103 protein-coding genes and 2 tRNA genes (1 of these 105 running past the window's edge) are annotated in these 114233 nt (G+C 63.6%); 48 read left to right on the top strand and 57 right to left on the bottom strand.

The window, feature by feature from the left end:
• Window positions 1-53: 53 nt before the first annotated feature.
• Window positions 54-143 (bottom strand) — tRNA-Ser (locus DH08_RS02545).
• A gap of 365 nt (window positions 144-508) precedes the next feature.
• Here DH08_RS02545 and DH08_RS02550 point away from each other — a divergent pair.
• The 4 genes from DH08_RS02550 (at window position 509) to DH08_RS02565 (ending at window position 3452) form a co-directional block, all read left to right on the top strand.
• The gene (locus DH08_RS02550; protein WP_192177748.1) at window positions 509-1210 is read left to right on the top strand and encodes a DUF2569 family protein; all 702 of its coding nucleotides are present in this window, start codon (window positions 509-511) and stop codon (window positions 1208-1210) included.
• A gap of 120 nt (window positions 1211-1330) precedes the next feature.
• Window positions 1331-1651 (top strand): hypothetical protein, encoded by a 321-nt coding sequence (locus DH08_RS02555; protein ID WP_192177749.1) that lies wholly within the window; start codon window positions 1331-1333, stop codon window positions 1649-1651.
• 243 nt (window positions 1652-1894) lie between these two features.
• On the top strand, window positions 1895-2884 hold the full coding sequence (locus tag DH08_RS02560) for a BMP family lipoprotein (RefSeq protein WP_192177750.1): 990 nt from the start codon (window positions 1895-1897) through the stop codon (window positions 2882-2884).
• A 106-nt stretch (window positions 2885-2990) separates the two neighbouring features.
• Window positions 2991-3452, top strand: a complete 462-nt coding sequence (locus DH08_RS02565; RefSeq protein ID WP_192177751.1) for a GNAT family N-acetyltransferase — start codon at window positions 2991-2993, stop codon at window positions 3450-3452.
• Here DH08_RS02565 and DH08_RS02570 read toward each other — a convergent pair.
• Window positions 3447-3854 (bottom strand): hypothetical protein, encoded by a 408-nt coding sequence (locus DH08_RS02570; RefSeq protein WP_192177752.1) that lies wholly within the window; start codon window positions 3852-3854, stop codon window positions 3447-3449. The two genes, DH08_RS02565 and DH08_RS02570, sit on opposite strands and share 6 nt — an antisense overlap.
• A gap of 16 nt (window positions 3855-3870) precedes the next feature.
• The gene (locus DH08_RS02575) at window positions 3871-4077 is read right to left on the bottom strand and encodes a SlyX family protein (protein ID WP_123151274.1); all 207 of its coding nucleotides are present in this window, start codon (window positions 4075-4077) and stop codon (window positions 3871-3873) included.
• Window positions 4078-4268: 191 nt separating this feature from the next.
• On the opposite strand from DH08_RS02575, the gene DH08_RS02580 reads away from it, so the two are divergent.
• The 6 genes from DH08_RS02580 to deoA all read left to right on the top strand — a co-directional run bounded on the left by DH08_RS02580 (window position 4269) and on the right by deoA (window position 10566).
• On the top strand, window positions 4269-5801 hold the full coding sequence (locus DH08_RS02580) for an ABC transporter ATP-binding protein (protein WP_192177753.1): 1533 nt from the start codon (window positions 4269-4271) through the stop codon (window positions 5799-5801).
• Window positions 5798-6937 carry an ABC transporter permease gene (locus DH08_RS02585; protein ID WP_192177754.1) on the top strand — a complete coding sequence of 380 codons (1140 nt, stop codon included), beginning with the start codon at window positions 5798-5800 and terminating at the stop codon, window positions 6935-6937. Before DH08_RS02580 ends, DH08_RS02585 begins: the two co-directional genes overlap by 4 nt.
• Before the next feature lies 1 nt (window position 6938).
• Window positions 6939-7910, top strand: coding sequence for an ABC transporter permease (locus tag DH08_RS02590; RefSeq protein ID WP_192177755.1), 972 nt, complete (start codon window positions 6939-6941; stop codon window positions 7908-7910).
• Between the two features lie 75 nt (window positions 7911-7985).
• Entirely contained in the window at window positions 7986-8378 is a 393-nt protein-coding gene (gene cdd / locus DH08_RS02595) for a cytidine deaminase (RefSeq protein ID WP_006203166.1), read from the top strand.
• A gap of 47 nt (window positions 8379-8425) precedes the next feature.
• Entirely contained in the window at window positions 8426-9241 is an 816-nt protein-coding gene (locus tag DH08_RS02600) for a purine-nucleoside phosphorylase (RefSeq protein WP_192177756.1), read from the top strand.
• A 5-nt stretch (window positions 9242-9246) separates the two neighbouring features.
• Window positions 9247-10566: a thymidine phosphorylase gene (gene deoA / locus DH08_RS02605; RefSeq protein WP_192177757.1), complete on the top strand. Its 1320-nt coding sequence runs from the start codon at window positions 9247-9249 to the stop codon at window positions 10564-10566.
• A gap of 12 nt (window positions 10567-10578) precedes the next feature.
• Here the strand turns inward: deoA and DH08_RS02610 are convergent, their stop codons facing one another.
• The 3 genes from DH08_RS02610 to DH08_RS02620 all read right to left on the bottom strand — a co-directional run bounded on the left by DH08_RS02610 (window position 10579) and on the right by DH08_RS02620 (window position 12994).
• Window positions 10579-11142, bottom strand: a complete 564-nt coding sequence (locus DH08_RS02610; protein ID WP_192177758.1) for a TIGR02281 family clan AA aspartic protease — start codon at window positions 11140-11142, stop codon at window positions 10579-10581.
• Between the two features lie 133 nt (window positions 11143-11275).
• A complete protein-coding gene (upp, locus tag DH08_RS02615; protein ID WP_006203161.1) occupies window positions 11276-11905 on the bottom strand; it encodes a uracil phosphoribosyltransferase in 630 nt (209 codons plus the stop codon).
• 114 nt (window positions 11906-12019) lie between these two features.
• On the bottom strand, window positions 12020-12994 hold the full coding sequence (locus DH08_RS02620) for an adenosine deaminase (RefSeq protein WP_192177759.1): 975 nt from the start codon (window positions 12992-12994) through the stop codon (window positions 12020-12022).
• 135 nt (window positions 12995-13129) lie between these two features.
• Here DH08_RS02620 and ubiE point away from each other — a divergent pair, with 135 nt between their 5' ends.
• The 4 genes from ubiE to coaBC all read left to right on the top strand — a co-directional run bounded on the left by ubiE (window position 13130) and on the right by coaBC (window position 17487).
• A complete protein-coding gene (gene ubiE, locus DH08_RS02625; RefSeq protein ID WP_192177760.1) occupies window positions 13130-13906 on the top strand; it encodes a bifunctional demethylmenaquinone methyltransferase/2-methoxy-6-polyprenyl-1,4-benzoquinol methylase UbiE in 777 nt (258 codons plus the stop codon).
• 13 nt (window positions 13907-13919) lie between these two features.
• Window positions 13920-15494, top strand: coding sequence for a 2-polyprenylphenol 6-hydroxylase (ubiB, locus tag DH08_RS02630; RefSeq protein ID WP_192177761.1), 1575 nt, complete (start codon window positions 13920-13922; stop codon window positions 15492-15494).
• A 72-nt stretch (window positions 15495-15566) separates the two neighbouring features.
• Window positions 15567-15857, top strand: coding sequence for a hypothetical protein (locus DH08_RS02635; protein ID WP_192177762.1), 291 nt, complete (start codon window positions 15567-15569; stop codon window positions 15855-15857).
• A 157-nt stretch (window positions 15858-16014) separates the two neighbouring features.
• Window positions 16015-17487, top strand: coding sequence for a bifunctional phosphopantothenoylcysteine decarboxylase/phosphopantothenate--cysteine ligase CoaBC (gene coaBC, locus DH08_RS02640; RefSeq protein WP_210328509.1), 1473 nt, complete (start codon window positions 16015-16017; stop codon window positions 17485-17487).
• Window positions 17488-17495: 8 nt separating this feature from the next.
• Here coaBC and DH08_RS02645 read toward each other — a convergent pair whose 3' ends face one another.
• The 7 genes from DH08_RS02645 to DH08_RS02675 all read right to left on the bottom strand — a co-directional run bounded on the left by DH08_RS02645 (window position 17496) and on the right by DH08_RS02675 (window position 23106).
• Window positions 17496-18932, bottom strand: coding sequence for an MFS transporter (locus tag DH08_RS02645; protein ID WP_192177763.1), 1437 nt, complete (start codon window positions 18930-18932; stop codon window positions 17496-17498).
• Between the two features lie 140 nt (window positions 18933-19072).
• Window positions 19073-19555 (bottom strand): DUF992 domain-containing protein, encoded by a 483-nt coding sequence (locus tag DH08_RS02650; RefSeq protein ID WP_192177764.1) that lies wholly within the window; start codon window positions 19553-19555, stop codon window positions 19073-19075.
• 74 nt (window positions 19556-19629) lie between these two features.
• Window positions 19630-20103 (bottom strand): DUF992 domain-containing protein, encoded by a 474-nt coding sequence (locus DH08_RS02655; RefSeq protein WP_192177765.1) that lies wholly within the window; start codon window positions 20101-20103, stop codon window positions 19630-19632.
• A gap of 242 nt (window positions 20104-20345) precedes the next feature.
• Window positions 20346-21200 (bottom strand): tetratricopeptide repeat protein, encoded by an 855-nt coding sequence (locus DH08_RS02660; protein WP_192177766.1) that lies wholly within the window; start codon window positions 21198-21200, stop codon window positions 20346-20348.
• A gap of 193 nt (window positions 21201-21393) precedes the next feature.
• Window positions 21394-21657 carry a 30S ribosomal protein S21 gene (gene rpsU / locus DH08_RS02665; protein ID WP_008874389.1) on the bottom strand — a complete coding sequence of 88 codons (264 nt, stop codon included), beginning with the start codon at window positions 21655-21657 and terminating at the stop codon, window positions 21394-21396.
• Between the two features lie 179 nt (window positions 21658-21836).
• Entirely contained in the window at window positions 21837-22223 is a 387-nt protein-coding gene (locus tag DH08_RS02670; protein WP_192177767.1) for an SET domain-containing protein, read from the bottom strand.
• A gap of 112 nt (window positions 22224-22335) precedes the next feature.
• Window positions 22336-23106, bottom strand: a complete 771-nt coding sequence (locus DH08_RS02675; RefSeq protein WP_192177768.1) for an SDR family oxidoreductase — start codon at window positions 23104-23106, stop codon at window positions 22336-22338.
• A gap of 240 nt (window positions 23107-23346) precedes the next feature.
• On the opposite strand from DH08_RS02675, the gene DH08_RS02680 reads away from it, so the two are divergent.
• The 6 genes from DH08_RS02680 (at window position 23347) to DH08_RS02705 (ending at window position 29186) form a co-directional block, all read left to right on the top strand.
• Window positions 23347-24600 (top strand): sarcosine oxidase subunit beta family protein, encoded by a 1254-nt coding sequence (locus DH08_RS02680; protein WP_192177769.1) that lies wholly within the window; start codon window positions 23347-23349, stop codon window positions 24598-24600.
• Window positions 24600-25022 carry a hypothetical protein gene (locus DH08_RS02685; RefSeq protein WP_192177770.1) on the top strand — a complete coding sequence of 141 codons (423 nt, stop codon included), beginning with the start codon at window positions 24600-24602 and terminating at the stop codon, window positions 25020-25022. The genes DH08_RS02680 and DH08_RS02685 overlap by 1 nt, the downstream gene beginning before the upstream one ends.
• A gap of 12 nt (window positions 25023-25034) precedes the next feature.
• Window positions 25035-25331 (top strand): sarcosine oxidase subunit delta, encoded by a 297-nt coding sequence (locus DH08_RS02690; RefSeq protein WP_192177771.1) that lies wholly within the window; start codon window positions 25035-25037, stop codon window positions 25329-25331.
• Window positions 25328-28321, top strand: a complete 2994-nt coding sequence (locus DH08_RS02695; RefSeq protein ID WP_192177772.1) for a sarcosine oxidase subunit alpha — start codon at window positions 25328-25330, stop codon at window positions 28319-28321. Before DH08_RS02690 ends, DH08_RS02695 begins: the two co-directional genes overlap by 4 nt.
• Window positions 28314-28895, top strand: a complete 582-nt coding sequence (locus DH08_RS02700; RefSeq protein WP_192177773.1) for a sarcosine oxidase subunit gamma — start codon at window positions 28314-28316, stop codon at window positions 28893-28895. Before DH08_RS02695 ends, DH08_RS02700 begins: the two co-directional genes overlap by 8 nt.
• Window positions 28896-28958: 63 nt before the next feature.
• Entirely contained in the window at window positions 28959-29186 is a 228-nt protein-coding gene (locus tag DH08_RS02705; RefSeq protein WP_192177774.1) for a hypothetical protein, read from the top strand.
• 188 nt (window positions 29187-29374) lie between these two features.
• Here DH08_RS02705 and DH08_RS02710 read toward each other — a convergent pair whose 3' ends face one another.
• The 6 genes from DH08_RS02710 to DH08_RS02735 all read right to left on the bottom strand — a co-directional run bounded on the left by DH08_RS02710 (window position 29375) and on the right by DH08_RS02735 (window position 33835).
• A complete protein-coding gene (locus DH08_RS02710; protein WP_192177775.1) occupies window positions 29375-29617 on the bottom strand; it encodes a DUF680 domain-containing protein in 243 nt (80 codons plus the stop codon).
• A gap of 292 nt (window positions 29618-29909) precedes the next feature.
• The gene (locus tag DH08_RS02715) at window positions 29910-30554 is read right to left on the bottom strand and encodes a TetR/AcrR family transcriptional regulator (RefSeq protein WP_006206251.1); all 645 of its coding nucleotides are present in this window, start codon (window positions 30552-30554) and stop codon (window positions 29910-29912) included.
• A gap of 90 nt (window positions 30555-30644) precedes the next feature.
• On the bottom strand, window positions 30645-31421 hold the full coding sequence (locus tag DH08_RS02720; RefSeq protein ID WP_192177776.1) for an SDR family NAD(P)-dependent oxidoreductase: 777 nt from the start codon (window positions 31419-31421) through the stop codon (window positions 30645-30647).
• Window positions 31422-31440: 19 nt separating this feature from the next.
• Window positions 31441-32499, bottom strand: a complete 1059-nt coding sequence (locus tag DH08_RS02725; RefSeq protein ID WP_192177777.1) for a phosphotransferase — start codon at window positions 32497-32499, stop codon at window positions 31441-31443.
• Window positions 32496-33023 (bottom strand): MaoC family dehydratase, encoded by a 528-nt coding sequence (locus DH08_RS02730; protein ID WP_210328511.1) that lies wholly within the window; start codon window positions 33021-33023, stop codon window positions 32496-32498. The genes DH08_RS02725 and DH08_RS02730 overlap by 4 nt, the downstream gene beginning before the upstream one ends.
• Complete coding sequence (locus DH08_RS02735) at window positions 33020-33835, bottom strand: SDR family oxidoreductase (protein WP_192177779.1); 816 nt, start codon at window positions 33833-33835, stop codon at window positions 33020-33022. Before DH08_RS02735 ends, DH08_RS02730 begins: the two co-directional genes overlap by 4 nt.
• A 127-nt stretch (window positions 33836-33962) precedes the next feature.
• On the opposite strand from DH08_RS02735, the gene DH08_RS02740 reads away from it, so the two are divergent.
• Entirely contained in the window at window positions 33963-35204 is a 1242-nt protein-coding gene (locus tag DH08_RS02740) for an acyl-CoA dehydrogenase family protein (RefSeq protein ID WP_192177780.1), read from the top strand.
• 54 nt (window positions 35205-35258) lie between these two features.
• On the top strand, window positions 35259-36296 hold the full coding sequence (locus DH08_RS02745; protein ID WP_192177781.1) for a zinc-binding dehydrogenase: 1038 nt from the start codon (window positions 35259-35261) through the stop codon (window positions 36294-36296).
• A gap of 135 nt (window positions 36297-36431) precedes the next feature.
• Here the strand turns inward: DH08_RS02745 and DH08_RS02750 are convergent, their stop codons facing one another.
• From DH08_RS02750 to DH08_RS02760, 3 genes are all read right to left on the bottom strand, one after another.
• Window positions 36432-39563: an efflux RND transporter permease subunit gene (locus DH08_RS02750; protein WP_192177782.1), complete on the bottom strand. Its 3132-nt coding sequence runs from the start codon at window positions 39561-39563 to the stop codon at window positions 36432-36434.
• Window positions 39560-40723, bottom strand: coding sequence for an efflux RND transporter periplasmic adaptor subunit (locus DH08_RS02755; RefSeq protein WP_192177783.1), 1164 nt, complete (start codon window positions 40721-40723; stop codon window positions 39560-39562). The genes DH08_RS02750 and DH08_RS02755 overlap by 4 nt, the downstream gene beginning before the upstream one ends.
• 168 nt (window positions 40724-40891) lie before the next feature.
• Complete coding sequence (locus DH08_RS02760) at window positions 40892-41716, bottom strand: MurR/RpiR family transcriptional regulator (RefSeq protein WP_192177784.1); 825 nt, start codon at window positions 41714-41716, stop codon at window positions 40892-40894.
• A gap of 147 nt (window positions 41717-41863) precedes the next feature.
• Here DH08_RS02760 and DH08_RS02765 point away from each other — a divergent pair, with 147 nt between their 5' ends.
• From DH08_RS02765 to DH08_RS02805, 9 genes are all read left to right on the top strand, one after another.
• Window positions 41864-42682, top strand: a complete 819-nt coding sequence (locus DH08_RS02765) for an N-formylglutamate amidohydrolase (protein WP_192177785.1) — start codon at window positions 41864-41866, stop codon at window positions 42680-42682.
• Between the two features lie 21 nt (window positions 42683-42703).
• Entirely contained in the window at window positions 42704-44266 is a 1563-nt protein-coding gene (locus DH08_RS02770) for an amino acid permease (RefSeq protein WP_192177786.1), read from the top strand.
• An 86-nt stretch (window positions 44267-44352) separates the two neighbouring features.
• Window positions 44353-45723: a glutamine synthetase family protein gene (locus DH08_RS02775; RefSeq protein WP_006206238.1), complete on the top strand. Its 1371-nt coding sequence runs from the start codon at window positions 44353-44355 to the stop codon at window positions 45721-45723.
• A gap of 181 nt (window positions 45724-45904) precedes the next feature.
• Window positions 45905-47293, top strand: a complete 1389-nt coding sequence (locus DH08_RS02780; RefSeq protein ID WP_192177787.1) for an aldehyde dehydrogenase family protein — start codon at window positions 45905-45907, stop codon at window positions 47291-47293.
• Window positions 47294-47309: 16 nt separating this feature from the next.
• Window positions 47310-48482, top strand: a complete 1173-nt coding sequence (locus tag DH08_RS02785) for an iron-containing alcohol dehydrogenase (RefSeq protein ID WP_192177788.1) — start codon at window positions 47310-47312, stop codon at window positions 48480-48482.
• A gap of 242 nt (window positions 48483-48724) precedes the next feature.
• Window positions 48725-49831 (top strand): ABC transporter substrate-binding protein, encoded by a 1107-nt coding sequence (locus DH08_RS02790; protein ID WP_192177789.1) that lies wholly within the window; start codon window positions 48725-48727, stop codon window positions 49829-49831.
• A 73-nt stretch (window positions 49832-49904) separates the two neighbouring features.
• Complete coding sequence (locus tag DH08_RS02795) at window positions 49905-50798, top strand: ABC transporter permease (RefSeq protein ID WP_246800665.1); 894 nt, start codon at window positions 49905-49907, stop codon at window positions 50796-50798.
• Entirely contained in the window at window positions 50795-51589 is a 795-nt protein-coding gene (locus DH08_RS02800) for an ABC transporter permease (protein WP_192178015.1), read from the top strand. Before DH08_RS02795 ends, DH08_RS02800 begins: the two co-directional genes overlap by 4 nt.
• 16 nt (window positions 51590-51605) lie before the next feature.
• Complete coding sequence (locus DH08_RS02805) at window positions 51606-52670, top strand: ABC transporter ATP-binding protein (protein WP_192177791.1); 1065 nt, start codon at window positions 51606-51608, stop codon at window positions 52668-52670.
• A gap of 30 nt (window positions 52671-52700) precedes the next feature.
• Here DH08_RS02805 and DH08_RS02810 read toward each other — a convergent pair whose 3' ends face one another.
• The gene (locus DH08_RS02810) at window positions 52701-53327 is read right to left on the bottom strand and encodes a glutathione S-transferase family protein (protein ID WP_192178016.1); all 627 of its coding nucleotides are present in this window, start codon (window positions 53325-53327) and stop codon (window positions 52701-52703) included.
• 119 nt (window positions 53328-53446) lie between these two features.
• On the opposite strand from DH08_RS02810, the gene DH08_RS02815 reads away from it, so the two are divergent.
• From DH08_RS02815 to DH08_RS02825, 3 genes are all read left to right on the top strand, one after another.
• Window positions 53447-54997 carry a cation:proton antiporter gene (locus tag DH08_RS02815; RefSeq protein WP_192177792.1) on the top strand — a complete coding sequence of 517 codons (1551 nt, stop codon included), beginning with the start codon at window positions 53447-53449 and terminating at the stop codon, window positions 54995-54997.
• An 88-nt stretch (window positions 54998-55085) separates the two neighbouring features.
• A complete protein-coding gene (locus DH08_RS02820; protein ID WP_192177793.1) occupies window positions 55086-56003 on the top strand; it encodes an endonuclease/exonuclease/phosphatase family protein in 918 nt (305 codons plus the stop codon).
• A 7-nt stretch (window positions 56004-56010) separates the two neighbouring features.
• Complete coding sequence (locus DH08_RS02825; RefSeq protein ID WP_192177794.1) at window positions 56011-56856, top strand: EamA family transporter; 846 nt, start codon at window positions 56011-56013, stop codon at window positions 56854-56856.
• Here DH08_RS02825 and DH08_RS02830 read toward each other — a convergent pair.
• From DH08_RS02830 to DH08_RS02895, 14 genes are all read right to left on the bottom strand, one after another.
• The gene (locus tag DH08_RS02830) at window positions 56853-58070 is read right to left on the bottom strand and encodes an MFS transporter (protein ID WP_192177795.1); all 1218 of its coding nucleotides are present in this window, start codon (window positions 58068-58070) and stop codon (window positions 56853-56855) included. The genes DH08_RS02825 and DH08_RS02830 overlap by 4 nt on opposite strands.
• A gap of 139 nt (window positions 58071-58209) precedes the next feature.
• Window positions 58210-58518 (bottom strand): Dabb family protein, encoded by a 309-nt coding sequence (locus DH08_RS02835; RefSeq protein WP_192177796.1) that lies wholly within the window; start codon window positions 58516-58518, stop codon window positions 58210-58212.
• A gap of 15 nt (window positions 58519-58533) precedes the next feature.
• Entirely contained in the window at window positions 58534-60162 is a 1629-nt protein-coding gene (locus DH08_RS02840; protein ID WP_192177797.1) for a GMC family oxidoreductase, read from the bottom strand.
• Between the two features lie 12 nt (window positions 60163-60174).
• The gene (locus DH08_RS02845) at window positions 60175-60936 is read right to left on the bottom strand and encodes a 3-ketoacyl-ACP reductase (RefSeq protein WP_192177798.1); all 762 of its coding nucleotides are present in this window, start codon (window positions 60934-60936) and stop codon (window positions 60175-60177) included.
• Window positions 60933-62447 (bottom strand): GMC oxidoreductase, encoded by a 1515-nt coding sequence (locus tag DH08_RS02850; protein ID WP_192177799.1) that lies wholly within the window; start codon window positions 62445-62447, stop codon window positions 60933-60935. The genes DH08_RS02845 and DH08_RS02850 overlap by 4 nt, the downstream gene beginning before the upstream one ends.
• 5 nt (window positions 62448-62452) lie before the next feature.
• Window positions 62453-63568, bottom strand: a complete 1116-nt coding sequence (locus DH08_RS02855) for an ABC transporter ATP-binding protein (protein WP_192177800.1) — start codon at window positions 63566-63568, stop codon at window positions 62453-62455.
• Window positions 63569-63572: 4 nt separating this feature from the next.
• Window positions 63573-64520 (bottom strand): carbohydrate ABC transporter permease, encoded by a 948-nt coding sequence (locus DH08_RS02860; RefSeq protein ID WP_192177801.1) that lies wholly within the window; start codon window positions 64518-64520, stop codon window positions 63573-63575.
• Complete coding sequence (locus DH08_RS02865; RefSeq protein WP_192177802.1) at window positions 64517-65476, bottom strand: carbohydrate ABC transporter permease; 960 nt, start codon at window positions 65474-65476, stop codon at window positions 64517-64519. The genes DH08_RS02860 and DH08_RS02865 overlap by 4 nt, the downstream gene beginning before the upstream one ends.
• A 149-nt stretch (window positions 65477-65625) precedes the next feature.
• Window positions 65626-66879 (bottom strand): ABC transporter substrate-binding protein, encoded by a 1254-nt coding sequence (locus DH08_RS02870; RefSeq protein ID WP_192177803.1) that lies wholly within the window; start codon window positions 66877-66879, stop codon window positions 65626-65628.
• Between the two features lie 58 nt (window positions 66880-66937).
• Window positions 66938-68449 (bottom strand): aldehyde dehydrogenase family protein, encoded by a 1512-nt coding sequence (locus DH08_RS02875; protein ID WP_192177804.1) that lies wholly within the window; start codon window positions 68447-68449, stop codon window positions 66938-66940.
• A gap of 17 nt (window positions 68450-68466) precedes the next feature.
• On the bottom strand, window positions 68467-69243 hold the full coding sequence (locus DH08_RS02880) for an enoyl-CoA hydratase/isomerase family protein (RefSeq protein ID WP_192177805.1): 777 nt from the start codon (window positions 69241-69243) through the stop codon (window positions 68467-68469).
• Entirely contained in the window at window positions 69236-70837 is a 1602-nt protein-coding gene (locus DH08_RS02885; protein ID WP_192177806.1) for an acyl CoA:acetate/3-ketoacid CoA transferase, read from the bottom strand. Before DH08_RS02885 ends, DH08_RS02880 begins: the two co-directional genes overlap by 8 nt.
• On the bottom strand, window positions 70834-71850 hold the full coding sequence (locus tag DH08_RS02890; protein WP_192177807.1) for a Gfo/Idh/MocA family protein: 1017 nt from the start codon (window positions 71848-71850) through the stop codon (window positions 70834-70836). Before DH08_RS02890 ends, DH08_RS02885 begins: the two co-directional genes overlap by 4 nt.
• Entirely contained in the window at window positions 71847-72890 is a 1044-nt protein-coding gene (locus DH08_RS02895) for a LacI family DNA-binding transcriptional regulator (protein ID WP_192177808.1), read from the bottom strand. Before DH08_RS02895 ends, DH08_RS02890 begins: the two co-directional genes overlap by 4 nt.
• Before the next feature lie 242 nt (window positions 72891-73132).
• Between DH08_RS02895 and DH08_RS02900 the strand changes: the two genes are divergently transcribed.
• The 3 genes from DH08_RS02900 (at window position 73133) to fcl (ending at window position 76427) form a co-directional block, all read left to right on the top strand.
• Entirely contained in the window at window positions 73133-74287 is a 1155-nt protein-coding gene (locus DH08_RS02900; RefSeq protein ID WP_192177809.1) for a dihydrodipicolinate synthase family protein, read from the top strand.
• 97 nt (window positions 74288-74384) lie between these two features.
• Complete coding sequence (gene gmd, locus DH08_RS02905) at window positions 74385-75455, top strand: GDP-mannose 4,6-dehydratase (protein WP_192177810.1); 1071 nt, start codon at window positions 74385-74387, stop codon at window positions 75453-75455.
• Between the two features lie 9 nt (window positions 75456-75464).
• Complete coding sequence (gene fcl / locus DH08_RS02910) at window positions 75465-76427, top strand: GDP-L-fucose synthase (RefSeq protein WP_192177811.1); 963 nt, start codon at window positions 75465-75467, stop codon at window positions 76425-76427.
• Between the two features lie 161 nt (window positions 76428-76588).
• Here fcl and DH08_RS02915 read toward each other — a convergent pair whose 3' ends face one another.
• Window positions 76589-78862, bottom strand: coding sequence for an alginate lyase family protein (locus tag DH08_RS02915; RefSeq protein ID WP_192177812.1), 2274 nt, complete (start codon window positions 78860-78862; stop codon window positions 76589-76591).
• A 283-nt stretch (window positions 78863-79145) separates the two neighbouring features.
• Between DH08_RS02915 and DH08_RS02920 the strand changes: the two genes are divergently transcribed.
• Window positions 79146-79349 (top strand): hypothetical protein, encoded by a 204-nt coding sequence (locus DH08_RS02920; protein WP_192177813.1) that lies wholly within the window; start codon window positions 79146-79148, stop codon window positions 79347-79349.
• Window positions 79350-79848: 499 nt separating this feature from the next.
• Here the strand turns inward: DH08_RS02920 and DH08_RS02925 are convergent.
• Both DH08_RS02925 and cpdR read right to left on the bottom strand, forming a co-directional pair.
• Window positions 79849-79923, bottom strand: a tRNA-Val gene (locus DH08_RS02925).
• A 115-nt stretch (window positions 79924-80038) separates the two neighbouring features.
• Complete coding sequence (gene cpdR / locus DH08_RS02930) at window positions 80039-80401, bottom strand: cell cycle two-component system response regulator CpdR (RefSeq protein WP_006199474.1); 363 nt, start codon at window positions 80399-80401, stop codon at window positions 80039-80041.
• A gap of 163 nt (window positions 80402-80564) precedes the next feature.
• On the opposite strand from cpdR, the gene DH08_RS02935 reads away from it, so the two are divergent.
• From DH08_RS02935 to DH08_RS02945, 3 genes are all read left to right on the top strand, one after another.
• Entirely contained in the window at window positions 80565-81506 is a 942-nt protein-coding gene (locus tag DH08_RS02935) for an N-formylglutamate amidohydrolase (RefSeq protein WP_192177814.1), read from the top strand.
• 331 nt (window positions 81507-81837) lie between these two features.
• Entirely contained in the window at window positions 81838-82611 is a 774-nt protein-coding gene (gene hisN / locus DH08_RS02940) for a histidinol-phosphatase (RefSeq protein WP_192177815.1), read from the top strand.
• Window positions 82612-82715: 104 nt separating this feature from the next.
• Entirely contained in the window at window positions 82716-83228 is a 513-nt protein-coding gene (locus DH08_RS02945) for a DUF1579 family protein (protein ID WP_192177816.1), read from the top strand.
• 34 nt (window positions 83229-83262) lie between these two features.
• On the opposite strand, the gene DH08_RS02950 is transcribed toward DH08_RS02945, so the two are convergent.
• A complete protein-coding gene (locus tag DH08_RS02950) occupies window positions 83263-84219 on the bottom strand; it encodes an alpha/beta fold hydrolase (protein ID WP_192177817.1) in 957 nt (318 codons plus the stop codon).
• A 469-nt stretch (window positions 84220-84688) separates the two neighbouring features.
• Between DH08_RS02950 and DH08_RS02955 the strand changes: the two genes are divergently transcribed.
• Together DH08_RS02955 and DH08_RS02960 are read left to right on the top strand one after the other, a co-directional pair.
• Window positions 84689-85156 carry an Hsp20 family protein gene (locus tag DH08_RS02955; RefSeq protein ID WP_192177818.1) on the top strand — a complete coding sequence of 156 codons (468 nt, stop codon included), beginning with the start codon at window positions 84689-84691 and terminating at the stop codon, window positions 85154-85156.
• Between the two features lie 162 nt (window positions 85157-85318).
• On the top strand, window positions 85319-86071 hold the full coding sequence (locus tag DH08_RS02960) for a sulfite exporter TauE/SafE family protein (RefSeq protein ID WP_192177819.1): 753 nt from the start codon (window positions 85319-85321) through the stop codon (window positions 86069-86071).
• Here the strand turns inward: DH08_RS02960 and DH08_RS02965 are convergent.
• Window positions 86068-87132: a threonine aldolase family protein gene (locus DH08_RS02965; RefSeq protein WP_192177820.1), complete on the bottom strand. Its 1065-nt coding sequence runs from the start codon at window positions 87130-87132 to the stop codon at window positions 86068-86070. The genes DH08_RS02960 and DH08_RS02965 overlap by 4 nt on opposite strands.
• A gap of 481 nt (window positions 87133-87613) precedes the next feature.
• Between DH08_RS02965 and gltB the strand changes: the two genes are divergently transcribed.
• Both gltB and DH08_RS02975 read left to right on the top strand, forming a co-directional pair.
• A complete protein-coding gene (gltB, locus tag DH08_RS02970) occupies window positions 87614-92350 on the top strand; it encodes a glutamate synthase large subunit (protein WP_192177821.1) in 4737 nt (1578 codons plus the stop codon).
• 142 nt (window positions 92351-92492) lie between these two features.
• Complete coding sequence (locus tag DH08_RS02975) at window positions 92493-93947, top strand: glutamate synthase subunit beta (protein WP_192177822.1); 1455 nt, start codon at window positions 92493-92495, stop codon at window positions 93945-93947.
• On the opposite strand, the gene DH08_RS02980 is transcribed toward DH08_RS02975, so the two are convergent.
• The gene (locus DH08_RS02980) at window positions 93944-95170 is read right to left on the bottom strand and encodes an SGNH/GDSL hydrolase family protein (protein WP_192177823.1); all 1227 of its coding nucleotides are present in this window, start codon (window positions 95168-95170) and stop codon (window positions 93944-93946) included. The two genes, DH08_RS02975 and DH08_RS02980, sit on opposite strands and share 4 nt — an antisense overlap.
• Window positions 95171-95197: 27 nt before the next feature.
• Window positions 95198-96421 (bottom strand): lytic murein transglycosylase, encoded by a 1224-nt coding sequence (locus DH08_RS02985; RefSeq protein WP_192177824.1) that lies wholly within the window; start codon window positions 96419-96421, stop codon window positions 95198-95200.
• A 207-nt stretch (window positions 96422-96628) separates the two neighbouring features.
• On the opposite strand from DH08_RS02985, the gene galU reads away from it, so the two are divergent.
• Window positions 96629-97534, top strand: coding sequence for a UTP--glucose-1-phosphate uridylyltransferase GalU (galU, locus tag DH08_RS02990; RefSeq protein ID WP_210328512.1), 906 nt, complete (start codon window positions 96629-96631; stop codon window positions 97532-97534).
• Between the two features lies 1 nt (window position 97535).
• Here galU and DH08_RS02995 read toward each other — a convergent pair whose 3' ends face one another.
• A complete protein-coding gene (locus tag DH08_RS02995; RefSeq protein WP_192177825.1) occupies window positions 97536-99317 on the bottom strand; it encodes an outer membrane beta-barrel protein in 1782 nt (593 codons plus the stop codon).
• Window positions 99318-99512: 195 nt separating this feature from the next.
• On the opposite strand from DH08_RS02995, the gene DH08_RS03000 reads away from it, so the two are divergent.
• The gene (locus DH08_RS03000; protein ID WP_192177826.1) at window positions 99513-100514 is read left to right on the top strand and encodes a KpsF/GutQ family sugar-phosphate isomerase; all 1002 of its coding nucleotides are present in this window, start codon (window positions 99513-99515) and stop codon (window positions 100512-100514) included.
• 62 nt (window positions 100515-100576) lie between these two features.
• Here the strand turns inward: DH08_RS03000 and DH08_RS03005 are convergent, their stop codons facing one another.
• From DH08_RS03005 to DH08_RS03060, 12 genes are all read right to left on the bottom strand, one after another.
• A complete protein-coding gene (locus DH08_RS03005) occupies window positions 100577-101041 on the bottom strand; it encodes an NfeD family protein (protein WP_192177827.1) in 465 nt (154 codons plus the stop codon).
• 37 nt (window positions 101042-101078) lie between these two features.
• The gene (locus DH08_RS03010) at window positions 101079-102029 is read right to left on the bottom strand and encodes an SPFH domain-containing protein (RefSeq protein ID WP_192177828.1); all 951 of its coding nucleotides are present in this window, start codon (window positions 102027-102029) and stop codon (window positions 101079-101081) included.
• Between the two features lie 147 nt (window positions 102030-102176).
• Window positions 102177-103235, bottom strand: a complete 1059-nt coding sequence (gene hemH, locus DH08_RS03015; RefSeq protein WP_192177829.1) for a ferrochelatase — start codon at window positions 103233-103235, stop codon at window positions 102177-102179.
• Window positions 103236-103399: 164 nt separating this feature from the next.
• A complete protein-coding gene (locus DH08_RS03020) occupies window positions 103400-105460 on the bottom strand; it encodes a bifunctional metallophosphatase/5'-nucleotidase (RefSeq protein ID WP_192177830.1) in 2061 nt (686 codons plus the stop codon).
• 248 nt (window positions 105461-105708) lie between these two features.
• Window positions 105709-106086 (bottom strand): outer membrane lipoprotein Omp10, encoded by a 378-nt coding sequence (gene omp10 / locus DH08_RS03025; protein WP_192177831.1) that lies wholly within the window; start codon window positions 106084-106086, stop codon window positions 105709-105711.
• 181 nt (window positions 106087-106267) lie between these two features.
• On the bottom strand, window positions 106268-107713 hold the full coding sequence (locus tag DH08_RS03030; RefSeq protein WP_192177832.1) for a homospermidine synthase: 1446 nt from the start codon (window positions 107711-107713) through the stop codon (window positions 106268-106270).
• Between the two features lie 155 nt (window positions 107714-107868).
• Entirely contained in the window at window positions 107869-108801 is a 933-nt protein-coding gene (locus tag DH08_RS03035) for a heme-dependent oxidative N-demethylase family protein (RefSeq protein WP_192177833.1), read from the bottom strand.
• A complete protein-coding gene (locus DH08_RS03040; RefSeq protein WP_192177834.1) occupies window positions 108798-109085 on the bottom strand; it encodes a YciI family protein in 288 nt (95 codons plus the stop codon). The genes DH08_RS03035 and DH08_RS03040 overlap by 4 nt, the downstream gene beginning before the upstream one ends.
• Window positions 109086-109103: 18 nt before the next feature.
• Window positions 109104-109766, bottom strand: a complete 663-nt coding sequence (locus tag DH08_RS03045) for an aminotransferase class IV family protein (protein ID WP_192177835.1) — start codon at window positions 109764-109766, stop codon at window positions 109104-109106.
• Window positions 109715-110860: an aminodeoxychorismate synthase component I gene (locus tag DH08_RS03050; protein WP_192177836.1), complete on the bottom strand. Its 1146-nt coding sequence runs from the start codon at window positions 110858-110860 to the stop codon at window positions 109715-109717. Before DH08_RS03050 ends, DH08_RS03045 begins: the two co-directional genes overlap by 52 nt.
• A gap of 161 nt (window positions 110861-111021) precedes the next feature.
• Window positions 111022-111762: a proton-conducting membrane transporter gene (locus DH08_RS03055; protein ID WP_192177837.1), complete on the bottom strand. Its 741-nt coding sequence runs from the start codon at window positions 111760-111762 to the stop codon at window positions 111022-111024.
• A gap of 373 nt (window positions 111763-112135) precedes the next feature.
• Complete coding sequence (locus tag DH08_RS03060) at window positions 112136-113974, bottom strand: M3 family oligoendopeptidase (protein ID WP_192177838.1); 1839 nt, start codon at window positions 113972-113974, stop codon at window positions 112136-112138.
• Between the two features lie 144 nt (window positions 113975-114118).
• Here DH08_RS03060 and DH08_RS03065 point away from each other — a divergent pair, with 144 nt between their 5' ends.
• Window positions 114119-114233, top strand: the 5' end (the start) of a protein-coding gene (locus DH08_RS03065; RefSeq protein ID WP_192177839.1) for a sigma-54-dependent transcriptional regulator. 1430 nt of this gene lie beyond the right edge of the window; 115 of the gene's 1545 nt are visible here — the first part of the coding sequence; the start codon lies at window positions 114119-114121; its stop codon lies off the right edge, out of view.

Raw genomic sequence — 114233 nt, forward strand, 5'->3', positions numbered from 1 at the left:
GTCAAGAGTCACAACGAACTTTTTGAAAACAAACGGTTTTTAGCTGAGTGAGCTGGCGGAGAGAGCGGGATTCGAACCCGCGTTACGGTCTCCCGTAAACACACTTTCCAGGCGTGCGCCTTCAACCACTCGGCCACCTCTCCGTCCTTGCATGGCGCGCCGGCCGGTTTTGCCGCGCGGGTTGGGGACATGCATTCCCTTGGGGGCGGAACCTCCGCGTCGTGGGGTGCCGTCAACCGGCGAGCGACCCTTCCCCGCACCTGAAGCCGTCAAAGCAACAGGCGCGGGGCTCATCTAGTCGATCCCGCGGCGAATGCCAAGCCATAATGGCGCTTCGCCGGCTTTGCCGCGCACGGATCGTTAGCGATGCCGCCGGCGCGGTGCTTTTCGGCCATGCCGGCGGGCGAATGATGTGCACAGGCGGTGCGGCAGAGCCTGTTCGTTGCTTGACTTCGCCGGCCGTCCCCTGTCGAGTGGATGTAGGGCTTTGCGGGGGCATTGTCGGCATATGACATCGATCAACCAGGAGCCGGCCAGACGGCCGGACAGCGGCCTGTCCTATGTGCCGGTCGCGTGGCTTTGCATCACGATGGCGCTTTCGGCCTATGGCCTGGTCTCGTCATGGCGGGTGATCGGCGGCTACGACCTGCCGGACAGTGTCGCATACTTCGTTTACAGCGGTCTTGCCGGCGGTATCGTCACCATTCTGTGGGGTCTCTATCTGCTCGGCCTTGCCTTCAACCGCTCGGCGCGCTTTCCGCGTCATTTCATCATCTGGCAAGTCGTCACCATCGTCTGGCTGGCGGCGAGGCTGGCCTATGTGCTGCTCGCGCCGGATTTCGGCTTTTCAGCGCGAGGGCTTGTCTTCAGCCTGGGCGAAATCGCCATCGGCGTGCTCTGCATCTATCTCCTGCGCCGCGGCTCGGGCTCCGAGACGGTCTATGCCAGTCCGGAAAGCGAGAGCCCGTCGGTTCTGGTGTCGGTCGTTGCCGCCTTGCTCGGTATCCTCCTCGGCGCTGTGCTCGGCGCCGGCGTCGGATTTGCCGCCGGCTCGCTGATCGCCGAAATTACGGACATGAGCTGCTTCGAAGGCGCCTGCGGCTATTTCGCCGTGTTCATCGGCCTGGCCGGGCTGGTTGTCGGCGCTATCGCCGGCGGGCTGTTCGCCGTCTGGCGTGTCAACCGGCGAAGACGCAAGCCGGCGACTTAGAGCGCTTTCAAATTCGCGTGTCACGATTGCCGTCCGGTCAGGCGCGTTCTATCTCTCGGTTGGGAAGGGGAGATACCCGGGTCCGAGGGAGGGCCAGGGAAATCCTGGGGAGGAAGTCTGATGTTCCGTTTCATCTTTCGTCTCGCGGCGATGGTCGCGCTTTCGATTTCCGTCATCATGGCGGTGATCGACGCGACGCGCTCGGTGGCGGCCTCGGCGCTTGTCATGACGCCGCTCAACGCAAGCTGGCTGGCGGTTTCCCCCGACACCCGCGCGGCCTTCGAAAGCTATGTGCGCGAAAAGGCCAGCCCCCTGCTGTGGGACGGCGCCATCGCCTTTGTGCTCGGCCAGCCCGGCTTTGCCGTGTTCGCGGTGCTGGCCTTCCTGCTCTATGCCGTCGGCTACCGGCGGCAGCGGCGCAATGAATTCGCCGCGACCTGACGTTTGCGGACCACCAGCACGAACAACCTTACGGCGGCCTGGCGAATGGAATGGTGCGCGCCGCAACCCGCCCGCGGCATGCTTTTCCAAAAGGTCAAAATTCCGCGTGAATTTTGTTTCGGGCCGTGCCAGATTGGCCCGGAGCGGGAGGGGAGTACACTCCTGCCTGACGTCGCGTGCCTGCCGGAGAACCGGGCAGGACGCGGTGTACAACGGAAAAATAACCGACAGGGTGTGGATCACATGAAACGTATCGTTCTCGGCCTCCTGGCCGCAACCGTAATGGTTCTTCCGGCCTTCGCCGCCGATATCCAGCCAGCCATTCTCTATGATCTTGGCGGCAAGTTCGACAAATCCTTCAACGAGGCGTCCTACAACGGCGCTGAAAAATTCAAGACCGAGACCGGCATTGCCTATGTCGAATTCGAGGTCTCCAACGCCACCCAGCGCGAGCAGGCGTTGCGCCGCTTCGCCGAGGACGGCCGCAATCCGATCGTCATGGCTGGCTTCTCCTGGGCTGACGCGCTGGACAAGATCGCCACCGAATTCCCCGACACCAAGTTCGCCATCATCGACATGGTCGTCGACAAGCCCAATGTCCGCTCCGTCGTCTACAAGGAGCAGGAAGGCTCCTACCTGGTCGGCGTGATGGCGGCGATGGCCTCGAAGTCCAAGAAGGTGGGCTTCATCGGCGGCATGGACATTCCGCTGATCCGCAAGTTCGGCTGCGGCTATGTCGGCGGCGCCAAGTCGGCAGGGGCGACCGACGTCATCCAGAACATGACGGGTGACACGCCGGCCGCCTGGAACGATCCGGCCAAGGGCGGCGAGATCGCCAAGACGCAGATCGACCAGGGCGCGGACGTGATCTACGCTGCGGCCGGCGGCACCGGCGTCGGCGTGCTGCAGGCGGCTGCCGATTCCGGCAAGCTCGGCATCGGCGTCGATTCCAACCAGAACGGTCTGCAGCCCGGCAAGGTGCTGACCTCGATGGTCAAGCGCGTCGACGTCGCTGTCTACAACACCTTCATGGACGCCAAGAACGACAAGTTCACCGGCGGCATCAACGACCTCGGCCTCAAGGAAGGCGGCGTCGACTACGCCATGGACGACAACAACAAGGCGCTTGTCGATGACGCGATGAAGACGGCCGTCGAGAAGGCAAAGGCCGACATCATCGCCGGCACCGTCAAGGTGCACGACTACATGTCGGACAACGCCTGCCCGTATTGATCGGCCAATATCAGTTTGCAAACCGCCGGGCATCGTCCGGCGGTTTTGTTTTGACTGGAACTGGTCGACTGGGCAGCGTCCGCTAAGGTCGGAACCTGGAGAAACGATGCAGCCGACAATCGGCCTCATGGAAGCTCGCGATGTCGAGGCCGTTGCACGGATGCGCCTCGATGCCTTCTTCGAGGGAACGGGAAGGACTCTCGAGCAGGACATCGCCGACCTCAACAGGCTTTCGGCAGGAGACAGCTTCGAAGCCGCTTTCGTGGCTCGTGACGGTGATGTCGCGATCGGGACCTGTCTGCTGGTCCGCAACGAACTGGAATCGGCGCATGATTTGACGCCCTGGCTCGCCGGGCTTGTCGTCGATGCCGGATATCGCGGCCGCGGGATCGGCACGGCGCTGGTCGGTGCGGTCGAGGCGCGTGCCGCGTCGCTCGGCGTCGATGTGCTCTATCTCTACACCTGGGAAGCGCGCGATTTCTACGCCAGGCTTGGCTGGGCTGCGGTCGAGACGTTCGAACAGGACAGCGGGCCGATGCAGTTGATGTCGCGCAAGCTCCGCCTATAGCTGTCCGGCCAGATAGCCGAGCGCGAAGGCGGTGACCAGGGCAATGGCGATGACGGTTCCGCGGCGCCCGCCGGAGGAATGCAGCCCGACGCCGTAGGGTTGGCGCTCCAGCCTGTGGATCATGACGGGCGGCTTGGCTTCTTCCGCCTCGCCAAGGGCGGCCAGCCGCATCTGCGGCAGTTCGGCTATGCGCTGCGAGACCTGTTTCCAGCGATTATCGGACGCTCCGTTCACAGGTGCAGCGTCGTCGAAGACACGCATGCGCTCGGCGAGCCGCAGCACCGTGTCGCGGAAAGCAGGGTCGATCTCCAGATCGCGCTCGGCGCGCTGGCGGTCCCTGTCGTTCATCAGGCCAAGCACATAGTCGCCGGCACGAGCGATGCGGTCGCTTTCACTGGCCATGGCGCTTCTCCCTCCCTCACCAGTGCGGCGGCTTGGTCACCGGCACGTCGGGCGCCGCCTGCTCCTCCAGCGCCAGGAACCGGTCGGTCAGCGCGTCGAGCTTGCGCTGCATGCGCTCGATCACCTTCCACTGCTCGGCGATCTGGCCGGACAGTTCCTCGATCGTCTTTTCCTGCTCGGCGGCGCGGATTTCCAGCGTCGTCAGCCGGTCGGCAGGCATAATCATTCAAAACCCCGGTCCGTTGCGCGGCTCCCATACCGCATGTCCATATTAGCGAATGTGAAGGTCCCGGGCACGTTCGAAATTGACAAGCGCGCGGGGATTTGTCGAGAGTGGACGGCACTCCGGCCAATTGGCACGGGCGGGGTGTCATGCTAGGCGTTTTGACCAAGCGATAAAAATAAGAGTGGGACATGGCGCAAGCCGCAATCGAGCTGATCGGCATCAACAAGAGTTTTGGCGCCGTGCGCGCCAATCGCGACATCAATCTGGAAATCGTTCGCGGCACCATCCACGGCATCGTCGGCGAGAACGGCGCCGGCAAGTCGACGCTGATGTCGATCCTCTATGGTTTCTACCAGGCCGACAGCGGCGAGATCCGCGTCGGCGGCCAGCCGGCATCGATCAAGACGCCCAATGATGCGATCGCGCTGGGCATCGGCATGGTGCACCAGCACTTCATGCTGGTCGATAATTTCTCGGTGCTGGAAAATGTCATTCTCGGTGCTGAAAGCGACGCGCTGTTGAAGAAGAGCATCGCCAAGGCGCGTTCCGAGCTGGAGCGGCTCGAGCGCGAATACGGGCTCGAGGTCGATCCCGACGCGATCATCGAGGAATTGCCGGTCGGCCTGCAGCAGCGCGTCGAGATACTCAAGGCGCTCTATCGCGGCGCCGAGATCCTGATCCTAGACGAGCCGACGGGCGTGTTGACGCCGGCCGAGGCCGACCACCTGTTCCGCATCCTCAAGCAATTGAAGGAACAGGGAAAAACGGTGGTGCTGATCACCCACAAATTGCGCGAGATCATGGCCATCACCGACACGGTCTCAGTGATGCGCCAGGGTACAATGGTGGCAACCAGGGAAACCAAGAAGACGACGGTCGAGGAACTGGCCGAGCTGATGGTCGGGCGGCGTGTGCTGCTGAGGGTCGAGAAGGGCGAGGCGGAAGCCGGCGGCGTCAAGCTCGCGGTCAAGAATTTGACGGTGAAGGATACTCGCGGCGTCACCATGGTCGACGACGTTTCCTTCGACCTGCGCGCCGGCGAGATCGTCGGCATCGCCGGTGTCGCCGGCAACGGCCAGTCCGAACTGCTCGAGGCGATATCCGGCATTAGGCACGCCGTCTCCGGCTCGGTCATGCTCGACGGCAAGCCGATCGACCTTACCGGCAAGGCAGACCCGGGCGAATTGCGCGACCGCGGCCTCGCCCATGTGCCGGAGGACCGCCATCATGTCGGCCTGGTGCTGGCCTTCGAGGAGAACGAGAATTCGATTCTCGGCTATCACGACGACCCTCGCTACCTGAAGGGGCCGCTGCTCGACATCGACGCCATCCGCAACGATGCCAAGGACAAGATCACCAAATACGACATCCGCCCGGCGGACTGCCGGCTCAAGACCGCCAATTTCTCCGGCGGCAACCAGCAGAAGATCGTGCTGGCGCGGGAGATGGAACAGGATCCGGGCGTGCTGATCGTCGGCCAGCCGACGCGCGGCGTCGATGTCGGCGCCATCGAGTTCATCCACAAGCGACTGATCGCCATGCGCGACCAGGGCAAGGCAGTGCTGGTGGTGTCGGTCGAGCTCGACGAGATCCGATCGCTCTCCGACCGCATCCTGGTGATGTTTGCCGGCCGCATCGTCGGCGAGCGAGGCCCGGAGGCGAGCGAGGGCGAACTCGGCCTGCTGATGGCCGGTGTCGAGCAGCGGGAGGCCGCGGAATGAGCACGCCTTACGCCAAGCTGCCAGCCTGGGCCGATTATGGCCTGATCCCGGTGATCAATCTGTTCGTCGCCTTCGTCGTCGCCGGCTTCGTGGTGCTTTTGGTCGGAGAAAATCCGTTCCGCGCCGCGGTCATCCTGGTCGAAGGCGCCTTCGGCAGGGGCACGGGCATTGCGTTTACGCTTTTCTACGCCACCACCTTCATCTTCAGCGGGCTTTCGGTGGCGGTCGCGGCGCATTGCGGCCTGTTCAACATCGGTGGCGAGGGCCAAGGCTACATTGCGGGGCTCGGCATTGGTGTCGTCTGCCTGGCCTTCGACAGCGTGCTGCCGTGGTGGCTGACCTTTCCGCTGGCGATCATTGCATCCGCGGCGATGGGGGCGCTGTGGGCGCTGATCCCGGCCTATCTGCAGGCCAGGCGCGGCTCGCACATCGTCATCACCACCATCATGTTCAACTTCATCGCCGCCAGCGTCATGGTCTATGCACTCGTCGGCTTCCTGAAGCCGGCCATTTCGATGGCGCCGCAGACGCGCACCTTCCTCGACGGCGCGCAACTGCCGAAGCTCAACTGGGTCATCGAACTGTTCGGCGCCAAGATCCGCTCGGCCCCGCTCAACATCAGTTTCCTGCTGGCGCTGGTCATGGCCTATCTGGTCTGGCTGCTGATCTGGCGCACCAAGCTCGGCTACGAGATGCGCACCTACGGCCACAGCCCGAAGGCGGCACGCTATGCCGGCATTTCGGAAACCCGCATCGTCATCGTCGCCATGATGATCTCGGGCGCATTGGCCGGCATGATGGCGCTCAACCCGACGATGGGTGACCAGCACAATGTCGCGCTCGATTTCGTCTCCGGCGCCGGTTTCGTCGGCATCGCGGTGGCGCTGATGGGGCGCCTGCACCCGGTCGGCATCGTGCTGGCGGCGATCCTGTTCGGCATGCTCTACCAGGGCGGCGCCGAACTCGCCTTCGAGATGCCGGCGATTTCCCGCGACATGATCGTCATCATCCAGGGCCTGGTCATCCTGTTCGCCGGCGCGCTCGAGCACATGTTCCGGCCCTACATCCAGGCGCTGTTCGCTTCGATCAGCCCGAAAACGGTGGGCATCGAAGCGGTCAAGGGGAAGGGCGCCTGAGATGGATATCTTCATCGCCATCGTGCAGATACTCGACTCGACCATCCGCCTGTCGGTGCCGCTGCTGCTGGCCTGCCTTGCCGGCCTCTATTCGGAGCGGGCGGGTGTTTTCGACATCGGGCTGGAAGGCAAGATGCTGGTCGGCGCCTTCGCCGGTGCTGCGGCCGCCTCGGTCTTCCACTCTGCCTTTCTCGGCCTCGGCATGGCGATCCTGATCTCGGTTGCTTTCGCCCTCATCCACGGCTTTGCCTCGATCACCCATCGCGGCAACCAGATCGTCTCCGGCGTGGCGATCAACTTCATCGCCGCCGGTTCGACCATCATGCTCGGCCAGCACTGGTTCCAGCAGGGCGGGCGTACGCCGGCGCTGGCGCCGGGCGAACGCTTCGAGGCGATCACCTGGCCCGGCGTCGACGCGGTGCGGGGCGTGCCGATCATCGGGCCGATCTATTCGGAGCTGATCTCCGGCCACTCGATCCTGGTCTACATCGCCTTCCTGATGGTGCCGTTCACCTGGTGGGTGCTGTTCCGCACCCGCTTCGGGCTCAGGCTGCGCGCTGTCGGCGAAAACCCGGCGGCCGTCGACACGGCCGGCATCTCGGTCGCCTGGCTGCGCTACCGGGCGCTGATCTGCACCGGCATTCTGACCGGCGTCGCCGGCGCCTATCTGTCGATGGTGCAGAATGGCGGCTTCGTAAAGGACATGACCGCCGGCAAAGGCTATATCGCGCTGGCGGCGCTGATCTTCGCCAAATGGAAGCCGGTCAACGCCATGTTCGCCTGCCTCTTGTTCGGCTTCCTCGACGCACTGTCGATCCGCCTGCAAGGCACGCCGCTGCCTTTGATCGGCAAGGTGCCGGTGCAGTTCATGCAGGCGCTGCCCTATGTGCTGACCGTGATCCTGCTTGCCGGTTTCATCGGCAAGGCGATCCCGCCGCGCGCCGGCGGCGTGCCCTATGTCAAGGAACGCTGAGCGATCGCGACGCGGAAATCGGCATCTGCCAACGAATACCGGCTTTTGAACAAGATCGTGGGAGAGAACACCTGAATGTCGCATGATCTGTTCGAAGCGGCCAAAGCGGCGATGGCCAAGGCCTATGCACCCTATTCGAAATTCCCGGTGGGCGCGGCGCTGCGTACAGAGGATGGCCGGGTTTTTGCCGGCGCCAACATCGAGGTGGCGTCCTATCCCGAGGGCTGGTGCGCCGAGACCACGGCGCTCGGCCACTATATCATGGGCGGCGGCGGCAAGATCACCGAAATCGCGGTCATTGCCGAGCGGATGGCTAAATGCTCGCCCTGCGGCGGCTGCCGGCAGAGGCTGGCGGAATTCTGCCGGCCGGAGACGAAACTCTACCTTTGCGACAATGGCGGCGTGGTCGAGACCGTGACGATGGGCGAGATGCTGCCCTACGGCTTCAAGGGCGATATTTTGAAATGAAGAGTTGGCTGAAATGAAGAGTTGGTTGAAATGAAGAGCTGGCTGAAATGATTGAAAAAGCTCTGGATCATCTCGTCGAAAGGCTGGACGGGCTGGCACCGACAGTCGCGCTGGTGCTGGGTTCAGGTCTTGGCGGCCTCGTCGATCAGGTCGAGGACGCCCGGCGCATCTCCTATGCCGAGCTACCGGGCTTCCCGAGAAGCGGCGTCAGCGGCCATGCCGGCGAGGTGGTGGCAGGGCATTTTGCCGGTACGCCGGTGCTGATGCTGTCCGGCCGCGCCCATTATTACGAGCACGGCAACGCGGCTGCGATGCGTCCGGCGCTGGAGGTGCTGGCCGGCATCGGCATTTCGCAATTGATGCTCACCAACGCCGCCGGCTCGGTCGATCCGGAGATGGGGCCGGGCTCGGTGATGCTTATCACCGACCACATCAATTTCTCGGGCTCCAACCCACTGATCGGCGAACCCAGCGACCGCCGCTTCGTCGGCCTCACCGAAGCCTATGATGCGGGTCTGCGCAAGGCGATCGAGAAGGCGGCCAAGGCGACCGGCACCAGCCTGCACAAGGGCGTCTACATGTGGTTTTCCGGCCCTTGCTTCGAGACGCCGGCCGAAATCCGCATGGCGCGCATCATGGGCGCCAATGCCGTCGGCATGTCGACGGTGCCGGAAGTCATTCTCGCCCGCTTCCTCGGTTTGCGCGTCGCCGCCTGCTCGGTCATCACCAACCTCGCCGCCGGGATGACCGGGGCTGAGCTTTCGCATCAGGAAACCAAGGACATGGCGCCGCACGGCGGCGCGCGGCTGGCGACAATCCTCAAGCGCGTGTTCCAGGACGGGCTGCCGGAGAGTAAGGTCTAGGCCGGATGCTTCCCCAGGAAATCATTCGCCGCAAGCGCGACGGCCACAGATTGTCCGTGCCTGAGATCGCCAGCTTCGTCGACGGACTCACCGCCGGCAGCGTCACCGAAGGACAGGTCGGCGCTTTCGCCATGGCGGTGTTCTTCAACGGCATGAGCCGCGAGGAGGCGGTGGCGCTGACGATTGCCATGCGCGATTCCGGCGACGTGCTCGACTGGTCGGATCTGCCCGGTCCGGTCACCGACAAGCATTCGACGGGCGGCGTCGGCGACAATGTCTCGCTGATGCTGGCGCCGATCGTCGCGGCCTGCGGCGCCTATGTGCCGATGATCTCCGGTCGCGGCCTTGGTCATACCGGCGGCACGCTGGACAAGATGGATGCCATCCCCGGCTACATCAGCCAGCCGGATCTGGCGCTCTTCCGCAAGACCGTGCTCGAAACCGGCTGCGCCATTATCGGCCAGACCGGCGATCTGGCGCCCGCCGACCGCCGTTTCTATGCGATCCGCGACGTGACGGGGACGGTGGAATCGGTGCCGCTGATCACCTCCTCGATCCTGTCGAAGAAGCTTGCCGCGGGGCTCGGCTCGCTGGTGCTCGACGTCAAGGTCGGCAACGGCGCCTTCATGGAGAAGTCGCGCGATGCCACCGCACTGGCCAACAGCCTGGTCGAGGTCGCCAATGGTGCGGGCTTGAAGGCTTCGGCTTTGGTCACCGGCATGAACGAGCCGCTGGCGTCCGCCGCCGGCAACGCGGTCGAGGTGCGCAATGCCGTCGATTTTCTCACCGGCCGTTTTCGCGACAAGCGGCTGGAGGATGTGACGCTGGCGCTGGCCGCCGAAATGCTGCAATCGGCCGGGCTGGCTGCGTCCAATCAGGACGGCATCAGGCGCGCCGCCGAGACGCTTGCCGGCGGTCGCGCGGCCGCTGCCTTCCAGCGCATGGTGGCGGCACTCGGCGGTCCCGCCGATTTCGTCGACAGACCGGAAAAATATCTGGCCAAGGCACCGGTGGAACTGGCCGTGAAGGCGCCAGAAAACGGTTTTGTCACCGGCATTGCGACGCGCGACATCGGGCTTGCCGTCGTCGGCCTCGGTGGCGGGCGCACCCGGCCCGACGACAGGATCGACCATGCGGTCGGCATCACAAGGCTGTTGCCGGTCGGGGCTGAGGTGCCGGCCGGCGAGGCGCTGGCGGTGGTTCATGCCCGTTCAGAGTCGGATGCGGAAGCGGCTGCGGCCGCCGTGCTTGCGGCCTATACGATCGGCGCTTCGAAGCCGGCGGCTGAAAAGACCGTGATGCGGCGGATCCTGCCGCGCGGATAGGGTGTCGTTGTCCTACTGGACAAGCAGCAGCGCGCCGTTTTCGACCTCATATTTCTGCAGCTTCTGCAGAAAGCTCATGCCGATCAGGTTGGTGCGCAGCGCCTTGTCGTCGAGCACGACCGCCTGGATGTTATCGACCGAGATCTTGCCGATCTGCAGACGGTCAAGAGTGACCACCGCCGCCTTGATGGCGCCGTTGGCGGTGTTGACCTGATGGATGAAATCCGACGGATTGAGCGAGATGCCGATCCGGCGCGCCGTGGAGGTGTTGATGGCGACCAATGTGGCGCCGGTGTCGATCATGCCGTCGACCTGACGGCCGTTGAACTTGAAGGCCGAAGTGAAATGGCCGCGCGCGTCGGCGTTGACCACCACCTTGCGGCCAAGCGGCAGGGGGGCGACCTGCTTGTCCGGCACCGAGGCGAGATTGAGGTCCGGCTGCGTTTCGACTGCCGGCTTGGAGGCGACGGCCGATCTCAGCAGTCCGTCCAGCATCTCAGGGTTCGACTGATAGACGATCGGGATCGATGCCGAGGTTCCGGCAAAGACGCCAAGGAAGAGAAGCTTGCGCAGCATGAATGGACCTTCGTGAAGGCCGCATTTCTACGCCGACATGGTGCTTTCAGCTTTAACGCGCGCGGGAACCGCGCCTTTGCGTAAACGATTGGTAAACAACCCGGCAGCTGTCGGCGGAAGGCTCAAGTCGCCGTCACTTCGTTCCGTACATGCGGTCGCCGGCATCGCCGAGGCCGGGCATGATATAGCCCTTGTCGTTGAGCTGGCGATCGATGGAGGCGGTGAAGACCGGGACATCCGGATGCGCCTTGATGAAGCGCTCGATGCCTTCGGGGGCCGCCAGAAGGCACAGGAAGCGGATGTTGGTGGCGCCGCGGCCCTTCAGCTTGTCGATCGCCGCAATCGCCGAATTGGCGGTCGCCAGCATCGGGTCGACGACGATCACCAGCCGGTCGGCGAGATCGCTTGGCGCCTTGAAGAAATATTCCACCGCCTCAAGCGTTTCATGGTCGCGGTAAAGCCCGATATGGGCGACGCGCGCCGCCGGCACCAGGTCGAGCAGGCCTTCGAGCAGGCCGTTGCCGGCGCGCAGCACCGAGGCGAAGACCAGCTTCTTGCCCTCGAGCGTCGGCGCTTCCATGGTCTCGATCGGCGTCTCGATCTCGGTCGTCGTCAATTCGAGATTGCGGGTCACCTCGTAGCCCAGAAGCAGCGAGATCTCGCGCAGCAGCCGCCGGAAGCCGGCTGTCGAGGTCTCCTTCTTGCGCATGATGGTCAGCTTGTGTTGGACAAGCGGGTGGTCGACGACGGTGACGCCCTGCATGGTGCTCTCCTGGAATTCCGGCAATTCGAAAGACCCTAGCGGCAATGCGGCGGGCAAGGAACCGCTTGGCCGCCACCGATCACAGTTTTTGGCGGAAATTTGCCGGTGAAAAGATCAGCGCGAAGCGCCGTTGAGCCGGGCGAGAAGCGCCGTCTTCGTCTTCCTATCGACGAATGCCGCCTCGATTGCCGTCTTGGTGACAGCCGTGAGCGCCTTGTCGTTCATGGCGAAATGCTCGGCGGCGATGTCGTATTCGCGCTTCAGCGAGGTCCAGAAATAGGGCGGGTCGTCGGAGTTGAGCGTCACCTTGCAGCCTGCCGCCTTGAGCGCCGGAAAGGGATGGTCAGCGAAACTGTCGAAGACTTTCAGCGCGATATTCGAGCCCGGGCAGCATTCGAGCACCACGCCCTCGTCGGCGATGCGGCGGACAAGGTCGGGATTCTCGATGGCGCGCACGCCGTGGCCGATGCGGGAGGGGCGGATGTGGTCGAGCGCTGCCTTGACGCTCTCCCAGCCCATCAGTTCGCCGGCATGGATGGTGATGCCGAGCCCTGCCTCGCGGGCGATCTCGAAGGCGCGGACATAGTCCTCGAAATCTCCCATGCGCTCGTCGCCGGCGACGCCGAAGCCGGTCACCAGCGGATGCCCGCAGCGGGCGGCAAAGCGTGCCGCCTGCTCGATCGATTCGACGCCGACATGGCGCACGCCGGTGACGATCATGCGGCCCTCGATGCCGGTCTTGGCCTTGGCGCGGGCCATGCCTTCGCCGAGCGCGTCCGTATATGCCTTGGCCGACAGGCCGGCCTTTTTGGCGTGATCCGGTGAAGTGAAGACCTCGGAATAGATGGCGCCGTCGCGGGCAAGGCTGGTCAGGTAGTGGTCGGCGAGGCGCGCATAGTCCTCTTCGGTGCGGAACAGGTCGGACGAGAAATCGTAGGCGGCCAGAAAGGAAGTGAAATCGTGCCAGACGAAGGAGCCGTTCTGGATATAGGGCGACGTGTCCTTGCCGTATTTGCGCGCCTGGCTGACGACGAGTTCGGGCGCCGCTGCCCCTTCTATGTGGCAGTGCAGTTCCGCTTTCAAAGGCATTCAATCATCCCGTCACGTCGGTCCAGGTCGCATAGGCCCACCACCTGGAAGCGCGGCCGAACACCGCGCCTTAAACAATAGCGCCCGCACAATCGATCGGCTATGGTCCCGCCGGTTTTATGACGGATCAAAATAATGTCAGTTGAGAGAACCACGGCCGCGGGCGGCATGGAAACCTCCTATGGTTTCAAGCGGGTAGGGGCAGACGACAAGCAGTCGCTGGTCAACGACGTTTTCCACAAGGTGGCGAACCGCTACGACCTGATGAACGACCTGATGTCGGCCGGGCTGCACCGGCTGTGGAAGGAAGCCATGGTGACATGGCTCAATCCGCCGAAACGGCCTGGCTGGCAGGTGCTCGATGTTGCCGGCGGCACCGGCGACATCGCCTTCCGCATCGTCGAGGCGAGCCACGGCAACGCGCACGCGACGGTGCTCGACATCAACGGCTCTATGCTCGCCGTCGGCCGCGACCGGGCCGAGAAGAAAGGCCTGTCCGACAACACCGATTTCGTCGAAGCCAATGCCGAGGAACTGCCTTTCGCTGATAGTACATTCGACGCCTATACGATCGCCTTCGGCATCCGCAACGTGCCGCGCATCGACGTGGCGCTGACGGAGGCCTATCGCGTGCTGAAGCCCGGCGGGCGCTTGCTGTGCCTGGAATTTTCCGAAGTCGAAATGCCGCTGCTCGACAAGGTCTACGAGGCCTGGTCGTTCAACGCCATCCCGAAGATCGGCCAGGCGGTCACCGGCGACGGCGAGCCCTATTCCTATCTGGTGGAGTCGATCCGCAAATTCCCCAATCAGGTGAATTTTGCTGCCATGATCACCCGCGCGGGCTTCGACCGCGTCACGTTCCGCAACTATTCCGGCGGCATTGCCGCGCTGCATTCGGGCTGGAAGCTTTGAGGCGAGTGCAGCGATGAGCACAGTCGGCGCCGCTTTCAGGCTCGCACGGGCCGGCTGGGTGCTGGTCCGCGAGGGCGTCATCGCCGCCTTGCCGGGCGAGGAGCTTTCCGGCCTGCCGAAATTCGGCTGGCGCATGGCCAGGCTGTTCACCCGCCGCCGCGCGCTTGCCTACAAGCGCGGCGACCGGCTGGCCAAGGCGGTGGTGCGGCTGGGGCCGTCCTACGTCAAGCTTGGCCAGTTCCTGGCGACGCGGCCGGATGTCGTCGGCAACGACATGGCGCTCGATCTCGCCCTGCTGCAGGACAAGATGCATACGTTCCCGCAGGCCGAGGCGATCGCCGCCATCGAAGCCTCGCTGGGGCGCAAGATCGGCGAGCTCTACGCCAGCTTCGACGGTGCCGTTGCTGCCGCGTCGATCGCCCAGGTGCACAGCGCCGAGACCATCCATGACGGCGTTGCCTCCATTGTGGCGGTGAAGGTGATCCGGCCGGGTGTGCGCCGCCGCTTCTTCCACGACCTCGAAAGCTATTTCCTCGCCGCGCGCCTGCAGGAAAAGTACATCCCGTCGTCGCGCCGGCTGCGGCCGGTCGAGGTGACCGAGACGCTGGCGCAGACCACCAAGATCGAGATGGATCTGAGGTTAGAGGCGGCAGCACTTTCGGAGCTTGGTGAGAACACCAAGGACGATCCGGGCTTCCGCGTGCCGTCGGTCGACTGGGAGCGGACCGGCCGCGATGTGCTGACCATGGAATGGGTCGACGGCGTCAAGATGAACGACATTGCCGGTCTCGCCGAGGCGGGTCACGATCTCAAGGCGATCGCCGCCAACCTGATCCAGTCGTTCCTGCGCCATACGCTGCGCGACGGCTTCTTCCATGCCGACATGCATCCGGGAAACCTGTTCGTCGAGGCCGACAGCACCATCGTTGCCGTCGATCTCGGCATTGCCGGCCGGCTCGGCAAGAAGGAGCGCCGCTTCCTTGCCGAAATCCTCTACGGCTTCATCACCCGCGACTATCTGCGCGTCGCCGAGGTGCATTTCGAGGCCGGCTATGTGCCGCGCCAGCACAATGTCTCGGCCTTCGCGCAGGCGATCCGCGCCATCGGCGAGCCGATCCATGGCCAGCCGGCCGAGACCATCTCGATGGCCAAGCTGCTGACGCTGCTGTTCGAAGTGACCGAACTGTTCGACATGGCGACGCGGCCGGAACTGATTCTGTTGCAGAAGACCATGGTGGTGGTCGAAGGCGTCGCCCGCACGCTCGACCCGGCCTTCAATATGTGGAAGACGGCCGAGCCGGTGGTCGGCGACTGGATCGCCGGCAATCTCGGCCCGCGCGGCCTGCTGGTCGATGCGCGCGACGGTGCCAGGGCGATGCTGGCGCTGGCCCGCCAGGCGCCGGACCTTGCCGTTCGCACCGAGCGGCTGTCGCGCGAGATCGACCTGATGGCCGAGCACGGCCTGCGCTTCGACGAAACGACGGCGCGCGCCATCGGCAAGGCAGAGGCGCGCTACACCCGCTCGGGCCGGCTGGCACTGTGGGTCATCGCGCTGACGTTGCTCTATATTTCGTGGCGGATTTTCTAGAGCCTATCCATACCTATGGTCGAGGTAGGGCTCAAGGCACTGTGGCCACAGGTTAAACGATAGGCTCTATTGATGGGTAAGCATTTTTTGGAACAGGAAATTGATTCTTTACTGGATATATATCTCGAAAAATATCAAGATGCTTTACAGAGGATGCGATTTGTTATGAAGCATCCATTTGGAGACAACAAAGAGTTGATTTCTGGAAATTTACGGGAGATTGGTGAAGTTTCCAAATTGCTTGAATTCTTCAACAATTATGCAGAAACAGAACCCAACGCATTTCACCACTTGGCGCGGGATGTTTTCCGGTATGTGGCCGATGGCCTAGGCCTTATTGGGTCACGAAGAATCGATGGCTAAGGGAGATACGATTAAAAATCGCTCACCCTTCTCGACGCGCGTTTCTGGCGCAAGGATCATTCTGCTCGCACCGAATTGGAGTGATTATCGGCGTCTTGTCAGAGATTGATTGCATTGCTATCATTGCTTCCAGAGAAGTCGAGCAAAGTGCAATCATATGGCCAGCATCACCATTCGCAACCTCGATGACGAGGTCAAGGATCTGCTGCGGAAACTGGCGGCGGAGAACGACCGCTCGATGGAGGAGCAGGCACGGGTTATGATCCGCGCCGCGGTCGAAGGCCAGCTTGGTCCTTCCGGCCGCATCGACCAGATCGAACAGACGCTGCGCGAACTGGCGAGCGCACGCAGCGTGGCGGCGCCGGTCGCTGCCGCGGCGAGCAAGGTCCTGCCGCGCGGCGGCCTCTCCGGCAAGCGCATCCTGCTCATCGTCGGCGGTGGTATCGCCGCCTACAAGGCGCTCGACCTGATCCGCCGGCTGCGTGAGCGAGGGGCCGCGGTGCGCGTGGTGATGACATCAGCGGCGCAGGAGTTCGTCACCACGCTGTCGGTCGGCGCGCTCTCGGCCGACCATGTCTTCACCGATTTGTTCGACCGCAAAGACGAGCACGATGTCGGTCATATCCGCCTGTCGCGCGAGGCCGACCTGCTGGTCGTGGCTCCGGCCACCGCCGACTTGATGGCGAAGCTCGCCAATGGCCATGCGAATGATCTCGCCTCGACCGTTCTTCTCGCCACCGACAAGCCTGTGTTGATGGCGCCCGCGATGAACCCAAAAATGTGGTCGCATCCGGCGACGCGCCGCAATCGCGCGACGCTGGGCAAGGACGGCATTGCCTTCGTCGGGCCGGCGAAAGGCGAGATGGCCGAGAGCAACGAAGCCGGCCAGGGCCGCATGGCCGAGCCGCTGGAGATCGTTGCCGCCATCGAGGCGCTGCTCGACACCAGGCCGAAGCCGCTTGCCGGCCGCAGGATCATCGTCACCTCCGGGCCGACGCATGAGCCGATCGATCCGGTGCGCTACATCGCCAACCGCTCGTCCGGCAAGCAAGGCCACGCCATCGCGGCCGCGTTGGCAAGGCTCGGCGCTGACGTGCGCCTGGTCTCCGGGCCGGTCAATATCGCCGATCCGGCCGGGGTCACGACGGTGCATGTCGAGACCGCGGCAGAGATGAAGGAGGCGGTCGAGCAACTTTTGCCGGCCGACGCTGGAGTGTTCGTTGCCGCGGTCGCCGATTGGCGCACCGCCAGTGCCGCCGGCGAGAAGATCAAGAAGGTGGCGGGTGAGGGACCGCCGGCCCTGCAGATGATCGAAAATCCTGACATCCTTGCCGGCGTCGGCCATCACAAACAGCGGCCGGGGCTTGTCGTCGGCTTCGCGGCCGAGACGCAGGATCTCGTCAGCAACGCCGAGGCCAAGCTCCGGAAGAAGGGCGCCGATTTCATCGTCGCCAACGACGTCTCGCATGAAAGCGGCGTTGGCCCTTCGGGAGTGATGGGTGGCGACCGCAACAAGGTACGGATCGTCTCCAAAACCGGCGTCGAGGAATGGCCTGAGATGGATAAGGACGAGGTGGCGGCACGGCTCGCCGCCTTGATCGCCGAACGCCTCAAAACCATTGTGGTCTGAGGTCTCGATCAGCCGGCAGTCTTCTCCAGAGGCGTCTCCGGTACCGCAATCCTCAAGGCCGCCACGCATCCGACAATGCCGAGCGGTACGAAGGCGAGGAACAGCCAGCTGGCGACACTGGCCGCTGCCTCACGGTTCAACCCTTCCGAAAAGCCGCTGGCATTGGCGATGATGCCGGCCACGGCAGCGCCCACCGCATAGCCGATGCGCTGCATGGTTGGCACCGCGGCCGACGCGATGGTCTGCTCGTCGTCCCGGGCCGAGGCGACGATGACGCGGGTCAGGAACGGCCAGGCGACACCGAAGCCGCCGCCTTGCAGCAGGGCGCACAGCAGGATCAACGGAATGGAACCCGCCGGGATCGTATAGGCGAAGCCGGCAATGCCGCAGGCGATCATCAGCGCGCCGACGACGATGATCGGCCGTTCGCGTTCCTGCGGTGCGTTGGCGACGAGGATCGACAGGATAGACCAGGAGATCGACTCGGCGGCGATGATATAGCCTGTGGTCAGGATCGGTATGTCGTGCAGGCTGGTCAGGAGCAGCGGTCCGTAGACGCCAAAGGAGATGGTGGCCACCGAAAAGGCGGCGACCATGGTCATGCCGCTGCCGACCGGCGAGCGCCATGAGAACAGCCTGGCCGGGAACAGCCGCGATTGCGGCTTCAGCCCGTCGACGCGGAAGAACAGCGCGAGGCCGATCAGGCCGAAGCCAAGCAGCAGGGACGAGCGCAGCAGGGCAATGTCGACGCCCGCCATGGCGATCAGCACGACGCTGACGGCGAGGCAACCGAGCGCGACATAGGGGAAGGGCGGCGCCGTGCCGCCGGTTGCCTGCAGCCGGGTAGCCTCCGGCGTGTTGAGTACGATGAGGCTCGCGAGCGCGAGCGCGATCCCGCCCAGGGTGAAGATGCCGACGGCCCAGCGCCAGGACAAAAGCTCGGTCATGATCGCGCCGATCATCGGCCCGCTGAAGGCGGCGATACCCCAGATCGCCGACAGGATGCCAAAAAGCTGCGGCCAGATGTTGCGTGGGAACAACCGCTCGACCGACACGAAGGCCAGCGACACGAGCGCGCCGCCGCCCAATCCTTCGATCAGCCGCCCGGCGAGAAACTGGGGCATGGATGGGGCGATGGCGCTGACCAGGGCGCCCGTCGCGTAGAGCAAGGCGGCGATCACCATGTTGGTGCGCAGCGGGACATAGCTGACGAGCCGGCCGGCGGCGGCTCCGGCGACGATGGCGCCAAGCTCGTAGATCGCCAGCGACCAGCCGACCAGTTGCACGCCGTCCAGTTCGCCGACCATGGCCGGCATCACCGTCGCCACCATCGTCTCGTTGGTGGCGTAGAGCAGGATGCCGAGGTTGATGAAGCAGAAACGCGCCAGATCGCCGCTCGCCCACAGCGCCTGCCAATCGACCCTGTTGCTGGTTTCACTGCTCACATCATTCTCCCGACTTGCCGGCCATTGAAAGGGTCGCAGCATGCGTCGAAAACGATGCGCCGCCCGTCGGGAAGCGCTTGTAGAACCTCAACCGTGGTTGAGCTCAAGCAGTTTTTGAGACGCTGCCAAGCTGCGGACGGTCAGTTCGCGGAACTGCGCAGCTGGAACTGGCTGACGCCGATGGCGATGTTGATGCCGGTCTGTGTCTGCAGACTGAGTGGCTGCAGCGTGAAGGCCTGCGAGGAGCCGCCGACGAGGAGATTGGCGCCTGCGCCGACCGTCGCTGTCACTTCGGCGCTGGCGCCGATGTAATCGCCGGCCAGCGCGCCGGGCGCATAGATGTTCTTCAGCGGCGTCAGCACCAGCCACTGCATCACGCTCTGCTTGGTGGTGCCGATGTCCAGCCCGTATTTGTTGACGGCGCCGAAATAGGCTTCCGGCGCGAAGGTCTTGTCGGCGGGGGTGAAGGTGCAGCTCAGATCCTTGCTCGAGCCGAAAATGAAGCCGGTGCCGCCGCCAATGGCGCATTCCAGTGTGCCGAGTTCGATGCCTTGATCCCGGGCGTGAGCCTGTCCTGTAAGCGCGGCCGCGATCACGGCGACGGCGATGATGGTTTTGTGCAAGGCGATCCCCCAAAAAGCATGCGGCGCGGAAACAGTATCCTGTTGCGCGCCGCGCGTAGAGGGATCAAATGCGCTTATTTGAACGAGTGGATCAGCTGGAGCGAGGCCACGGCTACCGCCAGATTGACGCCGGTCTGCGCCTGGACGCTGAGCGGCTCCAGCATGAAGGCGCCGTCCAGCCCGCCGACCAGGAGATTGGCACCGCCGCCTGTCACGACGCTGGCCTCGGCATTGACGCCGTAATAGCTGCCGGCGAGGTCGCCCTCGTCATGGCTGCGGGTGGCTGCCAGAACCGCCCATGCCAACTGGCCCTGATGCGTCTGGCCGATATCGACGCCGAGCTTCGAGATCATCCCGGTGTACTGCTCGGACGGCCCGCGATTATAGGGACGGAAGGTGCAGGACACGCCCTTGTTTGACGTGATGACATAGCCGACGCCGCCGTCGATGGTGCAATCGAGCGTGCCGAGCCGGAGCGCGCCGGCGCTGACGGGAGAGGCGAGGACCGTGGTGGCCAGCGCTGAGGCACAAACAAGTATCTTGATCATCGGGATGGTCCTTTCGCAAACTTCGCAAGCCTCGATTAACGATCGAGGTACGCGGAGCGTTCCGCCGAAAACTTGGCGCGAACATGGCAAGAGTTAATGTGCCGTTATCGGGGCGACGCCGACGCGTGGCGAAACGCTGCCTTGAGCCCGTACGAGCTCAAGGTCGGACTGAACGGCTACCATCTTTTTGTTTTGACGCAATTCCGTGCGGAAAACCGCTGCACACTTTTCCTGGAATTGCTCTAGCTGGCGGTGGCGCTTGAGGTGCGGGACAGCCCGTCCTTGGCCGGCTGGTAGGTCGGATCGAGATGGACCGCCTCGCGGTAGGACTTGGCGGCTCTCACCTTGTCGCCGCGCCGCTCGTAGATCAGCGCCTGGTTGGCCCAGGCCTCGGCGTTCTTGCCGTCGAGCTTGATGGCCATGTTGAAGTCGGAGAACGCGTTGTCCTCGTCGTTCATGGCGAGATAGGAAAGGCCGCGGCCGTTATAGGGCTCGGCGGCGTCCGGGGCCAGCGAGATGGCGGTCGAGAAGTCCTCGATGGCGAATTTGTGCTGGCCCTGGCTCTGATAGATCAGGCCGCGATTGTGATAGGCGCGCGCATCGGTCGTGTCGAGCTGGATTGCCTTCTGGAAATCGTTGAAGGCCTCGGTGGTGCGACCCGCCTTGCGATAGAGGTTGCCGCGGCCGATATAGGCGGCGTCATAGTTCGAATTGATCTGGATCGAACGGTTGTAGTCGGCGAGCGCGGCTTCCTGGTTGCCGAGGAAGCGCTGGATCAAGGCGCGGTTCGAATAGGCCTGGTAGAAATTCGGATTGAGCTGGATGGCGGTGTCGAAATCCTTCAGCGCCGCCTGATACTGGCCGCCACGGCCATAGGCCGAGCCGCGCACATTGTAGGCTTCCGGATCCTGGGGATTGCGCTGGATCACGGCCGAGAGCGAGGAGATGTTCTCGGTCGAGCCTTGCGCCTTGTCGATGTTGTTGAATTCGCCGGTCGGGGCCGTCTGGCAGCCGGCAAGCGCCAAGCCGGAAAGCAGGGCTGCCGTCAGGGCGAAGCCGCGCAAGGCGGTTCTGCGCTCCACGGAAATTGCGTTCATGTCTGCTCTGTCCTCACTGCCCGCCGCGCCGTCAGGTCCGTTCCCTCTCCGAACCGGGTCGAAAATTGTCGCAAGTGCTAGAGCGAACCTTGTGCGTCCAGGTGGACGCACGTCGCTCTAAATAAAAAGGTGGCGGCGATTCCGCATCGCGCCACCTTGGATATCCTTCGAAAAGGACGAAAAATTGGCGGTATCAGCGCGGCGGACGCGCTGCACCGGCAGCACCGGCTGCAACCGGGCGCGGCGTCATCGGCAGCAGGCCTTCGCGCTGGGCGCGCTTGCGGGCCAGCTTGCGGGCGCGGCGCACGGCCTCGGCCTTTTCACGGGCGCGCTTCTCGGAAGGCTTCTCGTAATGTCCGCGCATCTTCATTTCGCGGAAAATGCCTTCGCGCTGCATCTTTTTCTTCAGCGCGCGAAGCGCCTGATCAACATTGTTGTCGCGGACGAGTACCTGCACGGGCAATCCTGTCTTTCGGGTTTGATATCAACAGGCAAGCGGCCATAGCCACGAGCCTCCGCGGCGAGTTACACCACGAATTGTGGCGGCTGATAGCAGAATCAGGCCGCGCTGTCCACAGCCGAAATGAGGCTGAGCGGCCAAACCGCGGCCGGTCGCCGTCGGATTGGGTTTTCAACCTAGGCAGTGGCCAGATGGAGCTGCTCGAAACCTTCGAAAAACTCGCCGTAGTCGCAGGTTATCTCCTCGCCGGCGGCGATGTCGCGGGTCGCGGTCGCGCCGCCATAGCGCGAGAAATCCGTGTTGGGCCTTTCGGCGTGGTTCATGAAACGGCCGTTGTCGACTTCATAGACCATGAAGCCCGGACGGTCGGGGCTTGGATAGGCATAGCGGTCGAGCAATTCCTTGAGGTGCGCGGGTGCCGCCTCGTATTTCTCCACCGGGATCAGCCGGTCGAAATCCGGATCGAGGCGCCAGATCGAGGCGCCCTTGCGGATCGGCTCGGCGGCGAACACGCCGACGCCTTCGATTGCGCTCTGGGCGACATAGGTTCTGATCAGCAGCATGGGTCCCTGCCTGTTTTCGACAGGGAAACGGAATCGCCAAATCGCGCTGAAAAAGCAAGACCGGGGACCTGCGTTGCGGCGACGAACATGCCTGTTCGCCGCGAAAACCCCTTCACGTCCGGTTGATCGAGACGCCGCCATCGGCAAGCAGCGCGGTTCCGGTGGTGAAGCTCGACGCGTCCGAGGCCAGATAGAGCGCCGAGCTGGCGATCTCCTCGGGCTGCGCCATTCGCTTCAGGGCATGCAGGCCCTCGACGAAAGCCAGCACCTCGGGGCCGGCATCCGGCGCGTTGGTGATGCTTGCAGGCGTGTCCGTGCCGCCCGGTATCAGCGCGTTGACCCGCACGTCCTTCGGGCCGTATTCGGCGGCGAGGACCTGCGTCAATCCGATCAGCCCGGCTTTGCTGGCGGCATAGCTCGTCATGCCGGGCATGCCGACTGTGTGGCCAACGAAGGTGCTGGTGAAAATCAGCGATCCGCCGCCACGTTCGACCATTGCCGGCACCTGATATTTCGCCCCAAGGAAAGCGCTGGTCAGATTGGTGTCGAGCGTCTCTCTCCATCCCTTGAGCGACAATTCCGAGATCGGACCCATCTTGCCGACCGAACCGACATTGTTGAAGGCGATATCGAGCCCGCCGAACCTGCCGACCGCCAGCTCGACAAGGGCCTTTGCATAGGCTTCTTCGGTGACGTCGCCGGCAAGGGCGATCGCCGTACCATCGGCGTCCTCGATTTCGGCGACGAGGTCGTCAAGTTCCGCCTGGCGGCGGGCAGCGACGATGATCTTGGCGCCTTCCTCGGCAAAGAGTTTGGCGGTGGCGCGGCCGATGCCGGAACTGGCGCCGGTGACGATGGCGACCTTGTTGGCGAGTGCGAACATTTTCTTGCATCCTTCTGCATGGCGCCGGTCTTGCCGGCAATTGGGATGCTTGATCGCAGGTCGAGGCGATGCGAGCCACCCGATACCCGCGAAGGCATCCATATGGGTCTTTTTCGTCACGGCGCAAAACGGCAAGTGCCGTCGCAAACAGCGCAAGGGTGGCAACGCCTTTTCGCTAGTGATACACCTCGCTCGTCCGGCCGATTGCTGGCCCGGCCGTCCCATCCGCGAGGCTAGAACGTGAAGAAATATTCGGTATTCGCCATCGCCCGCGAGGCCATGCGCGGCCATAAGGGCTGGGAAGAGCAATGGTCTTCGCCCGAGCCGAAGAAGGAATACGACGTCATCATCGTCGGCGCCGGCGGCCATGGCCTGGCCACCGCCTATTATCTCGCCACGGTGCACGGCATCACCAATGTTGCGGTGCTGGAAAAGGGCTGGCTCGGCGGCGGCAACACCGGCCGCAACACTACCATCATCCGCTCCAACTACCTCTATGACGAAAGCGCCGGCATCTACGACCATGCGCTGAAGCTGTGGGACGGGCTGAGCCAGGAGCTCAACTACAACGTCATGTATTCGGCGCGCGGCGTCATGATGCTGGCGCACAATGTGCACGACATCCAGGTGCTGAAGCGCCATGTCCACGCCAACCGGCTGAACGGCATCGACAATGAATGGCTGACGCCCGAGCAGGCGAAGGAATTCTGCCCGCCGCTCAATATCTCCAAGCAGGCCCGCTATCCGGTGGTGGGCGCCGCTTTGCAGCGGCGCGGCGGCACGGCGCGCCATGATGCGGTCGCCTGGGGTTATGCGCGCGGCGCTTCGGCGCGCGGCGTCCACATCATCCAGAATTGCGAAGTCACCGGCGTCAAGCGCGCGGCGAACGGTGCCGTCACCGGCGTTGACACGACGCGCGGCTTCATCGGCGCCAAGAAGGTCGGCGTGGTGGCGGCCGGTCATTCGTCGGTGATCATGAACATGGCCGGCGTGCGTATGCCGCTGGAAAGCTATCCGCTGCAGGCGCTGGTCTCGGAGCCGGTCAAGCCGGTGGTGCCGTGCGTAATCATGTCGAACACGGTGCACGCCTATATCTCGCAATCCGACAAGGGCGAACTGGTGATCGGCGCCGGCACCGATCAGTATGTCTCCTATTCGCAGACCGGCGGCCTGCACATATTGCAGCACACACTCGACGCCATCTGCGAGATGTTCCCGATCTTCACGCGCATGAAGATGCTGCGCTCGTGGGGCGGCATCGTCGACGTGACGCCGGACCGCTCACCAATCCTGGCCAAGACGCCGGTGCCCGGCCTCTATGTCAATTGCGGCTGGGGCACGGGTGGCTTCAAGGCGACGCCGGGGTCGGGCCACGTCTTTGCCCACACCATCGCCAAGGACGACCCGCACCCGATCAACGCGCCCTTCACCATCGAGCGCTTCCGCACCGGCCGCCTGATCGACGAGGCGGCGGCGGCGGCGGTGGCGCACTGATGATGACCGAGATGGCTGTCGCGGTGCCGCTGGTGCTCGCTAGCGAGCAGGGGATGTTTCATTTTCCGTTGGCTGAAGAGGTGCGCCTGCAGCCCATCAGCCGCGCCGAAAACGAGACCGGATGGCCGTTTTCCGTCGATGCGGGCGTGCTGGCCTGCGTCTGGAGCGGCGGCCAGAAAGTGGTCAGCTTCCTGGAAAACAGGCCGGCCGATCTCGAGGACGGTGAGACATTCCAGCCGCGCCACGTCATCGTAACGACCGATCCGGTGCTGCTCACTTTCGGCAATATGGCCGATCGCGAGCTGTTCCGTCCGGCGGCGAACATCGAGGAACGCATCCGGATGGTCGCGCCCTTCGCGGCGCTGGGCCAGAAGCTTTGCGATCAACCGGCCGGCGCTCATGTCGGCCACGGCGAATTGTAGGAACCAAGCACAATGCTTCTCATCCGCTGCCCCTATTGCGAGGAAGAGCGCCCGGAACTCGAGTTCCGCAACGCCGGCGAGGCGCATATCGCGCGCTCGGCCAACATCGCCGGCGAAAGCGACGACGATTTCGAGAAGTTCTTCTTCATCCGCTCGAATCCCAAGGGCGTCATCCACGAGCGCTGGCGGCACATGCATGGCTGCGCGCGCTTCTTCAACGCCGTGCGCGACACCGTGACCGACAAGTTCATCATGACCTACAAGGCCGGCGAGCCGAAGCCCGCGAAGCTGCCTGGAGTTGCCAAATGAGCGGCGCATTCCGCATTCCCGGGGCCGGGCGCCTCAAGCAGGCGAAGACGGCGCGCTTCAGCTTCGACGGCCAGGCCTACGCCGGCGTCGAGGGCGACACGCTGGCCTCGGCCTTGCTTGCCAACGGCGTTCACCTCGTCGGCCGTTCGTTCAAGTACCACCGTCCGCGCGGCTTCCTGTCCGCCGGCGCGGAAGAGCCCAATGCGCTGGTCCAGATTGCGCGCGACGACGCGCGCAAGACGCCGAACGTGCGGGCAACCGTGCAGGAGCTCTATGATGGGCTCGCCGCGCAGTCGCAGAACCGCTGGCCGTCGCTCGCCTTCGACGTCGGCGCGGTCAACGACATCGCCTCGCCATTCTTTTCGGCCGGCTTCTACTACAAGACCTTCATGTGGCCGAAGGCCGCGTGGAAAAGCCTCTACGAACCGAAGATCCGCGCCGCGGCCGGCCTCGGCGTGTCACCGGACCGGCCCGATCCCGACCATTATGCGGCGCGCTTCGCGCATTGCGACGTGCTGGTGCTCGGCGGCGGTGCTGCCGGCATCGCCGCGGCCCTTGCGGCAGCCGAGACCGGCGCCAGCGTCATGCTGGCCGACGAGCAGGCGGAGTTCGGCGGCAGCCTGCGTTTCGAGACCGGCGCCAGGATCGACGGCCAGGACGGTTTTGGCTGGGCTCAAGGTGCAATCGCCAAGCTGAAGGCCATGGACAACGTCCGCGTGCTCTCGCGCACGACGGCGTTCGGCTACTACGCGCAGAATTTCGTCGGGCTGGTCGAGCGCGTCAGCGATCATCTGCAGAACCCTGGTCGCGAACTGGCCCGCGAGCGGCTGTGGCAGGTTCGCGCCAAGCGCGTCGTGCTGGCGACCGGCGCCATCGAGCGCCACATGGTGTTTGCCGATAACGACCGTCCCGGCATCATGCTGGCTTCCGCCGCGCGTACCTATCTCAACCACTATGGCGTGGCGGTCGGCAAAAATGTCGGCGTCTATACCGCCAACGATTCAGCCTATGCGGCGGCGATCGACCTGAAGAAGGCCGGCGTCAATATCGCGGCCATCGTCGACCTGCGCGACAACCCGACCGGGCCGGTGATCGACGAGGCGAGGGCGCTCGGCATCGAGATCAATTTCGGCCGCGCGGTGGTTCGCGCCGGCGGCAAATTTCGGGTGACCTCGATGACCGTGCAGCCGAAGAATGGCGGCGGCGAGCGCACCATCCCGGTCGACGCGGTCCTGATGTCGGCCGGCTGGACGCCGTCTGTGCATCTGTTTTCGCAATCGCGCGGCAAGGTCGCCTTCAACGACGAGACCAAGCGCTTCGTGCCCGGCACCTACGCGCAGGACTGCGTCTCGGTCGGCGCCTGCAACGGCACCGACGGGCTGGCGGCGACGGTCGACGAGGCCTATGCGGCCGGCGCCAAGGCGGCCAAGGACGCGGGCGCCAAAGCCGCCAAGGGTACGAAGCCGAAAGTCGACGCCGGCGAGAGCTGGTCGCGCGGCATGCTGGGTGCGGCACCTGGCGCCGGGCCGGATACGACGGTGAAGGCTTTCGTCGATTTCCAGAACGACGTCACCGCCAAGGACATCCGCCAGGCGGTGCATGAAGGCATGCATTCGATCGAGCACGTCAAGCGCTTCACCACCAACGGCATGGCGACCGACCAGGGCAAGACCTCCAACATGCATGGTCTGGCGATTGCCGCCGAGACGCTGGGCAAGCCGATCCCTCAGGTCGGCCTCACCACATTCCGCGCGCCCTATACGCCGGTCACCTTCGGCTCGATCGTCGGACACGCGCGGGGTCCGCTATTCGATCCGACCCGCAGAACCGCGATCCATCCCTGGGCCGAGGCCCAAGGTGCCGTGTTCGAGGATGTCGGCCAGTGGAAGCGCGCCTGGTATTTCCCGAAGGGCGGCGAGGACATGCATGCCGCCGTCGACCGCGAATGCGTCGGCGTGCGCAAGACGGCCGGCCTGTTCGACGCCTCAACGCTGGGCAAGATCGAGGTGGTTGGGCCGGATGCGGCCAAGTTCATGGAGCTGCTCTACACCAATCCGTGGGAGAAGCTGGAGCCCGGCCGCTGCCGCTACGGCATAATGCTGCGCGAGGACGGCTTCATCTATGATGACGGCGTCGTCGGCAGGCTGGCGCCGGACCGTTTTCATGTGACGACGACGACCGGCGGTGCGCCGCGCGTCATGAACCATATGGAGGACTATCTCCAGACCGAGTTCCCGCATCTCAATGTCTGGCTGAGCTCGATCACCGAGCAATGGGCGGTGATTGCCGTGCAGGGGCCGAAGTCGCGCAACATCATCGCGCCGCTGGTCGAGGGCATCGACATGTCGGACGAGGCGCTGCCGCATATGTCGGTACGCGAGGGCAAGATCTGCGGCGTGCCGACCAGGCTGTTCCGCATGTCGTTCACCGGCGAGCGCGGCTTCGAGGTCAATGTGCCGGCCGATTACGGCCAGGCCGTCTGGGAAGCGCTGTGGGCCGAGGGCCAGAAGCACGGCGCCGTCGCCTACGGCACCGAGACCATGCACGTGCTGCGCGCCGAAAAGGGCTACATCATCGTCGGCCAGGACACCGACGGCACGGTGACGCCGAACGATGCCGGGCTCGACTGGGCGGTTGGCAAGAAGAAGACCGATTTCGTCGGCATTCGCGGCTTGGCGCGGCCGGACCTGGTCGCCAAGGGCCGCAAGCAACTTGTCGGCCTGAAGACCAAGGACACGAAAGTGGTGCTGGAAGAAGGCGCGCAGATCGTCGCCGACCCGAAGCAGTCTATCCCGATGAAGATGATCGGCCACGTCACCTCGAGCTACTGGTCGGAGAATTGCGGCCGCTCGATCGCGCTGGCGCTGGTTGCCGGCGGCCGCGACCGCATGGGCGAGACGCTCTACGTGCCGATGCCGAACGGGGTGATCGAAGTGGAGGTCACCGGCATGGTGTTCTTCGACGAGAAGGGGGAGCGCCTCAATGGTTAAGGCTGCCGCAAAGACAACCGCATCCGCGACCCCGTCGGCCGAACGCCGTGCCGCACTCGCCGGCCAGACGGTTTCCGCGACCGGCGTCGCACTCGCCGTGCTGCCGCCGGCCGAGCGTATCTCGCTGCGCGCGCCGGAGGCTTCCGTGGCAGCGCTTTCGAAGGCGCTCGGCGTGACCTTGCCGACAAAGCCGAAGACCTCTGCGTCCAAAGCCGGCCGCACGGCGCTGTGGCTTGGGCCGGACGAATGGCTGGTCATCGACGAGGCCGGGAAAGACCCGCTCGCCGATTGCGCCAAGGTTACCGCGCTGCATTCGGCGGTCGGCATCTCGCACCGCAACGTCGCGTTTTCCGTCACCGGTCCGGCCGCCGCCGCAGCGATCAATGGCGGCTGCCCGCAGGATCTGTCGCTTGAAGTCTTTCCGGTGGGTGCTGCTTCGCGCACCATCCTGGGCAAGTCCGAGATCGTGCTGCTCCGCAGCGGACCAGACGCCTTCCGGGTCGAATGCTGGCGTTCGTTCTCGGACTATGTCTTTACTTTGCTATCGGAAGCAGCGAGCGACGCGGCAGCGTAGCGCGAGTCAGGAACGTTTGCCGCGCAGGCTCGTTCTGCTTCCGCCGGCCGAGGGAGAATGCCGATGCCGCCGAAATCCACGCCGAAGTCGGCCAGGAAGACCGCTGCCGTCCGTTCGCTCGAACGCGAACGAGATCACGAGGTGAGCGCGGAAGAGGAACTCGAGGAAGGCCTCGAGGACACGTTCCCAGCCAGCGATCCGATATCGATCACCTCGACCTCCATCTCCGGCGCTCCCGCAAGACCCGGCAAGGCCAAGACTGTGGCCGGGCGAAAACAGCGCAAGAAGTAATTCGGCAGGGCGCGCGCTGACATGAAAACGGGCGGTCAGATTCTCCTGCCGCCCTTTTCTTCATCCGCATATTTGAGCCGCCATGGCGTCGTCGACCTTGGGGGGAGAGCGCCGCCGCAGCGGTATCAAACCTCTTGTTTGAGCATGATCTTATCCGAAAACCGGTTCCCACTTTTCGGGATCATGCTTTAGAACGTGCTGGGCACGATCCAGGGGTCGATCTCGATGCCGAGACGCGGGCCCTTGGCGGCGTCGGTCTTGGTCGCGCCGGTCTTTTCGACCGAGCCCGTCGTGCCGCAATCGAGCTTCAGATTGGCGCTGGTATGGACGCAGGCTGTAGCCGGCGCTTGCTTGGTCGGCTGGGTGGAGCCGGCGAAGGCCGCACCTGAAAACGCCAGCACCGCTGCGAGGGTGAGGATTGTCTTTTTCATGGTTTGTCTCCGGTTCAATTTCTTCGTACATGTACGATACAGCGTACATATACGTCTCGGAGATCGGAACTTCAAGTCAGAAATCGTACACGTACGATCAATATTCATAAAAGGCCAAAATGCCGCATGGCACGGCAAAAGCCTGTCCATCCGGATGAAATCGGGATGGGCTCTATCTCGCTGTTTGAGCTTGATCTTTTTCCGAGCCGAAGGTTAACGCAGCAAATCCGGTTCTACTTCGGGATCATGCTCCAGACGCTGGCTGGATCAAACGATGTTGGACGCAGGCCTATCAGCAGTTGACCGGAGTCTCGGTCAGCGGCGGCACATCCTGTGTCGACAGCGTGGCCAGAGTGAAATCGCACATCCGCTTCACGAAAGCCTGCGGGTCGCCGAAGGGGTAGAATGGAAAGGTGATCAGCAGCGAGATCGTGCCGTGGCCCACCGCCCACAGCATGGTGGCGATGGCGCGCGGATCGCCCTTGAGCTTGCCGGCGGCGACGCAGGCCTCGACCCTGCTGATCAGCGCCTTCATCGCCGGGTTGCTCTCTTCCATCTCCTCGTAGGACCTGCCTTCCGGCGGCTTGGTCTTTTCGGTCATGAAGACGGTGCGGTATTCGTTGGGATTGCCGAGGCCGAAGGCGGCGTATTCGGTCATGACCGCCTGCAATGCCTCGATTGGATCGTCGGACGGATGCTCCTCGATCCGGCGGGCAAGCGTCTCGAACGCATCCTCGGCCAACGCGAAGAGGATGTCCTGCTTGTCGGCGAAATAGGAATAGACCGACATCGGTGCATAGCCGACGCGCTTGGCCAGCTTGCGGATGGTCAGGCCTTCATAGCCTTCTTCCTGCACAAGCTTGTGCGCCGCCTCGACCAGTTCGGAGCGCAACTCGGCTTTCTGTCTTTCTCGGCGGTTCTGGACGCTAAGCGGCAATTCCTGCCTGCCTTTGTTGTTGGTTGCCTGACTAAATTATATACGGTGTACGGAAACCGACAAGGGCGGGTTTGGTTCCCCGGCGTTACGTCAGATCGCGCCAATGCCGCCATCGATGGCGAGCGTATGGCCGGTCATGAACGAGTTGGTCGGGTCGGCGGCGAACAGGATGGCGGTGATGACCTCATCCACCTCGGCGACCCGTTTCATCGGCACGCCGCGCGTCAGCTCTGCCAGCGCCTCGGCCTCCGGCGCGCCGCTGCCGCGGACAAAACCGTCGACCATCGCCGTGCGCGTATGGGCCGGGCAGATGGCGTTGATGCGTATGCCCTTGGTGGCGTACTCGGCGGCCGCAGACCTGGTCAGTCCGACGACGCCATGCTTGGCGGCGGCATAGACCGACAGCTTTGGCGCGCCGCCAAGCCCGGCGACGGAGGCGATATTGACGATCGTGCCGCCCTTGCCGCTCACTTTGAACTGTCGCTCCATGCACGGGATCTGGTGCTTCATCGCGAAGAAAACGCCCAAAAGGTCGATCTCGAGCACGCGGCGGGCCTCGTCCGATGCCACCTGCGGCAGGCGCACGAAGCTGTGGACGATGCCGGCATTGTTGACGGCGACATCCAGGCGGCCGAACCGTTCCGTCGCCAGCGTCACCAGATCTTCAGACAGCTTCTCCTCGGCGATGTTGCCAGCAAGGATCGCCGTCTCGGCCTCTAGTGTTTCGGCAAAGGCGGCCAATGCTTTTTCGTTCAGATCCGAGAGCACCAACCGCGCGCCTTCGGCGGCAAAGCCCTTTGCCGCGCCGCGGCCGAGGCCGCCGGCAGCGCCCGTGATCAGCACCGTCGCGCCGTCGAAACGACCCATCGCTCAGCTCTCCCAATTTTCAAGTATTCTTGTCGATCAATCTCACCGCCAGGCCGGCCAGCAGCTTGACCGCTTCGCCATAGGTTCTCGCCTTTTCCGGATTGGAGGCGTTGCCGTCCAGCGCGCGCCGGTAGACGCCCTGGCAGATTGCCGCCAACCGGAAAAAGGAGAAAGCAAGGAAGAAGCTCCAGTTGCCGATGCCGGAGAGCCCGCGCCGCCGGCAATAGGCGTCGACATAGGTCTCTTCGGACGGCAGGCCGAGCGTCGCGCGGTCGATGCCGCCGAGGCCACGAAACCCCGAGGCATGCGGCAGGCGCCACTGCATGCACTGATAGGCGAGGTCGGAGAAGGGGTGGCCGAGCGTCGACAGCTCCCAGTCAAGCACCGCCAGTACCCTGGGCTCGCCGGCTGCGAAGATCATGTTGTCCAGCCGATAGTCGCCATGCACCAGCGAGACACGGCCGTCATCAGCCGGCATATGCGTCTCGAGCCAGGCAATCAACCGGTCCATGTCGGCCACCTCTCCGGTTTCGGAGGCGCGGTACTGGCTGGTCCAGCGGGCGAACTGGCGTTCGAAATAATTGCCGGGTTTGCCGAAGTCGCTGAGGCCCGCCTTCTCGATGTCGACGTCGTGCAGGGCGGCAAGTGTTGCGTTCATGGCGTCGTAGATCGCGGCACGCTCGCCATTGTCCAACGCGTCGGGCAGCGCCGGATCCCAGAAGATGCGGCCGTCTATAAATTCCATGACGTAGAACATGCGGCCGATCAGGGAATCCTCGCCGGACAGATGCAGCATGGCGGGCACCGGCACGGCTGTTCCGGCAAGCGCCCGCATGACCCGGAACTCGCGGTCGACCTGGTGCGCGGATTTCAGCAACTGTCCAGGCGGTTTGGCGCGCAGCACGTAGCGGCCGCTTGCCGCCGTCAGCAAATAGGTCGGGTTCGATTGCCCGGATTTGAATTTCTCGATCGCGGAAAGCCCGGCGAAGCCCGGAATATGCGCTTCGAGATAAGGCCCAAGCGCTGCCTGATCGATCGCAAGCGCCGACTTGTCGTGCGCGTTGGTGTCGCCGCTCATGCCGTCTCTGGCTGGCGCTCGATCAGCGTCAGGGTCAGCCAGCGGGCGGTCAGCGCCGGCTTCTTCGAACCCTCGATCTCGATGGTCACGTCATGCGCCGTCTGCACCCAGCCCGACGGCCGGACCTTGACGTCGGCCAGCACGAAACGGGTGCGGATTCGCGATCCGGTCTTCACCGGCGCCAGGAAGCGCAGCGAATCGAAGCCGTGGTTGACGCCCATCTTGCTGTTTTCGAGCGGCGGCATGGTCTCGAAGGTCATCGCCGAAAGCAGCGACAGTGAAAGGAAGCCGTGCGCGATGGTGCCGCCGAACGGCGTCTCGCGCTCGGCGCGCTCGGGGTCGCAATGGATGAACTGATGGTCGTCGGTGGCGTCGGCGAACTGGTCGATCATGCGCTGAGTGACGATGCGCCACGGCGACACGCCGACTTCCTTGCCGACGCTGGCCAGAAGCACATCGAGACTGATCGGTTCCACGCTGATGTCCTCCACTTCGCCCGCCGGCTTCTCCGGCCGACATGTCATTCCTTGAACAGTTTCAGCCCATGCTGCACCGACTGCCCGCCGTCGATCGGCAGGATGGAACCGGTAACATAGCTGCCGGCACGGCTGCACAAATAAAGGGTTGCGCCAGCAATGTCATCCGGGGTGCCGATACGACCGATCGGAACATGGTTGCCGACATGTTTCGCCTGTTCTTCGGTTCCAGTGGCGAAAGCGGTCATGCGGCTCTGGAACGGGCCTGGGGCAAAGGCATTGACGGTGATGCAGCGACCGGCGAGCTCGATCGCCAGCGTGCGCGTCAGATGGTGAACGGCGGCTTTTGAGGCGGTGTAGGAATAGGCGTCGTCGGCCAGCGGCTGGGTGCCCATCACCGAACCCAGATTGATCACCCTTGCCGGATCGTCGTCGCTGGCCGCGGCGTCGAGCAGCGGCAGCAGTTCGCGCGTCAGGTGGAAGACGGCGGTGACGTTGACGCCGAGCACCTTGGCCCAGGCCGAATAAGGAAAACTTTCCAGCGGCGCGCCCCAGGAGACGCCGGCATTGTTGACCAGGATGTGCAGTTTTTCCGCGCGCAACTTCACCTCGGCGACCAGAGCCGCAATGCCTGCTTCGCTGGAGACATCGCCGGCAAAGCCCTCCGCGCGGCCCGATGCGCCGAGACCGTTCAGTTCGGCGGCGACCTTGACGCAATCCTCGCCCTTGCGCGAGGCGATCATCACGCTGGCGCCGGCCTTGACCAGGGCGGTTGCCGCCATGCGGCCGATGCCGGTCGCGGCGCCGGTGACCAGCGCGGTCTTGCCGGCGACCGAAAACAGCTCATCCAGATAGCTCATCGCATTTCCTCCGCCTTGCCCCTGTCTCGCGGCCGGGCGAAAGGGCTCGCGTTGACAAGGCTACCCGAAGTACGGTCATCCTTGCCACGGGTAAAGGGCCTGGATGCGCGTTGGAGGCCGGAGATCGATGGCGGACATGAATCTGGGCATGACCGAGCGGCTGAAGCCGATCCACGCGCGCGTCGCGGCGATGGTGCGCGACAAGATCATGCCGCTCGGCGAGGAATTTTTGGCCGAGATCGGCAAGGGCGGCGACCGCTGGGTCTACACTGAACGCCAGACGGAAATCCTCGAAGGGCTGAAAAGGACCGCCAAAGAGCGCGGCCTGTGGAATTTCTGGCTGACCGGTTCCGAGCGCGGTTACGGGCTTTCCACGGTCGAATATGCCTATCTGGCCGAAGAGATGGGCAAGGCGCATCTCGGCGCCGAGACCTTCAACTGCTCGGCGCCCGATACTGGCAACATGGAAGTGCTGGAGCGCTACGGCTCGGCCGAGCACAAGCAGCAATGGCTGGAGCCGCTGCTCGAGGGAAAAATCCGCTCGGCCTATCTGATGACCGAGCCGGATGTCGCGTCCTCCGACGCCACCAACATATCGATGCGCTGCGCACGGCAGGGCGGCGACTATGTGCTGAACGGCGAGAAATGGTGGGCATCCGGCGCCGGCGATCCGCGCTGCGCCATCTACATCGTCATGGTCAGGACCGGCGGCGACGACGAGCCGCAGCACCGCCGGCATTCGATGGTCCTGGTGCCGTCGGAGGCGAAAGGCGTGACCAAGGTGCGGCCCATGCAGGTCTATGGCGACGATTATGCGCCGCACGGCCACATGCATCTCAGGTTCGACAACGTGCGCGTACCGGCATCGAATCTGATCCTCGGCGAGGGCAGGGGATTCGAAATCGCGCAGGGGCGGCTGGGGCCTGGCCGTATCCACCACTGCATGCGTGCCATCGGCCAGGCCGAGATGGCGCTGGAGATGCTGTGCCAGCGCTCGGTGCGGCGCGAGGCGTTCGGTCAGCCATTGGCCAGGCTCGGTGCGAATTTCGACATCATCGCCGAATGCCGCATGGAGATCGAGATGGCCAGACTGCTCTGCCTCAAGGCGGCGTGGATGATCGACCAGGGCGATGCCCGCGCCGCCGCTCCCTGGATCAGTCAGATCAAGGTGGTAGCACCCCGTGTGGCGCTCAAGGTCACCGACGAGGCGGTGCAGATGTTCGGCGCGCAAGGCATCAGCCAGGACACGCCGCTCGCCCGCTCGTGGACGCATCTCAGGACGCTGCGGCTGGCCGACGGGCCGGACGCCGTGCATCGCCGGCAGGTGGCGCGGACCGAGCTGAAGAAGTACACGCAGGAAAAGGTCTGAGCCGCGGTTTGGCCAACCACCACTGAAATCCGCCGGCAAGCAAGGAGTTTCCCGATGGCCATCCCGTCCGAGATGAAGGCACTGCTGCTTGTCGGCGACGGCTACAGCAGGACGCCTTCAGGCTTCGCACTGGAAGCGATGGAGCCCTATCTCGAGCTAGGCGAGATTGCGGTGCCGGCGCCCGGGCCGACGCAGGTGCTGATCAAGGTCAGCCTCGCCTCGATCAACCCGTCCGACGTCGCTTTCATCAAGGGCCAGTACGGCCAGCCGCGCGCCAAGGGCCAGCCGGCTGGCTTCGAAGGGGTCGGCATCGTCGTCGCCGGCGGTGACGAGCCCTACCCAAAAAGCCTGGTCGGCAAGCGCGTCGCCTTCGCCACCGGCGTCACCAATTGGGGCTCCTGGGCGGACTATGCTGTCGCCGAGGCGGTCGTCTGCATTCCGCTCCTCGACACGGTTCACGACGAGGATGGTGCGGCGATGATCGTCAACCCGCTCACCGCGCTCGCCATGTTCGATATCGTCAAAGAGGCGGGCGAAAAAGCCTTCATCATGACCGCCGGCGCCTCTCAGCTCTGCAAGCTGATCGCAGGGCTTGCCAAGGAGGAGGGCTACAGGCCGATCGTCACCGTGCGCCGCGACGAGCAGATCCCGCTGTTGAAGGAAATCGGCGCGGCCCATGTGCTCAACGAGAAGGCGGCGGATTTCAAGGCTGCTCTGCGCGAGGTGATCAAGGCCGAGCAGCCGCGCATCTTCCTCGATGCGGTGACCGGGCCACTGGCCTCGACCATCTTCGACGCCATGCCGAAGCGCTCGCGCTGGATCATCTACGGACGGCTCGATGCCGAGGCGACGGTGATCCGCGAGCCCGGCCAGCTGATCTTCCAGCACAAGCATATCGAAGGCTTCTGGCTGAGCGAATGGATGCGCCAGTTCCGTGACAAGCGCGGCCCGGCGATCCTGGAGGCACAGAAGCGCTTTTCCGACGGGCGCTGGTCGACGGATGTGACGGCGGTGGTGCCATTGGCCGAGGCGATGGCGAAGATTCCGGCGGAGCTGGCCAAGCCGAACGGGAAGGTGTTTATTCGGCCGTGATCTTCCTTCTCCCCGTTCACGGGGAGAAGGTGCCCGAAGGGCGGATGAGGGGCGGCGCTTCCGTTTGTGAGGTTGGCTCTGCCCCTCACCTGCCTGCCGGCATCCTCTCCCCGTAAACGGGGCGAGGAAGGCTAGTCATTCCGCCGGCTCGACATTGGTGTAGGCGGCTTCTTCCAACTCGCGCTTCAGCCGCGCTTCCTCGTGCGTCTTCGGCGTCACGAAGCGGCCGAGCAGGAGATAGGCGACGGGGGTCAGGAACAGGGTCGAGACGGTGGCGAGGCCGAGCCCGCCGACGATCACCCAGCCGAGCGCGATGCGCGCCTCCGCACCGGCGCCCGCGGCCAGCACCAGCGGCACGCCGCCGAGCACGGTGCAGATCATCGTCATCATCACCGGGCGCAGGCGGATGATCGAAGCCTGCTCGATCGCCTCGCGCACGCCGAACCCGCGGTCGCGCAGCTGGTTTGCGAACTCGACGATTAGGATGCCGTTCTTGGCCATGACGCCGACCAGCAGCACCAGCCCGATCTGGCTGTAGGCGTTGAGGCTGGTGCCTGAGAGCAGAAGCGCGAAGATGGCGCAGGCAAGGCCAAGCGGCACCGTCGCCATGATGATGATGGCGCTGACGAAGCTTTCGAACTGGGCGGCCAGCACCAGCAGGATGATGACCAGCGCGAAGCCGAAGATGGTGATCATGGCGCTGTTGGTCTCGCCGAGCGTCGCGGCTTCCGCGAGCGGCAGGATGCGGCTGCCCGGCGGCAGCAGCGGCGTTGCGATCTCCTCGGCGCGGCTCAGCGCGTCGCCGAGCGCGAAATTGCCCGCCAGGTTCGAGGTGATCGCCACCGACGGCTGCTGCTGTTCGCGCGTCAGCGATGGCGGCACGGCGCGTTCGGTCAGCGTCGCGATGGTCGACATCGGCACGAAGCGGCCGTCGGCCGTCTTCAGGAAGATGTTCTCCAGATCGGTCGGGTCGTTGATCGGATTGGTCGTCGAGACCAGCTTCACCCCATAGCTGCGGTCGGCGATGTAGACGTCGACGACATCATTGCCGTCGAGCATTGCCTGCATGGTGTTGGCAAGCCCGGTGATGTCGATGCCGAGATCGGAGGCGCGCTCACGGTCGATGGCGACGGCAAGCTGCGGCTGTGTCGGGTCGACGGAGAGCCGCGGCGACTGGAAGCCCGGATCCTTGCGCATTTCGTCGATGACCTTGACCGCCGCTTCGCCGAGCGACTTGCGGTCATTGCCGACCAGCGCGAATTGCAGGCCGTTGCCGGCGCCGCGGATGCCCAGGCTGTTGGGCTGCACCGGGAAGACGCGCACGCTCGGCACCTGCCGGGTCAGTTGGCTGATCTCGGCCATGATCTCGCGCTGGCTGCGCGTGCGCTCGTTCCACGGCGCGAGCGTCATCACCATGAAGCCGTTGTTGTAGGCACCGTTCTGGCCGGCATTCTCGAAGGTGCTGCGGATCTCGCCGGAATCGCGCAGCGGCTGGATCAGTTTCTCGATCTTCTGCATCTGCTGCGTCGTGTAATCGAGGCTGACGCCCTGCGGCGCGCTGATGCGCAACAGCACGACGGCGCGGTCCTCGCTCGGCGTCAGCTCCTGGCGGATGGTGCCGAACAGGCTGAAGGCGGTGCCGGCGAACAACAGCGCCACCAGGACGACGATCCACGGCGCGTCGAGGCAGGCATGCAGGCAGCGTCGGTAGGTCGTGTTCAGCGCGCCGCCGATGCGGGCACCGATGCCGTTGCCGCCCTCATGGTGGAGCGCTGCGCTGGACAGCATGCGCGAGGCAAGCATCGGGCAGAGTGTCAGCGCCACCACGCAGGACAACAGCACCGACATGGCGAGCACGAATCCGAATTCGCGGAACAGGCCGCCGGTCTGGCCGGGCAGGAAGGAGATCGGCACGAAGACGGCGACCAGCGTCAGCGTGGTGGCGATTACGGCGAAGAACACCTCCTGCGCGCCGAGCACGGCGGCGGCGCGCGGGCCCATGCCTTCATTGCGCCGGCGCACGATGTTTTCGAGCACGACGATGGCGTCGTCGACGACAAGGCCGGTGGCCAGCACCAGAGCGAGCAAGGTCAGGATGTTGACCGAGAAGCCGGCGAGATAGATCGCGGCGATGGTGCCGATCATGGCGACCGGCATCGACAGGCCCGGAATGAGCGTCGCGCGCCAGTCGAGCAGGAAGGCGTAGATGACGATCAACACGATCGAGACCGACAGGGCCAGCGCGATCTCGACCTCATGCACGGCGCCGTTGACGAAGACGGCGTCGTCGCTGGTGACCTTGATCGCCATGCCCTGAGGCAGGTTCTCCTGCAGCTTGGCGACCGCGGCCCTGACGCCGGTCGAGATGTCCAGCGTGTTCGATTCCGCCTGGCGGATGATGCCGAGGCCGATGCCGGTCTTGCCGTCCGAACGCAAGGTGGTCTGGCCGATGTCGGGGCCGAGCGTGACGGTGGCGACGTCGCGGATGCGCGCCTTGCCGCCGATGATGATGTTCTCGAACTCGTCAGGCGTGGTCACGTCCGCCGTCGTGCGCACGATCAGGTCCTGGTTGGTGGTGGTGATCGAGCCGGCCGGCGAATCGAAGGCGACCGAGGCCAATGCTGTTCTAAGATCGGCGACGGTGAAGCCGTGGCTGGCCAGCTTGTTCTGGTCAACGTCGATGCGGAAGATCTTGTCGCGGTCGCCGGAGACCTGGACATCGGCGACACCCGGCACCGCGGCAAGCTCATCCTCGATCTGGTCCTGGACGATGACCGTCATGTCCTGCACCGACATGGTGTCGGAGGTGACGGCCAGCCGCATCACCGGTTCGGAATTGGCGTCGGCCTTGACGATGCGCGGCGGATCGGCGGTGTCCGGCATCTGGTTGGCGACACGGCCGACGGCGTCGCGTACGTCGGAGGCGGCGACATTGAGGTCGACGCCGTCGTTGAACTCGATGGTGACGCGGCTCGAGCCGAAGGACGAGGTCGACGAGATCGACTTGACGCCGGAGACGCGGGCGACCGCGCCTTCGATCGTATCGGTCAGCTCGCGGTCGACGGTTTCGGCGGCCGCACCCTCGAAGACCGTGCTGACGGTGATGACAGGGCGGTCGACATCCGGCAATTCACGGATCTCGACGCCGTAGAAGGCGGCAAGGCCGGCGACCGCGATCAGCGTGTTCAACACCAGGGCCATGACAGGCCGGCGGATGAACAGCGCGGTAAAGCCGGTTTCGCTGGCGGAGTTGACGGTGCCGGTCATGAGCCGTCAGCGTCGGCGGCGCGCTGTTCCTCGCCGGCGATGCGGACCTCACCGCCGTCGCTGACGCTCTGGGTGCCCTCGGTCACCACCATGTCGCCGCTGACGATCGGCGCGTCGATCAGCACCGTCTCGGTGTTGCGCTGGATGATGCGCACGGCGACGCGTTTCGCCTTGCCGTTCTGCACCGCCCAGACATAGGCGCCATCAGAGCCCCACTGGATCGCCAGCGGGCTGACGGCCGGATAGGAGTCGCCGGGGAATTTCATGCTGATCTGGAAGGACATGCCGGCGCGCAGCGAGTCGGCCGGATTGGCGATCGTTGCCTTGACCAGCAGGGTGCGGCTGTTCTCGTCGATGTGGTTGTCGATGGCCGAAACCGTTCCGGTATAGGCCTGCGCCGGGTTGGCGATCGGCGTCGCCGACAGTTGTGCGCCGACCTTGACGGCGGCGGCGAAGCGCTCCGGCACGAGGAAGTCGACCAGTATCGAAGAGCGGTCGTCCAGCGTGGCAATGGCCGACTCATTGGTAACATAGTTGCCGGCGGCGATCGGCAGGATGCCGACGGTGCCGGCGATCGGCGCGGCGATCGAGCGGCGCTGCAGGGCAAGTTCGGCATCGCGAAGTACCAGTTTGGCGACCGCCAGCACCACTTCGGCATCGGCGACGGCGACCGGTGTCGCGGTGTTGGAAGCCTGCAGCGATTTCACCCGGTCGAGCTTGTTCTGCGAGTCCTGTAAAACGAGCTTGGCGCGGTCCTGCGCGATCACCTCGGTCTCGGAATCGAGGGTAGCGATGATTTGCCCCTTTTCGACACGGGTGCCGGATTCGACTAGAAATTCGGTGAGGCGACCGGAACTGTAGGGATTGACCGTCACCGAAGCGTTGGCGCGGCCGGTGCCGATCGCCTGCAGGCGGTCGTTGATGGTGGCTGTGCCCGCCGGCAACGCAATGACGGTGGCTCGCTGGCCGGCGCCGTTGCTACCTGTTGCCTGCCTCGACGTGTCGACCGCGCCTGTCGTCACATTGGGCGCCGCGGCATAAGCCCAGTCGATACCCCAGCGCGCCAGCACCTCCGGCGCGCCCGGAAAGAAGCGAACCCAGGCGGCAGCCGCGGCCACCAGGACCACAAGCGCAAAAACGATCTGTCTCCAGGCGGCCATCGGCACTCCGGTTGGCAAACGTCTACCGGTTTCCCCAAGCATAAAACGCAGCAACGCACCCGGTTTGTGCGAAGCCACCAAAATATCATGGCTTTATGGCAATTCTGCCGCTGGCATGCACATTAAATCTGCGTAACCTTGGCGGGCTCGCCGCCAGGAAAGCCGGGGTCAGCGCAGGCTTTCCAATTCGCGGATGCGCTTGGCGCCATCGGTCTCGAGCTGTCTCGTCACCGCGCCGATCAGCGTTTCGGCGACGACGAAAAGCGCCGCCGAGGAATCCCAGGCCGAGGGCACGGCGGTGCGGCCGGCGATGACATGGCGGGCAAAGCGGGCGATCGGCGACAGCCATTGGTCGGTAAACAGCACGATGTGCACGCCGCGCTGATGCGCGGTTTCGGCGAAACGCACCAGGCTGTCCTGGTAGCGCCTGATGTCGAAAATCACCAGCACGTCACGCTTGCCCATGTCGATCAGCCGGTCGCGCCAGATGCCTTCCTGGCCGGCGAGGTGGTGGACGTCGGGCTGGACGATGGCGAGGTGAGCGGCCATGTAGCGCGCCAGCGGATCGGTGAAGCGGCCGCCGATCAGGAAGGTCTTGCCGCGGCGATGGGCAAGTGTCGCGGCGATGTCGGCAAGCTGCCTTTCGGACAGATGCCTGAATGTCTCGCGCATATTGTCGAGCGTCGCCTCCAGCATCGGCGACACCGCGCCGCCCGATGAGGCCGGGTTGAGCGTCCGCGTCGCCGGCGACTGCAATTGCGCCGCCAGTTCGTCCTGCAGTGCCGACTGGAATTCGGGATAGTTCTGGAAACCCAACCGGGCGACGAAACGCAGGATCGTCGGCGAGGACACGCCTGCCGCTGTAGAGAACTCGGCGACCGTCTTCAGGCCGATCAGCGGGTAGTTGGCGATCAGCGTCTGTGCGGCGCGCCGCTCGCCTGCCGGCATCGTGCCAATGCGGTCCGAGATCAGTTCGGCAATGCTGGAAATCATGTTTTCCCCCGCCTTTGGCTCAGTCGAAACCGCTTTCTCGAAATCGCGTTTGACAAAGCCGGACAAACTGTATGAAATCATCCACAGGGACGCAATGAGACAAAATACGTAACATACGATACAGCGCTCCCCCTGGGGACGTAGGCTATGGAGACAGCACGGCCCGCCAGCCTTGCATCGCCTGAAACCGTCAGGGTGACCAACCCCGGCGGATCAAGTCCGTTCGTGTTCACCTGCGACCACGCCTCCAATTATCTGCCCGCCGAATTCGGTACGCTCGGCCTGCCTGCCGAGGACCTTTCGCGCCACATAGCCTGGGATCCCGGCGCGCTGCCGGTCGCCCGGCGCATGGCCGAGGCGCTCGACGCGACGCTGGTCGAGACCGGCATCTCGCGCCTCGTCATCGACTGCAACCGTCCGCTCGACGCACCGGACCTTGTGCCGCCGGTCAGCGAGACCACGATCATCCCCGGCAATGCCGGCCTGTCGGACAAGCAGCGCGCGGAGCGTGTCGCTTTGTCGTGGCGGCCCTTCCATGACACGATCGCAGAGATCGTCGACAAAAGGCTGGCGCGCGGGCAGGTGACGCGGCTGGTATCGGTGCATTCCTTCACGCCCGTCTACAAGGGTAAGAGCCGGCCTTGGCATATCGGCATCATCCATGACGAGGACCGCCGGCTGGCGGCGCCGCTGATATCAGCGCTGCAGCGGCTGACCGGCGTCACGGTCGGCGTCAACGAACCCTATTCGCCGGCCGACCGCGTCTATTTCACGCTGGAACGCCACGCGCGTTCGCGCGGCCTTGCCTGCGCGATGATCGAAATCCGCAACGACGAAATTTCCGGCGAAGCCGGGCAGCGGAAATGGGCGGATATGCTCACCGGTATTTTTCTGGATCTGGAGCCCGAGGAGGCCAGCGGCTCCCGACAACGTGCAGTGGGAAAGTCAGTACAATCGGCCAGCTAAGAACTTAAAAGGGGACAAAAAATGTCATCGCAAGACTATTCGGACGTCGACAAGAAGGAGGATCTGAAGGTCCTTCACGGAATGGGCTATGCCCAGGAACTATCGCGAAGCATGAGTCGCTTCTCGAATTTCGCCATCTCGTTTTCTATCATCTGCATCCTGTCGGGTGGCATCAACTCCTTCGCGCAAGCCACCTCGTCGATCGGCGGCGCCGGCGCCGGCATTGGCTGGATCGTCGGCTGCTGCGTGTCGGGATTTTTTGCTCTCGCCATGGCGCAGATCGCCTCGGCATTCCCAACTGCCGGCGGCCTCTATCACTGGGCGTCGATCCTCGGCAACCGCTTCACTGGCTGGCTTACGGCATGGCTCAACCTGCTCGGCCTGATCACGGTGCTCGGCGCCATCAATATCGGCACCGCCTTCTTCTTCGTCGGCACTTTCGGCGGAGCTTTCGGCATTACTGGAACGGCGGGTGAAATCGTCGGGTTCGTTGCCTTCATCACCGTGCTGCAAGCGCTGTTCAACCATTTCGGCATCAAGCTGACCGCCATGCTGACGGACGCTTCCGGCTTCCTGATTCTCGGAGCCACGGCTGTGTTGATCGTGGCTTGCCTGGTGTTTGCACCGGCGATCGACATCACGCGGTTGTGGACGTTCACCAACTATTCGGGTGACGCGGGTGGCGGTGTCTTCCCGCAAACCGACTCCATGACCTACCTCTTCCTGCTCTGCCTGCTGCTGCCGGTCTACACCATCACCGGCTATGACGCGTCGGCGCACACTTCGGAAGAAACGCTGAAGGCAGCGCATTCCGTGCCGCGGGCGATCGTTTCGTCCGTGCTCTGGTCTTCGCTGATCGGCTGGGCAATGCTGTGCGCCATCGTTCTGGCGATTCCGGACCTGGCTGCCGGCGCCAAGCAGGGCTGGAGCGTATTCTTCTCGACGATGGATGCGATCCTGCCGGGCTGGCTGAAGCAGCTGCTCTACCTGGCAATCCTGATCTCGCAGTTTCTTTGCGGTTTGGCCACGGTGACCTCGGCCTCGCGCATGCTGTTTGCCTTCTCGCGCGACGGCGGCATGCCGGTCGGCTCGGCCGGGCTCGCCAAGGTCAGCCCGACTTGGCGCACGCCTGTCAACGCCATCTGGACCGCGGCGATCCTTGAGATCATCTATGTGTTTCTTGCCCAGTTCATCTCGATCGGCGGCACCAACATCTACACCATCGTCGTCAATTCGACGCTGGTGTTCCTGTTCCTGTCGTTCACCATTCCGATCGTGCTTGGCATGCTGGCTTTCGGGACGGCGAAATGGCCGACTCCCGGCCCGTGGAATCTCGGCGCCGGGCTGTTCAAGCTGTTTTGCATCCTGTCGGTTATCGGCATGGCGATCATCTTCTACATCGCCGTCCAGCCGCCCAACGACAAGGTGCTCTACATCACGCTCGCCTTCATCGTGCTGACCGCCGTGCTTTGGTTCGGCTTCGAAAACCGCCGCTTCCAGGGCCCGCCGATCGGCGACCAGATTGCCAAACGCCAGGCGGCGATCAAGGTAGCGGAACAGGCGGTCGGCGAGACCGGCCACTAACGTCGTCAAATCAACCATGGCCGGCATCGTGCCGGCCATGGTTTCGTTTATCCATTTCAATCGACAAGCGCTGGAGTGCCACAAGAATGGCCGGAAATTTCTCGTTCGATCAGTTGAAGAAGGCGGTCTCCAGCGGCGAGATCGACACGGTGCTGGCCTGCATCGTCGATCTGCAGGGCCGGCTCGCGGGGAAACGTTTCCTGGCGCAGTATTTCGTCGATTCCGCCCATGACGAGACGCATGGCTGCAACTATCTCTTGGCCGCCGACATCGATATGGAGCCGGTGCCCGGCTACAAGGCGGCAAGCTGGTCGAAAGGCTATGGCGACTTCGTCATGAAGCCGGACCTGGCGACGCTGCGGCGCATTCCCTGGCTGGAAAAGACCGCGCTGGTGATCTGCGACGTGCTCGACCACCACACGCATGACGACCTGCCGCATTCGCCGCGCGCCATCCTGAGGAAGCAGGTCAAGCGGCTGAAGGAACGCGGCTATATCGGCTATTTCGCTTCCGAACTCGAATTCTATCTGTTCAACGAGACCTACGATTCCGCCCGCAAGAAGCACTGGCAGGGCCTTGACACCGCCTCTCCCTATATTGGCGACTACCAGATCGGCATCACCACCAAGGAAGAAGGCGTCATGCGCCGGCTCCGCAACGAGATGGATGCGGCCGGCATCCCGATCGAGAACTCCAAGGGCGAGTGGGGTCCGGGCCAGGAAGAGATCAATGTGCGCTATGCCGAGGCGCTCGAGATGGCCGACCGCCACGTCATCCTGAAGAACGGCGCCAAGGAGATCGCCGAATCCGAAGGCAAGGCGATCTCCTTCATGTCCAAGTACAATTACGGGCTCGCCGGCAATTCCAGCCACATCCACAATTCGCTGTGGAGCGCCGACGGCAAGACGCCGCTGTTTTTCGACAAGAAGGCCGACTGGACGCTGTCGACGCTCGGCCAGCAATGGGCGGCGGGCCAGCTCAAATACGCCAAGGAGTTCACCTGGTTCCTGGCGCCCTACATCAATTCCTACAAGCGCTTCCAGGCCGGCACCTTCGCGCCGACCAAGATCATGTGGAGCGAGGACAACCGAACCGCCGGCTTCCGGCTGTGCGGTGAGGGCACCAAGGGCATCCGCATGGAATGCCGCATCGGCGGCGCCGACCTCAACCCTTATCTCGCCTTCGCGGCGCTGATCGCGGCCGGCCTTGCCGGCATCGACGAAAAGCTGGAGCTGCAGAAGCCGTTCGTCGGCGACGCCTACCAGGCCTCGCGCCTGCCGGAGATCCCGAAGACACTGCGAGACGCCACCGAGACGCTGGCCAAGTCGAAAATGCTGAAGCAGGCGCTCGGCGAGGACGTGCTCGAACACTATGTCCACACCGCGAAGTGGGAGCAGTTCGAATACGACCGCCGGATCACGGATTGGGAACTGCACAGAGGGTTCGAGCGGTATTAAGGTTGCCGGGAACGCCGGCGTTGCCCCTCACCCTAACCCCGTGAACAATGGGCGGACGGCGTCAGCGCCGGAGCTTCTTCCTTCTCCCCGTCACTATACGGGGAGAAGGTGCCGGCAGGCGGATGAGGGGCAGCATCAACCCATATGATTTCGATTGTTAGAACGTGCGAGGACTTAGAAAATGACCGAAACGGTCAAACTCAAATCACCCGTCGATGGTTCGATCTATGCCGAGCGTCCGATTGCCACGGACCAGGCCATCAACGCCGCGGTCGAACGCGCCAAGGCGGCGCAGGAAAAATGGGCTGAGACGCCGATCGTCGAGCGCGGCAAGTACATGCTTGCCATGCTGGAAGCGCTGGTCGCCATGAGCGACGAGATCGTGCCGGAGATCGCTTGGCAGATGGGGCGGCCGGTGCGCTACGGCGGCGAGTTCGGCGGCGTCAAGGACCGCACCAACTACATGGTCGAGATCGCCGAATCGGCGCTGAAGCCGGTTCTGGCCTCCAATCCGAAGGACGGCTTCCGCCGCTATGTGAAGAAGGTGCCGCTCGGCGTCGTCATGGTGATCGCGCCGTGGAACTATCCCTATCTGACCGCCGTCAACACCATCGTGCCGGCGCTGATGGCAGGCAGCGCGGTCATCCTCAAACACGCGGCGCAGACGCTGCTGGTCGGCGAACGCTTCCAGCAGGCGTTCGACAAGGCCGGCCTGCCGAAGGGCCTGTTCCAGAACGTCGTGCTGAACCATGCCCAGACCGAGAAGCTGCTCGGCTCGGGCAAGATCGACCATGTCAACTTCACCGGTTCGGTCGGCGGCGGCCGCGCCATCGAGAAGGCGGCGGCCGGCACCTTCATGACGCTCGGCCTCGAGCTCGGCGGCAAGGATCCGGCCTATGTGCTGCCGGATGCCAAGATGGACCACGCCGTCGCCAACCTGGTCGACGGCGCCTTCTACAATTCCGGCCAGTGCTGCTGCGGCATCGAACGCGTCTATGTGCATGAGAAAGTCTATGACGAATTCGTCGAAGGCTTCATCGCCGAGACGAAGAACTATGTCGTCGGCAATCCGCTGGAGCAGGCGACGACGATGGGGCCGATGGCGCAGGCGCGGTTCGCCGACCTGATCCGCGAGCAGAAGGCCGAGGCGCTGCGCAAGGGTGCTACAGCACACATCAACATGAAGGTGGCCGACGACAGAGCCGGCTCGCCCTATCTGGCGCCGGAAGTGCTGACCGGGGTTGACCACCAGATGAGCGTCATGCGCGAGGAAAGCTTTGGGCCGATCGTCGGCATCATGAAGGTGCGCAACGACGAGGAGGCGATCGCGCTGATGAACGACAGCCCCTATGGGCTGACCGCCTCGATCTGGACCGGTGACATCGAGCATGCGGTGGCGATCGGCGACCGCGTCGAGACCGGCACCGTGTTTATGAACCGCTGCGACTATCTCGATCCGGCTCTGGTCTGGACCGGGGTCAAGGACACCGGCAAGGGCGCGGCCCTTTCGGCCATCGGCTACGACAATTTGACGAGGCCGAAATCCTATCATCTGCGTCAAGCCATCTGAATTTCGAAAGACAAAAATGTCCAAGCTCATCTCCAAATGGAACTACCCCACCACCGTTCGCTTCGGCGCCGGGCGCATCAAGGAATTGCCCGATGTGCTCGCGGCCACCGGCATCAAGCGGCCGCTCTTCGTCACCGACCCGGGGCTGGCCAAGCTGCCGGTCGTCGCCTCGACCTTGAAGATCCTCGACGATGCCAAGGTGCCCTACGGCGTGTTTTCCGAGGTGAAGCCGAACCCGGTCGATTCGAACCTGACCGCCGGCATCGCCGTGTTCAAGAAGGGCAAACATGACGGCGTCATCGCCTTCGGTGGCGGCTCGGCGCTCGATCTCGGCAAGCTGATCGCCTTCCAGGCCGGCCAGACGCGCCCGGTCTGGGACTTCGAGGATGTCGGCGACTGGTGGACCAGAGCCGATTCGGATGCGATCGCACCGATCATCGCCGTGCCGACCACAGCCGGCACCGGCTCTGAAGTCGGCCGCGCCGGCGTCATCACCAATGAGGCGACACACACCAAGAAGGTTATCTTCCATCCGAAACTTTTGCCGGCAATCGTCATTGCCGATCCGGAACTGTCGGTCGGCATGCCAGGCTTCATCACCGCCGGCACCGGCATGGATGCGCTGGCCCACTGCCTCGAGGCCTATTGCGCGCCGGGTTATCACCCGATGGCCGACGGCATCGCGGTGGAAGGCATAAGGCTGGTCTTCGAGAACCTGCCGAAGGCCTATGCCAACGGCAAGGATATCGTCGCCCGCGCCCACATGATGAGCGCGGCGGCCATGGGTGCGGCCGCCTTCCAGAAAGGACTGGGGGCCATCCATTCGCTGTCGCATCCGATCGGTGCGCTCTACGACACCCATCATGGCATGACCAACGCCGTGTTCATGCCCTATGTGCTGACCTTCAACCGCGACGCCATCGATGAGCGCATCGCCCGGCTCGCCGCCTATTGCGGCATCAAGGGCGGCTTCGATGGTTTCGCCAAGGCGATCATCAAGCTGCGCAAGGAGCTGAAGGTGCCGCATGCGCTGCCGGGCCTGATCAAGGGGCTCGACATGGACAAGATGCGCAAGGGGCTGATCGCCGACATGGCGGTGGTCGATCCGACCGCCGGCGGCAACCCGGTCAAGCTGACCAAGAAGGCGGCGCTGACGCTGCTCGAAAACGCCATCGCCGGCACGGTGTAACGCGAATTTCAAGTCGAAAATTGATCTGTGAAATGAGGGCAAACCAAGGGGGAAAGGGTGAAATGCAAGACGGAAAGTAATTAGCCGGAAAATTAAGTGATGGCTAATTGCTACAGCCGGTTAAAAAGAGTTAACTTTTCGCGCTGCCGGCCACTGGTTTCACATAGTTTTCATCTGGCTGTCACACGAAAACGATACCGCATCGCAGGCGTCCAACGACGTCAGTTCAACGGAGAGAACACATGTTCAAATTCACGGGGAAAGTGCTTTCCCTTTCGGCCGCGGCGCTTTTCGCGTCGACGGTGATTTCGTCCGCGGATGCGATGGACGATCTCGTCAAGGCCGCCAAGGCCGAGGGCCAGCTCACGACCATCGCGCTGCCGCACAGCTGGTGCGGCTACGGCGACGTCATCGCCGGCTTCAAGGCGAAATATCCGGGAATCACCATCAATGAGCTCAATCCCGACGCCGGCTCCGGCGACGAGATCGAAGCGATCAAGGCCAACAAGGACAATAAGGGTCCGCAGGCGCCCGACGTCATCGATGTCGGCCTGTCCTTCGGCCCGTCCGCCAAGGCTGACGGCCTGATCCAGGCCTACAAAGTATCGACCTGGGACTCGATCCCCGACAGTGCCAAGGACCCTGAAGGCTACTGGTACGGCGATTACTACGGCGTGCTCGCCTTCGGCGTGAACAAGGCCGTCGTCCAGAATGCACCACAGGACTGGGCTGACCTGGAGAAGTCGGAATATGCCAACTCGGTGGCGCTCGCTGGCGATCCGCGCACGTCGAACAACGCCGTCATGTCGGTCTACGCTGCGGGCCTCGCGGCTGGCGGCACCGCCGGCCAGGACGCCGCCGCCAAGGGGCTGCAGTTCTTCAAGAAGCTCAACGACGCCGGCAACTTCGTGCCGGTCGACGGTGAAGCGGCGGCTGTCGCCCAGGGCACGACCCCGATCGTGATGAACTGGGACTACAACCTGCTTGCCATGCGCGACAAGATGGCTGGCAATCCGGAAATCGAAATTGTCGTGCCAAAGGGAGCGGTGGTCGCAGGCGTCTACGTACAGGCGATCAGTGCCTATGCGCCGCATCCGAACGCAGCCAAGCTGTGGATGGAGTATCTGTATTCCGACGAAGGCCAGCTCGGCTGGCTGAAGGGCTACTGCCACCCGATCCGCTTCAATGACCTCGCCAAGAAGAACGCGATCCCGAAGGAAATGCTGGACAAGCTACCGGCGGCCGAGAACTACGAAAAGGCGGTCTTCCCTACCTTGGAGGAACAGAACGCTGCCAAGAAGGAAATTAGCACAAACTGGGACGCCATCGTTGGCGCCGTCGTGAAGTAATGCATAGGGCGCCGGCCGGTTCGCTGCCCGGCGCCCTATGCAAAATTTCGGGAATTCCATGGCAGACTCGACAATGCCCCAGACAGCCAGCGTCAGTCCACGCGCGCCGGAGATCAGCCGCCTTCGGCTGCCACTGCATTGGTTAGGCGTAGCTCCGTTCTTCGTTTTCGCGCTGCTCTTTCTGATCTTGCCCACGGTTGGGCTGATCGCCGGCGCGTTCAAAAACGCAGCTGGCGACTATACGTTCGAAAACATTATAGCGTTGTCGCAACCCAAGCTCGCCGCGGCCTATCTGGTATCCATTCAGATCAGCGTTGTTTCTGCGGTCCTTGGCGCCTTGATCGGCCTGGCAATGGCAGTAGCAGTCGTTCGCGGAGGCTTGCCCTCGTGGTTACGCTCGGCAACCTTGACCTTCTCTGGCGTCGCCTCGAATTTCGCCGGCGTACCGCTGGCATTCTCGTTCATCGCGACGCTAGGTCGGCTCGGAGTGGCGACGATCCTGTTGCGAGACATTTTTGGCATTAACATCTATTCGCTCGGCTTCAGTATCTTTTCGTTCTGGGGCCTGGTCCTCACCTACCTCTATTTTCAGATTCCATTGATGATCGTCATCATCACGCCGGCGGTCGATGGGTTGAAGAAGGAATGGGGCGAAGCTGCCGCCACGCTCGGCGCAACCAATTGGCAATATTGGCGCATGGTGGTCATCCCGGTCTTGTGGCCCAGTTTTCTCGGTACGACGGTTCTCCTCTTTGCCAACGCGTTCGGAGCGGTCGCAACGGCCTATGCACTGACGGGGCCGTCCCTCAACATCGTCCCAATCCAGCTGTTCGCGCAGATTCGTGGCGACGTGCTTTACAATCCGAATCTAGGCTACGCGCTTGCACTCGGCATGATCGTCATCACCGGCCTGGCCAACCTCTTCTATATCTTGTTCCAACGGCGAGCCGAACGGTGGCTGAAATGAAGCAGGGCAGCCGCTTTTGGGCTTGGCTCGTGTTTGGCGTGGGAACCACCTATTTTATCCTGCCGCTTTTAGCGACCTTTGAATTCTCCTTGCGCAAGCGGCGCGGGGAATACTCCTTCGACGCCTACCGCTCAGTCTTCGAAGATCCGAATTTCCAGACGACATTTACCTACTCCGTCGTCGTGGCGATCTTCACCATTCTTTTGGGCGTGCTCCTCGTTGTCCCGACGGCCTACTGGATTCGGCTGCGGCTACCGAATCTGCGGCCGGTTGTAGAGTTCATCACCCTGCTGCCGCTGGTTATTCCCGCTATCGTCATCGTCTTCGGCTACATCAGAATGTTCGGTTCGAATTCGACGTTACCTTTTCTGGCGACAGCGCGCGGCACCGATGTTCTGCTGGTCATCGGCTATGCAGTGCTGGCGCTGCCTTATATGTACCGGGCGGTCGATACGGGTCTCAGGACCATCGACGTCAGAACGCTCACCGAAGCCGCACAAATCCTCGGCGCCGGCTGGACCACCATCATCGCCCGCATCATCCTGCCGAACGTACTGATCGCCGTCTTGTCTGGCGCGTTCCTGAGTTTTGCCATCGTCATCGGCGAGTTCACCATGGCCTCGCTGTTGAACCGCCCGGCCTTCGGTCCCTACCTGCAGAACATCGGCGCCAACAGTGCCTATGAACCGTCAGCACTGGCGATCATTTCGTTCGCCATTACCTGGGGCTGCATGTCGCTGATCCAGATCCTGTCCCGCTTCGCGCCGAAATCGGCGAACCGCCCAAATTGATCGAGAGAACCACGCCATGGCCGACCCATTCCTCTCTATCCAGCACGTTCGAAAATCCTTCGGCGCCACCACGGTCGTGGAGGATTTCAGCCTCGACGTGGAACCGGGTGAATTTGTCTCCTTCCTCGGGCCGTCGGGTTGCGGCAAGACGACGGTGCTGCGCATGGTTGCCGGCTTCGAGGAGCCTTCGGCCGGCAAGATCGTCGTCGCCGGCAAGGACATCACAAGGCTGAAGCCCAACCAGCGCAATGTCGGCATGGTGTTCCAGGCCTATGCGCTGTTCCCCAACCTGACGGTGGCGCAGAACATCGCCTTCGGGCTGAAGGTTGCCGGCATGCCGAAGGCAGATGCGGACAGACGCGTCGCCGAGATGCTCGACATCATCAAGCTGCCGCAGATGGGCGACCGCTATCCCTACCAGCTCTCCGGCGGCCAGCAGCAGCGCATCGCGCTGGCGCGGGCGATTGCGCCGAAGCCGAAGCTGCTTTTGCTTGACGAGCCGCTGTCGGCGCTCGACGCCAAGGTGCGCGTGTCGCTGCGTGAGGAAATCCGCTCGATCCAGAAAAAGCTCGGCATCACCACCATCTTCGTCACCCATGACCAGGAAGAGGCGCTGTCGATCTCCGACCGCATCGCGGTGATGTATGGCGGCAAGGCCGAGCAGGTCGGCACGCCGTTCGAAATCTATAACCGCCCGGCAACCAAATTCGTCGCCAATTTCGTCGGCACGCTGAACGTGCTCGAAGGCACGGTGACCGACGCCGCTTCAGGCATGGTGCGCGTCAATTCGCAAGAGGTCGCGCTAAAGGGCAAGCTCAACGGCTCCAAGTCCGGCGACACGCTGTCGCTGGCGCTGCGGCCGGAAGCGATTTCGCTCGGACGCCAGCCCGGCCGCGACTCCAGCCTTGCGGGCGAAATCTCAGAAGTGCATTTCCTCGGCTCCGTCATCCGGGTTCGCGTCGGCATCGGCGGCAGCACCGTCTCGCTCGACACGTTCAACAGCCCGGCGACACCGCCGCCAGCGGTTGGCGAAAAGGCCGAGATTTCGTTCGCCTCAAGCGACATGCTGGTGCTGCACTGATCCGGTGAGAAGCCGGCAGGGCCGAAGCGTTCAAGCCGGCGGGATGAAGGGCTGGAAGATCGCCTGAAAGACGGGCAATGCCTCCAACCGCGCGGCGTGAGCCTCGAGCGCCGGGAAGCCGGCCAGCGGAACCAGGCCCGGATGCGCTTCGCCGAGGAAACGCAGCACGGCGGCAACCGCGACATCGGCATGGCCGATACGATCACCGAACCAGTAGGCACCGGGTCTCGCGGCGCGGTCCGCTTCCAATGCGGCAAGGACGCTCTCGATCTGCGTTCGGCAGCGGCCGACCCAAAGGTCGGAGGCCTTCTCGTGCAGGCGCTTTTCGTAAAACAGGCTGACGCTTTTGTCGCCAAGCCCGGTGGCCAGGGCCGCAATCCTGAGCGCCTGATGGCGGGCGGGCTCGCCTGTCGGAAACATCCTTCGATCGGCCGCTACCAGGCTGTCGAGATAATCGAGCATCAGATGGCTTTCCGTCAGCACTTCGCCATCGTCCAGCACCAGCGTCGGGACGCGCGTCAGCGGGTTATAGGGACGGATCTTGTCGGCATCGCCGAAGGCCGACCATGGCCGATGCTCGAAGGGCAGGCCGTAGAGTGTCAGCGCGATGCCGACGCGGCGGACGAAGGGCGAGTCGTACTGGCCGATGAGGATCATGACCAAGGCTTATACGCCGGCAATCGGGTCGAAGCATACTGCCAGCCAGGCTGAGCATAGTGGACAATCAACAGCATCCCGCGGCTTTGCCGCTACCAATAGTCCCGCTACGATAGGGTATGGCCCTTTTCGAACTGACCCTTGTTCTCCTGCTGATTGCCGTTGCGCTGACGGCCTTGTCGCGGCGTATCCAGATTCCCTATCCAGCCTTGCTGGCGTTGGCGGGCGCCGGTATCGCCTTCCTGCCCGGCGCGCCGACAATCGAGATCGATCCGGAACTGGCACTTGCCCTGTTCATCGCGCCGGTGCTTCTCGATGCCGCCTATGACACCTCGTTGCGCGATCTCAATCGCTACCGACTGCCGCTTGCCTTGCTGGCATTCGGCGCCGTCATTTTCACCACCGTGACTGTCGCGCTGGTCGGCTGGAAAATGGCAGGCCTGCCGATCGCCGCGGCCATTGCCCTTGGCGCCATCGTCGCGCCGCCCGATGCGGTCGCGGCGGCGGCGGTGCTCGGACAGTTCAAGGTGCCGCACCGCATCACCGCCATCCTGCAAGGCGAAAGCCTGCTCAACGACGCCACTGCGCTGCTGATCTACCGGTTCGCGGTTACGGCTGCACTCGGTCCGGTCCTTCTGAGTGACGCCGTGCCAACGATCTTGCTATCGACGGTCGGTAGCCTCGCTGCCGGTTATGTACTTGGCCGTCTCTCGTTGCTGATGCTCACCCGTATCGAGGATGCGGCAAGCAGTACGGTGGTGCAATTCGCCGGGACATTCGGGGTCTGGATACTAGCCGACAAGCTGGGGCTTTCAGCCATCATCACGATCGTCGTCTATGCCATGACCATTGCGCGCACGGCACCGCGCCTCATGTCGGCCAGAAGGCGCGTCAGCACCTATTCGGTCTGGGAGTCGGCGGTGTTCGTGCTCAACGTGCTGGCCTTCGTGCTGATGGGCCTTCAGGCGCGCTCGATCGTCGAGCGGCTTGCCGGGCAGGGGCAAGCCGAAGCGTTCGTGTTTGCCGCAGCGGTTCTCGCCGTCGTCATAGTTTCGCGTCTTGTCTGGGTGCTGGGCTGCGGCGTGATCCTCAGGTGGTTTGCTCGCTTCGGTGACGCGGAGCGCCGGGCGGAGGCTCCGTCTTTACGCGGCGGCGTGCTCATCGGTTGGTGCGGTATGCGCGGCTTGGTGACCCTTGTCGCGGCGTTTGCCTTGCCGCAAGACTTTCCCAGCCGCGACCCGATCGTGCTCGCCGCCTTCACAGTCGTCCTCGGCACGCTGGTGCTGCAGGGCATGAGCCTGAAGCCACTGTTGCGCTGGCTTGATCTCGATCCGGACGAAACGATCGACCGTGAGGTTGCGCAGGCACGCGTCGCCATCATGCAGGCGGCGCTTGACGTCTTGAGCCGCAAGACGTCGAATGCCGCGGCTGCGGTGCGCGAGCAATATACCGCCCAGCGCACGATCGCCGAAAATCCCGAGGATGCCGAGGCAGCGACCGAATACGACCGGTTGCGTCTCTATGCCATCAAGAGCCAGCGGGATGCGCTGGAAGAACTACGCCGCGACGGAACGATCGGCGACGAAGCGTATCATCGCTTGGAGGAAGAAATCGACTGGTCGGAACTTGCCGCCTCTCCAGCCGGACGGTTCCAGCCGCTGACGACCTAGCCGCTGGCCCAGTTCCGTCATCCGCCCGGCACATTGCGTCGCAATCGCCGAACCGCTACTGCCATCACGAAATTGAGCCGGATAAGCAATGAAGCTCGTCAGCTACAACATCCAGTACGGCTTCGGCGGCGATGGCCGCTACGACCTCGCGCGCTGTGCCAAGGTCGTTGCCGGCGCCGACATCATCGCCTTGCAGGAGGTGGAGCGGCACTGGCAGCGCACAAACGAGGACGATCAGCCGGAACGTCTTTCCCGGTTGCTGCCCGGCTATCACTGGGTCTATGGCCCGGCCTTCGACATGGATGCGAGCCAGGAACGCGATGGCCGCATGGTCACCCGTCGCCGGCAGTTCGGCACCATGCTGCTGTCCAGGCTGCCGATCGTCTGGTCGCGCCTGCACACGCTGCCGCTGCGCCGCACGCTGCGGCCTCTCAACACCCGCAATGCGGCGCTCGAATGCATGATCCGCACCCCCGCAGGTCCGGTGCGGGTACTGTCGCTGCATCTCGCCCACATCGCTGCCGAGGAGCGGCTGGAGCAGATCGACTATCTGCTCAACGAACATCGCCGGGCGCCTTCCGAAGGCGGGCCATGGAGCGGCGCCGACGATGAGCCCGAGCGCAACTGGAGCAATGGCGAGCCCGAGCCGGAGAACCCGCTCGCCGCGATCTGGCTGGGTGACTTCAACATGGAGCCCGGGAGCGCCGAATACCGGCGCATCGTCGGCAGCACGCCGTATCATCGGGGTGCCGCGTATCTCGACGGCTTTGTCGATGCCGCCGCCGTCGCCGCAGAGCCGGTGGCGGATTTCCACACCCATGTGAAGGCAATCGATGGCAAGGTGACCAAGCGCCGGCTCGACCATTGCTTCGTCGGCGGCATTTTTGCGGATCGCGTGCGCTCGGTCAGGGCCGACATCGGCGAGGTCGCCTCGGACCATTTTCCGCTGCGTGTCGACATCGACCTGGAGACGCCGCTCGCCGCTGCGACAGCCGGAGGCGGATGAGGCAGCGATGACCTTGTTCGTGTTCTTCGCGGTGCTTGCCGCCGCCGCCATGCACGCGATCTGGAACGCGCTGGTCAAGGTGCATCTCGACCGCTTCCTGTCGATCACGCTGATGACGCTCGGCATGGGCGCGGCAGGACTGGTGGTGCTGCCTTTCGTCGAGGTGCCGAAGGCCGAAGTGTGGCCCTACATCATCGCTTCGGTAATATTCCACATGGGCTACCGAACCTTCCTCATCGGCGCCTACAGGGCCGGCGATTTCGCCCAGACCTATCCGCTGGCGCGCGGCACCGCGCCGCTGCTCGCCGCACTCGGCGGCATGGTGGTGGTCAAGGAGGTGCCGGCACCGCTCGCCATCCTCGGCATTCTGCTGTTGTCGGCCGGCACGCTGGTGATGTCGTTTCGGGGCGGCGCGCATCTGGAGCGGCTCAATTTGCGCGCGGTCGGTTTTGCGCTCGGCACCTCGATCTTCATCGCCAGCTATACGCTATCCGACGGCAGCGGCGCGCGGCTCGCCGCCACCGCGCAGAGCTATGCCGCCTGGCTGTTCATCTGCGATGCCATCGGGGCGCTGGTACTGTGCCTCATCTTCCGTGGACGCCAAGCGCTGCCGGTGCTGGCGCGCGACTGGAAGGCGGGTCTGTTCACCGGCGTGCTCAGCGGTGCCGCCTACTGGATCGTCATGTGGGCGATGACCAAGGCGCCGATCGCCTCGGTCGCCTCGCTGCGCGAGACCTCCATCCTGTTCGCCATGTTGATCTCGGTCTTCGCGCTGGGCGAAAAGATGACGGGCTGGCGTGGTGCTGCCGCGCTCAGCATCGTCGCCGGCGTCGTGGCGCTCAGGCTTGGCTAACCAAGCACCGTCATCACCTGGCCGCGCCGTTCCGGACTGAAGCGAATGACGACGATGATGCAGACCGCGACCACGCCCGCGAAAAGCGCCAGCGCGTAGCCGTAGCTACCACCCGGACCCTCAGCGATGCCGGCCTGGTAGGGGCCGCCATAGGAGGCCGCGAGATTGCCGGCCTGGTAGATGAAGCCGGGCAAGGTCGCGCGCACGGCGCCGGGCGAAAGCTCGTTGAGGTGCACCGGAATGACGCCCCAGGCGCCCTGGACCGCGACCTGCATGATGAAGGCGCCGATGGCCAGCATGAAGGGCGTGGTCGAGTAGGCCCACAGCGGAATCGACGGCAAGGCGATCAAGCAGGCGATGGTGATTGCATTGACGCGGCCGATCTTCTCGGACAGCGCGCCGAACGCCAGGCCGCCGACGATAGCGCCGATGTTGGCGACGATGGTGATCCAGCTCACCGTATGCGGGTCGAAGCCATGCTGCTTCTTCAGGAAGGTTGGGTAGAGGTCCTGGGTGCCATGGCTGAAGAAGTTGAAGAACATCATCAGCACCACCGCATAGAGAGCAACGCCCCAGTGCCTTTGCAGCGTTTCCAGGAGCCCCGGCCTGGCCGTTTTCTGTGCGTCGACGAAGGCAGGTGATTCCGGCACGTGGGAGCGGATGAACAGGACGATCAGTGCCGGCAGGAAGCTGAGCAGGAACATGGCCCGCCAGCCGATCGTATAGCCGCCGATCGTTTGCTGATAGAGCAAGCCATAGACCACCGCCGCCAGCAGGTAGCCGGCCGGATAGCCGCACTGCAGGATGCCCGAGACCATGCCGCGTGCGCTGGGCGGGATCGACTCCATGGCGAGCGAACTGCCCAGCCCCCATTCGCCACCCATGGCTATGCCGAACAAGGCGCGCATCGCCAGGAAGATGCCGAGATTGGGGGAGAAGGCAGCCAGTGCGCCGATCACCGAATAGCTGACGATGTTGAGCATCAGGATCGGCTTGCGGCCGTATTTGTCGGCAAGCATGCCGAAGAAGAATGCGCCGATGAAGCGCGTCGCCAGTGTCAGGAACAGCGCCTTGGAGACTGCCGGGACGTCAGCATGGAATTCAGTTGCAATATCCGTGAGCAGGAATGTCAGAAGGAAGAAATCAAAGGCGTCGAGGGTCCAGCCCAGAAATGACGCCAGTACGGTTTTCTTCTGCTGCGAATTAAGGGGCAAATTGTTCCTCCTTCCATCTTCACGGATGCGAGGAACTATCGGCCAGTTTGCGTAAGGCCGGTGGTCACTTTTTCGCGCGGCTCATGTGATCGAACGCCGCCTGGAATGACAAGTCCGGGACGCAGCTCGAGGATTGGTTCTAGATTTCCAGATCGAAGACCATCAGGCCATCCGTGCCGCCCTCAAGCGCCGCGACCAGGCGAGCGCCGGCGCGCTGATGCGCTTCGTGCACCAGATAGGCGTCGCGGCAGGGGGCGTCACGGAAGTCGATGGTGAAGCCGTGCGAGAAGCCGCGTGCAAAAGGTTCTGGGCTGACATTGGCGCTGAATTTTACCACGTCCATGCCATCGATCGCCCAGCGCAGCGCTTCGAGATCGGCGTGGATTGCCGCGCGTTCGTCGTCGGCGACATCGCTGCGGAAACGGACGAAGACACAGTGCCTGATCATCTTTTTTGCCTCCGACTAAGCCGCGCGGTTTCCAGAGAAAACAGCCGGCGCCAAGGGCTCGCGGCCGAGGATCAGGTCGGCGCCTTTTTCGCCAACCATGATGGTCGGCGCGTTGGTGTTGGAGGAGGGCACGCGTGGCATCACCGAGGCGTCGCAGACGCGCAAGCCTTCGATGCCGCGCAGCCTGAGCTCGGGCGTCACCACGGCCATCTCGTCATGGCCCATGCGGCAGGTGCCGACCGGATGATGATCGGTCTTGGAGCTGCGGCAGGCATAGTCGAACAGTTCGTCGTCGCTCTGCAGGGTAGGGCCGGGCAGCACTTCGCGCAGGACATAGGGTTGCAGCGCCTTCTGGCGCATGATCTCGCGCGCCAGCCGGAGTCCCTTGATCGACATGTCGCGGTCATAGGGATCGGACCAGTAGTTCGGGTCGATCAGCGGGTGGTCGGCCGGGTCGGCGCTCTTCAGCCGCACCGTGCCACGCGAGCGTGGGCGCAGGAAGGCTGAGTTCAGCGTCACGCCCGGATTCCTGAGCTTCTCCACGCCGGCCTCGATGCCGGAGCCGAGGCCGAGATGGAACTGGATGTCGGGCGAGGCGGCGGTCGGGTCGGCGTACCAGAAGCCGCCGGTCTCGAACAGGCTGGAGGCCACCGGGCCTTTCTTCAATAGCAGATATTGCAGGCCGGCCCATGCCGTGCGGTGCAGCTTGGCGTAGTTGTCATAGGTGTGGTCGCCGGTGCATTCGGCGATGACGAACAGGTCGAGATGGTCCTGCATGTTGGAGCCGACGCCGGGCAGGTCGTGCACCGGCGTCACGCCGACCGCTTTCAGATGATCGGCCGGGCCGATGCCCGACTGCATGAGAAGCTTGGGCGAGCCGATGGCACCGGAGGAGACGATCACCTCGCGCTCGGCGCGCAGGATTTTTGTCTCGCCGCCGGGCTTATCGACGATCTCGACGCCGATGGCGCGGCCCTTCTCGACGACGATGCGGGTGACCAGCACGTCCGTCCTGACGGTGAGGTTCTTGCGGGCGCGGATCGGCTTCAGATAGGCGACCGAGGCGGAAGATCGTCGCGCGTCCTTCTGGGTGAGCTGATAATAGCCGACGCCTTCCTGGCTGGCGCCGTTGAAGTCGGGATTGAAGGGAATGCCCATCTCCTGGCCGGCACGGAAATAGGCCTCACAGATCGGCAGCGGCGAAATCGGGTTGGAGACGCCGAGCGGACCCTGGTCGCCATGAAAGTCGTTGGCGTAGCGCTGGTTGTTCTCGGCGCGCTTGAAATAGGGCAGCAGGTCGCGATAGCCCCAGCCTGCAAGGCCTTCCTCCTTCTCCCAGGCGTCGTAGTCGCGGGCATTGCCGCGCGTGTAGATCTGGGCGTTGATGGAAGAGCCGCCGCCCACCACCTTGGCCTGCGTGTACCAGAAGACACGGTCCTTCATGTTTTTCTGCGGCACGGTCGACCAGCCCCAGGAAGCGATGCCCTTGGTCATCTTGGCGAAGCCCGCCGGCATATGGATCAACGGATGCCAGTCCTTGCCGCCGGCTTCGAGCAACAGAACCGAATTCGAGGGATCCTCGCTCAGCCGGTTGGCAAGAACGCAACCGGCCGGGCCGGCGCCAACGATTATGTAGTCGCTCATGGTCTCATCCGTTCAGAGCCTCGGCACCGACAGCGCGCCGTCGACATTGATGATCGAACCGGTGGAAAAGCCGAGCTTGCCGCCGGCAAGGGCGGCCACCGCGGCGCCGATATCGGCGGCTTCGCCCCAGCGTTTTGCCGGCACCAGACCGCCGTCGATCAGCGCGTCGTATTTGGCGGTCACGCCTGCTGTCATGTCGGTGCGGATGATGCCCGGACGCAGCTCGAACACGCCGATGCTTTCGGCAGCGAGCCGCAGCGCCAGATTCTTCACCCACATGGAAAGCCCGGCCTTGGAGATGCAGTAGTCGGCGCGTTCGGGCGAGGCCATTCCGGCGCTGACCGAAGTGATGGTGATGATCGATTTCGGGTTATCGCCCGGTGCCGCAAGCATTGCCTTGGCAACGGCCTGGCTGAGGAAGACGGTGCCGCGCAGATTGATGCCGAGCGCGCGGTCGAAGTTCTCCGGCTTCAGCTCCAGCAGGTCGCCGCGAACGACGGCGCCGACGCCGGCATTGTTGACCAGGCAGTCGATGCGGCCGAAGGCGCGCTTCGCCGCATCGACGACCGTGGCGTGAGCAGAAAGATCGGCGATGTCGCAGCGGATATAAGCGAATTTCGCGCCACGCGCGGCGATGTTGGCGGCGAGCCCTTCGTCGGCCGTTTGGGCAAGGTCGGCGACCAGAATATCAAAGCCGGTGTCGGCAAGCGCTTCGGCGCAGGCCAGCCCAATGCCGCGCGCGCCGCCGGTGACGATGACTGCCGGGCGGGTCATGCGGCAAGATCCGTCTTGCGGATATGGTCGGCGACACGCAGCGCCTGAGCCGCAATCGACAATGCCGGGTTGACGGCCGCCGAGTTGGGCAGGAAGCCGCCGTCGACGACGAACAGGTTCCGGTGGTCGAAGGCGCGGCAGAACGGGTCGAGCGGCGACGTCGCCGGATCGTTGCCCATCTTCACGGTGCCGCACTGGTGCGACGGCGTGCGCTTGTCGAAAGGGCGCGACAGCACGATCGGATAGCCGCAGGCGCGGAAGTTTTCGCGCATCACCTTGGTCAGGCCATCCAGCGACTGCATGTTGGAGCGCCGCCACTGCATGACGATGTCCTTGCCATCGACCATGATGCGGCTTTCGGGATCGGGCAGGTCCTCGCACATCAGGTACCAGTCGACGGCGTGGCCGGCCATGAAATCGAGCGCGAATTTCGGCGCGAGCTTCACATTGGCCCTGAGCATGTTGCCGTCGATCTTGCCGAGAAGCTGAACGTTGCCGAGCGGCTTGCCGCCCTTGCCGTCCGACAGATAGTAGTCGTTCAGCATCAGCGTCTTCTGGTAGACGGCGTCGTTCCTTCGGCGTGGATCAATCGCCAGCATGGCGCTCGAATTGTGGTTCATGAAGTTGCGGCCGACCTGGTCGGAAGTGTTGGCGAGGCCCTTGCCGCCTCCCTTGCCATTGGGAGAAGGCGACCGCAGCAGGATGACGGCGGAATTGACCGCGCCGGCCGACAGAATGACCAGCTTCGGCGATACTTTCTTCAGTGTGCCGTTCTGTCGGTAGTGCACGGCGGCGATGGTTTTGCCGTCGGCGGCGGCTTCGAGGTACTCCACATAGGCGCTGGTTTCGAGCCGGATGTTCTCGTCCGTCAGCGCCGCCGTCAGCGGGCCGGACTGCGCGTCGATCTTGCCCTGACCGGTGTTGGGAAAAGCATCCCAGCCTGTCTTGCCGTCCTTCAGCCAGGCGTCGATGTCGACGCCGAGCGGCAGCGAAGCGGGATGCAGGCCGAGCCCTTTCAGTTCGGCGCGTGCTCGTGCGATCGGCGCCTCGTCGGGTACCGGCTTGAAGGCATACGGGATCGAATGGAACGGCTCGGTCGGGTCCTCGCCAAGCGTGCCGCGCACGCGAAACAGCTGCTCGGCTTTCGAATACCAGGGCTCGAACTCGTCATAGGAGAACGGCCAGGCCGGCGACACGCCGCCGAAATGCTCCATGGTCGAAAAGTCTTCCTTGCGGTAGCGGATCAGCACCGCACCATAGAATTTCGAATTGCCGCCGACATAGTAGTAGTTGCCCGGATTGAAGGCAGCAGCGCCGGCCTCGCGCCACATCTCCTTCGGCCGATAATGGCCGTCGACGAAGATGGCGCGGGTGTCGCGCGTCTCGGGCGTCGCCGGCAGCTTCTCGCCGCGCTCCAGCATCAGGATCGAAGCACCGCTGCCGGCAAGGCCGGAGGCGATCGTGGCGCCGCCGATGCCGGAGCCGATGATGACGATATCGGGGTTTGCCATGGCCGTCAGAGAATGCGCTTCTCGGTCGCCGGATCGAAGAACACTGCCTTGGTCAGGTTGAAGGCGAGCGGCGTGATGGTGCCCGGCTGGATCTTGGCATCGGCGCGCAGCCGCGCCACCACGGCCTTGCCGCCAAGATTGGTGACCGCGAACGTGTCGGAGCCGGCCGGCTCGATCACTTCGATGTGGCAATCGGCGGTGGCTATGTTCGACGCATTGCGCTCGGCGCCCTCCGGATCGGTCAGCGCTTCCGGGCGAACGCCGAAGATGATCGGCTTGTCCTTGAACGCCGACAGGCCTGTTGGCGCACCGGCGAGCGGCAGCGAGATCGGCTCACGCCCGTCGCGTTGCAGCACCACCGACAAGGCAGAGCCATTGCCGCCTATCGTCGCCGGCACCAGATTCATCGCCGGCGAACCCATGAAGTCGGCGACGAAGATGTTGGTCGGGTTGTTGTAGATCTCGGCCGGCGTGCCGAATTGCTGCACCTCGCCGTCGCGCATGACAGCGATCTTGGTCGCCAGCGTCATCGCCTCGATCTGGTCGTGGGTGACGTAGACGATGGTCGTGCCGGTGGTTGCGTGCAGGCGCTTGATCTCGATGCGCATGTCGACGCGCAGCTTGGCGTCGAGGTTCGAGAGCGGCTCGTCGAACAGGAACAGTTTCGGATCGCGCACCAGCGCCCGGCCCATGGCGACGCGCTGGCGCTGGCCGCCGGAAAGCTGGCTCGGCTTGCGCAGCAGCAGGTGGCCGATCTGCAGCACCTTGGCCACCTTGTCGATCGCCTTCTGGCGCTCCTCGGCCGGTACACCGCGCATCTCCATGCCGAAGGAGATGTTTCCGGCCACGGTCATGTTCGGATAGAGCGCATAGCTCTGGAACACCATGGCGATGTCGCGCTTGGACGGGTGGAGATCGTTGATCGCCCGGCCGTCGACGCGGATCTCGCCCTCGGTGATGTTTTCCAGCCCGGCGATGGTGTTGAGCAGCGTGGACTTGCCGCAGCCCGACGGGCCGACCAGCACCAGGAAGCCGCCTTTTTCGAGCTCGACATCGATGCCCTTCAGGATCTCGACCGTCCCGAAACGCTTCCTCAGCCCATCAATTTCCAGAAAAGCCATCAGATTATCCTTTGACCGCGCCGGCCATCAGCCCGCGCACGAAATAGCGGCCGGCGACGACGTAGACGAGAAGGGTGGGGAGGGCGGCGATCATCGCTGCCGCCATGTTGACATTGTATTCGACGACGCCGGTCGAGGTGTTGACGACGTTGTTCAGCGCCACCGTCATCGGCATTGCGTCACCGGTGCCGGCGTAAGCGGAGGCGAACAGGAAGTCGTTCCAGATGTTGGTGAACTGGTAGATGACGGTGACGACGAAGATCGGCATCGAGTTCGGCAGCATGATGCGCCGGAAGATCTGGAAGAAGGAGGCGCCGTCGACCTGCGCCGCCTTGATCAGTTCGGTCGGAAAAGCCTCGTAGTAGTTGCGGAAGAACAGCGTGGTGAAGCCGAGGCCGTAGACGACGTGCACGAAGACGAGGTTGACCGTCGGATTTCCGAGACCGAACGACATGCCGGTCGCGTTTTGCAGCGTCACACCGAAGCGGCCGAGGCTGCCGAGGATCGTCGCCATCGGCAGCAGGACCGACTGGAACGGGATGAAGCAGGCAAACAGCATCAGCCCGAACACCAGCGTGTGGCCGCGGAAGCGCCATTTGGTCAGCACGTAACCATTGAGCGCGCCGAGCAGGGTCGAGATCAGCACCGCCGGCACCACCATCTTGATGGAGTTCCAGAAATAGCCCTTGATGCCGGCGCAGGTCAGGCCGACGCAGGTCTCTCCCCAGGCCTTGAACCACGGTTCGAGGGTCGGCGCCTTGGGCAGTGCCAGCATGTTGCCGTTCTGGATCTCGTCCATGGTCTTGAACGAGGTGACCAGCATGACGAACAGCGGCATCAGGTAGAACAGTGCGAACAGCGCCAGCAGCCCGTAGATGACGATGCGGTTCAGGGTCCTGGTGCTGATGATGCCGCCGGTGCTCTGGCGGTCGGGAGTGGCAACGGCGCTCATCGCGGCTTCTCCCTGAGTTCGGAATAGAGATAGGGCACGATGATCGCGGTGATGGCCATCAGCATGATCACGGCGCTGGCAGAGCCGACGGCCATCTCGTTGCGCTTGAAGGTGTACTCATACATGAAGTTGGAGGGCAGCCAGGCCGAGCCGCCCGGCCCGCCGCTGGTCAGCGCGACGACAAGATCGTAGGACTTGATGGCGAGGTGCGCGAGCACGATGAAGGCCGAGAGAAACACCGGCCGCAGCAGCGGGATGACGATGCGGCGATAGAGCTGGAAGGTGGTGGCGCCGTCGATCTGCGCCGCCTTCATGATCTCGCCGTCGATGCCTCGCAGGCCGGCCAGGAACATCGCCATGATGAAGCCGGAGGCCTGCCAGACGCCGGCGATCACCACCGTGTAGATGACGAAATCCTTGTTCTTGATCCAGTCGAAATGGAAGCTCGTCCAGCCCCATTGATGCATTGTCTGCTCGAGACCGAGGCCGGGATCGAGGAACCATTTCCAGGCAACGCCGGTGACGATGAAGGACAGCGCCATCGGGTAGAGGTAGATCGGCCTCAGCATGCCTTCGCCGCGGATCTTCTGGTCGAGCAGGATCGCCAGGAACAGGCCGAGCGCCAGGCAGATGAAGATGTAGAGAAAGCCGAAAATGCCCATGTTGATGATCGATGTGTACCAGCTCGACGGGGGATCGCTCTCGAAGGTCCAGCGCCACAGCCGCTGATAGGCGCGCGGCCCGGTGAGCGCATAGGACGGGAAGGTCTTGGAGTTGGTGAAGGACAGGTAGATCGTCCACAGGATGAAGCCGTAGACGAAGACGACGGTGGCCGCGAAGCTTGGCGCCAGCACGATCTTTGGCAGTGCGTCCTGCAGACGCGAACGCATGGAGGCACCAGGGCGGGCGTTATGCTCCGGTGTCAGCTTGATCTGGCTTGTCGCAACCGTACTCATGAGCTCCTCCCGTTCGGCAGTCCGTCCTTCACCGCCGGGCGGGAGAACGGCCCCGTATAGACGGGGTTTTGATCGACGCGAGGCCGACCATATCAGCGGATTGGAAACCTTCCCCGCCGGAGCGGGGAAGGTCTCTTCGTGCGCGGTTCTTACTTGGCGTCGTCGATCGCCTTGACCAGTTCGGTCACGGCTTCGTCGGAGGTCTTGATCTGACCATGGACGAACTTCGAGACGACGTCCTTGTAGGCGTTGGCGACCGCCGGAGGTGCACCATAGCCTTGTGCGAGCGAGCCGAACAGCGTGCCGCCGTCATTGGCAGCCTTCAGATCGGCAATGCCCTTCTTGCCGCAAGCGTCGAAGTCGGTGTCAGGCACGTCGGTGCGGGCTGGAACCGAGCCCTTGACGACGTTGAAGGCCGACTGGAAGCTCTTCGACAGGGTGGCGGTGGCCAACGCTGCCTGGGCGGCCTTGCGGTCGTCCGGAACGTTGAACATGCCGAACATGTCGGAGTTGTAGACCACTGAGCCGTCGGTGCCCGGGAAGCGGTAGCACAGGAAGTCGGTGCCCGGGGTTTTCTTGGCGGCGTTGAACTCGCCCTTGGCCCAGTCACCCATGACCTGCACCAGGGCATCGCCCTTGATGACCATGGCGGTGGCGAGGTTCCAGTCGCGGCCCGAGAAGTTCGGGTCGACATAGGTGACGAGTTTGGCGAGGTTGTCGAACGACTTCTTCATCGTGTCGGACTTGAGCGATTCCTCGTCGAGGTCGTTGAAGGCCTTCTTGTAGAACTCAGGCCCGCCGGTCGACAGCACGACCGAGTCGAACATAGTGGCTTCCTGCCAGTTCTGACCGCCGAGCGCGAGCGGGATGACACCCGCCGCCTTGGCCTTGTCCAGCAGCGCGACGAAGTCGTCGAAGGTCTTCGGCTCGGTGCCGCCGATCTTGTCCATCACCGCCTTGTTGATCCACAGCCAGTTGACCGAGTGGACGTTGACCGGAGCCGCGACCCACTTGCCGTCATAGACGGAGAACTTCTGCAGGGCCGCCGGAACGGACTTGTCCCAGCCTTCCTTCTTGGCCGTTTCGGTCAGGTCGCCCATCACGCCGGCTGCGGCATAGTCGAGCACGGTGTAGCCGAGCATCTGTGAGGCGGTCGGGTAATTGCCCGCCGCGACCATCGCCTTCAGCGCGGTCATGGCAGCGTCGCCGCCACCACCAGCCACCGGCACGTCCTTCCAGGCATAGCCTTCCTTGGACAGATCTTCCTTGAGCACGTTCAGGGCAGCGGCCTCGCCACCCGACGTCCACCAATGCAGCATCTGGACTTCCTTGACGTCCTCGGCATGGGCCGCGAACACAAGGCCCGATGCGAGAGCCGTTCCGATAAGCAGTTTGCGCAACATGTACTTCCTCCCTTGTTGCATGCACATAACCGGCGGATGTCCGCCGGGGTCTCCCAACTCAGCCGACCCACCATCCGGTGCGCTGGCCGCGATGAAACTGGATTGTCTTTTCCTCTGTATAGTCCTCGACTGCGCGCTTGCCGAGTTCGCGTCCGAGACCGGACTGCTTGTAGCCGCCGAAAGGCAGTTCGGGATAACCTTCCATGAACGTGTTCACCCAAACGGTCCCCGAACGCACATTCCGCGCCACCGACATGCAGGTGTCGATACTGGCACTCCACACGCCTGCCGACAAACCATAGGGCGTGTTGTTGGCGATGTGCAATGCCTTTTCAATCGATTCAAAAGTCAGCACGGAAAGCACCGGGCCGAACACTTCTTCGCGCGCGATCGCCATGTCCTCGGTCACGCCGCGAATGATGGTTGGGTCAAGGTATTGGCCGGTATTGGACGCCAATTGCTTGCCGCCGCTGTAGACGATGCTGCCGTCGCTTGCCGCCGCCGTTACATAGCCGGCTACCTTGGTGAGATGGTCGGACGAGATCATGGCGCCGACCTTGGTGCGGTCGTCGAGCGGATCACCGACCGTCACCATGGCAGTGAGCGATTTCACGGCGGCGAGGAAGTCTTCGGCGATCGCTTCATGCACGATCAACCGACTGCCGGCGTTGCAGCATTCGCCGGCGTTGAAGAAGCCGCCGAATACGGCCGCGTCGGCGGCAGCTGCGAGGTCGGCATCCGGGAAGACGATCTGGCCGTTCTTGCCGCCGAGTTCCATCGACACTTTCTTCAGCGAGCTGGCCGCGGAGGCCATGGTCATCTTGCCGACGCGGGTGGAGCCGGTGAAGGAGACCATCTCGACGAGGGGATGGCTGACCATCGGCGCGCCGACATCGCCGCCGAGACCGGCAAGGATGTTGACGACACCATTTGGCAGGCCCGCCTGCATCAGGATATCGCCGAGAACGAAGGTCGAGGCCGAGGTCATCTCGCTCGGCTTGAGGACCGCCGTACAGCCGGCGGCGAGCGCGAAGGGCAATTTCTGGCTGACGATGAGGAACGGGAAATTCCATGGCGTGATGATCGAGACGACGCCGATCGGCTCGCGCAGCACCACACCCAGCATGGCGTCACCGAGATTGGCGTAGCTCTCGCCGTGCAGCGTGCGGGCAAGCGAGGCGGCATAGCGCCAGATGTCGACGGCGCCGCCGATCTCGCCGCGCGCCTGGGCGATCGGCTTGCCGGATTCCAGCGCATCGAGCCTGGCGATGTCCTCCAGCTGAGCCTCGATCAGGTCGGCGGCCTTGAGCAGGATCGCGGCGCGTTCGGCGGCCTTCATGCGCGGCCAGGGGCCGGTCTCGAATGCCTTGTGCGCGGCCTGGACCGCCGCCTCGACTTCCGCCTCGCCGGCCTGCGCATAGCGCGAAACAATGAAGCCGTGGCCGGGGCTGTTGCGCTCAAGCGTGCGGCCGTCGCGGGCGTCGGCATGCTTGCCGTCGATCAGCAGCCGGTAGCTCTTCGGCGCGGCGGATGCCTCGGCGGGCATGGCGATGTTGAGAGGCGCGTTCATAGGATTTCCACTCTTGTCTAGGATCGCGAAAAGGCTGGCTTCTGTTTGGTCTTGAAGGCGCCAACGCCGGCCTTGAGGTCGCCGGTCAGGGCGATGAAGCCGCTGGCCAGCGCTTCGGTCGCGGCAGCGCTTTCCTCGCCTTCGGCGACCGCGACCATCAGCTTGGCGGCTTCAGTTGCCAGCGGCCCGCGCTCGGCGATTTTTTCTCCCCAGGTTTTCGCCGCATCGAATGCCTTGCCGGTCTCGACAACCTTATCGACAATGCCCAAAGCGAGTGCGTCAGAGGCGAGAAAAACCTCGCCGCCGAGCGCCATGCGCCGCACCGTCTGCGCGCCGAAGCGGCGCACGGCGCGCTGCGTTCCGGACCAGCCGGGAACGACGCCGATCGAAGTCTCAGGGAAGCCAAGCTTCACCTGCGTTTCCGCGACGCGGAAGTCGCAGGCGACCGCCAGTTCCAGCCCACCGCCCAGCGCATGGCCGGACAGCACCGCGATGGTCGGCTGCCTGAGCCGCGCCAGCCGGTCGAAGACGCGGTGGCCGTAGCGGACCCATTGCACCTGGAAATCGGCGGCGCTCATCTGTGCCCAGGCCTCGACATCGCCGCCGGCACAGAAGCCCTTGCCTTCGCCACGCAGCAACACGACGCGAACGCCGTCGGCCATCTCCGCCTCGTCGATCGCCATTTCCAGCGCCCGCAGCATCGGGATATCGAGGGCGTTGAATTTCTCCGGCCGACGCAGCGTGACGATGCCGATGGCGCCGTCCTGCTCGAAGGTGACAAGATGCTCAGCCATGCGTGCCTCCGAGCGAGGCGCCGCCATTGAGCGACAGGCCGATCGGCCGATCCTGATAGAGTGCGGACGGTGTCACCTTGAGGTCGTTGGCGATGCCGAGCGGGATCTCGGCCTGCGCCAGCACATCGCGTTCCAGGTCGATGCCGGGTGCAAGTTCCGTCACCATCAACCCATCCGGCGTCAGCTTCATCACGCAGCGCTCGGTGACATAGGTGATGTCCTGTCCCTGCGCGACCGCGCGTTTTCCCGAGAACGAGATATGCTCGACCTCGTCGACCACCTTCTTGACCTTGCCCTCCTGGTCGATGCGGATGCCGCCATCGGCCAGCGAGAGTTTGGCCCCGGCATTGAAGAAGCCGGAGAAGACGATCTTTTTCGCGCGAGCAGTAATGTCCACAAAACCGCCGGCGCCGGCGGTGACATGCGGCCTTGCCGACAGCTTCGAGACGTTGACCGAGCCATGGCGGTCGATCTGCAGGAAGGACAGCAGCGAGGCATCGAAACCACCGGCCTGGAAATAGATGAACTGGTGCGGCGAGGGCATGATCGCCTCGGCATTGGAGGCGCAGCCGAACTTGAAGTCGAGCAGCGGCACGCCGCCGACCGCGCCCTGTTCGATCACCCAGGTGACCTTGCCGTGCTGGCCTTCCTCGAGGAGGATGCGCGGCACATTGGCCGAAATGCCGAAGCCGATGTTGACGGCCATGCCGTCGCGCAACTCCATTGCGACACGGCGCGCGATGACCTTCTGGACGTTCATCTCGGCATTGCGGAAGGTCGACAGCGGCCGGAAGATCTCACCCGAGATCGCCGGGTCGTAGGGCGTCAGTGTCGTCTGCAATTGGTCGGGCGCAACCACGATGTGGTCGACCAGCACGCCGGGCACGCGCACGTCATGCGGCTTCAGCGTGCCGTTCTCGACGACGCGCTTGACCTGCGCGATGACGATGCCGCCATTGTTGCGGGCGGCCAAAGCCTGCTCGAGGCCACCGAGATAGGCGCCCTCATGCTCATAGGTGAGGTTGCCGCGCTCGTCAGCCGTGGTGGCGCGGATGATCGAGACCTGGGGAACGATCGCGCGGAAATAGAGCCATTCCTCGCCGTCGAACTGCTCTATCGAAACGATCGGCTCGCTGGCGGCGGCGTTCATGGCGCAGCCCTGGTGGCGCGGGTCGGCGAAGGTGTCGAGACCGACCTTGGTGAGCACGCCCGGCCGCTTGGCGGCGGCCTCGCGGTGCATGTCGAACAATATGCCTGACGGTACGTTGTAGGCGGCGACGGAATTTTCGCCAATCATCTTCCAGATCTGCGGCGGCTCGGACGACGACGGGCCGGACGGGTAGGAGCCGCACAAGGTGCGCTTCAGCAGGCCGGGCTTGGCGAGGTGATCGATGCCCTTGATGCCGTACATGTCGCCGGCGGCGATCGGGTGCAGCGTGGTGATGTTCTGCGGATGGCCTTCGCTGTCGAAGCGCTCGCCGATGGCGGCAAGTACTGCGTCCGGGCAGCCGAGGCCGCTCGACGATGAGACGGAAACGACCATGCCGTCTTTGATCAAGCCGGCAGCTTGCGCGGCGGAAACGACCTTGCTCAACTTGCACTCCCGAGCTTCGGGTCGATTGCGACCGCCTTGCCTGTTTTCGCGGACTGCAACGCTGCCTCGGCCGACGTCAGCGACCAGACGCCGTCTTCACCCGTCGCGGATGGCTGGCCGTCGCCGTGGATGGCGGCATGGAACCGGCGCAGCGACCTCGTGTAGAGATCCTCGCGATCGAAGCTCAATTCTTCCTCGCCTTTTGCGGTGCGCAGCAGCACCGAGCCGACCGGCTTCTGGGTCATGACGTTGCTGGCGAAAAGTGAGCCATCCGAGCCATGCACCTCGAAGCCGATGCCGGCGAATTTGGTCGTGAAGCCCTCATGCGACTGGGCAATGACGCCCGACTTGAAGCGCCAGATGCACATCGCGCCGTCCTCCAGACCGCTGCCGGCCATGCCTGCCGATTGCGTAAAGGCGGAGATCTCGACCGGATCGTCGCCGAGCACGAAGCGCAGCGTGTCGGCGTCGTGCACGGTGATGTCGAGCACCACGCCGCCGCCCGCCTCGGGCCTGGTGATGCGCCAGCCTTGAAGGTTCTCCGGCAGATAGACAGAGTGAAAAACGCGCGCGGCGATCGGCTTGCCGATGCGGCCGGCGGCGATCGCTTCGCGCATGGCCCGGTGCGCGCCGGCATTGCGCAGATGGTGGTTGGTGCCGAGCACGACGCCCGCCGCCTTGGCGGCGGCGACCATCTTGCGGGCATCGGCGCTGCTCAGCGCCAGCGGCTTCTCGCACAGCACATGCTTGCCCGCCTTGATCGCTGCCAGCGCCTGTTCGAGGTGCAATTCGTTGGTGGTCGAGATGTAGACGGCGTCGATGTCGGCATTGAGCAGTGCGTCGAGTGTCGACACCGCGACCGGAATTCCGTTCTCGCCGGCATAGGCCGCGGCGCGCTCCTGGCTGGAGCTCATCACTGCAACGATCTCGCCATCGGCCTGGGCACGGATGGCGTCGATCATGAATTGCCTGGCGATCGTGCTGGCGCCGATCAGACCCCATCTGACGCTCATGCCGCGTCTCCCATTCCTGCGCGGCGATCGGGACCGCAGCTGTCCCTGACCACGAGATTGACCGCGCCGATATGATCCTCGGCGCGCGTGGTGCGCGACTGGATCATCTTCAGCATGACATGGGCGGCGCGCTCGCCGAGGCCTGCCGAGTCGACCGCGACGCTGGTCAGCGCCGGCATGTAATGCTCGGCCTCGGCGACGTCGTCGAAGCCGACGACGGCAAAATCCGCACCCGGCTCAAGCCCGCGCTTGCGCAGCGCCAGCATGGCGCCGAAGGCGACCGCGTCATTGAAGCACAGCGCCGCCGTCGGCGGTTCGGCCATGGCGAGCGCCGTCTCCATGCAGGCGATGCCGCCCTTGCGGCTGGTCTCGCCTTCGAAGATCAGCCTGTCGCTCGTCGCGATGCCGAGCGTCTCGCAGGCCTCGCGGAAGCCGCCGAGACGCTCGTGATAGACCACTAGGTCGGAGGAGCCGCCGAAGAAGGCCAGCCGGCGATGGCCCTTGCCGACTAGATGGGCGGTGGCGAGCCAGGCGCCGCGATGATTGTCGGGTGCGATCACGGGGATGCGGCTTTCGGGCAAGCGGCGCATGGCGAAGACGACAGGAAGACCAGCCGTCTCCAGGCGGCGGAAAGCGCCCGGCGCGGTGCCGCGCGCCGGCGACACGATCAGCCCGGCGACGCCCTGTTCCATCAGCGATTTCAGCACTTCCTCCTGGCGCACCGGGTTCTCCGCCGTGTTGGCGATGAAGGGCACGATGCCGGCCGACTGGAAGACACGCTCCATGCCGACCGCCAGTTCGGCGAAGAAAGGGTTGGTGAGATCGTTGATGACCATGCCGATGACATTGGAGTGGGCCTTGCGCAGATTGGCGGCGCCGCGGTTGTAGACATAGCCGACATCCTCGATCGCCTTGCGCACTTTGACCGCGGTTTCAGGCCGGATCAGTCCGCTGCCCTGGAGCACGAGCGATACCGTCGATTTGGACACGCCCGCCTCGCGGGCAATGTCGAGTATCGTCGCCTTGGCCCGGCTGGCCATCCAGATGCGTCCTCCCGATATTTTTGGTCGAATTTATTGGAACGTTCTAATCATCATCGGGAATAGGAGTCAATCCGGATTTTTCTCGCTTGCGAAAAATTGATCGAATCCCATTGAAATGCCCCTCCGGACAAGGGTTCCTGTGTTGCGATGCAGCATCCGGTTGCGCTGGGTAGGAGAATCATAAAGGTCCTTGATTTATTGGAACGTTCCATTTATAGGCGCGACAAAGGGAGAGTTTCATGGACATCACCTTGCCCGAAGAGGGCGGTCGTCGCGCCAGCTACCGGCTGGTCGGCCTGCCGGTGCAGACAGTGGCCGACGCGCGGTTTTCGCGCATCGCCTATGCCGCGGCCCATGTCGTTGCAGATCCTCTGGCGATGACCGATCCGTGGTCGCAACCCGTCGTCGACTGGGACAGGACGATGGCGTTCCGCCATCATCTGTGGGCGCTCGGCTTCCGCATCGCCGAGGCGATGGACACCTCGCAGCGCGGCATGGGTTTCGACTGGGCAAGCGCGAAGGAATTGATCCGGCGTTCGATCGCCGAGGCGCGCACGGTGCCGGGTGCCGACCTCGCTTCGGGCGCCGGCACCGACCATCTGGCACCTGCAGCCGCAAATACGCTCGACGATGTAATCCGCGCCTATGAGGAGCAGTTCGCCTTCATCGAAGGCGAGGGCGGCAAGGCCATCATGATGGCCAGCCGCGCGCTGGCGGCCGTCGCGAACGGACCGGACGACTATGCCCGCGTCTACGACCGCATCCTCTCACAGGCCTCCGGCAAGGTCATCCTGCACTGGCTGGGCGACATGTTCGATCCGGCACTGAAAGGCTATTGGGGCAGCAACGATTTTGAGGCGGCGCTCGACACGGTCGTCGCCATCATCGAGCGGCATGCCGGCAAGGTCGAGGGCATAAAAATATCGCTGCTCGATGCCGGCAAGGAGGTGTTGCTGCGCGACCGGCTGCCGGAAGGCGTCGTGATGTTCACCGGCGACGATTTCAACTATCCAGAGCTGATCGCCGGCGACGGCAGGAGACATTCACACGCGCTGCTCGGCATCTTCGACGCCATCGCGCCGGTCGCCAATGCCGCGCTGGCGAAGCTCGCCGATGGCGATCATGCCGGCTACGACGCGCTGATGGCTCCGACCGTGCCGCTGTCGCGAAAAATCTTCGAAGCACCGACCGAATATTACAAGGCCGGCATCGTCTTCATGGCCTGGCTGAACGGCCACCAGGACCATTTCTCAATGGTCGGCGGCATGCAATCGGCGCGCGGCATCCTTCACTATGCCGATGTCTTCCGGCTCGCCGATCGGGCCGGGTTGCTGGCCGACCCGGAGCTTGCCGTCGCCAGGATGAAGCACCTCTGCGCCGTCGCAGGCGCCTGAGCACACCGGCTTCGTCTCTCCCCTTGGCCGATGTTCCGATTTGCCTTGCTTGGGCAAATCTGTATTCGCTATGGCCCATGGGAGGGACGAGCAGGGCATGACCGACAAAGTAGCTTTGATCACCGGCGTGACCGGCCAGGACGGCGCCTATCTGGCACAGTTGCTGCTGCAGAAGGGATATGTCGTGCATGGCGTCAAACGCCGTTCTTCTTCCTTCAATACAGAGCGCGTCGACGACATCTATGTCGATCCGCATGAGCATGGCGCCCGTTTCTTCCTGCACTATGGCGATCTGACCGACTCGACCAATTTGATCCGCCTGGTGCAGGAGACGAAGCCGGGTGAAATCTACAATCTCGGCGCCCAGAGCCATGTCCAGGTGAGTTTCGAGACACCGGAATACACCGGCAATGCCGATGCGCTCGGCACGCTCAGGCTGCTGGAGGCGATCCGCATCCTTGGCCTCGAAAAGTCGGTGCGTTTCTATCAGGCGTCGACATCGGAGCTTTACGGTAAGGTTGCCGAAACCCCGCAAAACGAGACCACGCCCTTCTATCCGCGCTCGCCCTATGCGGCGGCCAAGCTCTACGCCTACTGGATCACGGTCAACTACCGCGAGGCTTATGGCATGTTTGCCGCCAACGGCATCCTGTTCAACCATGAGAGCCCGACGCGCGGCGAAACCTTCGTCACCCGCAAGATCACGCGCGCCGTCGCCGCGATCCATCGCGGGCTGCAGGACACGCTCTATCTCGGAAATATCGACGCCAGGCGCGACTGGGGCCATGCGCGCGACTATGTCGAAGGCATGTGGCGCATCCTGCAGCATAGCGAGGCCGATGACTTCGTGCTGGCGACGGGCGAGATGCACTCCGTGCGCGAGTTCGTCGAACTGGCTTTTTCCGAGACCGGACGCACCATTCGCTGGCAAGGCCAAGGCGTCGACGAAGTCGGTGTGGATGCCGGTTCGGGCGCCGTGCGGGTGCGCATCGACCCGCGCTACTTCAGGCCGACGGAGGTCGAGATCCTTGTCGGCGACGCATCCAAGGCGCGGGCCAGGCTTGGCTGGTCGCACACGATTGGCTTCAAGGAGCTGGTTGCGGAAATGGTGCAGGCCGACCTGGTCCGCTCCGTCGACGACATCCGACGCAACGGCCACCAGTCATAGGATGCAGCGATGAGTTTCGAGCTACGGGGCAAGCGGGTTTTTGTCGCCGGACATTGCGGTATGGTCGGTTCGGCAATCGTGCGCCGGCTGGCGGCCGAGGATTGCGAGGTCCTGACCGTGCCGCGTGAGCAGCTAGAACTTCTCGACCAGGCCGGCGTGCGGCGCTGGATGGCCGACCGCAGGCCGGACGCGGTGGTGATGGCGGCGGCCAAGGTCGGCGGCATCCTCGCCAATGACAGGTTCCCGGTCGATTTTCTGCATGAAAATCTCGTCCTGCAGACCAACGTCATCGAGGCCGCCTTTCGCAACGGAGTGGAGAAACTCCTGTTTCTCGGCTCGTCCTGCATCTATCCGAAGCTCGCGTCGCAGCCGATCCGCGAAGACGCGCTGCTGACCGGCCCGCTCGAGCCGACCAATGAATGGTATGCGGTCGCCAAGATCGCCGGGCTGAAACTCGCCCAGGCCTACCGCCGCCAGTATGGCGTCGATTACATCTCGGCGATGCCGGCCAATCTTTATGGTCCGGGCGACAATTTCGACCTCTCCACCAGCCACGTCGTGCCGGCATTGATGCGCAAGGCGCATGAAGCCAAGCGCACCGGCAGTAAGACGCTGGAGGTCTGGGGATCGGGCACGCCGATGCGCGAGTTCCTGCATGTCGACGACGCCGCCGACGCCCTGGTCTGGTTGCTGAAAAATTATGCCGGAGACAGCCATGTCAATGTCGGTTCGGGGCAGGAGGTCAGCATTGCGGACCTGGCCCGCACCATCGTATCCGTCGTCGGCTCGGAGGTAGCGATCGCATTCGATCCGACGAAGCCGGACGGCACGCCGCGCAAGCTGATGGATGTGTCGCGCCTGTTTGCCACGGGCTGGCGTCCGGGCTACCCGCTTCGCAGTGGATTGGAACAGACCTATGCGTGGTTTCTCCAGCATGTTGAGAAAGGTGATGTCCGCCTCGGCGCGGTCTGAACCTCGATCGGCGCTGATTGCCGCCACGAGAGATGACGGTCTGGGCGGCCGTCTCCTGTCGAAGCTGCGGTCGCGGCTCTGGAAAGCCGCTGTAAGAGTCTGACTGTTTGTTTTTGCGCAATTCCGGACGGAAAACCGCTACGCACTTTTCCTGGAATTGCTTAGGCCCTCCTCCACATCCAGAACGGAGCGATGCCTTCGTCCGGGTGGAAGACGGGCGTGACGGTCTGCACCTCGGCGTTGGGGATCGTTGCTTCGGGATCGTGGCGCGCAAGATCGAGCAATAGCGGCCAAAGCCGGTGCGGATCGACCGCATCCATCGGCGTGGTGTCATGGCTGTCGATATTCGCCGCCAGCCAGCGCAGGGCACGGACCAGTCCCTGTCCTTCGCCAGCACGATGCTGCCAAAGATCGTCGCCGACCGAGGACAGGATGCGCGCCAGCGTCGTCCAGCCCTGCAAGGTAAACAGTGTGTAGTGTCTGGGCCGGGTGCGCGACGATTCCCTCGGCAGCGAGCCGTCGGGCGCGATCTGATCCGTCAGTCTCTCCCTGGCGCGACGGCTGATGCCGGCCAGCGTTGCGCTTTCCGCCAGAAATGCGGCGATCGACGCCCGCTGCAGGTCAAAGAACACACCGTGGTTGTTGAGGCGCTTGGACGCCGCCACCGCGGCCGGCGCCGTGTCCAGCCATTGGCGGTATGAACCAAGCCAGGATCTGAATGCTTCACCTTCGCTTGCGTCCAACACGCCTGTACGTTCAATCAGACGAACCGCGTCGAGGAAGAAATAGAGATCCTTGAGCTCGATGATACCTTGCCCCTTGCCTTCGTTGTCGTCGTGACCGAACCGCACCTGCGCGTAGCGCATATGCGGGTTCATTCTTGTCGCGGGATCGATGAACCATGTGCGGATGAGCCCGGCGGCGTGGCCGGCATAGTGCTGTTCGCCAAGCACGGTCGCCGCCAGGGCAAGCACGGTGGTATCGTCCAGCAATCGCTGCAGGCGCGTACGATCGTAGGCTTCGCTGCCTGCTTCATACATTGTGGTGCCGGGTGCGCGTTGGCCGTCGCGCCCGACAAAGGGAAGTCCGTCAGGCTTGTCGGGATCGGGCCACCAATAGGGCGCCGGCTGGAAATAGTCGTGCGGATCGCCGCTTGGTGCGGTGCCGGTCTTATCCGTCACGCTGAACGGACCGCGGGTCAGCGCCTGGTCGGCGCAGATCCGCAAATGCCGCTGAAGATCGGCGTTCTTGTTTCCGGACGCGGCGGTGAGCGCGTCCTCGTCGTAGAAGGCCAGGCGCGACGGATCGAGCCTGGCAGAGACCGCCCTGGCGTCACAGCGGTCGAGCATGTCGACGATCGCCTCGTCGCGGCTGGTCCAGCGGGCGAGGAAGCCTGCCTTGCCGATTTCAAGATGCGAGCGCCCTGAATCCAGGCGCGCGACCCAGCCGGCATTCTGGAAAAGCCCGGCGGTGGGCGAGAGGGGTCGACGCGGGAAATCCCACCGGTCGTCGCGGAACCGGTCCCACTGCCCGGGAACGCCAAGCCGCCACAGCATTTCGACCTTCGGCCGGCGTCCATAGGGATAGTTTTCGTCGAACAGTTCGGTCGTATCGGTTCGAAATATGATTTGCGGCTCTTCGTTTGCCTGCGGCTTGAAGGCCGCGTCGAGCAGAACTGCGTTGTCGACGATGCGCGCCATCGGCACCACGACATAGTGGAAATGCGGGTTTTCTCCGGTTGCCGCGCGGATCTGCTGGTAGGCCGACATTGTCAGGTAGCAGTTGCCGTCCCACGGCATCAGCCACTTGGCCCGCCCGCGGGCGATCTCAAGCGCCGTGTTGCGCGCGCCGTTGTTGTTCATCACATAGAGGTTCTTGCCGCGCCGGATGTGCGTTTCATAACGCGCGGCATTCGGCTCGGCCGATCGGACGCTGTCCGAAGACCTGAACAGGCCCGTGGCCAGTTCGTCCATGTTCCAGGGAATTTGCCGATAGGCATCGAGGTCGAAAGGGATCCTGTCGAAGTTCTGGTTCCGGCTTTCCAGCAGGCCGATGATGCGGGCCTCTTCCTCGGGGTCCGTTATCCGGTTGACGATCCAGAATTTCTCGCAGTCCGGGAAGGCGGGTTCGTTGTCCAGGATGAACAGGGCGTTGTCGTATGACTGGCCCTTGCGGTGTCGCGGCTCGAGGTCATTGCCGATGATACGGACAAGCATGAAGCTGTCCTTCACGCGCGAAATCGGCGAGGCCGCGTAGCCGTCACGCGCCGCCTTTATGCGCAGCCTCACGACATGCCGGTGTTCGAACCTGCGTTTTGCCGAAACCAGCACCGCGCCAAGGCTCGTGAGCGGCGACTTGAGATGCTTTTTCGACCGCTCGAGCTCGAGGAGTATTCGTTGCCAGGTGGACCGTCGCTTGGCTGGAACTGGGGTCATGGCTGTCCGCCAGGGAGCAGGCGGAGCCGATCGGGATCACATGTCATCATGGACCATCCGATTGCCGCCATCTCCTGCTTCTCTCCTGCAAACCTTCAGTCGTCTCCTAGCCTTTTGCACGTCGTGCGTCACGGCTCAATTCGGCCTCTGGCGCTATCGGTGCACTTGCCTGTTCGGGCAACGAGAAAAGTTCCGCAGACTATTTTTTCGTTCCTTTGAACCAATCGCTCGCGGCGCGCGACCAAGCGCTGCGCAACAACGTGGTTCATCAAGGAGAACATCCATGTTTATTCGATCAAGAAGCGTCGTGCTTGCCGCCATTGCCGTCTCGGTGCTGGCCGGCTGTCAGACGACGGCACCAAGAGATTGCGACAAGACAAAGCCCGGTATCACCCACAATGCCAAATGCTGCGGCATCGGCGACGCGCCTTGCAAGGAAGGCAGGAACGGCGACAAGTCGCCTTCACCCGATCCGGAACCTCAATGAGTTGACCACGCCGTGCCTGTCCCGGCTCAGGCCGGGATGGGTTTGCGGAGTGTCCACAACGACCCTTTGCCGGGGTCGCAAAGCATACGGTACAGCCCGAACAGCATCATCATCTCGCGGGATGGCGTTGACTGGCTGGACATTTCAGAAGTCGACGGGCAAAACTAGTTCGCAGCGCTCGGCATGCCGGCCGAGACGCTGGACAAGGTATATGGCCATCATCACGTCGACTTTCAGAAGAAGCGCGGCCGAGGTCTAAGTGCGCAGATTCCTGAGCAGCTTCCCACCATTTTCCGATCCGAAGGGGTATCTCTGGTGTTGCGCGATTTGCTTCGGCCTTGTTTGCGGGAGCTTTCTTTGGCTTGGCGCGCCAGTGGAATTAGCTTCGATGGCGGGAATGATCGCCGGCGTGAGCATTGCGCTGGCCATACTGCTAACCGCACTGGGCCGGTAGTTTCCGTGCCAGACAGTGGTGACTAGCGGCAAATCTTTGAAAGGATGGTGGGCGTGACAGGGATTGAACCTGTGACCCCTGCAATGTCAATGCAGTGCTCTCCCGCTGAGCTACACGCCCATCCGAAGCCGCGCATACACCACTTTTGATCCAGCGCGTCAATAGGTCGAAAAGGGAAAGAAAGGCTCGTTTTGTCGCGCCGCCGAGGTGGCGCCGGGATCGAGCCGGAAGGGCTTCAGGCGGCCTGCAGCATCTTTTCGACCTCGTTGACGAGGTCGCGCAGGTGGAACGGCTTCGACAGGACCTTGGCGTCCTTCGGGGCCTTTGAATCCGGATTGAGCGCAACGGCGGCGAAACCGGTGATGAACATGACCTTGAGGTCGGGATCGATCTCGGTGGCGCGGCGGGCAAGCTCGATGCCGTCCATCTCTGGCATGACGATATCGGTCAGCAGCAGTGAGAAAGGCTCCTCGCGCAGTCGCTCATAGGCGCTGGCGCCATTGTCGAAATCGCTCACCTGGTAGCCGGCTCGCTCCAGCGCCTTGACGAGGAACCGGCGCATATCGTCATCGTCTTCCGCCAGCAGAATGCGTGCCATCATATCCCGTCCGAATCACCCGCCCCGACATTGGCGCCGGGCAAGCCCGTTAACCATCCTGTATATGAGGAGGTGACGGTAAACATCAAGTGAACGATGGCGGCATTATCCTGACTTTGGCTGGCTGTGAGGGTGCTGAAATGCTGGACATGCGGCTGGCGAGATGGCACTTTCAAATCATGATGCAGTGCTGTTTCCGGGTTCGCTCAATTTGAAGACGGCAGCCGAGGATTTTTCGGTCGTTCCACCCTTCGAAATCCGATCGGGCGCCGAGCAGCGCGTTCCCTTCCTCTTCAACTCGCCGCACAGCGGTCGCTACTATCCCGACCGCTTCCTGGCCATGGCGCGGCTCGACCGCAACGCCATCCGCCGGTCCGAGGATTGCTATGTCGAGGAACTGTTCGGCGGCGCCGTAGCGCTTGGCGCGCCGATGCTGGCGGCGAATTTCCCGCGCGCCTATCTCGACGTCAATCGAGAGCCCTGGGAACTTGACCCGCGCATGTTCGCCGAACCGGTGCCGTCCTTCTGCAACATCCGCTCGGCGCGGGTGGCGGGAGGACTTGGCACCGTGCCGAAGCTGGTGGGGGAGGGGCTCGACATCTATTCCGGCCGCCTGCCGCTGGCCGAGGCCGTGGCGCGTATCGAGACCGTCTACAAACCCTATCACGAGACGCTGAAGCGGCTTTTGACCAGGACCCATGCGCGGTTCGGGTATGCCGTGCTGATCGACTGCCATTCGATGCCCGCCAGCATCAGGGTCGGCGACAATGGGGTGCGGCCGGACTTCATCATAGGCGACCGGTTCGGCATCTCCGCCACGGCCGCCTTGACCGAGACGGCGATCGGTCTGCTTACCGGCATGGGCTATACCGTCGCCCACAACAAGCCCTATGCCGGCGGCTTCATCACCGAGCATTACGGCCGGCCTGCGCGCCATCTCCACGCGCTGCAGATCGAGGTCAATCGCGGGCTTTACATGAATGAGCGGACGTTCCAGAAATCCGCTGGCTTCGATGCGCTTGCCGACGATTTGGCGCGGTTCTCGGCCGACCTGATGGCGATGCCGGATCACCATTTCATCGACCTGCCGCTCGCCGCCGAATAGGTTTGGCACCAGGCAGCACAGGTCAACGCCGCGCGCCGGTGTCGCGGCCAAAAAAAGACCGCATCGTTTGCACGACACGGTCGAAGTCTAGGGAGGAAACGCCCAAGGAGGGCATGGACAGGAAAACCTGTCCGAGAACAAATCTATTGTGCGCTGCACAAATGTCAACCGACTTGCGGCTTTTTTAATTCACTATGAAGTGGAAATTGCGTTTCGATGACGCTTGCGTGACATTCGGGCAACAGTGCTCGTGACGCCGGAGGGCTCCCAAGCCCTTGCTCCGGCGCGAAATCACCGGCAATGACGACATGCTGCAACGCGGGAGAATCAGTTGGACATTAGCATCGATTTCATGCGGCGCATCGCGGATGCCGCCGCCGCCGAGACGTTGCCGCGCTTCCGTAGCCGAGGCGCCGTCGCCAACAAGGAGGCGGGCGGCTTCGACCCGGTCACCGAGGCCGACCGTGAGGCCGAGCGGGTGATCCGGGCGCTGATATCGGCGGAATATCCCGATCATGGCATTTTGGGCGAGGAGCATGGCAGCGAGAACATCTCCAGCAGGCATGTCTGGGTGATCGATCCGATCGATGGCACGCGCGCCTTCATCTCCGGCCTGCCGGTCTGGGGAACGTTGGTCGGGTTCACGGTCGACGGCGATGCCGTCGCCGGCCTGATGTCGCAGCCCTTCACCGGCGAGCTGTTCTACGCCAACGCCTCCGGGTCCCACTATGAGGGGCCGGGCGGGCCGCGCAAGCTTGCGACGCGCAAGACGACGGAGCTCAGCAAAGCGACGCTGTTCACCACCACGCCGGCACTGTTCAAGGGCGAGGCGCGCACCCGCTACGACCAGTTCGAAAAGCGGGTCCAGCTCGCCCGCTACGGCACCGATTGCTATGCCTTCGCCATGGTCGCGGCGGGAAGCGTCGACATCGTCGCCGATCCCGGGCTGAAGCCCTACGACATCGTGGCGCTGATCCCGATCATCGAAAAGGCCGGCGGCGTCGTCACCACCTTCGACGGCGGACCGGCGGAAAAAGGCGGAGATATCCTGGCGGCTGCAACACCCGAGTTGCACGCTGCCGCGATGGCGGCGCTGCGCGGCTGAGCCGGGCAAGGCCCCCGTCTTTTCGCCATGCCTGCCCAATCCTCCTGACAGATAGGTGTCAGTACCCTTCCGCTATAAGGATTTCACCTGAGGGAGGATCGCATATGCGGACGCAGACAACAGCCAGCCGTTCCGACAAAGATCCGGCGGACGGCCGCAACGATTTCGATTTCTTCCACGGACGCTGGTCGGTCAGCCATCGACGGCTGCGCACGCGGCTGGCTGGCGACACCAACTGGGACATGTTTGGCGGGACGTGCGACGTGCGCCCGATCCTCGGCGGTCTCGGCAATGTCGACGACAATGTGATTGAATTGCCCGGCGGCACCTATCGCGCCGCCACGGTCCGGACCTTCGATCCGGCGACGAAACAGTGGTCGATCTGGTGGATCGACGGCCGCAATCCGCTGACCATCGATGTGCCGATGCGCGGGTCGTTCGAGGACGGCGTCGGCACGTTCCTGTGCGACGACGTTTTCGAGGGCCGCCCGATCCGGGTGCGCTTCCTCTGGTCGGGGATCACCGAAAAGTCTGCGCGCTGGGAGCAGGCCTTTTCGCCGGATGGCGGCAAGAGCTGGGAAACTAACTGGATCATGGAATTCGCCCGCCAGGCCTGATCTCCGACGGGCCGCGCCTGCAGATTGCTACCGCTCAGACGTCGTCACCGGTGCCGGGGATGAAGGCATCGAAGGCGGCGAGGAACTGCTCGCGATACATGTCGGCCTCCTGCAGGATTTCATGCTGTGCGCCGTCGATCATCAGCAGCGAGCCGAGTCGCAAGCGCCTTGCATAGGCCTCCACCGCTTTGGTCGAAACGACTTTGTCGGCGCCGGCGGCAATCACCAGCATCGGGACCTGGATCGCGGCGACAAAGTCCGGATCGCTTACGGCTTCGGACGCCTGCGCGGCGGCTTTCAGCCAGCGGATCGTCGGGCCGCCAAGCGCCAGTTGCGGATAGGCTTCGTAGATCCCCGTGTTGCGCCGGTAGCGTTCCGGATCCGATGTCACCTTGTTGACGGCGAAGGGGGTGGTCTGCTTCGGCCGCGGTCCCCATGCGGCATAAAGCCGGCCGAGGCCCAGAAGGCAAAACAGTGTGCAGACGCGGCGAACGGTCGTTATCGAGACCGGAAGGTCGGGCAAGGTCAGGAAAGGGGCGATCAACACCATGCGGCGCACCCGGTTGACCATCGAAGGCGCGGCAAGCAGGGCGACGACGGCCCCTGCCGAGTGCGCAAGGATGTAATAGGGCCCGCGGCAATCGGGCAGCACGATCTCTTCGAAGAACTGCTCGAGATCGCTGGCGTAGTCGCGAAAACTGCGGACATAGCCGCGCTGCCGGTCGCGGATCAGCCGGTCGGAACCGCCCTGACCGCGCCAGTCGAGGGTGGCAACGCCAAAGCCTCTTTCGGTAAGGTTGCGGATGGTCTCGAAATACTTCTCGGTGCACTCGTTGCGGCCGGTCAGCACCACCACCGTGCCCTTGATCGGGCGGGTTACGGCGCCAAAGAGGCCGTAGCGGATCCGCTTGCGGTCGTGGGTGGTGAAGTAACCGCCTGCCGCGTTTACCGGTGACGGATTGCCTGGAAATTCGTGGAAGAGGTCCGTCATTCGGCGTTTTCGTTTTTCGTGTCGTGCCCGAACCTAGCGAGGCGTGGCACGGTGATAGACGCCAACGTGGCAAAAGCAAAGGGCTTCCGGCTGGAAGGGGAAGGCAGCAACTTCCGGTAACGAATGAGGCCGGAAGCAGCTTGCGGCGTGCTTCCGGCCTCTGTCGATCCGGGAGGAAGGGACGTTACACCCGGTTCGGCCTCGTCGCGGCGCATTATCTGGTGCCGCTTGTTCTTGATGCTGGCTGCACGCTAGCGCTGCCTGCCTGAACGGGCGCCGAAGCAGCGGTTCATCTGCCGTTCATCGAAGCGCGAATTCGCCGTCCGGCAAAAATCTTGAAATGCGCTTTTGCGCTCCCCAAATGTTGGATGCGGTCGCCAATGTCGGGGCCGCTGGCCCATCCGGAACGCCGCTCAAGGGTTTCGCACCGGCCAAACGCAAACCATGTTGCTCAACAGGAGAACACCTCATGCGTCACGTTGATTTTTCCCCGCTTTATCGCTCCACCGTCGGCTTCGATCGTCTCTTCACCATTTTGGATTCGCTTGCCCAGCCTGAGAGCGCGCAGACCTATCCGCCCTACAACATCGAGCGCACCGGCGAGGACGCCTATCGCATCTCGATGGCGGTTGCCGGTTTCTCGGAAGACGAGATCTCGATCGAGGCCCACCGCAATGTGCTGACCGTGAAAGGTGAGCGCAAGGAAGAGGGCAATGGCGAAGGTTCCGAGCTGCTCTATCGCGGTATCGCTTCGAGGGCCTTCGAGCGCCGCTTCCAGCTTGCCGACCATGTCGATGTCGTCGGCGCCACGCTGAAGAACGGCCTGCTCTTCGTCGACCTCAAGCGCAACATCCCCGAGGAGCTGAAGCCGCGCAAGATCGCGATCACCGCGTCTTCGGCCAAGGCCAAGCAGATCGAGGCCAAGACCGCTGCGTAATGCAGGCTGACTACAAACCGTCTCCTCCCGAGACGAAAGCGGCGCCGAAAGGCGCCGCTTTTTGTTTGCCTCGATGTCTGTGCCATCCCCAACCAAGGATACTGGCCCTTTCGCGGCAAGCCTCGCTGAACGAGGTTTTCGTCCTGCGAACGGATCGAGGGCATGTCTGATTTTTCCCTGGTGCTGACGGGCACTATCGGCATCACCTTCCTGCTGGCCGGCATCGTCAAGGGTGTCACCGGCATGGGCCTGCCGACGCTGGCAATGGGGCTTCTCGGCACCGTCATGCCGCCTGTCACGGCCGCGTCGCTGCTGATCGTCCCGTCCTTCGTCACCAATGTCTGGCAGCTGTTCGCCGGCCCGAGCTTTGCATCGATCCTGCGCCGGCTGTGGCTGATGATGGCCGGCATTCTTATTGGCACTGTCGCCGGGGCAAGGCTGCTGGCCAGCGACAACGTCAAATGGACGACCGCTGGCCTTGGTGCCGCGCTGGTCCTTTATGCCGCCTACACGCTACTGGCCCGGCAGCTCAGCATTCCGACCAAGGCAGAGCGCTGGTGGTCGCCGGCCATCGGCTTCCTCACCGGCCTTGTCACCGGCGGCACAGGCGTGTTCGTCGTACCGGCGGTGCCCTACATCCAGGCGCTGGGGCTGAGCCGGGACGACCTGATCCAGGCGCTGGGTCTTTCCTTCACGGTGTCGACCATTGCGCTGGCAGTCGGCCTCGCCTCGCATGGTGCATTCGAGGTCGAGCATATCGCGATGTCGGCGCAGGCCGTGGCACCGGCCTTGCTCGGCATGTGGCTCGGCCAGTTGCTCAGGCAGAGGATCAGCCCGGCGACCTTCCGGCGCTGGTTCCTGATCTTCCTGATCCTGCTCGGCCTGGAACTGCTGGCGCGGCCCTTTCTGGCCTAGTCATTTCCTTGCCCGATAAGCAAATGACCGATGTGGTCGACCTCCTCTGTTGTCGTCGCGAAGCTGGCGACGAAGCGGTAGATCGCTTCATTGTCGCCGAGGTGGCCGTCGAAGCCTTGGGGTACGCCCCATTCGTAGAATTTAGCGCCGGCCGCCTGCAGATTTTCGGCACTGGGGCGGTCGAGGATTGCGAAGACTTCGTTTGCCTGCGGCAGCCAGGCCAGTCGGCCGGCCGGTGCGTCTTCGATCGTCTCGGCCAGTCGCGCGGCCATGGCGTTGGCGTGGCGCGCCATCCTCAGCCAGAGATCGTCGGTGAAATAGGCTTCGAACTGGGCCGAAATGAAGCGCGCCTTCGAGAAGGTCTGTCCGGCGCGCTGGCGCAGCAGGCGCAGATCATGTCCAATGTCGGGGTTGAGGACCACGACCGCGTCGGCCATCCAGCAGCCGTTCTTGGTGCCGCCGAAGGAGATGACGTCGACGCCGCTCTTCCAGGTCATTTCCGCAGGCGAAATGTCGGTCGCGGCAACCGCGTTGGCGAAGCGCGCGCCGTCCATGTGCAGAGGCAGCCCATGGCGGCGAGCCACCTCAGACACGGCTTTGACATCGTCTACGGTGTAGACGGTGCCGACCTCGGTCGCCTGGGTGATCGTCACCGCCATCGGCTGGCCGGCGGGTGCGAGGTCCTGCGAATAGCGTGTGATGGCGCGGTCGAGAGCCTGCGGATTGATGCGCCCCAATGGCCCAGGGACCGGCGACATGCGCGCTCCACCGGTATAGAAGCCCGCGGCACCGAATTCATCGACGTTCATATGCGCCTCGGATTGGCAGAAGGCGACGCCGCCGATACGATTGCATGTCGCCATGGAGAGCGCGTTGGCCGCCGTGCCGGTGGCGACGAAGAACACCGCGACCTCCCGTTCGAAAATCTCGCTGAAGCGCCGGTAGACGGCGCGGTCGAGTTCGCCGTCGCCATAGGCGGTCGCGATGCCCGCGGCGTGCCGGGACAGATTGGCCGAGATGTCGGGATGGACGCCCGCCCAGTTGTCGGATGCAAAGAACATTGAGAGGTCCGTATCTGGTTTGAAAAACGGGCGGGACCATGGCTGCTTCGGGGTTTGACGCGCAAGGGCCAAGCGCTGGAAAAGCAGTAAAGCCAGCCAAGCCAGGGCCGCGCGGGTGGCGATTGAAGGTTACGTTTGTGCCCTCCCATGCGTAATTTTCTGTCGCAAAGCGCTCGAGATTTTTGTGAATCGGTCTTGTGCACGCCTGCGATTTCTGCCATAAAAATTTAGGACAGTAGTGCTGTCTTATTTTGTCGCACAAATCAGGCTGGATTGGCGTATCATTTGGGCCACTCCGGCCGTTGCCGCGAGCGACGGGTAGACGGCTCGGCTCTGGCCTGTACGATACCGGATACGAACCGGGCGGCGCGCCGCATGGTTCGGCAAGGATTTCGCAAGACGTGCAGCAAGGATGAAGGGGAAGCAACGCGCTTCCCGAGGCAAACCAGCGCCTGAAGGGCTGGGAACGGAGGACAGGACGATGACGGAATTGACGCTATCTGCGATCAACGGCCAGGCCGCGCAGACGAAAGCGGCTACCGTCAAAAATACGTCCCCGACCAACGTCGGGCGCACCGCCGACGGTTTCGCCGCACAGGGCCTTTACGATCCGCGCAACGAGCACGACGCCTGCGGCGTCGGCTTCATCGTCAACATGAAGGGCGTGAAGTCGTACCAGATCGTCAAGGACGGGCTGGCCATGCTCGAAAACCTGACGCATCGCGGCGCCGTCGGTGCCGATCCGCTGGTGGGCGACGGCGCCGGCGTTCTGGTGCAGATTCCAGATCGTTTCTTCCGCGAGGAGATGGCCGCGCAGGGCATCGACCTGCCGCTGGCGGGTCAGTACGGCGTCGGACACTGGTTCATGCCGCAGGACGCAGCACTGCGCGCCCATATCGAGGACATCATCGCCGAATCGGCGCAGTCCGAGGGGCTGCCGCTGATCGGTTTCCGTGACGTGCCCGTCGACAATTCGTCCCTGTCGAAGGCCCCTAACATCGTGGCATCCGAGCCGTTCCACCGGCAGGTCTTCATCGGCCGCACGGCCGACATTACCGACGACGAGGAGTATGAGGCCCGGCTCTATCTGCTGCGCAAGGTCATATCGGGCCGCATCTACGCCGAGAACGACAACAAGGACATCGGTTCCTACTGCGTGTCGTTGTCGGCGCGCACCATCGTCTACAAGGGCATGTTCCTGGCCTATCAGGTCGGGGCCTATTACAAGGATCTCACCGATCCGCGCTTCGAAACGGCGCTGATCCTCGTCCATCAGCGCTTCTCGACCAACACCTTCCCGTCGTGGAAGCTGGCGCATCCCTACCGCATGGTCGCGCATAATGGCGAGATCAACACGGTGCGCGGCAACAACAACTGGATGGCGGCGCGGCAGGCGTCGGTCGATTCCGAGCTGTTCGGCAACAACATCTCGAAGCTTTGGCCGATCTCCTACGAAGGCCAGTCCGACACCGCATGCTTCGACAATGCGCTCGAATTCCTGTTCCAGGGCGGCTACAGCCTCAGCCACGCCATGATGATGCTGATCCCGGAAGCCTGGGCCGGCAACAAGCTGATGGATCAAGACCGCAAGGCTTTCTACGAATACCACGCCGCGCTGATGGAGCCGTGGGACGGGCCGGCGGCGGTCGTGTTCACCGATGGCCGCCAGATCGGCGCCACGCTCGACCGCAATGGCTTGCGCCCGGCGCGATACATCGTCACCGATGACGACCGCGTCATCATGGCTTCGGAAGCCGGCGTGCTGCCGGTGCCGGAGGAGCGGATCGTCAAGAAGTGGCGGCTGCAGCCCGGTCGCATGCTTTTGATCGACCTGGAAAAGGGCCGCATCATCTCCGACGAGGAGATCAAGTCGGAGATCGCGACCAAGCACCCCTACAAGAGCTGGCTCGCCAACACGCAGCTCATCCTGGAAGATTTGAAGCCGGTCGAGCCGCGTGCGCTGCGCAAGGATGTCAGCCTGCTCGATCGCCAGCAGGCGTTTGGCTACAGCCAGGAAGACACCAAGCTTTTGATGTCGCCGATGGCCACCACCGGCCAGGAAGCGGTCGGTTCGATGGGCACCGACACGCCGATATCGGCGATGTCGGACAAGTCGAAGCTGCTCTACACCTATTTCAAGCAGAACTTCGCCCAGGTCACCAACCCGCCGATCGATCCGATCCGCGAGGAGCTGGTGATGAGCCTGGTGTCGTTCATCGGTCCCAGGCCGAACATCTTCGACCTGGTCGGCAATTCGCGCCGCAAGCGGCTCGAAGTACGCCAGCCGATCCTGACCAATGGCGATCTCGAAAAGATCCGCTCAATCGGCCACACTGAGGACCGTTTCGACACCAAGACGATCGACATCACCTATGGCTCGAACGAGGGCGCGGCCGGCATGCAGGGCGCCATCGACCGACTGTGCGAGCGCTCGGAAGCGGCGGTCGCTGGTGGCTACAACATTATCATCCTGTCCGATCGCCAGGTCGGACCGGACCGTATCGCTATCCCCGCGCTTCTCGCTACGGCCGCGGTGCATCATCACCTGATCCGCAAGGGATTGCGCACTTCGGTCGGTCTCGTCGTTGAATCCGGCGAGCCGCGCGAGGTGCATCATTTCTGCTGCCTCGCCGGCTATGGCGCCGAGGCGATCAATCCCTATCTCGCCTTCGACACGCTGCTCGACATGCACAAGCGCGGCGAGCTGCCGGCCGAGGTCGACGCCTACGAAGTCGTCTCGCGCTACATCAAGTCGATCGGCAAAGGCATCCTCAAGGTGATGTCCAAGATGGGCATCTCGACCTACCAGTCCTACTGCGGCGCGCAGATCTTTGACGCCATCGGGCTGAAGACCGATTTCGTGCAGCAGTATTTCACCGGCACGGCGACGCTGATCGAAGGCGTCGGGCTGGACGAGGTTGCGGGCGAGACTGTCAGCCGTCACACGGACGGGTTCGGCAACGATCCGGTGCTGCGCAACAATCTGGAGGTTGGCGGCGAATATCTCTTCCGCATGCGCGGCGAGGCCCACATGTGGTCACCCGACGCGGTCGCCACCTTGCAACATGCCGTGCGCCAGGGCTCGTGGGAGACGTTCAAGGAGTATTCGGCGCAGATCGACAGCGAGACCGCGCGGGCGCAAGCCATCCGCGGCCTGTTCAAGATCAAGCTGGCGGAAGAGAGCGGTCGCAAGAAGGTCGCGCTCGACGACGTGATGTCGGCGGCTGATATCGTCAAGCGCTTTTCGACCGGGGCGATGTCGTTCGGCTCGATCTCCCGGGAAGCGCACACCACGCTGGCGCGGGCCATGAACGCCATCGGCGGCAAGTCGAACACCGGCGAGGGCGGCGAAGAGTCCGACCGTTACCTGCCGCTGCCCGGCGGCGGCAAGAACCCCGAACGCTCGGCGATCAAGCAGGTCGCCTCCGGGCGGTTCGGCGTCACGGCGGAGTACCTTGTCAACTCCGACATGATGCAGATCAAGGTCGCGCAGGGCGCCAAGCCCGGCGAGGGCGGCCAGCTGCCCGGCCACAAGGTCGATGCCACCATCGCCAAGGTCCGGCACTCGACGCCGGGCGTCGGCCTGATCTCGCCGCCGCCGCATCACGACATCTATTCGATCGAGGATCTGGCGCAGCTGATCTACGATCTGAAGAACGTCAATCCGGCGGCAGACGTCTCGGTCAAGCTGGTCTCCGAGGTCGGTGTCGGCACGGTTGCGGCCGGCGTTGCCAAGGCGCGCGCCGACCACATCACCATCTCGGGCTATGACGGCGGCACCGGCGCGTCGCCGCTGACCTCGCTGAAGCACGCCGGCAGCCCGTGGGAAATGGGCCTTGCCGAGACGCACCAGACGCTGGTGCTGAACGGCCTGCGGTCGCGCGTGGCGCTGCAGGTCGATGGTGGGTTGCGCACCGGCCGCGACGTCATCATCGGCGCGCTGCTCGGCGCCGACGAGTTCGGCTTCTCGACCGCGCCGCTGATCGCGGCCGGCTGCATCATGATGCGCAAGTGCCATCTCAACACCTGTCCGGTCGGCGTGGCGACGCAGGACCCGGTGCTGCGCAAGCGCTTCAAGGGCACGCCCGAGCACGTCATCAACTTCTTCTTCTATGTTGCTGAGGAAGTGCGCGGGCTGCTCGCCGAAATGGGCTTCACCCATCTCGACCAGATCATCGGCGATACCGACCTTCTGGAGAAGCGCGACGTGATCCAGCACTGGAAGGCGCGCGGGCTCGATTTCGGCAAGATGTTTTTCAAGCCGGACGCCCCGCATGAGGCCGTGCACTGGACCGAGCGGCAGAAGCATCCGATCGACGACGTGCTCGACCGCAAGCTGATCGAACTGGCGAAGCCGGCGTTGGAGGCGAAGCAGCCAGTGACCATCGAGCTGCCGATCCGCAATGTCGACCGTTCGGCGGGCGCGATGCTGTCGGGCGAAGTGGCCAAGCGCTTCAAGCACAAGGGCCTGCGCGAGGACACGATCTCGGTCAAGCTCACCGGCACCGCCGGCCAGTCCTTCGGCGCCTTCCTGGCGCGCGGCATCTCGTTCGAGCTGGTCGGCGCCGGCAACGACTATGTCGGCAAGGGCCTGTCGGGCGGCCGCATCGTCATCCGTCCGCCGGATGAGGCCAAGATTGTCGCGGCCGAGTCCATCATCGTCGGCAACACCGTGCTCTACGGCGCGACCGAGGGCGAGGCCTATTTCGCCGGCGTCGCCGGCGAGCGGTTTGCCGTGCGCAATTCGGGCGTTGCCGCCGTCGTCGAGGGCGTCGGCGACCATGGCTGCGAATACATGACCGGCGGCATCGTCGTCGTCATCGGCAAAACCGGCCGCAACTTCGCCGCCGGCATGTCGGGCGGCGTCGCCTATGTGCTGGACGAGGAAGGCGACTTCGCCGAGCGCTGCAACATGGCGATGGTCGAGCTTGAGCCGGTGCCGGAGGAAGACGATCTGATGGAGAAGCTGCTCCATCATGGCGGCGACCTCGACCACAAGGGCCGCGTCGACGTCTCCGGCGACATGACCAGCCACGACGAGGAGCGGCTCTATCAGCTGATCTCGAACCATGTCCACTTTACGGGTTCGGTGCGCGGTCGCGAAATCCTCGACAACTGGACGGCTTTCCGGCCGAAATTCCGGAAAATCATGCCGGTCGAGTATCGCCGCGCGCTGATCGAGATGGAGCGCATGCGCATGAGCGTGGCGGCGGAATAGGCTTTGGGCGTTGTCGGGGAGCAAGGCTTCCCGGCCGACACCTCATCAACAATCCTGACCTCGGACTGAAGGTTGCCATGGCTGCCTTATGAGGTTAACGGGTGCGCCGACGAGCGTGCCTTCGGACAGCAGGGACTGGACTATGGGCAAGGTAACAGGCTTTCTCGAGATCGACCGGCAGGTGCACAAGTACCAGCCGGCCTCCGACCGCATCCGGCATTTCCGCGAATTCACGCTGCCGATGTCGGACAAGGAGGTCGAGAAACAGGCCGCGCGCTGCATGGATTGCGGCATTCCGTTCTGCCACGGGCCGACCGGCTGCCCGATCCACAACCAGATCCCGGACTGGAACGACCTCGTCTACAATGGCGACTGGGACAATGCGATCCGCAACCTGCATTCGACCAACAATTTCCCGGAGTTCACCGGCCGCATCTGTCCGGCACCCTGCGAGGAAGCCTGCACGCTGAACCTCGAGGACATTCCGGTCGCCATCAAGACCGTCGAGCAGGCTATCGCCGACAAGGCTTACGAGACCGGCCATATCCGGCCCTATCCGCCGGAGAAGAAGACTGGCAAGCGTGTTGCCGTCATCGGCTCCGGCCCGGCCGGCATGGCGGCCGCGCAGCAGCTCGGCCGCGCCGGTCACGACGTGCATGTCTATGAGCGCGAGAGCCGCCCGGGCGGGCTGATGCGCTACGGTATTCCCGACTTCAAGATCGAGAAGCACTATATCGACCGCCGCATCGAGCAGATGCAGGGCGAGGGCGTGACCTTCCATTGCGGCGTCAATGTCGGCGTCGACAAGCCCGTGGCTGAACTGCTCGCCGAGTATGACGCGGTGCTCTATTGCGGCGGTTCGGAAACGCCGCGCGCCGCCAGCATCCCCGGTGACGATCTCGGCGGCGTCTACGACGCAATGCCTTACCTGGTGCAGCAGAACAAGCGCGTCGGCGGCGAGCCGATCCAGTCGGTTGCCTGGCCTTCGCATCCGATCATCGCCAGCGGCCAACATGTCGTCGTCGTCGGCGGTGGCGATACCGCATCCGACTGCGTCGGCACGGCCTTTCGCCAGGGCGCGGTCCGCGTCACCCAGCTCGACATCCGGCCGCAGCCACCGGAGAAGGAAGACAAGCTCGCGGTCTGGCCCTATTGGGCGACCAAGATGCGCACCTCGTCGTCGCAGGCCGAGGGCGCTGAGCGCGAATTCCAGGTGGCGACGCTCGAATTCATCGGCGAAGAAGGCCAGCTGACCGGAGTCAGGTGCTGCGAGGTCGACGACAAGCGCAAGCCGATCGCCGGCACCGAATTCGTCATCCGCGCCGATCTTGCCTTCATCGCCATCGGCTTTGCCGGGCCTGCAGCCGCTGGCGTGGTCACGGAACTCGACGGGCAGATGAAGATCGCCACCGACAGCCGGCGTTCCAGGAATGTCGAGGCCAATGACCTCGATTACAGGACCAGCGTCGACAGGCTCTACGCGGCGGGCGATGTGCGCCGCGGCCAGTCTCTGGTGGTCTGGGCTATTCGCGAAGGCCGCCAGGCGGCGCGTTCGATCGACGAGGCGCTCATGGGATCGAGCGTTCTGCCCCGCTAAGGAGTGATTGCCGTCGTCTTGTCGGTCACGACGGCAGCCGTGGCGGGCGGGATTTTCGGTGGCGAGGAGAAATCGTCGGCGCGGCCGGGCGAGGCGTCGGGCGCCTTGCCTTCGATGACAAGTTTTTCGCCGGGCAAGTTCGGGTTGCCCTTTACCGGCGGCGCGGCGCCGAGAAGCTCGGAGCCGCCGTCGAGCGCCGGATCGCCAAGCAGCATTGGCGGGGTGCGGTCGACCACGATCGGAGCGGCAGCCGGCGCTGGCGCTTCGACCGGGGCGCCAGCGGGGGCGGAGGCTGTCACCGCGCCTCCCGGCGCGGTGATGCCAAGAATCTTCATCAGCGGCTTTTCCGTATAGAAGGCAAGCTTGCGCTTGCCGGCCTTCGACACGTTGATGCCGTCGTCGGAGCGCAGGCGCACCGGCTGGCCGTTGATGTCGGGGCCGCTGGTGACGAAGGCGCCGTTCTCGTCGACGAAGCCGTCCCAGACATCGACGAATTCGCCGCCATGCTTTTGCGCCGCCGAGTGGTAGATGTCGTTGAAGGCCAGCATGTCGGAGGTCATTTTCGAGACCCGGAACGCCGGCATGCCGACCCACAGGAACGGCACCTTGGCGGCGGCGATGGCGCTGCCGAATGCATCGGTCCGACGTTCATATTCCTTGGTCCAGTTCTCCGATCGCGGCTGCTCGCGCACGTCGGCGACCTTCATCTGCTGGCGATCGTTGGAGCCGAGCATGACGACCACGGCTGCCGGTTTTTCGGTGTCGATCAGCGATCTGATCTGTTCGGGCCAGTTGTAGAAGTCGTCGCGCACGAAACCGGATGAGCCGTTGCTGCGCGCGACAATCCTGACGCCGGGATTCTCGGCAAAGGCGGTATCCAGACCTTCGGCGAGACCCGCCGCCATGAAATCGCCGACCACCAGGACGACGCGGGCATCCGGCGTCTTTTCCACGATCGGCGTCGCCGGTTCGGCCGGAAGGCGGGGCCGGGATTTTTTCGCCTTGGACTTCGGCCTTGCCTTCTGGATGTCGAGCGGTGGTTCGACCCGCTCGCTGCGGCGCGGAAACAGGAGATCGCGCAGTGACCAGCCGCGATTTTGCTGTTCCTGCGCCAGGGCCGGCGTGTGAAAGGCACTGGCCGCCGCGACAGCCAGGACGGCGATCGCCAGAATCAGGATCGGCATGCGGCGAAGGATCACCCGGATACGCGCAACCGAAACCAAGTATTCCCCCCGTTTCTAAGTCGGCTTCTACTTTTGCCGGAGCGATTTGAGCACTTCCATGCTTGGATAGCCGTCCTGGGTCAAGCCGGTCTTTGCCTGGAAGGCCAGGATGGCAGCTTTCGATCCGTCACCGATCTTGCCGTCGAACTTACCGTCATAGTAGCCATGCTCGGAAAGCCGTTGCTGAAGCTCCTGCCTTTCCTCGAAGGTGAGCTTGGTGAAAGGCCGTTTCCAGTCCTGCACCAGACCGCCATAGCCGGCGATTTCGTCGGCAAGAAGGCCGACGGCGAGCGCGTACTTGTCGGCGTTGTTGTAGGCTTTGATGACCGAGAAATTCTTGACCATCAGGAAGGCTGGCCCGCCACGGCCATCCGGCACCTTCAAAGTCGCCTTGTCGGAGCCGTTCTTGAAAGGCTTGCCGCTGGCCCTGACAACGCCGAGCGCCTGCCATTGCGCCAGCGTCTTGGAGCCGCCGGGAAGTTTGCCGGCCGGCAAGGTGACCTCATAGCCCCAGGTCTTGCCGGCCTGCCAGCCATTCTTCCTGAGCAGGTTTGCGGCTGTCGCCAGGGCGTCTGGAATCGAATTCCAGATGTCGCGCTTGCCGTTGCCGTCCATGTCGACCGCATAGGCCTGATAGCTGGTCGGGATGAACTGGGTGTGGCCCATCGCGCCGGCCCAGGAGCCGCTCAGATGGCTTTCGTCGATATCGCCCCTCTGCAGGATCTTCAGTGCCGCGATCAGCTGGGTGCGGGCGAATTTCGATCGCCTGGGATCCGCATAGCCGAGCGTCGCCAGCGAGCGGATGACATTGCGCATGATGTCGTCGCGCTTGAGGATCTCGCCATAATTCGATTCCATCGACCAGATGGCGAGCAGAATGTTGCGGTCGACACCGAATCTGGCCTCGATCCTGTCCAGCCAAGGCTTCCATTTCCTGGCCATCTGTTGGCCGACGGCGACCGACTGGTCATGGACGCGGTTGTCGAAATAGTCCCAGGCGGGAGCGGTGAATTCGGGCTGGGTACGGGCCTTCTCCAGCACCACGGGGTCGATATCGTTGATATTCTTGAAGGCCTGGTCGTAAAGCGCCCCGGAAACGCCGCTCTGCACCGCCGTAGCGCGGAAGCTGGCAACCCATTGCCGAAACCCGGCATCGGCGAAAGCGGGCCCAGCGGGCATCAGCAGGGCAAGCGAGAGGCTGGCCGCCGTCACGGCGCTTGCCAGGCGCTTTGCGGTGCTGCGAACGGACATCTTTTCCTCCTTCGTCATATCAGGAAGATCATTCTTCGCCGAACCCGGTTAGCATTTAGTTTACCATAGGTGGGGTCGGGAACGAAAAGACGCCTCGATGCTTTACGCACTGCAATGTTCAGCCCTGCTCTTGTCCAGGTCTCGATTCCGGCGCGAAAATGTCAGAACGGGATTGCGGAGCAGGCCCTCAAACGGATAATTGACAGCATGAAGAGAGTTCGCAAGGCAGTCTTCCCGGTCGCCGGCCTCGGCACGCGGTTCCTCCCGGCCACCAAGGCCATCCCGAAGGAAATGCTGACGGTCGTCGATCGGCCGGTCATCCAATATGTGGTCGACGAGGCGCGCGATGCGGGGATCGAGCACTTCATCTTCGTGACCGGCCGCAACAAGGCGGTCATCGAGGACCATTTCGACGTCCAGTTCGAGCTCTACGACACGCTTGCGCAACGCGGCAAGGACGACCAGCTTGCTCGCCTGCAACGGCTGCAGCCGGCGCCGGGCCAGACCAGCTTCACCCGCCAGCAGGTGCCGATGGGGCTTGGCCATGCCGTCTGGTGCGCGCGCGAACTGGTCGGCGACGAGCCATTCGCGCTGCTTTTGCCCGACATGATCATGCAGTCGGAAAAGAGCTGCATGAAGGACATGGTCGAGCTCTACGCCGAGACCGGCAACAACATCATCGCGGTGCAGGAATGCGATCCGGCCGAGGCGCATAAATACGGCATCGTCGGCCGCGGCGAGGATACGCATCACGGCTTCCGCATCACCGGTATGGTCGAGAAGCCGAAGGCCGGCACCGCACCGTCCAACCTGTTCATCAACGGCCGCTATATCCTGCAGCCGGAGATCTTCGGCATCCTCGAAAGCCAGGAACGCGGCGCCGGCAACGAGATCCAGCTTACCGACGCGATGCTGAAGCTGGAAAAGCAGCAACCCTTCTACGGCTACCACTATCAGGGCCGCACCTTCGATTGCGGTTCGCCGGAAGGCTTCGTCGAGGCCAATGTCGCCTTCGCCCTGTGGCGCAACGACATGAATGAGAACATGCGCGGTGTCATCCGCACCTTGCTCGATGAGATGAAGCCATCGGAGCGGCGCGGCGCCGCCCTCTAAGTTACCGCTGCACCTTCACGCCAAGGAAGATGCTGTTGGCCGTGTAGTCGCGGCCAGGCAAGTTGCTGGTCAGTTTCTCGGTCCTGACCCGGGTGGTGAGGCCGGCGTAGCGGTTCAGCCACCATGTCAGGCTGCTCTCGGCGCTCAGCACCAAATCATGACCATCGATGCCGACATAGTCGCGCCAGTCGACGCCGAGTGCCGCGTTCGCCGTCAGATTGGCGCGGATCTGCCGCTCGCCGGTGAGCCGGCCGGAATAGAGGATGTCGCCGCTTTGGGCGGCGGTCGTGGTGTCCTCGATGGTGGTCTGGCCGGTCAGTCCGATCGTGGTGCCGCGCTCCGGCGACCATTTGAGATCGGCGTTCACCGTCGGGCCTGAAATCGCTTCCAGGCTATTGTCGTCGATCGCCTCCCGCAGCCAGCCGGCCGAGAATTCGCCGGCAAGCTTGTCGCCCATGTCGATCTCAAGGCCGGCGCGCGCGCCAAGCCGCGTCGAGGAGCGTTCGAACCCATTGCTGTCTGAGCGCAGATCATAGTCCCTGCGCCCGACCTCGATCTCAGTGAACGGGATGAGGGCCGGAGAGATTTCGTAACCGGCGCGCAAGGTCGCGGTGTAGAGGGTGGAGTCGCGGTCCTTCTGCGACAGTGAGGTGCCGTCTGAAAGATCGGCGTCGCCGTAGAAATCGTGCGTCACCGCGCCGGTCAGCGTGTAGCGCATCTTGCCGACATCCTTCTCAATGCCGAGGCTGCCGTTGACGGTCTGGCGCAGCGGCTGCGAGGAGACCCCGGCAATGGCGTCCGGCGAGGAGGCCGATTCCGGCACGGCTTCGTAACCGAGCTTGGCGATGGCGCGCAGCTCGTTGTCGAGATCGACGTTGAGCGTTCCCTCGATCCGCCCTTGCGCGTCGGAGACCTCGTCGCCGGATACGGTCTTGCGGAAGCTGCCATAGCCGTTGATGAGCGCCGAATTCTCACGCCAGTCGGAGGCGGCGGAAAAACGCAGCGCCGTTTCCGAAAGCAGCGCCGGTGCGCCGCCGCTGCTGGAATCGGCATTGGACGACGACGTCAGGCCTTGCTCCAGCGTTGGCCGGATGAGGAAGGAGCCGACCTTGATGCCGGTCGCGGCGAAGGGGTCGTCCTCGGGTTTCTTGTCCTGCCCTTCGATGGAGCCGGTGCGTTCGGCGCCAGGGTCAAGTTTTTGCCTGTCGGCGCTGTCGACCGTAACGGCGCGGCGATTGGCCGTATCCTGCTCGGCGTCGGTGGTCTCGGTGTCGTCCGTGCCGGTTGTGCTCGCTGTCGCGTCAGTGGTCTTCTTCGCCTTCTTCTTGTCGGCGGCCTTGGCCTTGGCGTCCTTGACCTTGTCCTGGTCGGCGGCGCGCTGTCGTGCGGTCGAGAGCCGGCGGGGCTTAACCGGAGCCGCCTCGTCGGCCGATGTGTCGTCGGTGGCAGCGGGCTGATCGAAAATGCTGGTTGCGCCTGTCGCGTCGGTGTCGTCAGGCACCGCGCCGGGGCTGGCCGGTTGGTAGGTGTCGGCCGGCGCGTCGTCCATTGCGGCTGCGTTCGCTTGCGCCTGCTGATCCTGGGAACTGGCCATGCCCAGTTGCCTGGCCCTGCGCTGCTGGTCGGCCAGGATCGCCGATTCCGAAACCTCGCCGCGCAGCTCGGTTTCCTGGGCGTAAAGCGGTATTGGCCGCAGCAAAGCCAGGACACTGGCCGCCAGCAGCAAGGTGCTGACGGTTTTGTCCCTGAGACCTCGTTTCGTTTCAGGCTGGGCCCGCGACATCGTCACCACTGCTTGCGCGGCGCATGCGCGCGCCATACTTACCGAACCGTAAATGGGGATGGTTAACGGAGGGTTGAGGCGGTGGCGTCCAGCACGGTCTGGTGGCACGATTTCGAAGTCCGCGCGGTTCGAGATCGGGACGCTAACAGCCATTTCTGTTGGACAGGCGTGCGGCAAAGCGCTAATCGCATCGGCATGCATGCGGGGTCCCCAGAAAAGAAGCAGCCGGACAGGCAGGCCGCGATCGATTCGGCGTTGAGAACGGTGGCGACCGAGCAGGCCGGTGTCGAGGCGCTTGCCGCGGCGCTCGAAGACGGACTGGCCGAGCCGTTCGCGCGGGCCGTCGCCATCGTCTCGCGGATCGATGGCCGCGTCATCGTCACCGGCGTCGGCAAGAGCGGCCATATCGGTTCGAAGATCGCCGCGACGCTTGCCTCGACCGGCACGCCCGCCTTCTTCGTCCATCCGGCCGAGGCCAATCACGGCGATCTCGGCATGATTGCCAAGGACGATGCCATCATCGCCATGTCATGGTCCGGCGAGAGCAAGGAATTGATGGGGATCGTCGCCTATTCCCGGCGCTTTTCGATCCCGCTGATCGCCATCACATCCGGCGCGACATCGGCGCTGGCGCGCGCGGCCGACGTGGTGCTGCTCTTGCCGCCGGCGCCTGAAGCCTGTCCGCATGGGCTAGCGCCGACGACGTCGACGCTGCTTCAGCTGATCATGGGCGATGCGCTGGCCATCGCACTGCTCGAGGCGCGCGGCTTCACGCCGGATCATTTCCGCACCTTCCATCCCGGCGGCCAGCTCGGCGCCAACCTGACGCAGATCCGCGAGATCATGCATGTCGGCGACAGGCTGCCGCTGGTGCCGACGGGCACCGGAATGCAGGACGCGATCCTCGAATTGTCGCGCAAGGGGTTTGGCTGCGTGGCGATTACGGCCGTGGACGGCGCGCTGATAGGCATCATCACCGACGGCGATATCCGCCGTCATATCGCCAATGATCTCTTGGCAATGAGCGTCGATCAGGTGATGACCAGGAAGCCGAAGACGGCGAGCCCGGACACCCTGGTGGCGACGGCGCTGCAGACCATCAACACTTCGGCCATCACCAGCCTGATGGTGATCGAGGGCGGACGCCCGGTCGGGCTCGTCCACCTGCATGACCTGCTGCGCATCGGCGCAGCCTAGGCTTGTCGATCTTCAGGTGATGCCGGCCTGACCTGAATCTCAACACACCCCAAACCGTCGACTCATACAGCTTCGACGGTCAGCTCCAGATCGGTATCGGCAGCACCCGTCACCCGCACCTGCGTGCCGACCGGCAAATCCGGGCCGGAAACACGCCACAGCGTGTCGCCGAGCTTGATGCGGCCGCGGCCGTCCTTGATCGGCTCGGCAAGCGTGGCCATCTTGCCGACCATCTGCGCGCCGCGGCGGTTGAGCAGCGGCTGGTCGGTCGCGTCATGACGCCCGCCAACCAGTTTCTTGCCGACGAAGGCCGAGACCAGCGACAACGCCAGGAAGGCGAGGACCTGGACTTCCCAGGTCCAGAAGCTTGCATCCCAGATGAGCAGGGAAACCAAGCCGATCAGCAGCGCGGCGATGCCGATCCACAGCATGAAGATGCCTGGCGCTATGACCTCCATGACCAGGAGGACGAAGCCCAGAACCATCCAGTTCCACGGACCAAGTTCGGAAATGATGCGGTCGAGCATCGGAGTGTACTCCTATGATCTCAGTTGTCGCCTGATCTCAGTTATCGCTTGGGCGAACCACCGGAGGGCGGGCAGCCTGCCGCGCGGCGCCGGCAGTGCCTTCGCTGCGAAACACCTCTTTGGCAATCTCGCCAATGCCGCCCAGCGTGCCGATCAGCGACGAGGCCTCAAGCGGCATCAGCACGATCTTGCTGTTGGTGGCCGAGCCGATCCTGGTCAGCGCTTCGGTGTATTTCTGGGCGATGAAGTAGTTGAGCGCCTGGACGTCGCCCTTGGAGATCGCCTCCGACACCACTTGCGTCGCCTTGGCTTCGGCCTCGGCCGAGCGTTCGCGCGCCTCTGCATCGCGGAAGGCGGCTTCCTTGCGGCCCTCGGCCTCGAGGATCTGCGACTGCTTGAGGCCTTCGGCGGCGAGGATTTGCGCGCGCTTGTTGCGCTCGGCGGTCATCTGCCGGCCCATCGATTCAATGAGGTTGGCTGGCGGATTGATGTCCTTGATCTCGACGCGGGTGATCTTGATGCCCCACGGATGCGCCGCCTCGTCGACGACACGCAGCAGGCGTTCGTTGATGGCGTCGCGGTTCGACAGGAGTTCGTCGAGGTCCATCGAACCCATGACGGTACGGATGTTGGTCATCGTCAGGTTCAGGATGGCGTTTTCAAGTCCAGAGACCTGGTAGGCGGCCTGCGCCGCATTGAGGATCTGGTAAAAGGCGATGCCGTCGACACCCACTATGGCGTTGTCGCGGGTGATGATTTCCTGGCTCGGAACGTCGAGCACCTGCTCCATCATGTTCATCTTGGCGCCGATGCGGTCGACGAACGGCACGATGAGGTTGAGGCCGGGGCTCAGTGTCTTGGTGTAACGGCCAAAGCGCTCCACCGTATAATTGTAGCCTTGCGGGATTGTCCTGATGCCTTTGATAAGAAGCACCAATACCAGAAAGGCAAGCGCACCAATCGCAATACCGAAACCACTGAAGTCCATTTAAATCTCCCTCAGATGCCGGCCATGGCGTTGATTCCATGCAACCGACTTCACCAAAGACTTATGTATGTTTCAATAACGTTACAATCAGGTGATCGCGGATTATTAGTGCATAGACTTTTTCACAGCGGCCGGAGATGGGCCACTTCAGACCCAACCCGCCAGCTCGCGCCGTACCATCGCCTCGATCACGGCCATGCCCTCGGCGCTGTCGTTGAGGCAAGGGATGTGGGCGAATTGCTCGCCGCCGGCGTGATGGAAGGTTTCGGCGGCCTCGCGGCCGATCTCGTCCAGCGTCTCGATGCAATCGACGGAAAAGCCGGGATTGACGATGGCGATCGACTTCACGCCGTCACGCCCGAGTTTCTCTACCGTCTTGTCGGTATAGGGCTGCAGCCATTCCTGCGCGCCGAAGCGCGACTGGAAGGTGGTGATAAGTCTGTCGTCGCTCCAGCCGAGCTTTTGGCGCAGCAACCGCGTCGTCTCCAGGCAATGGGCCTGATAGGGATCGCCCTTGTCGGAATAGGGTTTCGGGATGCCGTGATAGGAGGTGATGACCACCTCCGGCTTGAAGTCGAGGGTCGCCAGGTGTCGCTCGATCGAGCGGGCGAGCGCGTCGATGTAGACAGGTTCGGCATAGTAGGGCGGAACGCTGCGGATCGCGGGTGCCGCCCGCATCTTCATCAGCGCGCGAAACAGCTGGTCGTTGGCGGTCGCCGTCGTCGTTGCCGAATATTGCGGATAGAGCGGGAAGGACAGAATGCGGTCGCAGCCCTGCTCGACCAGTCTTTGGGCGACGCTCGCGGTCGAGGGGTTGCCGTAGCGCATCGCCCACTCGACGACGACGTTGGGTAGATCGCCAAGGGCCTCGGCAAGCTTCTCAGCCTGGGCGCGGGTGTAGGTGCGCAGCGGCGACTCGTTCTTCTCCCGGTTCCAGATCCTGGCGTAGTTGGCGCCCGATTTCTTCGGCCTGGTGGTGAGGACCAGACCATAGAGGATCGGATACCAGATTGCCTTATTCAACTCGATCACCCGCGGATCGGAGAGGAATTCCCTCAAATAGCGCCACATCGGCGTGAAGTCGGTCCCGTCGGGCGTGCCGAGATTGATCAGCATGACGCCGATCTTGCCCGCCTTGACCGGCGCATGACCCGCCGGGGCAGGCGCCTTCGCGGCTTTGGAATCGGCGGGGCTGGAAAGCGTCATAAAGGTCTCCGGACACTGCGCCACACCGGCGGTGTCGCGGCGAACCTAACGATGCCGCGCCGGTTTTCAAATGCTGCGTCTGGCCGCACCTTAGCTCGTTCCCGCCTGAAAGCAGAACACCCGCCTGGTGTCCCAGGCGGGTGTTGTAAGTTTCTACGAAAGGACTATTTCGCCGCAGGCGGAATCGTCAGGGTCGCGCCGAGCGGCAGCCGGCGTGGCTCGTAGCCCTTGTTGGCTTCGGAAATCGCCTTCCACTTGGTGCCGTCGCCATAGGCTTTCTTGGCCAGATCCCAATAGGTGTCGCCGGCGACGATGACATGGCCGGCTTCGGCTGGCGCGGCAGCCTCTGCCGGTTTGGCGGGTTCCGCGGCCGGGGCAGGGGCCGGTGCCGCTTCTGCGGGTTTGGCCGGCTCCGCCGGTGCAGGCGCCGCAGGAGCAGTTTCGGCCGGGACCGTCGGCGGGGTCGTGGCGATGTCGCCAGAGTTGTCCGGCAAGGCTGGCATCGCCGGCTCGGCGGGAGCTGCTTCCGCGGGCTTTGCCGGTTCCGCTGCCGGAGCCGGTGCTGCAGGCTCGGCTGGCTTGGCCGGCTCTGCCGCGGGAGCCGCCGCAACGGTCGCGGCGATCTCGGTGATGCGGCCGTCGAGCTTCGGCGTATAGGGCCGGTGTGCACCAAGATAGTCAGCCACCACCTGCTCGAGGCCCGGACCGTAATCATAGGCATTCTGGGCCTTTTCGGCGAACACCTTGTAGCCGTCGCCACCCTGGCGGACATAGTTGTTGGTGGCGACCAGATAGTCCTTGTCGGGATTGAGCGGCGTCCAGGCGCCACCCTCCATGACTTCGACAGACTTGACGCGTCCGGCGTTCGGCGCGACCGACTTGTCGAAGGAATATTTCAGGCCGGCGACCTGCGGGAAGCGCCCGGCGCCGTCCTCGATCTGGCTGAGGCCACTTTCCAGCCCGGCCACCAGATCCTTGCCCGAGATCTTGAATGTCGCCAGCGTGTTCTGGAACGGCAGCACGGTCAGCACTTCGCCCATGGTCACGGTGCCCTGGTCGATCGAGGCGCGCAGTCCGCCGCCGTTCGAGATGACGATCTCGACGCCCTGGCCCTTGACGCGATCGAGGATCGCGTCGGAGACGAGATTGCCCATCTCGCATTCGCGGGTGCGGCAATTCTCACGGCTGCCGTCGATCGGCTTGGTGGTTTCGGCCACCTCCTTGTTCTTCAGTTCCTCGATCGGCGCGCCGAGTTCCTTGATGCGGGCCAGCACGGCGGGATCGGGCGTGATCGACTTGTCGAGAAAGATCGGATCGCCGCTGGCTTCCTTGACGACGCCATTGTCGTCGAACACGACCTTGAACTCGCCGAGATATTTCGAATAGGACGCCGCCTGCACGACCGGCACCTTATAGCCGTCGGGGTTGTCGACCATCGTCGGATAGGGGCCCGCCGCCTTCGGATCGGTGTTCGACAAAAGCGTATGGCTGTGGCCGCCGACCACCACGTCGATGCCGGGGATCTTGGCGATGACGTCGCGCTCGCGGTTGTAGCCGATATGGGTCACCGCGATGATCTTGTTGACGCCTTCGCCCTTCAGCTTCTCGACCTCTGATGTGATCGACTTGACGTCGTCCTCGATGGTGATGTTGGGGCCAGGCGTAGCCAGTTCCGGCGTGTCGTTGGTGACGGCACCGATGATGCCGATCTTCTGGCCGCCGACTTCGACCACGATCGATGGCTTGACGCGGTCGCCGAGCTTGGATTGCGCGTTGGCCTTCACATTGGCGCCCAGCACGGGGAACTTGATCATGTCGAGGAACGGAGCAAGTGCGGTCTCGCCGTCGTCGAACTCGTGATTGCCGAGCGCCATGGCGTCGAATTTCATCTCGTTGAGGAACTCGCCTTCGACCTTGCCCTTGTAGGTGGTGTAGAACAGCGAGCCCTGGAAATTGTCGCCGGCGCTGAGCAGGAGCACGTTCTGGCCTTCCAGCTTCTTGCGCTCCTGCGCGATCGCGGTGATCAGGCGGCCGGCGCCGCCGATGCATTCGCCCTTGGTCTCCTCTTCGGCCGAACAGGTCGACTCGTATTTGTTGTTGCCCTCGATGCGGCTGTGCCAGTCGTTGATATGCAGGATGTTCAGTGTGTAGTCGGCAAAGGATGCGCCGGCCGACAGGCCAAGCGTGGATGCCGACAGGGCGGCAATGGCGGCAAACTTCTTCATATTCGTCTCCCGGATGAACCTGACCAGAGGCATTTAACGCCCTTGCTTGACTGGGGCATAACAGCCAGCTTTTGCGTCATGTTCACATCGCGTTTTCATCGATGCAAGCGGAAATCAGGAAGATGTTTGCCGGCATAAAAAAGACGGCGGCTCGCGCCGCCGTCTTTTGGATGGATCGATGTCGTACCAGGCTATTTCAGCCGCATTTCATACGACGCCAAGTGAATTCACCTGGGCTGCAAAATGCTTTAGGCCCGGCGCGTCAGCACGAAATTCTGCCCGGCCGCGCTGGTGCAGTTGAGCTGGCTGGTGGAGACCATCAGGCAATTGAAGCTGACCGGCGTCTGGCGGATCAGCGAGGTGCCGTGGATCTCGACCGAGGTGGCGCCGGTCATGGTGTAGCTGCCCTCGGCGAGCTTCTGGCCGGTATCGGTCGCGACGGTGGCGAAGCTGCCGGCCGCGAAGGTCGACAGGCCGGTGCCTTTGGCATCGATCCAGGAGCCTTCAACGCCCTTCGGTCCAGACGCCATCGGCGGCGCCTCGGGGCCGCCCGTCATGCAGCCGGCAAGCATCGTCGCCAGGGCGCCCGCGGCGCCCACAGAAAGAACTTTGCGCGCAATCGTCATTTCTAAAAACCTCTCCTCAAGCATCGGCCCGAAAATCGATGCGATTTTCGGAAAGCACGATGCGTGCATCCAAAGTGCTAGAGCGTACTTTCCAAATGGAGGCACGTCGCTCTAGGCCGCATCCCTTCAATCGCCCGATTTCCGGGCGATTGCAAGGCAGTCGGACATGCTGGTGGAACCGCTATCGCACCAGGATGTTGCGGAATTGCCACGGGTCGTTGTGGTCGAGATCCTCTGGGAAAAGCCCCGGGCGATTATCGAGCGGCGTCCAGTCGGTGTAGTAGCCCTTGACCGGCCCGAGATAGGGCGACTGCACTTCCAGGCAGCGCTTGTAGTCCATCTCATCGGCCTCGACGATGCCGGCCTCAGGGTTTTCCAGCGCCCAGACCATGCCGGCGAGCACCGCCGACGTGACCTGCATGCCGGTGGCGTTCTGATAGGGCGCCAGCTTGCGCGCCTCGGCCAGCGACAGCTGCGAGCCATACCAGTAGGCGTTCTTATCGTGGCCGTAGAGCAGGACGCCAAGCTCGTCGACGCCGTCGACCAGCTCGTTCTCGTCAAGCACGTGATGCACGGGTTGCGACTTGCCGGCGGCGCCGAACATCTCTTGCAGCGACAGCACGGCGTCATTGCAGGGATGATAGGCATAGTGGCAGGTCGGGCGGTACTGCACCTTGCCCTTCTTGCCGCGCACGGTGAAGAAATCGGCGATCGAGATCGCCTCGTTATGCGTCACCAGGAAGCCATATTGCGGGCCGGGCGTCGGGCACCACGAGCGCACGCGCGTGTTGGCGCCGGGCTGCTCCAGATAGATGGCGGCCTTGGAGCCGTGCTTGTGCTTCTTACCGTTCTTCGGCATCCATTTTTCATGCGTACCCCAGCCGAGCTCGGCGGGCTGCAAGCCTTCCGAGATGAAGCCCTCGACCGACCAGGTGTTCCAGAACACGTTCATCGGCTTAGGCTTTTTGGTGCGCTGGGTGTCGCGCTCGGCGATGTGGATGCCCTTGACGCCGGCCTTCTTCATCAGCCTGGCCCAGCCTTCGCGGTCGTCCTGCACCGGCTCGGGAAATTCGAGGCCGAGATCGGTGGCGAGGTTCAGCAGCGCCTGCTTGACGAACCAGGAGACCATGCCGGGATTGGCGCCGCAGGTCGAAATCGCCGTCGCACCGCCGGGCTTCTCATGCTTTTCCCTGATCATCGCTTCGCGCAGCGCATAGTTGGTGCGGCTGGCATTGTCGGCCTTGGCATCGAAATAGAAACCGAGCCAGGGTTCCACGACCGTGTCGATGTAGAGCACGCCGAGCTTGCGGCAGAGCCGCATCAGGTCCACCGAGCCGGTGTCCACCGACAGGTTGACGCAAAAACCCTGGCCACCGCCATTGGTCAGAAGCGGCGTCAAGAGCTTCTTGTAATTCTTCTCGGTCACCGCCTCCTGGACGAAAGCGATGCCGCGCTCGTCGAGTAGCTTGCGGTCGGTGTCGCGCGGGTCGATGACCGTCATGCGCGACTTGTCGAACTTGAAATGGCGCTCGATCAGCGGCAGCGTTCCCCGTCCGATCGAGCCGAAGCCGACCATCACGACCGGGCCGGTGATTTCACCGTAAACGGGCCAGTTTTCATTCGCCATTTTATCGAACACTCCTTCAGTACATAGACAAAGCCGGGCAAAACACGGGGGCAAAGCCGGGCATTTGCGCCGGACGGCCAAGCGCTACACCACAGATCATTGTCATAAACCAGTGAAAAGCGCCAACCGCCGGCCAGGCCGGCTTGCGCATTTGGTTAAGCCATCTTGGCCATGTCGTCGAGGAAGGCGACCAACCGGTCGCGGTCGGCGGTCAGCCCCTTGTAGTCGAGCTGGGCCTGGTCGAGTTCCTGAAGCTGCGCGGCGAAAGACACACCCAGCGCCTGCCTGTCGGGATGGCTGGCTAGCACCTTGAGCGGATCGAGATGGATGCGGATGGTGAACAGCACGTCGCGCGAGACGGGCAGCTTCCTGAGCGTCTGCCGCTCGACGCGGATGAAGGCGTGGGCGTCGACGTCGCCGTCGGGGAAGCGCGTCGGGCGGCTGGTGGCGCGGTCGATGCGCTCAACGTTGGAGAGTGGATGGTAGAGAGCGTCGCCTGCCTGGATCGACCAGTTGTAGCGCTCGACCGCCTGACCCTGGAGGCCGTCAAACATGCGGTTGATGAGATCGGCCGGACGCGTGCCCGGGCCGAAACCCGGCACCGGCGCGTGGATCTGCTGCAGCGGCTTGCCGAACTTTTCGGTGAGCGACCATGACGAGGGAAAGCAAAGCGATCCAGCGACGAGGCGCCAGCCGCTTTCGTCTCGCCGCATCAGGATCAGGTCTTCCTGGACGAGCAGGGACGCCGCGATGAGCGGCGCGTGTCGAAAGCCTGCATCAAGCCCGTCAAATTTCCCGGCGCCAACCACCTCGATCCCGTCGCCGGAGCGCCGATAGATGTCAGGATGCTTCGTCAGCAGATGCTCGCCGAGCAGGTCGAGCACTTCGCGCTGCGCGTCGCGAGTACCGTCTTCCTCGACAAAGACCCTTTCGGGGATTTCCGCATAGAGCCGGCGTTTCTCGGCGAGATGCGGCAGCAGATGTTCGTCGACCTCGATCCACCGGTCAGGGTCGAGCGGCTTCAGCCCAATGGTGAAGAGTTTGGACGAACCGTCATAGGGCGTATGGGTGGGCTGGCGAGAGGTCATGCTTCGTTGAAGGCGTCCAACCCGGCGGCGGTCATCCTCGCGGTGAATTCGGTGACGTCGTAGTCGGCGACACCCGCCTTGGCGAACGGGTCGGCTGCCAGCCTGGCATCCAGCACATCGCGCGGACCGCGCGCGATGATGACGCCGCCAGTCCTTGGGTTCTTCGGTCCGGACGCGACAAAGATGCCTTCGACGTAGCAGGCCTTCAGCCATTCGACATGCGCCGGCGCCAATTTGTCGATCTCGGCGAGCGGCACCTTGTAGTTCAGCGAAACGACGAACATCGCTACCTCCCGCCTGCGTCAGGCCAATCTGGCCGGGATCAGCCCGCGCAGCGAATTGCCGACGTAGATCGCCCTGGCCGATTTCAGATCGTCAAAGCTGTAGATCGCTTCGGCGGCGCGGCCTTCGTCCAGGAACTCGCCGCGCAATACGCCAGGCAACAGGCCGCAATCGAGGCGGGGCGTCATCAGCACGCCGTCGCCGAAGTCGGCGAAGAGATTGGTGATCGTGCCCTCGCAGAGTTCACCGCGCTCGTTGGCTAAAAGCACCTCGTCGGCCTGGGTGATGAGATATTCGGCGCGGGCATGGGTGTAGGTCTGTCGCCGGCTGGTCTTGTGACGCAGCAGTGTATCGCCGGTATCGAGCCGCACCCGCGCTAGTTGCAGCCTCCAGACCTTGTCGGCCGCGAGCGGTTCGTAAGGCTGCACCGAGGCCGTCGCCTCGCCATTGCGCGCCAGGACAAGGCGGGTGCGCAATGCCGTCTCCTGTCGGCCAACCGTATTCATGAGCACTTCGCCGACCCGTTGCGGATCGCATGCAAAGCCCAGCTCCGCAGCCGAGCCATAAAGCCGTGCGAGATGGCGATCGAAGCGCAGGAAGCCCGCGCCGGGTTCCCAGCGCATGGTCTCGATCAGCTCGAAATCGGCGGCGTTCCCGTCGCGAAGCGTGCTTTCAGCAGACACTCCCGATACTCCTCTTCGGCCGTGGAATCGAAGACGACGCCACCGCCGACATTGTAGACGGCCTCGCCGCTGGAAAAGAGCGAGATGGTGCGGATCGCCACGGAAAAGCGCATCGTGCCGCCGGGCGCGATCCAGCCGATGGCGCCGCAATAGACGTCGCGCGGCACGCCTTCCAATTCGTGCAGTATCTCCATGGCGCGTATTTTCGGCGCGCCGGTGATCGAGCCGCAGGGAAACAGCGCCGCCAGGATCTGGCGGATGCCGACATCCGGCAGGAGCTTCGCCCGCACACGGCTCACCATCTGGTGCACCGTCGGATAGGTCTCGATGCGGAACAGTTCGGGCACCTCCAGCGTACCGACCTCGCTGATCAGCGAAATGTCGTTGCGCAGGAGGTCGACGATCATCCGGTTCTCGGCCTGGTTCTTCTCGTCGTTGCGCAGGAACGCCTTGAGCTTGGCGTCCTCGGCCTTGGTCGCACCGCGCGGCGCCGTGCCCTTCATCGGATGCGTCTCGATCATGGCGTCGGCGTCGATCTCGAAGAACAGTTCGGGCGAGCGCGACAGCACGATCGGATTGCCGAGCGCAACCAGCGCGCCGTACTTCACCGGCTGGCGCTCGGTCAACGCATTGAAGGCGGCGAGCGGATCGCCCGACCATTGCGCGTTGACCGGAAAGGTCAGGTTGCCCTGATAGCAGTCGCCCTTGCGGATGTGGTCATGCAGCCGTGCGAAACGTCTGGCGTAATCTTCGGCGGACCATGCGGCCCTGGCGTCGAAGATCGGTCCATTGTTGGCCGGCGCAGTGTTTTGCGGCAAGGTCTGCTCGAGCGGGGCATCGAAGACGCCGAGGCAGACCAGCGGCGCGCGCCGGCCCTCGGGCAGCAGCGGCACCAATTTCGGCTCGAGCAGGTAACCCGCCTCGTAGGAGAAATAGCCGGCCAGCCATTTGCCTGCGTCGCTCGCCGCCTGCGCGGCTTCCAGCGCCGGCAGGAAATCGCGCGCTTCATGCGCCGTGATGATTTCGGCCGGATGGTCGAAGACGAGCTGACGCGCGCTCGCATCATTGCGGAAGATGGCGGAGGGCAGGGACATTGGGGCTCGGATGCTGCGGTCTGTGACGCCAGCGATCGCTCTATATGGGGGCTCGCCCGCGTGCAATCGAGGGAGCGGCGTCCAAGGACGCAAAGGTTGCACGGCTGCAAAAACAATGGCGGCACGGGGCGCCGCCATTGTGGCCCGCAGGCTGAATACGCTCAGGTGTTGTTGGCGGTTCCCGCGGTCGGGAAGCGTCGGGCGAATTCATTTTCGTCGCCGGCGGCCAAAAGCTTCGCCTGGTCGATCCACTGCTCTCGCGCGATACGACCGTCGAAATTCAGCACGTCCTCGATCCGCTTGACGTCGGCTTCCGTCCAGGCGGCGATCTGGGCGTAGCTTGTGACCCCTAGGCCCTTCAGCAGCTTTTCGTTGACCGGGCCGATGCCGATCAGGCGACGCAGATTATCGGCCTTGCCGGCTGCCGCCTTGGCCGGGGTAGGGGCTGCTTTCTTCGCCGCGGCTGGCTTTGGCGCAGCAGGCTTCGGTGTAGCAGCCTTGGGGGCGGCGGCTTTCGCTGCCGGCTTTGGCGCGGCTGCCGACTTGGCAGCGGCGGGTTTCTTGGCCGCAGCAGCGGGCTTGGTGGCAGCGGGCTTAGCGGCGGGCTTGGCGGCGGCGGATTTGGCCGGAGCCGTTGCGGGTGTCGATATCAGCGCGGCAGGTGCCTGCCCGGCGGCCTTCGCGGTGCCGGATGCGGCGGGCGCTTCGCGCAGCTGGCGCTCGAGATCGGCGCGGGCGCGGCCACATGCATCCAGCTCGGCACGAAGCTTGTCACGTTCGCCGCGCGTGCGGTCCAGATCGCCGCGCAAACTGTCGAGCTCGCCGCGCAGGCGACCCCAGAGGAACCAGCCAACCAACACACCTACAACGAACGCTAGGAGCATGTAGAAAAAAGTGCCCATTGTCTCTCTCCACTCCGATCCGTCTGCCGTGGCCGGAGTGATGACCTTGGCGCAAGGACCATTCAAAGGTGGTTCCGCGGTTGACGGAACTGCCGGCTTCAATCGAGCTGTCGGCGATCGGGTTTTGCGCACCCATGGCCAACGGCCGCCATCGCATTCGCCAAGGCGCCACGACCGGCCGAGATTGTCCCCTGGCCTGAGCGGTGCGTCCGGCTGAGCTTGAGGCGGGACGCTATCATACGGCCTGCGGAAAGCTAACGGAAAAATTCCACCGAGAGTTGTTCAAGAACAGATATTTAGGACAAGAATAGAACGGTCCCAACATACGCTTCGGCTAATCTATTTTGATTAAGCCGAGCTTCGAGACCGCCTGTCATTTGTCCAGCGCTTCCAACTCGTCGATCAGGCCGCCGATCACGCTGAGCCCGATCTGCCAGAAGGCGGGATCGGTGGCGTCGAGGCCGAAGGGCGCCAGAAGCTCGGAATGGTGCTTGGTGCCGCCGGCGCGCAGCATCTCGAAATACTTCTCCTGAAAGCCGCGCTCGGCATTCTGGTAGACCGCATAGAGCGAGTTCACCAGGCAATCGCCGAAGGCATAGGCATAGACGTAGAAAGGCGAATGGATGAAGTGCGGGATGTAGGTCCAGAACACTTCGTAGCCATCGCGCAGCTTGATCGCCGGTCCGAGGCTTTCGGCCTGCACCTCCAGCCAGAACTGGCCGAGCCGGTCGGAGGTCAGTTCGCCGTTCTTGCGCTCGGCATGCACCTTGCGCTCGAACTCGTAGAAGGCGATCTGGCGCACGACCGTGTTGATCATGTCCTCGACCTTCTGGGCGAGCATGGCCTTGCGCTCACGCCTGTCGGTGGTCTGGTCGAGCAGCGAACGGAAGGTCAGCATCTCGCCGAAGACGGATGCCGTCTCGGCAAGCGTCAGCGGCGTCGAGGCCATCAGCGCACCCTGGCCGCCGGCCAGCACCTGGTGGACGCCATGGCCAAGTTCGTGCGCCAGCGTCATGACATCGCGGGGCTTGCCCATGTAGTTGAGCAGCACGTAGGGATGCGCCGACGGCACGGTTGGATGGGCGAAGGCGCCGGGCGACTTGCCTGGCCTTACCGGCGCGTCGATCCAGTTGCGGTCGAAGAAGGTCCGGGCGATTTCCGCCATGTCGGGCGAAAAGCGCTGATAGGCCGACAGCACCGTGTCCCTGGCGTCGTCCCAGCGGATGACCGCCTGCGGGGTCTCGGGCAAGGGCGCGTTGCGGTCCCAGTGGTTCATCACCTCCATGCCCAGCCAGCGCGCCTTCATCGCATAGTAGCGGTGCGACAGGCGCGGATAGGCCTCGCGTACGGCTAAAGCCAGCGCGTCGACGACGCTGCGCTCGACGCGGTTGGCGAGATGGCGTGAATCGGCGATGTCCTCGAAGCCACGCCAGCGGTCGGAAATCTCCTTGTCCTTGGCCAGCGTGTTGGTGATCAGGGTGAAGGTGCGCAAATTCTTGCGGAAGGTGGCGGCCAGCGCTTCGGAAGCCTGGCGCCGCACCTCGCCGTCGGCATCCTGCAGGCGGTTCAGCGCCGGCTCCAGCGCCAGTTCCTCGCCGTCGACGTCAAAGCGCAGATCCGTCATCGTCTCGTCGAACAGCCGGTTCCAGGCGCCGCGCCCGGTGATCGACTTTTCGTGGAAGAGCTGCTCGACCCGGTCTTCGAGCTGGAATGGCTTGTCCTTGCGCAGGTCGAGCACCCAGGGCCGGTAATGGGCGAAGCCAGCGTCGGCTGCGAGCGCGCTCTCGATCACGGCATCGTCGATCAGGTTCAATTCGAGCGCGAAGAACAGAAGATGCGCGCTGGCGTCGGTCATCTTCTCCTGGATATCGCCATAGAGCTTGGCGCGCTGCGGATCGGCCGTGTTGCCGGCATAGACCAGCCCGGCATAGGAGACGATGCGGCCGATCAGTTCCTCCAGTGCCTCATAGGTGCGCAGCGCTTCGCCCAGCCTGCCGGCGCTGCCGCGCTCGGCCTCGGCGGCCAGCGTTCCCTTCCAGCGGCTCTCGAAGGCGGTGGCATCGCTTGCGGCGCTCGCAATGTCGCGCTTCAGTTCGGGAGCCTCCATGCCGGAGTAGAGATCGGCGAGGTTCCATTCCGGCAGATCGCCCAACTCGGACGCGCCGTGACCGATTGCTGGCGCCGCAAGCCGCCGATCGAACATCATGCGCATCAACAATACCTTCCGGAATCAAGGGGAAAGGAGAAGCCGGTCAAATCCTAAGGAATTCGTTCACCGGGTTTTTTGAAACCTTGTTTAGAACCCTGTGCCAAGATGATCCATGGGGAATTTCTCAGGCGGGCATGCAAGACAGTCATGACAGGTTCCATACTCATAGTCGATGACGATCCCGTGCAGCGCAGGCTGCTCGAGGCGGCGGTGACGAAATTCGGCCACGGCGCGATCGTCGCCGACGGCGGCGAAGCCGGTC

The sequence above is a fragment of the Mesorhizobium amorphae genome, from assembly GCF_014843845.1.
GTDB classification, from domain to species: domain Bacteria; phylum Pseudomonadota; class Alphaproteobacteria; order Rhizobiales; family Rhizobiaceae; genus Mesorhizobium; species Mesorhizobium amorphae_A.

What these genes read in the sequence shown, in the direction of transcription:
- DH08_RS02675 (WP_192177768.1), bottom strand. Translation starts at nt 23,106, where the DNA reads ATGTTCGCACTCGCCAACAAGGTCGCCATCGTCACCGGCGCCAGTTCC.
- DH08_RS02635 (WP_192177762.1), top strand. Translation starts at nt 15,567, where the DNA reads ATGGGTAAGCATTTTTTGGAACAGGAAATTGATTCTTTACTGGATATA.
- DH08_RS02685 (WP_192177770.1), top strand. Translation starts at nt 24,600, where the DNA reads ATGATGACCGAGATGGCTGTCGCGGTGCCGCTGGTGCTCGCTAGCGAG.
- deoA (WP_192177757.1), top strand. Translation starts at nt 9,247, where the DNA reads ATGCTTCCCCAGGAAATCATTCGCCGCAAGCGCGACGGCCACAGATTG.
- DH08_RS02840 (WP_192177797.1), bottom strand. Translation starts at nt 60,162, where the DNA reads ATGAGCGACTACATAATCGTTGGCGCCGGCCCGGCCGGTTGCGTTCTT.
- DH08_RS02745 (WP_192177781.1), top strand. Translation starts at nt 35,259, where the DNA reads ATGGCCATCCCGTCCGAGATGAAGGCACTGCTGCTTGTCGGCGACGGC.
- DH08_RS02945 (WP_192177816.1), top strand. Translation starts at nt 82,716, where the DNA reads ATGCGGACGCAGACAACAGCCAGCCGTTCCGACAAAGATCCGGCGGAC.
- DH08_RS03050 (WP_192177836.1), bottom strand. Translation starts at nt 110,860, where the DNA reads ATGTCCCTGCCCTCCGCCATCTTCCGCAATGATGCGAGCGCGCGTCAG.
- hemH (WP_192177829.1), bottom strand. Translation starts at nt 103,235, where the DNA reads ATGACGCTTTCCAGCCCCGCCGATTCCAAAGCCGCGAAGGCGCCTGCC.
- DH08_RS02580 (WP_192177753.1), top strand. Translation starts at nt 4,269, where the DNA reads ATGGCGCAAGCCGCAATCGAGCTGATCGGCATCAACAAGAGTTTTGGC.
- DH08_RS02705 (WP_192177774.1), top strand. Translation starts at nt 28,959, where the DNA reads ATGCCGCCGAAATCCACGCCGAAGTCGGCCAGGAAGACCGCTGCCGTC.
- DH08_RS02820 (WP_192177793.1), top strand. Translation starts at nt 55,086, where the DNA reads ATGAAGCTCGTCAGCTACAACATCCAGTACGGCTTCGGCGGCGATGGC.
- DH08_RS02570 (WP_192177752.1), bottom strand. Translation starts at nt 3,854, where the DNA reads ATGGCCAGTGAAAGCGACCGCATCGCTCGTGCCGGCGACTATGTGCTT.
- DH08_RS02785 (WP_192177788.1), top strand. Translation starts at nt 47,310, where the DNA reads ATGTCCAAGCTCATCTCCAAATGGAACTACCCCACCACCGTTCGCTTC.
- DH08_RS02660 (WP_192177766.1), bottom strand. Translation starts at nt 21,200, where the DNA reads ATGAACGCAATTTCCGTGGAGCGCAGAACCGCCTTGCGCGGCTTCGCC.
- DH08_RS02950 (WP_192177817.1), bottom strand. Translation starts at nt 84,219, where the DNA reads ATGACGGACCTCTTCCACGAATTTCCAGGCAATCCGTCACCGGTAAAC.
- DH08_RS02805 (WP_192177791.1), top strand. Translation starts at nt 51,606, where the DNA reads ATGGCCGACCCATTCCTCTCTATCCAGCACGTTCGAAAATCCTTCGGC.
- DH08_RS02620 (WP_192177759.1), bottom strand. Translation starts at nt 12,994, where the DNA reads ATGCCTTTGAAAGCGGAACTGCACTGCCACATAGAAGGGGCAGCGGCG.
- DH08_RS02670 (WP_192177767.1), bottom strand. Translation starts at nt 22,223, where the DNA reads ATGCTGCTGATCAGAACCTATGTCGCCCAGAGCGCAATCGAAGGCGTC.
- DH08_RS02695 (WP_192177772.1), top strand. Translation starts at nt 25,328, where the DNA reads ATGAGCGGCGCATTCCGCATTCCCGGGGCCGGGCGCCTCAAGCAGGCG.
- DH08_RS02790 (WP_192177789.1), top strand. Translation starts at nt 48,725, where the DNA reads ATGTTCAAATTCACGGGGAAAGTGCTTTCCCTTTCGGCCGCGGCGCTT.
- DH08_RS02985 (WP_192177824.1), bottom strand. Translation starts at nt 96,421, where the DNA reads ATGTCCGTTCGCAGCACCGCAAAGCGCCTGGCAAGCGCCGTGACGGCG.
- DH08_RS02800 (WP_192178015.1), top strand. Translation starts at nt 50,795, where the DNA reads ATGAAGCAGGGCAGCCGCTTTTGGGCTTGGCTCGTGTTTGGCGTGGGA.
- DH08_RS02955 (WP_192177818.1), top strand. Translation starts at nt 84,689, where the DNA reads ATGCGTCACGTTGATTTTTCCCCGCTTTATCGCTCCACCGTCGGCTTC.
- DH08_RS02780 (WP_192177787.1), top strand. Translation starts at nt 45,905, where the DNA reads ATGACCGAAACGGTCAAACTCAAATCACCCGTCGATGGTTCGATCTAT.
- DH08_RS02765 (WP_192177785.1), top strand. Translation starts at nt 41,864, where the DNA reads ATGGAGACAGCACGGCCCGCCAGCCTTGCATCGCCTGAAACCGTCAGG.
- DH08_RS02750 (WP_192177782.1), bottom strand. Translation starts at nt 39,563, where the DNA reads ATGACCGGCACCGTCAACTCCGCCAGCGAAACCGGCTTTACCGCGCTG.
- DH08_RS02735 (WP_192177779.1), bottom strand. Translation starts at nt 33,835, where the DNA reads ATGAGCTATCTGGATGAGCTGTTTTCGGTCGCCGGCAAGACCGCGCTG.
- DH08_RS03020 (WP_192177830.1), bottom strand. Translation starts at nt 105,460, where the DNA reads ATGAAGAAGTTTGCCGCCATTGCCGCCCTGTCGGCATCCACGCTTGGC.
- DH08_RS02880 (WP_192177805.1), bottom strand. Translation starts at nt 69,243, where the DNA reads ATGGCTGAGCATCTTGTCACCTTCGAGCAGGACGGCGCCATCGGCATC.
- DH08_RS03060 (WP_192177838.1), bottom strand. Translation starts at nt 113,974, where the DNA reads ATGCGCATGATGTTCGATCGGCGGCTTGCGGCGCCAGCAATCGGTCAC.
- DH08_RS02895 (WP_192177808.1), bottom strand. Translation starts at nt 72,890, where the DNA reads ATGGCCAGCCGGGCCAAGGCGACGATACTCGACATTGCCCGCGAGGCG.
- DH08_RS02740 (WP_192177780.1), top strand. Translation starts at nt 33,963, where the DNA reads ATGGCGGACATGAATCTGGGCATGACCGAGCGGCTGAAGCCGATCCAC.
- ubiE (WP_192177760.1), top strand. Translation starts at nt 13,130, where the DNA reads ATGTCAGTTGAGAGAACCACGGCCGCGGGCGGCATGGAAACCTCCTAT.
- omp10 (WP_192177831.1), bottom strand. Translation starts at nt 106,086, where the DNA reads ATGACGATTGCGCGCAAAGTTCTTTCTGTGGGCGCCGCGGGCGCCCTG.
- upp (WP_006203161.1), bottom strand. Translation starts at nt 11,905, where the DNA reads ATGCAGGGCGTCACCGTCGTCGACCACCCGCTTGTCCAACACAAGCTG.
- DH08_RS02560 (WP_192177750.1), top strand. Translation starts at nt 1,895, where the DNA reads ATGAAACGTATCGTTCTCGGCCTCCTGGCCGCAACCGTAATGGTTCTT.
- DH08_RS03035 (WP_192177833.1), bottom strand. Translation starts at nt 108,801, where the DNA reads ATGACCTCTCGCCAGCCCACCCATACGCCCTATGACGGTTCGTCCAAA.
- DH08_RS02960 (WP_192177819.1), top strand. Translation starts at nt 85,319, where the DNA reads ATGTCTGATTTTTCCCTGGTGCTGACGGGCACTATCGGCATCACCTTC.
- coaBC (WP_210328509.1), top strand. Translation starts at nt 16,015, where the DNA reads ATGGCCAGCATCACCATTCGCAACCTCGATGACGAGGTCAAGGATCTG.
- DH08_RS02770 (WP_192177786.1), top strand. Translation starts at nt 42,704, where the DNA reads ATGTCATCGCAAGACTATTCGGACGTCGACAAGAAGGAGGATCTGAAG.
- DH08_RS02775 (WP_006206238.1), top strand. Translation starts at nt 44,353, where the DNA reads ATGGCCGGAAATTTCTCGTTCGATCAGTTGAAGAAGGCGGTCTCCAGC.
- DH08_RS03055 (WP_192177837.1), bottom strand. Translation starts at nt 111,762, where the DNA reads ATGGGCACTTTTTTCTACATGCTCCTAGCGTTCGTTGTAGGTGTGTTG.
- DH08_RS03010 (WP_192177828.1), bottom strand. Translation starts at nt 102,029, where the DNA reads ATGGACTTCAGTGGTTTCGGTATTGCGATTGGTGCGCTTGCCTTTCTG.
- DH08_RS02565 (WP_192177751.1), top strand. Translation starts at nt 2,991, where the DNA reads ATGCAGCCGACAATCGGCCTCATGGAAGCTCGCGATGTCGAGGCCGTT.
- DH08_RS02590 (WP_192177755.1), top strand. Translation starts at nt 6,939, where the DNA reads ATGGATATCTTCATCGCCATCGTGCAGATACTCGACTCGACCATCCGC.
- fcl (WP_192177811.1), top strand. Translation starts at nt 75,465, where the DNA reads ATGAGTTTCGAGCTACGGGGCAAGCGGGTTTTTGTCGCCGGACATTGC.
- DH08_RS02655 (WP_192177765.1), bottom strand. Translation starts at nt 20,103, where the DNA reads ATGATCAAGATACTTGTTTGTGCCTCAGCGCTGGCCACCACGGTCCTC.
- DH08_RS02850 (WP_192177799.1), bottom strand. Translation starts at nt 62,447, where the DNA reads ATGGCAAACCCCGATATCGTCATCATCGGCTCCGGCATCGGCGGCGCC.
- DH08_RS02710 (WP_192177775.1), bottom strand. Translation starts at nt 29,617, where the DNA reads ATGAAAAAGACAATCCTCACCCTCGCAGCGGTGCTGGCGTTTTCAGGT.
- DH08_RS02585 (WP_192177754.1), top strand. Translation starts at nt 5,798, where the DNA reads ATGAGCACGCCTTACGCCAAGCTGCCAGCCTGGGCCGATTATGGCCTG.
- DH08_RS02920 (WP_192177813.1), top strand. Translation starts at nt 79,146, where the DNA reads ATGTTTATTCGATCAAGAAGCGTCGTGCTTGCCGCCATTGCCGTCTCG.
- gmd (WP_192177810.1), top strand. Translation starts at nt 74,385, where the DNA reads ATGACCGACAAAGTAGCTTTGATCACCGGCGTGACCGGCCAGGACGGC.
- DH08_RS02915 (WP_192177812.1), bottom strand. Translation starts at nt 78,862, where the DNA reads ATGACCCCAGTTCCAGCCAAGCGACGGTCCACCTGGCAACGAATACTC.
- DH08_RS02690 (WP_192177771.1), top strand. Translation starts at nt 25,035, where the DNA reads ATGCTTCTCATCCGCTGCCCCTATTGCGAGGAAGAGCGCCCGGAACTC.
- cpdR (WP_006199474.1), bottom strand. Translation starts at nt 80,401, where the DNA reads ATGGCACGCATTCTGCTGGCGGAAGACGATGACGATATGCGCCGGTTC.
- DH08_RS02975 (WP_192177822.1), top strand. Translation starts at nt 92,493, where the DNA reads ATGGGCAAGGTAACAGGCTTTCTCGAGATCGACCGGCAGGTGCACAAG.
- DH08_RS02730 (WP_210328511.1), bottom strand. Translation starts at nt 33,023, where the DNA reads ATGACATGTCGGCCGGAGAAGCCGGCGGGCGAAGTGGAGGACATCAGC.
- DH08_RS02845 (WP_192177798.1), bottom strand. Translation starts at nt 60,936, where the DNA reads ATGACCCGCCCGGCAGTCATCGTCACCGGCGGCGCGCGCGGCATTGGG.
- DH08_RS02550 (WP_192177748.1), top strand. Translation starts at nt 509, where the DNA reads ATGACATCGATCAACCAGGAGCCGGCCAGACGGCCGGACAGCGGCCTG.
- DH08_RS03000 (WP_192177826.1), top strand. Translation starts at nt 99,513, where the DNA reads ATGCATGCGGGGTCCCCAGAAAAGAAGCAGCCGGACAGGCAGGCCGCG.
- DH08_RS02610 (WP_192177758.1), bottom strand. Translation starts at nt 11,142, where the DNA reads ATGCTGCGCAAGCTTCTCTTCCTTGGCGTCTTTGCCGGAACCTCGGCA.
- DH08_RS02875 (WP_192177804.1), bottom strand. Translation starts at nt 68,449, where the DNA reads ATGAACGCGCCTCTCAACATCGCCATGCCCGCCGAGGCATCCGCCGCG.
- DH08_RS02810 (WP_192178016.1), bottom strand. Translation starts at nt 53,327, where the DNA reads ATGATCCTCATCGGCCAGTACGACTCGCCCTTCGTCCGCCGCGTCGGC.
- DH08_RS03040 (WP_192177834.1), bottom strand. Translation starts at nt 109,085, where the DNA reads ATGTTCGTCGTTTCGCTGAACTACAAGGTGCCGCTCGCCGAGATCGAC.
- DH08_RS02860 (WP_192177801.1), bottom strand. Translation starts at nt 64,520, where the DNA reads ATGAGCGCCGTTGCCACTCCCGACCGCCAGAGCACCGGCGGCATCATC.
- DH08_RS03005 (WP_192177827.1), bottom strand. Translation starts at nt 101,041, where the DNA reads ATGCTCGACCGCATCATTTCCGAACTTGGTCCGTGGAACTGGATGGTT.
- DH08_RS02725 (WP_192177777.1), bottom strand. Translation starts at nt 32,499, where the DNA reads ATGAGCGGCGACACCAACGCGCACGACAAGTCGGCGCTTGCGATCGAT.
- gltB (WP_192177821.1), top strand. Translation starts at nt 87,614, where the DNA reads ATGACGGAATTGACGCTATCTGCGATCAACGGCCAGGCCGCGCAGACG.
- DH08_RS02815 (WP_192177792.1), top strand. Translation starts at nt 53,447, where the DNA reads ATGGCCCTTTTCGAACTGACCCTTGTTCTCCTGCTGATTGCCGTTGCG.
- DH08_RS02900 (WP_192177809.1), top strand. Translation starts at nt 73,133, where the DNA reads ATGGACATCACCTTGCCCGAAGAGGGCGGTCGTCGCGCCAGCTACCGG.
- DH08_RS02835 (WP_192177796.1), bottom strand. Translation starts at nt 58,518, where the DNA reads ATGATCAGGCACTGTGTCTTCGTCCGTTTCCGCAGCGATGTCGCCGAC.
- DH08_RS02865 (WP_192177802.1), bottom strand. Translation starts at nt 65,476, where the DNA reads ATGAGTACGGTTGCGACAAGCCAGATCAAGCTGACACCGGAGCATAAC.
- DH08_RS02855 (WP_192177800.1), bottom strand. Translation starts at nt 63,568, where the DNA reads ATGGCTTTTCTGGAAATTGATGGGCTGAGGAAGCGTTTCGGGACGGTC.
- DH08_RS02825 (WP_192177794.1), top strand. Translation starts at nt 56,011, where the DNA reads ATGACCTTGTTCGTGTTCTTCGCGGTGCTTGCCGCCGCCGCCATGCAC.
- galU (WP_210328512.1), top strand. Translation starts at nt 96,629, where the DNA reads ATGAAGAGAGTTCGCAAGGCAGTCTTCCCGGTCGCCGGCCTCGGCACG.
- DH08_RS02890 (WP_192177807.1), bottom strand. Translation starts at nt 71,850, where the DNA reads ATGAGCGTCAGATGGGGTCTGATCGGCGCCAGCACGATCGCCAGGCAA.
- DH08_RS02795 (WP_246800665.1), top strand. Translation starts at nt 49,905, where the DNA reads ATGCCCCAGACAGCCAGCGTCAGTCCACGCGCGCCGGAGATCAGCCGC.
- DH08_RS02995 (WP_192177825.1), bottom strand. Translation starts at nt 99,317, where the DNA reads ATGTCGCGGGCCCAGCCTGAAACGAAACGAGGTCTCAGGGACAAAACC.
- ubiB (WP_192177761.1), top strand. Translation starts at nt 13,920, where the DNA reads ATGAGCACAGTCGGCGCCGCTTTCAGGCTCGCACGGGCCGGCTGGGTG.
- DH08_RS02700 (WP_192177773.1), top strand. Translation starts at nt 28,314, where the DNA reads ATGGTTAAGGCTGCCGCAAAGACAACCGCATCCGCGACCCCGTCGGCC.
- DH08_RS02870 (WP_192177803.1), bottom strand. Translation starts at nt 66,879, where the DNA reads ATGTTGCGCAAACTGCTTATCGGAACGGCTCTCGCATCGGGCCTTGTG.
- DH08_RS03030 (WP_192177832.1), bottom strand. Translation starts at nt 107,713, where the DNA reads ATGGCGAATGAAAACTGGCCCGTTTACGGTGAAATCACCGGCCCGGTC.
- DH08_RS02555 (WP_192177749.1), top strand. Translation starts at nt 1,331, where the DNA reads ATGTTCCGTTTCATCTTTCGTCTCGCGGCGATGGTCGCGCTTTCGATT.
- DH08_RS02755 (WP_192177783.1), bottom strand. Translation starts at nt 40,723, where the DNA reads ATGGCCGCCTGGAGACAGATCGTTTTTGCGCTTGTGGTCCTGGTGGCC.
- DH08_RS02965 (WP_192177820.1), bottom strand. Translation starts at nt 87,132, where the DNA reads ATGTTCTTTGCATCCGACAACTGGGCGGGCGTCCATCCCGACATCTCG.
- DH08_RS02600 (WP_192177756.1), top strand. Translation starts at nt 8,426, where the DNA reads ATGATTGAAAAAGCTCTGGATCATCTCGTCGAAAGGCTGGACGGGCTG.
- DH08_RS02720 (WP_192177776.1), bottom strand. Translation starts at nt 31,421, where the DNA reads ATGGGTCGTTTCGACGGCGCGACGGTGCTGATCACGGGCGCTGCCGGC.
- DH08_RS02935 (WP_192177814.1), top strand. Translation starts at nt 80,565, where the DNA reads ATGGCACTTTCAAATCATGATGCAGTGCTGTTTCCGGGTTCGCTCAAT.
- cdd (WP_006203166.1), top strand. Translation starts at nt 7,986, where the DNA reads ATGTCGCATGATCTGTTCGAAGCGGCCAAAGCGGCGATGGCCAAGGCC.
- DH08_RS02760 (WP_192177784.1), bottom strand. Translation starts at nt 41,716, where the DNA reads ATGATTTCCAGCATTGCCGAACTGATCTCGGACCGCATTGGCACGATG.